Origin of the sequence: Thioclava sp. NG1, from assembly GCF_003122275.1 — a bacterium.
In the GTDB taxonomy this organism is placed as follows: Bacteria; Pseudomonadota; Alphaproteobacteria; order Rhodobacterales; family Rhodobacteraceae; genus Thioclava; species Thioclava nitratireducens.
Genome location: NZ_QFBB01000002.1, coordinates 446,223 through 561,565, shown reverse-complemented (window position 1 = coordinate 561,565; position 115,343 = coordinate 446,223). Strand labels below are relative to the sequence as shown.

The 115,343-nt window shown below is 64.2% G+C and carries 70 protein-coding genes (2 of these 70 cut by a window edge); 28 read left to right on the top strand and 42 right to left on the bottom strand.

Annotated features, from left to right (window positions below; translation table 11 throughout):
* A protein-coding gene (locus tag DEM26_RS05565) for a helix-turn-helix transcriptional regulator (protein WP_109171895.1) crosses the window boundary here: on the bottom strand, positions 1–880 show its 5' portion. Its footprint begins 479 nt before the window's first position; 880 of the gene's 1,359 nt are visible here — the first part of the coding sequence; its start codon is at positions 878–880; its stop codon lies off the left edge, out of view.
* Between the two features lie 75 nt (positions 881–955).
* Positions 956–1,123 (bottom strand): hypothetical protein, encoded by a 168-nt coding sequence (locus DEM26_RS20325; protein WP_157771568.1) that lies wholly within the window; start codon positions 1,121–1,123, stop codon positions 956–958.
* A gap of 169 nt (positions 1,124–1,292) precedes the next feature.
* Here DEM26_RS20325 and DEM26_RS05560 point away from each other — a divergent pair, with 169 nt between their 5' ends.
* Positions 1,293–2,456: a mechanosensitive ion channel family protein gene (locus DEM26_RS05560; protein WP_109171894.1), complete on the top strand. Its 1,164-nt coding sequence runs from the start codon at positions 1,293–1,295 to the stop codon at positions 2,454–2,456.
* A gap of 44 nt (positions 2,457–2,500) precedes the next feature.
* Here the strand turns inward: DEM26_RS05560 and DEM26_RS05555 are convergent, their stop codons facing one another.
* The 8 genes from DEM26_RS05555 to DEM26_RS05520 form a co-directional block, all read right to left on the bottom strand.
* Entirely contained in the window at positions 2,501–2,965 is a 465-nt protein-coding gene (locus DEM26_RS05555) for a hypothetical protein (RefSeq protein WP_075774380.1), read from the bottom strand.
* Between the two features lie 108 nt (positions 2,966–3,073).
* Positions 3,074–4,060 (bottom strand): ABC transporter substrate-binding protein, encoded by a 987-nt coding sequence (locus DEM26_RS05550; protein ID WP_075774379.1) that lies wholly within the window; start codon positions 4,058–4,060, stop codon positions 3,074–3,076.
* A gap of 71 nt (positions 4,061–4,131) precedes the next feature.
* Positions 4,132–4,980, bottom strand: a complete 849-nt coding sequence (locus tag DEM26_RS05545) for an ABC transporter permease (protein WP_109171893.1) — start codon at positions 4,978–4,980, stop codon at positions 4,132–4,134.
* Positions 4,977–5,840 carry an ABC transporter permease gene (locus DEM26_RS05540; RefSeq protein WP_075774377.1) on the bottom strand — a complete coding sequence of 288 codons (864 nt, stop codon included), beginning with the start codon at positions 5,838–5,840 and terminating at the stop codon, positions 4,977–4,979. Before DEM26_RS05540 ends, DEM26_RS05545 begins: the two co-directional genes overlap by 4 nt.
* A gap of 102 nt (positions 5,841–5,942) precedes the next feature.
* Positions 5,943–6,731, bottom strand: a complete 789-nt coding sequence (locus DEM26_RS05535; RefSeq protein WP_075774376.1) for an ABC transporter ATP-binding protein — start codon at positions 6,729–6,731, stop codon at positions 5,943–5,945.
* Entirely contained in the window at positions 6,728–7,150 is a 423-nt protein-coding gene (locus DEM26_RS05530; RefSeq protein ID WP_109171892.1) for a VOC family protein, read from the bottom strand. The genes DEM26_RS05535 and DEM26_RS05530 overlap by 4 nt, the downstream gene beginning before the upstream one ends.
* Positions 7,151–7,156: 6 nt before the next feature.
* Positions 7,157–8,608 carry a dihydropyrimidinase gene (gene hydA / locus DEM26_RS05525; protein ID WP_109171891.1) on the bottom strand — a complete coding sequence of 484 codons (1,452 nt, stop codon included), beginning with the start codon at positions 8,606–8,608 and terminating at the stop codon, positions 7,157–7,159.
* Between the two features lie 102 nt (positions 8,609–8,710).
* Positions 8,711–9,961, bottom strand: coding sequence for a Zn-dependent hydrolase (locus DEM26_RS05520; RefSeq protein WP_075774373.1), 1,251 nt, complete (start codon positions 9,959–9,961; stop codon positions 8,711–8,713).
* A 127-nt stretch (positions 9,962–10,088) separates the two neighbouring features.
* On the opposite strand from DEM26_RS05520, the gene DEM26_RS05515 reads away from it, so the two are divergent.
* On the top strand, positions 10,089–10,751 hold the full coding sequence (locus DEM26_RS05515; protein ID WP_088718964.1) for a TetR/AcrR family transcriptional regulator: 663 nt from the start codon (positions 10,089–10,091) through the stop codon (positions 10,749–10,751).
* Positions 10,752–10,755: 4 nt separating this feature from the next.
* On the opposite strand, the gene DEM26_RS05510 is transcribed toward DEM26_RS05515, so the two are convergent.
* Positions 10,756–11,619, bottom strand: a complete 864-nt coding sequence (locus DEM26_RS05510; protein ID WP_075774371.1) for a hypothetical protein — start codon at positions 11,617–11,619, stop codon at positions 10,756–10,758.
* Positions 11,620–11,795: 176 nt separating this feature from the next.
* On the opposite strand from DEM26_RS05510, the gene DEM26_RS05505 reads away from it, so the two are divergent.
* Entirely contained in the window at positions 11,796–12,377 is a 582-nt protein-coding gene (locus DEM26_RS05505) for a VOC family protein (protein WP_075774370.1), read from the top strand.
* Positions 12,378–12,502: 125 nt separating this feature from the next.
* Here DEM26_RS05505 and DEM26_RS05500 read toward each other — a convergent pair whose 3' ends face one another.
* A complete protein-coding gene (locus tag DEM26_RS05500; RefSeq protein WP_088718966.1) occupies positions 12,503–13,828 on the bottom strand; it encodes an aspartate aminotransferase family protein in 1,326 nt (441 codons plus the stop codon).
* A 200-nt stretch (positions 13,829–14,028) separates the two neighbouring features.
* Here DEM26_RS05500 and DEM26_RS05495 point away from each other — a divergent pair, with 200 nt between their 5' ends.
* Positions 14,029–14,679, top strand: coding sequence for a TetR family transcriptional regulator C-terminal domain-containing protein (locus tag DEM26_RS05495; RefSeq protein ID WP_199224627.1), 651 nt, complete (start codon positions 14,029–14,031; stop codon positions 14,677–14,679).
* Between the two features lie 112 nt (positions 14,680–14,791).
* Positions 14,792–15,424, top strand: a complete 633-nt coding sequence (locus DEM26_RS05490) for a hypothetical protein (RefSeq protein WP_109171890.1) — start codon at positions 14,792–14,794, stop codon at positions 15,422–15,424.
* A gap of 10 nt (positions 15,425–15,434) precedes the next feature.
* Here the strand turns inward: DEM26_RS05490 and preA are convergent, their stop codons facing one another.
* Both preA and DEM26_RS05480 read right to left on the bottom strand, forming a co-directional pair.
* A complete protein-coding gene (preA, locus tag DEM26_RS05485) occupies positions 15,435–16,736 on the bottom strand; it encodes an NAD-dependent dihydropyrimidine dehydrogenase subunit PreA (RefSeq protein ID WP_075774367.1) in 1,302 nt (433 codons plus the stop codon).
* Between the two features lie 3 nt (positions 16,737–16,739).
* On the bottom strand, positions 16,740–18,083 hold the full coding sequence (locus DEM26_RS05480) for an NAD(P)-dependent oxidoreductase (RefSeq protein WP_109171889.1): 1,344 nt from the start codon (positions 18,081–18,083) through the stop codon (positions 16,740–16,742).
* Between the two features lie 295 nt (positions 18,084–18,378).
* Between DEM26_RS05480 and accB the strand changes: the two genes are divergently transcribed.
* Positions 18,379–18,879 (top strand): acetyl-CoA carboxylase biotin carboxyl carrier protein, encoded by a 501-nt coding sequence (accB, locus tag DEM26_RS05475; protein WP_075774721.1) that lies wholly within the window; start codon positions 18,379–18,381, stop codon positions 18,877–18,879.
* A gap of 10 nt (positions 18,880–18,889) precedes the next feature.
* The gene (accC, locus tag DEM26_RS05470) at positions 18,890–20,233 is read left to right on the top strand and encodes an acetyl-CoA carboxylase biotin carboxylase subunit (RefSeq protein ID WP_075774365.1); all 1,344 of its coding nucleotides are present in this window, start codon (positions 18,890–18,892) and stop codon (positions 20,231–20,233) included.
* Positions 20,234–20,278: 45 nt separating this feature from the next.
* On the opposite strand, the gene DEM26_RS05465 is transcribed toward accC, so the two are convergent.
* Positions 20,279–20,989, bottom strand: coding sequence for a class I SAM-dependent methyltransferase (locus DEM26_RS05465; RefSeq protein WP_109171888.1), 711 nt, complete (start codon positions 20,987–20,989; stop codon positions 20,279–20,281).
* Between the two features lie 71 nt (positions 20,990–21,060).
* Between DEM26_RS05465 and aat the strand changes: the two genes are divergently transcribed.
* Positions 21,061–21,699, top strand: coding sequence for a leucyl/phenylalanyl-tRNA--protein transferase (gene aat / locus DEM26_RS05460; RefSeq protein WP_109171887.1), 639 nt, complete (start codon positions 21,061–21,063; stop codon positions 21,697–21,699).
* Here the strand turns inward: aat and DEM26_RS05455 are convergent.
* The 6 genes from DEM26_RS05455 to DEM26_RS05430 all read right to left on the bottom strand — a co-directional run bounded on the left by DEM26_RS05455 (position 21,663) and on the right by DEM26_RS05430 (position 26,210).
* On the bottom strand, positions 21,663–22,073 hold the full coding sequence (locus tag DEM26_RS05455) for a DUF2155 domain-containing protein (RefSeq protein WP_075774362.1): 411 nt from the start codon (positions 22,071–22,073) through the stop codon (positions 21,663–21,665). The genes aat and DEM26_RS05455 overlap by 37 nt on opposite strands.
* Positions 22,070–22,540, bottom strand: coding sequence for an outer membrane lipid asymmetry maintenance protein MlaD (gene mlaD, locus DEM26_RS05450; protein WP_109171886.1), 471 nt, complete (start codon positions 22,538–22,540; stop codon positions 22,070–22,072). Before mlaD ends, DEM26_RS05455 begins: the two co-directional genes overlap by 4 nt.
* A gap of 12 nt (positions 22,541–22,552) precedes the next feature.
* Entirely contained in the window at positions 22,553–22,927 is a 375-nt protein-coding gene (locus DEM26_RS05445; protein WP_075774360.1) for an NADH:ubiquinone oxidoreductase subunit NDUFA12, read from the bottom strand.
* Between the two features lie 70 nt (positions 22,928–22,997).
* On the bottom strand, positions 22,998–24,068 hold the full coding sequence (locus DEM26_RS05440; RefSeq protein WP_109171885.1) for an acyltransferase family protein: 1,071 nt from the start codon (positions 24,066–24,068) through the stop codon (positions 22,998–23,000).
* Positions 24,069–24,197: 129 nt separating this feature from the next.
* The gene (gene clpX, locus DEM26_RS05435) at positions 24,198–25,463 is read right to left on the bottom strand and encodes an ATP-dependent Clp protease ATP-binding subunit ClpX (RefSeq protein WP_075774358.1); all 1,266 of its coding nucleotides are present in this window, start codon (positions 25,461–25,463) and stop codon (positions 24,198–24,200) included.
* Between the two features lie 117 nt (positions 25,464–25,580).
* On the bottom strand, positions 25,581–26,210 hold the full coding sequence (locus DEM26_RS05430; protein ID WP_075774357.1) for an ATP-dependent Clp protease proteolytic subunit: 630 nt from the start codon (positions 26,208–26,210) through the stop codon (positions 25,581–25,583).
* A 221-nt stretch (positions 26,211–26,431) separates the two neighbouring features.
* On the opposite strand from DEM26_RS05430, the gene DEM26_RS05425 reads away from it, so the two are divergent.
* Positions 26,432–29,038: a methyl-accepting chemotaxis protein gene (locus tag DEM26_RS05425; protein WP_158275084.1), complete on the top strand. Its 2,607-nt coding sequence runs from the start codon at positions 26,432–26,434 to the stop codon at positions 29,036–29,038.
* Positions 29,039–29,080: 42 nt separating this feature from the next.
* On the opposite strand, the gene DEM26_RS05420 is transcribed toward DEM26_RS05425, so the two are convergent.
* Both DEM26_RS05420 and uraH read right to left on the bottom strand, forming a co-directional pair.
* Positions 29,081–30,379 carry a urate hydroxylase PuuD gene (locus DEM26_RS05420; protein ID WP_109171883.1) on the bottom strand — a complete coding sequence of 433 codons (1,299 nt, stop codon included), beginning with the start codon at positions 30,377–30,379 and terminating at the stop codon, positions 29,081–29,083.
* A 122-nt stretch (positions 30,380–30,501) separates the two neighbouring features.
* On the bottom strand, positions 30,502–30,858 hold the full coding sequence (gene uraH / locus DEM26_RS05415) for a hydroxyisourate hydrolase (protein ID WP_075774354.1): 357 nt from the start codon (positions 30,856–30,858) through the stop codon (positions 30,502–30,504).
* Between the two features lie 326 nt (positions 30,859–31,184).
* Here uraH and DEM26_RS05410 point away from each other — a divergent pair, with 326 nt between their 5' ends.
* The 5 genes from DEM26_RS05410 to DEM26_RS05390 are packed head-to-tail and all read left to right on the top strand — an operon-like array spanning position 31,185 to position 35,903.
* Entirely contained in the window at positions 31,185–31,988 is an 804-nt protein-coding gene (locus tag DEM26_RS05410; RefSeq protein WP_077701170.1) for a UDP-2,3-diacylglucosamine diphosphatase, read from the top strand.
* Positions 31,985–33,124, top strand: a complete 1,140-nt coding sequence (locus DEM26_RS05405; protein WP_088721856.1) for a ceramide glucosyltransferase — start codon at positions 31,985–31,987, stop codon at positions 33,122–33,124. The genes DEM26_RS05410 and DEM26_RS05405 overlap by 4 nt, the downstream gene beginning before the upstream one ends.
* A gap of 4 nt (positions 33,125–33,128) precedes the next feature.
* On the top strand, positions 33,129–33,704 hold the full coding sequence (locus DEM26_RS05400) for a DedA family protein (RefSeq protein WP_109171882.1): 576 nt from the start codon (positions 33,129–33,131) through the stop codon (positions 33,702–33,704).
* Positions 33,701–34,444: a glycosyltransferase family 2 protein gene (locus DEM26_RS05395; RefSeq protein WP_075776030.1), complete on the top strand. Its 744-nt coding sequence runs from the start codon at positions 33,701–33,703 to the stop codon at positions 34,442–34,444. The genes DEM26_RS05400 and DEM26_RS05395 overlap by 4 nt, the downstream gene beginning before the upstream one ends.
* A gap of 34 nt (positions 34,445–34,478) precedes the next feature.
* A complete protein-coding gene (locus DEM26_RS05390; protein WP_109171881.1) occupies positions 34,479–35,903 on the top strand; it encodes a dihydrolipoyl dehydrogenase in 1,425 nt (474 codons plus the stop codon).
* Here DEM26_RS05390 and DEM26_RS05385 read toward each other — a convergent pair.
* Both DEM26_RS05385 and DEM26_RS05380 read right to left on the bottom strand, forming a co-directional pair.
* Positions 35,900–36,652 carry a 3-keto-5-aminohexanoate cleavage protein gene (locus DEM26_RS05385; protein WP_109171880.1) on the bottom strand — a complete coding sequence of 251 codons (753 nt, stop codon included), beginning with the start codon at positions 36,650–36,652 and terminating at the stop codon, positions 35,900–35,902. The genes DEM26_RS05390 and DEM26_RS05385 overlap by 4 nt on opposite strands.
* Positions 36,649–37,971: an aspartate aminotransferase family protein gene (locus DEM26_RS05380; protein WP_109171879.1), complete on the bottom strand. Its 1,323-nt coding sequence runs from the start codon at positions 37,969–37,971 to the stop codon at positions 36,649–36,651. Before DEM26_RS05380 ends, DEM26_RS05385 begins: the two co-directional genes overlap by 4 nt.
* 141 nt (positions 37,972–38,112) lie before the next feature.
* Between DEM26_RS05380 and DEM26_RS05375 the strand changes: the two genes are divergently transcribed.
* The 4 genes from DEM26_RS05375 (at position 38,113) to DEM26_RS05360 (ending at position 43,161) form a co-directional block, all read left to right on the top strand.
* On the top strand, positions 38,113–38,976 hold the full coding sequence (locus DEM26_RS05375; protein ID WP_233243028.1) for a MurR/RpiR family transcriptional regulator: 864 nt from the start codon (positions 38,113–38,115) through the stop codon (positions 38,974–38,976).
* A 57-nt stretch (positions 38,977–39,033) separates the two neighbouring features.
* The gene (locus tag DEM26_RS05370; RefSeq protein WP_075776034.1) at positions 39,034–40,008 is read left to right on the top strand and encodes a TAXI family TRAP transporter solute-binding subunit; all 975 of its coding nucleotides are present in this window, start codon (positions 39,034–39,036) and stop codon (positions 40,006–40,008) included.
* A gap of 109 nt (positions 40,009–40,117) precedes the next feature.
* Positions 40,118–42,733, top strand: a complete 2,616-nt coding sequence (locus tag DEM26_RS05365) for a TRAP transporter permease (protein WP_075776035.1) — start codon at positions 40,118–40,120, stop codon at positions 42,731–42,733.
* Positions 42,730–43,161 (top strand): universal stress protein, encoded by a 432-nt coding sequence (locus DEM26_RS05360; RefSeq protein WP_075776036.1) that lies wholly within the window; start codon positions 42,730–42,732, stop codon positions 43,159–43,161. Before DEM26_RS05365 ends, DEM26_RS05360 begins: the two co-directional genes overlap by 4 nt.
* Before the next feature lie 74 nt (positions 43,162–43,235).
* On the opposite strand, the gene DEM26_RS05355 is transcribed toward DEM26_RS05360, so the two are convergent.
* The gene (locus DEM26_RS05355) at positions 43,236–43,901 is read right to left on the bottom strand and encodes an acyl-homoserine-lactone synthase (RefSeq protein WP_088718978.1); all 666 of its coding nucleotides are present in this window, start codon (positions 43,899–43,901) and stop codon (positions 43,236–43,238) included.
* A 73-nt stretch (positions 43,902–43,974) separates the two neighbouring features.
* On the bottom strand, positions 43,975–44,550 hold the full coding sequence (locus tag DEM26_RS05350) for a helix-turn-helix transcriptional regulator (RefSeq protein WP_158275083.1): 576 nt from the start codon (positions 44,548–44,550) through the stop codon (positions 43,975–43,977).
* A gap of 126 nt (positions 44,551–44,676) precedes the next feature.
* Here DEM26_RS05350 and DEM26_RS05345 point away from each other — a divergent pair, with 126 nt between their 5' ends.
* The 5 genes from DEM26_RS05345 to DEM26_RS05325 all read left to right on the top strand — a co-directional run bounded on the left by DEM26_RS05345 (position 44,677) and on the right by DEM26_RS05325 (position 49,771).
* A complete protein-coding gene (locus DEM26_RS05345; RefSeq protein WP_075776039.1) occupies positions 44,677–45,108 on the top strand; it encodes an autoinducer binding domain-containing protein in 432 nt (143 codons plus the stop codon).
* A gap of 312 nt (positions 45,109–45,420) precedes the next feature.
* A complete protein-coding gene (locus DEM26_RS05340; protein WP_109171877.1) occupies positions 45,421–46,473 on the top strand; it encodes a UDP-glucuronic acid decarboxylase family protein in 1,053 nt (350 codons plus the stop codon).
* Entirely contained in the window at positions 46,470–48,284 is a 1,815-nt protein-coding gene (locus DEM26_RS05335) for a glycosyltransferase (RefSeq protein WP_109171876.1), read from the top strand. The genes DEM26_RS05340 and DEM26_RS05335 overlap by 4 nt, the downstream gene beginning before the upstream one ends.
* Positions 48,285–48,316: 32 nt before the next feature.
* Positions 48,317–49,228, top strand: a complete 912-nt coding sequence (locus DEM26_RS05330) for a glycoside hydrolase family 26 protein (RefSeq protein WP_233243027.1) — start codon at positions 48,317–48,319, stop codon at positions 49,226–49,228.
* A gap of 267 nt (positions 49,229–49,495) precedes the next feature.
* Positions 49,496–49,771 (top strand): hypothetical protein, encoded by a 276-nt coding sequence (locus DEM26_RS05325; RefSeq protein WP_146194435.1) that lies wholly within the window; start codon positions 49,496–49,498, stop codon positions 49,769–49,771.
* A gap of 54 nt (positions 49,772–49,825) precedes the next feature.
* Here DEM26_RS05325 and DEM26_RS05320 read toward each other — a convergent pair whose 3' ends face one another.
* The 13 genes from DEM26_RS05320 to DEM26_RS05260 all read right to left on the bottom strand — a co-directional run bounded on the left by DEM26_RS05320 (position 49,826) and on the right by DEM26_RS05260 (position 108,108).
* Positions 49,826–50,632, bottom strand: coding sequence for an efflux RND transporter periplasmic adaptor subunit (locus DEM26_RS05320; protein WP_075776042.1), 807 nt, complete (start codon positions 50,630–50,632; stop codon positions 49,826–49,828).
* A gap of 12 nt (positions 50,633–50,644) precedes the next feature.
* Positions 50,645–52,639 carry a preprotein translocase subunit SecA gene (locus tag DEM26_RS05315; RefSeq protein ID WP_109171874.1) on the bottom strand — a complete coding sequence of 665 codons (1,995 nt, stop codon included), beginning with the start codon at positions 52,637–52,639 and terminating at the stop codon, positions 50,645–50,647.
* Positions 52,632–54,782, bottom strand: coding sequence for a biotin/lipoyl-binding protein (locus DEM26_RS05310; protein WP_109171873.1), 2,151 nt, complete (start codon positions 54,780–54,782; stop codon positions 52,632–52,634). The genes DEM26_RS05315 and DEM26_RS05310 overlap by 8 nt, the downstream gene beginning before the upstream one ends.
* Before the next feature lies 1 nt (position 54,783).
* Entirely contained in the window at positions 54,784–56,625 is a 1,842-nt protein-coding gene (locus DEM26_RS05305) for an efflux RND transporter periplasmic adaptor subunit (RefSeq protein ID WP_088718986.1), read from the bottom strand.
* 156 nt (positions 56,626–56,781) lie between these two features.
* Positions 56,782–95,037, bottom strand: coding sequence for a matrixin family metalloprotease (locus DEM26_RS05300; protein ID WP_146194434.1), 38,256 nt, complete (start codon positions 95,035–95,037; stop codon positions 56,782–56,784).
* 337 nt (positions 95,038–95,374) lie between these two features.
* On the bottom strand, positions 95,375–98,788 hold the full coding sequence (locus tag DEM26_RS05295) for an error-prone DNA polymerase (RefSeq protein ID WP_109171871.1): 3,414 nt from the start codon (positions 98,786–98,788) through the stop codon (positions 95,375–95,377).
* A complete protein-coding gene (locus tag DEM26_RS05290; RefSeq protein ID WP_075776046.1) occupies positions 98,785–100,263 on the bottom strand; it encodes a Y-family DNA polymerase in 1,479 nt (492 codons plus the stop codon). The genes DEM26_RS05295 and DEM26_RS05290 overlap by 4 nt, the downstream gene beginning before the upstream one ends.
* Positions 100,264–100,359: 96 nt before the next feature.
* Positions 100,360–101,586 (bottom strand): glycosyltransferase, encoded by a 1,227-nt coding sequence (locus tag DEM26_RS05285; protein WP_109171870.1) that lies wholly within the window; start codon positions 101,584–101,586, stop codon positions 100,360–100,362.
* Entirely contained in the window at positions 101,583–103,193 is a 1,611-nt protein-coding gene (locus DEM26_RS05280) for an ABC transporter ATP-binding protein (protein WP_088724744.1), read from the bottom strand. Before DEM26_RS05280 ends, DEM26_RS05285 begins: the two co-directional genes overlap by 4 nt.
* Positions 103,190–104,302, bottom strand: a complete 1,113-nt coding sequence (locus tag DEM26_RS05275; protein ID WP_088726952.1) for an ABC transporter permease — start codon at positions 104,300–104,302, stop codon at positions 103,190–103,192. Before DEM26_RS05275 ends, DEM26_RS05280 begins: the two co-directional genes overlap by 4 nt.
* On the bottom strand, positions 104,302–105,459 hold the full coding sequence (locus DEM26_RS05270; RefSeq protein ID WP_088721872.1) for a microcin C ABC transporter permease YejB: 1,158 nt from the start codon (positions 105,457–105,459) through the stop codon (positions 104,302–104,304). Before DEM26_RS05270 ends, DEM26_RS05275 begins: the two co-directional genes overlap by 1 nt.
* A 32-nt stretch (positions 105,460–105,491) precedes the next feature.
* Positions 105,492–107,408, bottom strand: a complete 1,917-nt coding sequence (locus DEM26_RS05265) for an extracellular solute-binding protein (protein WP_109171869.1) — start codon at positions 107,406–107,408, stop codon at positions 105,492–105,494.
* Between the two features lie 151 nt (positions 107,409–107,559).
* Complete coding sequence (locus DEM26_RS05260; RefSeq protein ID WP_075776052.1) at positions 107,560–108,108, bottom strand: c-type cytochrome; 549 nt, start codon at positions 108,106–108,108, stop codon at positions 107,560–107,562.
* A gap of 206 nt (positions 108,109–108,314) precedes the next feature.
* Here DEM26_RS05260 and DEM26_RS05255 point away from each other — a divergent pair, with 206 nt between their 5' ends.
* Entirely contained in the window at positions 108,315–109,172 is an 858-nt protein-coding gene (locus DEM26_RS05255) for a prephenate dehydratase (protein ID WP_088718994.1), read from the top strand.
* A gap of 12 nt (positions 109,173–109,184) precedes the next feature.
* On the opposite strand, the gene DEM26_RS05250 is transcribed toward DEM26_RS05255, so the two are convergent.
* The gene (locus DEM26_RS05250; protein ID WP_075776054.1) at positions 109,185–109,652 is read right to left on the bottom strand and encodes an SRPBCC family protein; all 468 of its coding nucleotides are present in this window, start codon (positions 109,650–109,652) and stop codon (positions 109,185–109,187) included.
* A gap of 67 nt (positions 109,653–109,719) precedes the next feature.
* Positions 109,720–110,751, bottom strand: coding sequence for an NAD(+) diphosphatase (nudC, locus tag DEM26_RS05245; RefSeq protein ID WP_109171868.1), 1,032 nt, complete (start codon positions 110,749–110,751; stop codon positions 109,720–109,722).
* Positions 110,752–110,983: 232 nt separating this feature from the next.
* On the opposite strand from nudC, the gene DEM26_RS05240 reads away from it, so the two are divergent.
* The 4 genes from DEM26_RS05240 to DEM26_RS05225 all read left to right on the top strand — a co-directional run.
* Positions 110,984–112,900: a 5'-nucleotidase C-terminal domain-containing protein gene (locus tag DEM26_RS05240; protein WP_158275082.1), complete on the top strand. Its 1,917-nt coding sequence runs from the start codon at positions 110,984–110,986 to the stop codon at positions 112,898–112,900.
* A 174-nt stretch (positions 112,901–113,074) separates the two neighbouring features.
* Positions 113,075–114,088 (top strand): ABC transporter substrate-binding protein, encoded by a 1,014-nt coding sequence (locus DEM26_RS05235; protein WP_109171866.1) that lies wholly within the window; start codon positions 113,075–113,077, stop codon positions 114,086–114,088.
* 72 nt (positions 114,089–114,160) lie between these two features.
* A complete protein-coding gene (locus DEM26_RS05230) occupies positions 114,161–114,949 on the top strand; it encodes an ABC transporter ATP-binding protein (RefSeq protein WP_109171917.1) in 789 nt (262 codons plus the stop codon).
* Positions 114,949–115,343, top strand: the 5' portion of a protein-coding gene (locus DEM26_RS05225) for an ABC transporter permease (protein WP_109171865.1). It continues 367 nt past the right edge of the window; only the first 395 of its 762 coding nucleotides appear in the window; its start codon is at positions 114,949–114,951; the stop codon falls past the right edge of the window. Before DEM26_RS05230 ends, DEM26_RS05225 begins: the two co-directional genes overlap by 1 nt.

Here is a 115,343-nt window from a genome sequence, read left to right as displayed (position 1 = left end):
CCGGATCGGGCCCGAGCTCGGCCAGCGCCGCCAGCAGCGGATCGAGCGGCAGCGCACGCGCATCCTCCGCCTGCCGCCGCAGATGGTTGCGCGCCAATTCCCGAGCCGCCGCGGAGGCCAATTCCGGCGCGCCCGCGATCAGCTCGGCCGGATCGGTCCCGTCCCCCTCGAGTTCCGGGAAATGCCAGCCACGCGCCTCGAGCCACGCCTCCACCTGTTCCTGCGGCGAGGACAGACCGGTCTCGGCGGTTTCCATCTCGTCGAGATAGCCGACCAAGGCCTCCGCCGTCCCCGAAAGGCGCAGGCTTTCCTCCTGGATCGTGTTGAGAAACCGCGCGCGCCATTCCGGCTCGATATCCTCGGTCTCGACAAGGATCGCAGCGGTAGAGCGCAGCGACGTCACAGCCGAGAGCACCTCGTGGAGCGAGGTCAGCAGGAACGGGTCCTGGGCCATGCGCTCTGCATAGGTCTCGACGACGCGCTCCAATTCGGCCAGCCGCGCCTGACGGTTCACCAGAAGCGCGGCCCAGGCGGGAAAGCGGCCCACGAATTCCTCGATCCGGTCGAGGTCGGGCGCAAGCTGGCTGACAGTCGCGGCGCCGCCAGCCTCGCCGGCCTCGGCCTGCTCCACCGACGCCGCCGCCTCGCGCAGCCCTGCGAACAGCGCCCCTTCCGCCCCCTCGCCCAGCGTGACCGGATCAATGCCCATCGCGCTCGCGATCCGCTCGATCAAGGCATCGCTGACGCGGCGGCGGTTGTGCTCGATCAGGTTGAGATAGGCGGCGGAAATTCCGGCGGCCCGCGCGAGGTCAGCCTGTTTCAAACCGAGCGAAGTGCGCCGCTCGCGAATGCGGGTGCCAGTGAGTGCGGAACGGGCCATGTGCGATACTCCTGCCCTCGCTTTTACAGGCAAGTGCAGGAGAAGAAAATCATTTTACAGTGTTTTACACGCCACTCAGCAGGTTCCCACGCCCGACGGGGCGACCGTGGCCATACCGGACATCCCCGCGACGCCCGGCTCGCATTCCCCGATGTCGCGCTCAAGCTGCGTACAGCCCGCGAAGGCGACCAGCGCGAATAGGGCCGCAAGCTGCGCGATGGTTGCAGAAAAGCGATGTCTCATAGCTTCCTCCAGTGCTCGAAACGGGATGTTTTCCCGAATGTCATTCTACATTCCCGCCTTTCGGCCTCGATGATCTGCGTCAATGTCCAAGCCGATTTGACAGCGCAGATCGAAGCGCCATCATCAATGCGGCAACGCAGCAAAAAGGCGTGGCATTGCGGAGACGCGGATGGAGCCCGATACGATCGAGACCGAACTGGCCAGCGCCATCGATACGGCGCAGAAATTCCTGCCGGACTGGGCGGTGGCGCTGATCACCTATGTCGCGGCGGCGCTGCTCGCTCTGCTGCTGTTCCGGGTGGTGTTCACGGCGCTCAATCGTGCGGTGGCCGACCGCGATCTGTTCTGGCGCTCGCTGATGGCGCGCGGCGCGCGACCGATGCGGCTGATACTGCTGATCGTGGCACTCGGCCTCGCGAACGGGGTCGCCCCGGCCGGCGCTGCGGTCACCAGTGCAATCACGCATATCCTGTTGGTCGCGCTGATCCTCTGTCTGGCATGGATTGCCTATACCGCACTCTACATCTGGACGACGATCCATCTGCGGCGCTTCAAGCTCGACGCGGAAGACAACCTGCTGGCGCGCAAGCACGTCACCCAGACCCGCATCCTGATGCGCGTGGCCAAGGTTATGATCGTGATCATCGCGGTCGCCACGGCGCTGATGACTTTCCCCGCCGTACGCCAATATGGCGTGTCGCTCCTCGCGGCGGGTGGCGCGGCGGGCCTTGTGGTAGGCCTTGCGCTGCAACCGGTACTGAAGAACCTCTTCGCTGGCATCCAGCTTGCCCTGACCCAACCGATCCGGATCGACGACGCGCTGATCGTCGAAGGCGAATGGGGCAATGTGGAGGAAATCACGTCCACCTATGTCGTCATCCGCGTCTGGGATTGGCGGCGGCTGGTGGTGCCGCTGAGCTATTTCATCGAACAGCCGTTCCAGAACTGGACCCGCGAAAGCGCAGAACTGATCGGCACCGTGATGATCTACCTCGATCACACGGCCGACATCGCCGCCATCCGCGCGAAAGCCGAAGAGATTGCCCGCGCCGATCCATTGTGGGACGGCAAGGTCTTCGCGCTGCAAGTCACCGATTTTCGCGAGCGGGTAATGGAAGTGCGTATCCTCGCCTCCGCCCGCAACGGTCCGCGCACCTTCGATCTGCGCTGCCATATCCGCGAGGAGTTGGTGGCGTGGATTCAAGCCGAGATGCCGCACGCCCTGCCCCGAACCCGGGCCGATCTGTCCCCGGCCGAAGCTGCATTCCTCGGGGAGCCCGCAGGTGAGGCGTCCTCGGCTGACGCGCCACCAAGTGACGCGCCCTCTCCCTGAACAGGTTTCTCAAGCGCCTTCCTTCGAGTCCACGTGTCTCCGCGCTAATCGAACGCGTCGAAATGCGCCCCGTAATTCACCGCGCGGTTGGAACATTTGTCCATCGCATCGACGAGCCATTGGCGATCCGGTACGGGCCTGCCAACCAGATGACGTCCCAGCGCATCTTCCCCCTTCGCGATATTGCCTGCGACGTCGCCGCTGAATTCCAACAACCGTTCCAGCCAGAAATCCTGCGCCTCTCCGACATAGCCACCGCTTCCCCCGCCCGAGAGTCCCCGCACCACCGCGAGGCAATAGGCCGCCTCGATCGGCTGGGTGGGCGTATCGAAGAGATAGCTCGGCGGGGCCGCGAACTGGCTTTTCCATGCGAGGTAGAACAGCGCGCCCGCGAACCCGATCACGAAGATCGAGTAGAGCGCCGTCAGGGCCGGGTGCGTGCGCTGCTGGCGCTTGCGAGCCCGGGCGCGAGCCCTCGCACGTTGCGCGGTGATTGATCGATCGGCCATGCGACTGCCTCCTGCCGCCCACCAAAGCCGATTCCCCTTAAGAAACCGCGAACATGGAAAAGCCCTCCGGCGCACCGGAGGGCTTCGTCATCAGCAACAGGGCCGCGTTTATTCGAGGCCAGCCTTGTCGGTCACGTCATGGGTCCAGGCGCCTTCCGGCTTCTTGGTGATAACCGGGTCCGAGCCGCCCGACATCAGAACATCGACGGTGCGATCGTAATCCGCGGGATCGAGCGTGCCGTTCGAGCCTGCGGTCAACTTCGAGACCTCTTTCATCATGCCCAGCTGGTGCTCCATCGTCTGCGCACCGGTCTCGTCATTGTCGAGCACGATCTGCGCGGCTTCCTCCGGATGCGCCTCGGCGTATTTCCAGCCTTCCATCGAGGCCTTCACGAATTTCGCCATCTTGTCGACGAAGGCCGGGTCCTTGAGGTTGTCTTCGAGAACGTAGAGGCCGTCCTCGAGCGTCGCCACGCCCTCGTCTTCGTATTTGAAGGTGACGAGCTGGTCCGGCTGGATCCCGGCTTCGAGCACCTGCAGATACTCGTTATAGGTCATGGTCGAGATACAGGCCGCCTGTTTTTGCAGCAGCGGATCGACGTTGAAGCCCTGCTTGAGAACGGTCACGCCATCGTCGCCACCCTCTGTGGAGATGCCCAGATGGTTCATCCAGCTCAGGAACGGATATTCGTTCCCGAAGAACCAGACGCCCAAAGTATGACCCGGGAAGTCCTCGGGGGTCTTGATGCCACTTTCCTTCAGGCAGGTCAGCATCATGCCTGACTTCTTGAAGGGCTGGGCGATATTCACCAGCGGCAGCCCCTTCTCGCGCGCGGCCAGCGCCGCCGGCATCCAGTCGACGATGACATCGGCGCCGCCGCCGGCGATCACCTGCTCGGGGCCGATATCGGGGCCGCCCGGCTTGATGGTCACGTTGAGACCCGCATCGTCGTAGAAGCCCTTGTCCTGCGCGACATAGTAGCCTGCGAACTGGGCCTGCGTGACCCATTTGAGCTGCAGCGTCACGTCCTCGTTGGCCCAGGCGGCCCCCGCCATGGTGAGGCTAGCCGCCACCCCTGCGATCAGTTTCTTCATCTTTCACTCCACTGTTGGCCCCGGATCTTTACGCCCGGGATTTTGGGTTTTTCTCAGGCTCTTCCTTGCCCTTACGTCCGGGCCCGTTGCGACGGGTGCCAGAAAGTCACCAGCTTCTCGATCAGGGCGACAAGCCCATAGAAGCCCGAGCCCGCGAGGGCCGCAACGGTAATTTCCGACCACACGAGCGGCAGATCAAGCTGCCCCACCGCGGTCGAGATGCGAAACCCCATTCCTTTCGTCGGGCTGCCGAAAAATTCGGCAACGATCGCACCGATCAAAGCCAGTGTCGTTGCGATCTTCAACCCGTTGAAGAGAAAGGGCATCGCCGCAGGCAGGCGCATCTTGAAAAGCCCCTGCCAATAGCTTGCGGAATAGGTCGCCATCAGGTCGCGCTGCAGCGCATTCGTGGCCGCCAGCCCCGCCACCATGTTCACGAGGACGGGGAAGAAGACCATGACCACGACGACCGCCGCTTTGGACTGCCAGTCGAAGCCGAACCACATCACGAGGATCGGCGCGATCCCGACGATCGGCAGGGCCGCGACGAAGTTCCCGATCGGCAGAAGCCCGCGTTGCAGGAAGGGCGAGCGGTCGATCAGGATCGCCACAACCACGGCGGCACCACAGCCGATGACATAGCCCGACAGCGCGCCTTTCAGGATGGTCTGCACGAAATCCTCGCGCAGCACCGCAGTCGAGGCCATCAGGCTCGCTGCGATCTGGCTCGGGGCGGGCAGGATCACCGGGCTGATATTCAGACCTCGAACCAGACCTTCCCACAGAAGCAGGAGGGTGATGCCGAACAAGGCCGGGATCAGGAAACGCGCCCAACGCTCCGAGCCATGATAGCGGGCAAGCCAGGTGTTGAGCGCCCAGGCCGCCAGCCAGAAGACGATTGCGAAAATAAGCCAGCTCATTGCACCATCCCCATCCGCTTGAGCGTGATCTGTTCGATGATGCCGACCACCACCACGAGGATCGCAGCCAGCGCCGCAGCCGCGAACAGAGCGGACCAGATCTGCACCGTCTGCCCGTAATAGCTGCCCGACAGAAGCCGCGCGCCAAGCCCTCGGGTCGCGCCCGCCGGCAGTTCGGCCACGATCGTGCCGACGAGGCTCGCCGCCACGCCCACTTTCAGCGAGGCGAAGAGGTAAGGCATCGACGACGGCAACCGCAGCTTCCAGAAGGTTGCGCCCTGGCTCGCATTATAGGTCTTCAGCAGGTCGAGTTGCATGTGATCGGGCGCGCGCAGTCCCTTCACCATGCCGACGAGCACGGGGAAGAAACTGAGATATGCCGCGATGATCGCCTTGGGCAGAAGCCCCGTTACCCCGAGGCTCGCCAGCACCACGATCACCATCGGCGCAATGGCGAGGATCGGGATCGTCTGGCTCGCGATCGCCCAGGGCATGACGCTCAGGTCCATCGCGCGGCTATGGGTTATCCCCACCGCCAGCAGAATGCCCAGACCGGTGCCGAGTGCGAAGCCCGCAAGCGTCGCCGACAGCGTGATCCAGCCGTGGAAGACGAGGCTCCGCTTGGAGGTAATCTTCTGCCCGGCCACGCCTTCCCAAAGGCCGACAGCCACCTGATGCGGGGCGGGCAGCACGGGACGTTTCTGGGTCAGCGTGTCGGTGACAAGCTCGGAGAACGTGACCTCTTCTCCGGCCCGTGCGGCCTGGTCGTAGGTCCATTGCGAATTCATCCAGACGGTCGCGGCGTACCAAAGCAGCAGGATCGCGGCCAGAACCGTCAGAACGGGTGCCACCATTTTCATGAGACCGCCCTCCCCGTCGGCTTGGCCGAAATATCCTCGGGGAGTGAATGGCGCAGCCTGAGGAGGGCAGACAGCCCCCCTTCCGGGGTCGGGGTCATAGCGTCATTCATCATAGGCATGCCCCGCTCGCAGCCCTTCGCGCACCCGGTGTGCGATATGCAGGAATTCCTCGCTGTCGCGGATATCGAGCGGGCGTGGGCCGTTCGGCAGCGTGCTCTCGATCACCTCGTGGATGCGACCCGGACGGGGCGACATCACCACGATCTTGGTCGACAGATAGACCGCTTCCGGGATCGAGTGGGTCACGAACCCGATCGTCTTGTTCGTGGCCGACCAGAGCTTGAGAAGCTCCTCGTTGAGCTTGTCGCGCACGATCTCGTCCAGCGCGCCGAAAGGTTCGTCCATCAGCAGGATCTCGGCGTCGAAGGCCAGCGCCCGCGCGATCGAGGCGCGCTGCTGCATCCCCCCCGAAAGCTGCCATGGGAACTTCTTCCCGAAGCCTTCGAGATCCACCAGAGAGAGCACTTTTTCAACGCGCTCTTGCTGCTGCGCCTTGGAATAGCCCATGATTTCCAGCGGAAGTTTCACATTTCCCGCAATCGTGCGCCAAGGGTAAAGCCCGGCCGCCTGGAACACGTAGCCGTAGCTACGCGCCTTGCGGGCTTCCTCGGGCGAGATTCCGTTCACGGTCAGCGCCCCGCCCGTGGGCGTTTCCAGCGCCGCGATGCAGCGCAGGAAGGTGGTCTTGCCGCAGCCCGAGGGGCCGATGAAGCTCACGAATTCGCCCTTCTCGATATCGAGATCGATATCCTTGAGCGCGTGAACCGGACCGTCATTGGTCTGGAAGGTCAGGTCGAGCCCGCGGGCCTGAATTACCGGTGCGTCCGTCATCCGCGCCTCCACAGGGTTTTGTCCGCGATCTCGACGCTATTTCCCGCCGGGTCGCGCAGATAGATCGATCGCGCCCCGTTCGGCCAATAGAAGTCGGCCTCAATCTCCACGTTGTTGTCCCTCAAATGTCGTTCCCATTCGTTGAGTTGTTCCGCGTCCGCCGCGAGGCATACATGCCCGGGTCCGACCGCACCATGCGGGGGGACCGGCAGCGCCGCCTCGGGATCGGGTGGCTCCCGCGTGGCCTGAGCGATGAAGGTCAGGATCACGCTGTCGCCACAGCGAAAAAAGACATGTCGCCCGTCTCGACGGGGTATCCGATCAAGCCCCAGCAGCCCGCCGTAGAAGGCTTCGGTCTTGTCGAGATCCTCGACATAGACCGCAGCCTCCAAGACGCCGGAACTGACCGGGGCCGCCATAGCGCCTTATACCCCGGTCGCCGGGATACCGCTGCGCTCCACAGGACGCGGCGCGGTGAGCTCTTTCCAGGTGGACAGAGCCTTGGTCACCGGCATGCCCGGATCGCGGGCGACGAATTCGCCGTGGCCCTCGGGCGTGTGGATCTTGCCATCCGCCCAGGCGACGACACCGCGGCTGAGCGTGTAGCGTGGCAGGCCCTTGACCTTCTTACCTTCGAACACGTTGTAATCGATGGCGGATTGCTGGGTCGCGGCCGAGATCGTCTTGGTCGCCTCCGGATCCCAGACTACGAGGTCGGCATCTGCGCCGACGAGAACTGCGCCCTTCTTCGGATAGACGTTGAGGATCTTCGCGATATTGGTCGAGGTGACGGCCACGAATTCGTTCATCGTGATCCGGCCGGTCTCGACCCCATAGGTCCAGAGCATCGGCATCCGGTCTTCCAGACCGCCGGTGCCATTCGGGATCTTGGTGAAATCGCCCACGCCATAGCGCTTCTGCTCGGTCGAGAAGGCGCAGTGATCGGTCGCCACGACCGAGAGCGAGCCCGAGGCGAGACCGGCCCAGAGGCTGTCCTGATGCTGCTTGTTGCGGAAGGGCGGCGACATCACGCGGCGCGCGGCGTGATCCCAGTCCTTGTCGAAATACTCGGACTCGTCGAGCGTGAGGTGCTGGATCAGCGGCTCGCCCCAGACGCGCTTGCCCTGCATCTTGGCGCGGCGGATCGCTTCGTGGCTTTCCTCGCAGGAGGTGTGCACGACATAGAGCGGCACGCCTGCCATATCGGCGATCATGATCGCGCGGTTGGTGGCCTCGCCCTCGACCTGCGGCGGGCGCGAATAGGCGTGTCCCTCGGGGCCGTTATTCCCTTCGGCCAGCAGCTTCGCAGACAGTTCGGCCACGACGTCGCCGTTCTCGGCATGAACCAACGGGATCGCCCCCAGCTCGGCGCAGCGCTTGAAGCTCGAATAAAGCTCGTCATCGTTCACCATCAGCGCGCCCTTATAGGCCATGAAGTGCTTGAAGGTATTGATGCCGCGCTCAGTGACCTGCTTCATCTCGTTGAAGACCTGCTCGCTCCACCAGGTGATCGCCATGTGGAAAGAATAGTCGCAATGCGCGCGCGTCGATTTGTTGTCCCAGCGCTTGAGCGCTTCCAGCAGGCCCTCGCCCGGTGCGGGCAGCGCGAAATCGACGACCATCGTGGTGCCGCCGGCCAGCGCGGCGCGGGTACCGCTCTCGAAATCGTCGCTCGAATAGGTGCCCATGAAGGGCATCTCCAGGTGGGTATGCGGATCGATCCCGCCCGGCATCACATAGCAGCCGGTCGCGTCGATCTCTTCGTCGCCTTTCAGGTTCGGGCCGATCTCGATGATCTTGCCGCTGTCGATCAGCACATCCGCCTTATAGGTCAGATCCGCGGTGACGATGGTTCCGTTCTTGATGACTTTGGTCATGTTTTACCTCCCACGAAGGTCTTCCGCCTTCGATTATTTCAAGTATTCCGGGGGCTGGGCGCGCGAGCGCCTCAGGGGGCCGCGCCCCCTGCTCCGCCCGTCTCAGCTTACGATTTCCGCGGTTTCCAGCACGGCGTGGAACAGCACATCGGCACCCGCGCTCGCCCAGTCCTTGGAGATATCCTCGGCCTCGTTATGGCTCAGCCCGTCGACGCAGGGGCACATCACCATCGCCGTCGGCGCGACCGCGTTGATCCAGCAGGCATCGTGGCCCGCGCCCGAAATGATGTCGCGATGCGAATAGCCCAGACGCTCGGCTGCGCTGCGCACGGCGCTCACGCAGGTCGGATCGAACGTGACCGGGTCGAACCCGCCGGTCTTCTCGAACTCCACCTCAAGGCCCATCTCGTCGCAGATTTTCTTCGCTCCCTCGCGCAGTCGCTTTTCCATGTCCTGGATCACACTCAGATCGGGCGAGCGGAAATCGACGGTGAACACGGCTTTGCCCGGGATCACGTTACGCGAATTCGGGTAGATGTCGATATGGCCCGCGGCGCCCACCGCGTGGGGCTTGTGCGACCAGGCGATCTCGTCGACCAGTTCCAGCACGCGCGCCATTCCGAGACCCGCATTCTTGCGCATCGGCATCGGGGTGGAGCCGGTATGCGCGTCCTTACCCGTGATCGTCACTTGGGTCCAGCTGAGGCCCTGCCCATGCGTGACGACGCCGATATCCTTACCCTCTGCCTCGAGGATCGGGCCCTGCTCGATATGCAGTTCGAACATCGCATGCATCTTGCGCGCACCGACCTCTTCGTCGCCGACCCAGCCGATGCGTTTCAGTTCGTCGCCGAACTTCTTGCCTTCCGCGTCCTCGCGATCGTAAGCCCAGTCCTGCGTGTGAACGCCCGCGAAAACGCCCGAGGCCAGCATCGCCGGGGCGAAGCGCGTGCCCTCTTCGTTGGTCCAGTTGGTCACGACGATCGGGTGCTTGGTCTTAATGCCCAGATCGTTCATCGAGCGCACCGCCTCCAGCGCGCCGAGCACACCGAGGACGCCGTCGTACTTACCGCCCGTGGGCTGCGTGTCGAGGTGGCTGCCCATGTAGACCGGCAGCGCATCGGGGTCTTCGCCTGCGCGGGTGGCGAACATGTTGCCCATCGTGTCGACGCCCATCGTCATGCCGGCCTCTTCGCACCATTTCTGGAACAGTGCGCGGCCTTCGGCATCCGCATCGGTAAGGGTTTGGCGATTATTGCCCCCGGCGACGCCGGGACCGATCTTGGCCATCTCCATGAGACTGTCCCAAAGGCGATCGGGATTGATGCGGAGGTTTTCTCCGGGTGCTGACATTTCATTACTCCCTGTCGGCTGCGTGGGGGTTATCCCCTCTTGCGACGAATCTTTTTCTGACCGTATGGTCAGGTTGAGTGGGCCACGGTCTGACCATTCGGTCAACAAAAATCAGGACGCAGTTCGAATGAAAGATGATGAGAGCGGCAAGCGCTCAAAAAATGGGCAAGCGAGCCGCGGCAGTCGGGCCGAGGCCCGGCGCGCTACCGAAGAGTCGATCCTGAAAGCTGCCGAGCGGGTCTTCGCGGAGGCCGGATTCGGCGGCGCCACGATGCAACTGATCGCGGATGTGGCGGGGCTGCCGAAAGCCAATCTCCATTACTATTTCGAGACGAAGGAATCGCTCTATCGCCGGGTCGTAGAGCGCATTTTCAACATCTGGCTGGAAGCGGCGGATGTGTTCGACGCGGCAAGCGGCCCCGCCGAGGGGATCGGTGCCTATATCGACGCCAAAATGGAGATTTCGCGCAATCACCCGAACGGCTCGAAGGTCTGGGCGTCGGAGGTGATGCATGGCGCGCCGGTCATTCAGGACTACCTCGAGACCACGCTCCGCGACTGGACCGAGGGCCGCGCGGTCATCATCGAGCGCTGGATTGCGGAAGGCAAAATGGCCAAGGTCGATCCCCATCACCTTCTCTACATGCTCTGGGCCACCACCCAGCACTATGCCGATTTCTCGCATCAGATCGAGACGTTGAACGGCGGCGCCCCGCTGAGCGACGCTCAGTGGGAAGACGCGAAGACCTGCGTGAAAAGCATCGTGTTGCGCGGGATCGGCGTGAGCTGATCGCTCAGTTCGCTGCCGGATCGGCGGTGATATCCGGCGCGCCGACGGGTGCCGCGTTGGAGCTCGCCGGTGCGGGCGATTGCGAAGCCCCCTCCGACGCATCCGGCGCATTTGCGTCTGGCGCGGCTGGCAGCGTCTCGGTCTCGACCGGGCGCATCGGTGCACCGGCCACGCCTGCGGGCAGATGCGTCTTGGGCAGTTTCGAGCCCAGCAGCTCCTTCCCGTCCGAGATCGGCTCGACCGGGTCGGCTTCGAGTCCCACCGCCTCCGCGCCGGTATCCGAACAAATGTAAATCGCGCCACCGACGACGACCGCGGTGGCCGCAAGAGCGGGCGCCGAGGCTCCGGCCAGCACGCCGAGGCCCGCATCGCGCAGCTTCTTTTGCAGGTTGCCGGCCTGATCCGACACGATCATACCGCCGATTTTTTTGCCCAGAACCTTGCTCGCCGCGTCGCCCACGGCGCTTTCGGCCTCGTCGCGCAGATCGCCGGCGGCCTTTGCAGTCCCCTTGAGGCGCTCGCAAATGCTTTTCGACGGCTTGCGGCAGAGCCCGTAGGCGTCGCGCTCACCGCGGTCGTAGCCCAGATAGGTCTCGGCCTCCTTGTCCCATTGCAGGCAGAACGGGGCGCGGCTTTTGTCGTCCATTTCGGGCGTCAGCGCCCGCAGCGTGACCAGTGCCGGGCAGGTTACCTCCCCCTTCTCGCCGAAGAGTTTTTCCCGCAGCGAGCGGCTTTCCTTCAGCGCCGCATTGTCCGCGTCGTAAACGTAGGAATAGGTCTTGCCGCGAATGGAAGTTTCACACGGCACCAGTTCGGCCATGGCCGGCAGCGGGCATATCAGGGCGAGAACAAAGGTCAGGCGCAGCATCGCGAGTCTCCGGGCATCGCTGCGCACCATAGCTCACCCCCGCGCCGCGACAAGCTCGCGCAGCGCTGCGTGGCGACCCTCGGCGGGGTTTCGCGCGGCCCCGCACAGATCCTGTTCCTAGACCTGAGCGCTGCACGGGTTATCTTGATCTAGAGGCAATTGAGGCAGAGGACGACATGCGCAAGATGCAGGTTCAGGGGGTTCACCACATCACGCTGACCGGCGCGGATCGGCAGAGCTCCATCGATTTCTGGGAGGGTGTCCTGGGGATGCCGTTCATCTTCGATCAGCCCAATCTCGACAATGCCGACGAAGGTCATCTCTATTTCGATCCGGGTGACGGTCGGCTGATCACGATCTTCACGAACGAGACCCGCAAGCCTGTTCACGACCGCACGCCCACCGACCCGGGCTGCGTGCATCATCTAGCCTTCAATGTCTCGATGGCGACGCATCGGCAGGTCGTGGCAAGACTCGATGCGCGCGGGATCGCGCATTCCGGCGTGAAGGATCGCGGCTTTATGGATTCGATCTATTTCAAGGATCCGCTGGGACTCCTGATCGAGCTGGCCACCTACAAGTTCGAACCGCCGCGCGGAACGTCCCATGCCGAGGTCATGATCGAGGCGCATCGCATCCGGGTGGCGCGCGGCGACAATGCCATCGGTGAGGAACATCTCGCCGACGCGATCGAGATGATCGTCGAGCGCTCGCAGCAATCGCTGAGCGAGGATCGCGGGGCGAAGAACCCGTACTGAGCGACGCGCTGTCTCGGACGTCAGAATGGCGCGGGGCGACTAGCCCCAGGCCGCGCATCAACCCGCAACGAGAAACGGCCGCGCAGTCCCTGCGCGGCCGTCTTGTCATCTAGGCTTGAGCCCGATCACTCAACCTCTTCGAGCACCTCTTTGAGCGTGCCGACCAGCTGGTCGATCTGCTCTTTCGAGATGATCAGAGGTGGGCTCATCGCGATGATGTCGCCGGTCGTGCGGATCAGGATGCCTTTCTCATAGGCCTTCAGGAAGGCCGAGAAGGCGCGCTTCGTGGGTTCGCCCGCGATCGGCTCCAGCTCGACCGCACCGATCAGGCCCTCGTTGCGGATGTCGATCACGTTGCGCACGCCCTTGAGCGAATGCAGCGCATCTTCCCAATAGGGAGCGAGCTCGGCGGCCCGCTCGAACAGCCCCTCTTCGCGATACGTCTCGATCGTCGCAATCCCGGCCGCGGCGGCGATCGGGTTGCCCGAATAGGTGTAGCCATGGAACAGCTCGATCATATGCTCGGGGCCGTTCATGAAGGCGTCGTGGACCTCGGCCGTCGTCAGTACCGCGCCCATCGGGATTACGCCGTTGGTCAGGCCCTTTGCGGTCGTGATCATGTCCGGCACGACGCCGTATTTCTCGGCAGCGAAGGCCGCGCCCGTGCGCCCGAAGCCAGTGATCACCTCGTCAAAGATCAGCAGGATGCCGTGCTTCTTGGTGATGTCGCGCAGCTTCTGCAGGTAGCCCTTCGGCGGCAGCAGCACGCCGGTCGAGCCCGCCACCGGCTCCACGATGACGGCAGCGATGGTCTCGGCGCCATGCAGCGCGATGATCCGCTCGAGGTCGTCGGCCAGATGCGCACCATGCTCGGGGCAGCCCTTCGACCAACGGTTCTCTTCGGGCAGATGGGTGTGCGGCAGGTGATCGACCCCCGGCACGAGCGGACCGAAGGTCTTGCGGTTGGTGACGATGCCGCCCACTGAGATACCGCCGAAGTTCACGCCGTGATAGCCGCGCTCGCGCCCGATCAGGCGCGTGCGAGCCCCGTCGCCGCGCGCACGGTGATAGCCGATGGCGAGTTTCAGCGCGGTCTCGACCGATTCCGAGCCGGAGTTGGTATAGAACACATGCGCCATCTCGTCGGGCGCGATGTCGAGGATGCGGTTCGCAAGCTCGAACGCAATCGGGTGGCCCATCTGGAAAGCGGGCGCGTAATCGAGCTCGGCCGCCTGTTTCTGGATCGCCTCGGTGATCTTCGGGCGGCAATGGCCCGCGTTGCAGCACCACAGGCCTGCCGTGCCGTCGAGCACCTGGCGCCCGTCGGAGGTGGTGTAATGCATATCCTTCGCCCCGACGAACATGCGCGGGTTCTTCTTGAACTGGCGGTTCGCCGTGAAGGGCATCCAGAAAGCGTTGAGATCATTGGGGGACTTGCGGTCGAGCGCCATGGGAAAACTCCGGTCGGAAGGCCGGGTCGGAACGCGGCCGGGATGTCTAGTTTGACCGAACGGTCAGACTCACGCTAGCACAGCTTGGGAACCAGTCAAGCGGCCTTCACCTGGCGTTTATAGCGCGCTCTCCTGCCTGTAGCGATTGATCCTGCAGTCACGCTTCGGTTAACGTAAACGACGCATTGGGAGACGAATACTTGGCAGACGACCTCGAACCGCGCGACTTCACCGGCGACGACGACGGCAAGCGCCCGCTGACCCGGATTCAGAAGGTCAATCGCGGCAAGATTCTCGAGGCGGCGCTGGACGTGTTCTCCGCGCATGGTTTCCGGGGTGCGACGCTCGACCAGATCGCAGCGGAAGCGGGGCTGAGCAAGCCGAACGTGCTCTATTACTTTCCCTCCAAGGAGGCGATCCACGAGGCACTTCTGGAAGGGCTTCTCGATATCTGGCTCGCGCCGCTGCGCGCGATCTCCGCCGAGGGCGAGCCGCGTGAGGAAATCATGCGCTACATGCGTCGCAAGCTCGAGATGAGCCGCGAGATGCCGCGCGAAAGTCGACTGTTCGCCAACGAGGTGCTGCAGGGCGCACCGCGAATGGGCGCGGAATTATCCACCGATCTCAAGACCTTGGTGGACGAGAAGGCGCGGATCATCGAAGGCTGGATCGCTGAGGGCCGCCTCGCGCCCGTCGATCCGCACCACCTGATCTTCTCGATCTGGGCGCTCACCCAGCATTACGCGGATTTCGACACGCAGGTGCGCGCGGTCCTCGGCCCGGGCAAGGAGCCGCTGGAAGGGGCCGCCCCCTTCCTAGACCTGCTCTTCGCGCGGCTTCTGGCGCCCTGAGCGGTTAAGCCTTCCGCAACCATTTCCGAAGTTTCCGCCGGATCTTAACGGTCTGGTAACACCCTCGACGCAGTTTGAGCATGCGTGGGGGCGCAAGAAAATGGAGCTCGGAATGGACCGGATTTCGGGGTTGATGCCTCAGATCGGGTGGTCGCCTCTATTGACGGTCGCGGCCCCGAAAACAGCGCCTGCCAGCAAGGTGGAGGCGCCTGCGGATGCGGCCAATACCAACGGCGGCCTCGGCGCGAATGTAGACACCCAGACGTCGCAGGATCGCGCGAAGCAAGTGCGGGCCCTGGAGGCGCGCGCGGCGCGCAGCGCCGTTGCGTCGAAAGAGGATGGCCAGGATCGGGGCGCGGAGGATTTGAACCAATCATCCCGCGCAATCGGCATGAGCGATGGGGGTGCACGTCCCGATCCCGACGCCTTGACCGGCCCGATCCCGACCTTCGAGGTCACGCCGCTCGAAGCGCAGGCGGCAGCACTCTGGGCGGCACCGGATCTTATGCCAACCCCGGAGGGCCCTGCGCCTGAGCCGGTACGGATTGTCACCGCCCCGCTCGCCGACACATCGACGGCGAAGAAAGAGGCCGAAACCTCCGACGCTGCCGAGATCCATCCGGAGACTGCGCCACAGACGGCAGAGAAAAAAGACGCGCCGCCCGATACTCGGAACAGCGCGCCTCAGGAGGGTTGGTCTCAGGTGCCCCCGCAGGTCGCGCCGAACCTCGACGTGACCCGCTAAGCCCCTGCCCTTATTCGGCTGCGGTCGCGGCGGAGGGGTTGTTGGGATGGCTCGTCCAGTTGGCATAATCGCCGACCGTCTCGCCAGTGCGTGGATCCACCTCACCCTTGTCCATCTTGCGCATCGTGATGCACTCAACCGGGCAGACCTCGACGCAGAGGTTGCAGGCCACGCATTCCTCGTCCTTGACCGAATAGACACGATCGTCGGACACCGCGATCGCCTGGTGCGAGGTGTCCTCGCAGGCGGCATAGCAGCGACCGCATTTGATGCAATCTTCCTGATTGATCTCTGCCTTGGTGACGTAGTTGAGATTGAGATACTGCCAATCGGTCACATTCGGCACCGCGCGGCCCACCAATTCGGAGGTCGAGGTAAAGCCCTTGCGATCCATGTATTCCGACAGGCCGGAGATCATCTCCTGCACGACTTTGAAGCCATAGGTCATCGCCGCCGTGCAGACCTGCACGTTGCCAGCCCCGAGCGCCATGAACTCTGCCGCATCGCGCCAGGTGGTCACGCCACCGATGCCCGAGATCGGCAGACCGGCCGTATCGGGATTGCGTGCGATCTCGGCCACCATGTTCAGCGCGATCGGCTTCACCGCCGGACCGCAATAGCCGCCATGGGTGCCTTTGCCGTCAATGGTGGGCTCCGGCGCGAAGTCGTCCAGATCGACCGAGGTGATCGAATTGATCGTGTTGATCAGCGAGACCGCATCGGCCCCACCGCGCTTCGCGGCTTCCGCCGGGCGCCGGATATCGGTGATGTTCGGCGTGAGCTTCACGATCACTGGCAGGCTGCAATATTGCTTACACCAGCGGGTGACCATCTCGATATATTCGGGGACCTGACCGACAGCCGACCCCATGCCGCGCTCGGCCATGCCATGCGGGCAACCGAAGTTGAGCTCGATCCCGTCGGCGCCGGTTTCCTCGACCAGCGGCAGGATCGCCTTCCAGCTTTCCTCGTCGCAGGGCACCATCAGCGAGACGATGATCGCGCGGTCCGGGTAGTCCTGCTTCACCGCCTTGATTTCGCGCAGGTTTGTCTGCAGCGGACGGTCGGTGATCAGCTCGATATTGTTGAGACCGAGCAGACGACGATCCGCGCCATAGATCGCGCCGTAGCGCGGGCCGTTCACGTTGACCACGGGAGGTCCTTCCGAGCCCAGCGTCTTCCAGACGACCCCGCCCCAACCGGCTTCGAAGGCACGGCGGACATTGTATTCCTTGTCCGTCGGCGGCGCGGAGGCGAGCCAGAACGGATTGGGGGATTTGATACCGATGAATTCAGAAGTCAGATCGGCCATATCTTAGCCCTCCATCAGGAATTGGTGGATTTCTTCAGCTGCATCGCGCCCCTGCGCGACCGCCGTCACGGTCAGGTCTTCGCCGGCATGGATGCAATCGCCCCCCGCCCAGACCCGTTCGACCGAGGTGCGGCCCGCGCCGTCCACCTTGATCTTGCCGCCCGCGACCTCGATCTTCGGAGGCATGTCGCCCAGCGTCTGACCGATCGCCTTGAAGACCTGATCGGCGGGCAGTTTGAAGGTCGCGTCGGTCATCTCGAGACCGTCGGGGCCCTTCTTCGTATAGGCAAACTCGACCTGACGCACCGCGCCATTGCCGTGGATGGCGATGGGGGCGGCGTTCTCGATGATGTTCACGCCATGGGTCAGCGCGTGCTCCTGCTCGACCGTGCTGGCGGGCATCTCGGCGCGAGAACGACGGTAGACGAGGGTCACGTTGAGCGCACCCAGCAGCTTCGACTGCACTGCGGCGTCGACCGCCGTCATGCCGCCGCCGATCACGACCACATCGCGCCCGATCGGCAGTTCGGCCAAATCGGAGGCCTGACGCAACTCCGCGATGAACTCGGTCGCGGGGCGGATGCCGTCCTTGTCTTCGCCATCGAGGCGCAGCGCGTTCACGCCCGACAGGCCCATCCCGAGGAAAACGGCGTCGAAATCGCCCAGCAGCTCGGCCAGATCGCCGTCACCGGCGCGGCCCAATTGCCAGTTTTCGACCACGGTGATGCCGCCGATCTGCAGCAGCCAGTCAACTTCCACCTGCGCGAACCCGCCCGGCGCCTTGTAGCTTGCGATACCGTATTCATTGAGGCCGCCTGGCTTCGAGCGCGCGTCATAGACGGTGACCTCGTGGCCCTTCATCGCGAGGCGGTGCGCACAGGCGAGACCTGCGGGCCCGGCGCCCACGACGGCGACCGATTTGCCCGTGCTCGCGGCGCGAGTGTAGGGGTGGCTTTGCTTGGCCATCAGCGTATCGGTCGCGTAGCGCTGCAGCGCGCCGATCTCGACCGGCTCGCCCTCCGACTCCATACGAACGCAGGACCCTTCGCAGAGATTTTCCGTCGGGCAGACGCGGGCGCACATACCGCCCATGATGTTCTGATCGAAGATCGTCTTCGCTGCGGCTTCCGGTGTTCCGGTCGAGATCTGCCGGATGAACAGAGGGATGTCGATCGCGGTCGGGCACGCCTCCATGCATGGCGCATCATAGCAGAAATAGCAGCGATCGGCCGCGATGCGGGCCTCTTGCGCCCCAAGTGGCGGCGCGTGATCGGCGAAATTGGTGCAGTAGCTTTCCGGGTCGAGCCGTGCTGGCGCGATCCCTTCGGTGAGCTGGCTATTGGACACTTGCGGGCTCCCTGTCAGTTTTTCTTGTTCCCTACGCTCGCACAGGATTGAATTTTATCAAGTGGTAAAATATGCCGCAGCGCGGCGGGCCGCCAATTTCCCGCCCGATTGCCCGGTTGTTGAGCAGTTTCTACCCCACACATGCTCAAATACCGGGCAATCACGAGATCGCGACCCCCTGACAACCGGACGGCCGATGCGCCTTTTCACCGCGCGTTACCTCGCGTATAACCGCCCTCAGCATCAAAGAGCCCCGCAGAATGGGCTCCATTTCAAAGCACCCTTCGAGGACCGCATGACCAAAAATACCCGTGACAACGACGTGGCCTTCATTCAGGCCCTTGCCGAACTGCTCAACGCGAACGAGCTGACCGAAATCGCCGTGACCCGCGATTACGCGCAAGATGACAGCCTGAAAGTGCGGGTGTCGAAACAGACCAATATCGTGCACGCCGCCGCCCCTGCCCCCGCAGCAGCCCCCGCTCCGGCACCCGTTGCTGCCCCGGCTGCCCACCCCGCGGCCGCAGAGCAATCCGCGCCCGTCGAAGACCCCGCCGATCACCCCGGCGCCGTGGCCTCGCCCATGGTGGGCACCGCCTATCTCTCGCCCGAGCCGGGCGCATCGGCCTTCGTGAAGGTCGGCGACCAGGTCAAGGAAGGCCAGACGCTGATGATCGTCGAGGCGATGAAAACCATGAACCATATCCCCGCCCCGAAGTCGGGCACCGTGAAGCGCATCCTCGTCGATGACGGTCAGCCGGTCGAATACGGCTCGACCCTGATGATCGTCGAATAAGGGGGCCGGTATGTTCGACAAGATCCTGATCGCCAACCGGGGCGAGATCGCGCTGCGCGTGATCCGTGCCTGCCGCGAGATGGGGATCGCCTCGGTCGCGGTCCATTCGACGGCGGATTCGGACGCGATGCATGTGCGCATGGCCGATGAATCGGTCTGCATCGGCCCGAACTCCTCGAGCCAATCCTACCTTTCTGTGCCCGCCATCGTCGCGGCCTGCGAGATCACCGGCGCTCAGGCGATCCACCCGGGCTACGGGTTCCTGTCCGAGAATGCCGCCTTCGTGCAGGTGCTCGAGGATCACGGCATTACCTTCATCGGCCCGTCCGCCGCCCATATTCGCATCATGGGCGACAAGATCACCGCGAAGGAAACCGCGAAAAATCTTGGCATTCCGGTCGTTCCGGGCTCGGCGGGCGGTGTTCCCGATACCGAATCCGCGAAGCAGATCGCGGCCGATATGGGCTATCCGGTCATCATCAAGGCCACCGCCGGCGGCGGCGGTCGCGGGATGAAGGTCGCGAGGTCCGAAGAAGAACTTGAGGTCGCGTTCCGCACCGCGCGTTCCGAGGCGAAAGCCGCCTTCGGCAATGACGAAGTCTATATCGAGAAATACCTTCAGAAGCCGCGCCATATCGAAGTGCAGGTCTTCGGCGACGGCAAGGGCCGCGGCGTCCATCTGGGCGAGCGCGACTGCTCCCTCCAGCGCCGCCACCAAAAGGTGCTCGAAGAGGCCCCCGGCCCGTCGATCACGCCAGAAGAGCGTGCCCGCATCGGCAGCATCTGCGCCAACGCAATCGGCGAAATGGGCTATTCCGGCGCCGGCACGATCGAGTTCCTCTACGAGGATGGCGAGTTCTACTTCATCGAGATGAACACCCGCCTTCAAGTCGAACACCCGGTGACCGAGGCGATCTTCGGCGTCGATCTCGTGCGTCAGCAGATCAAGGTTGCCGCCGGCGAGCCGATGGAGTTCGATCAGGACAAGCTGTCGATCCGCGGTCACGCGATCGAAGTACGGATCAACGCCGAGAAGCTGCCGAACTTCGCTCCCTGCCCCGGCAAGATCACCCATTACCACGCGCCGGGCGGCCTTGGCGTGCGGATGGATAGCGCGCTTTATGACGGCTATTCGATCCCGCCCTATTACGACAGCCTCATCGCGAAGCTGATCGTGCATGGCCGCGACCGCCACGAGGCGCTGCAGCGCCTGCATCGCGCGCTTGGCGAGCTGATCGTGGACGGGGTGGATACGACAGTTCCGTTGTTCAACGCGCTCCTGCAAGAGCCAGACATCCAGAGCGGCAACTACTCGATCCACTGGCTCGAGAAATGGCTCGAGAAAAACCTCTGAGCGGGTCGACATTGACGAAAACGCCCCCGGTTTCGGGGGCGTTTTTCATTTCGGGGTCAGCAGGCAGGTGCCGCGCTTTTTGTCTTTATCCTTGGGGCGATAGTAATCGCCGATATGGCTGCGTTGGCCTTGTCCGATCTGCTCCCAGTCGAGCCAATGGCAGTCGTAATCGAGCACATCTGCCATTGCGGTCATCGCCGGGAAGGATGGAATTCCGATCAACGCTTTCTCCTGCCCGTCGATCTGCGGGATCGAGTTCAGCTCGTTATCGGTGCGCTCGCGCATCAGCAGGATCACCGGGCCGGGGCGCTGCGCGAATTCGCTGTCCACGATCACCAGTTCCGGCCCGAGCTGGCGCACCAGCTGGAACAGCCGGAAATGGTCCATGACGTGGTAGAGAATGCCGAGAACACCGACCACGTCGAAGCGCTCGCCCGCGTCGATCAGCTTCTGCATTCCGTCGAAGATGTCGTCGCAGATCAGCTTCACCTTCTCGCGCAGATGCGCGCGGGGGAACTGCTCGAAGCGGTCGATCAGCTCCTGCCGCCCTTCGATTCCCACCACTTCCGAGGCTCCCGCAGCGGCGAAGGCATAGGCCCAGCGACCATCATGCGCCGCCAGATCGAGCACACGCTTGCCCGCGATCTCCTGCTCGAGCGGCTTGATGATCATCTTGTGGCGCAGGTTCATCCGCTCCACCGTACCGGGATCTTCGGCATATCGATCGATCTCGGGGAGGAAATCGTAGAAACCCATATTTGCGCTCGGCCCCGCTCTGGTTCATCTTGTTGGCGAGCCTAGGCGTAACGGGAAAACCGGGCAAGACAATGACGGACAGACTGAGCGCGGAACTACTTCTCGCGGGATATGCGCAGGGCATCTTCCCGATGGCTGAAAGCCGCGACAATCCGCAGCTTCACTGGTTCGACCCAGCCTTGCGCGGGATCGTCCCCTTGGACAAATTCCACATTTCGCGCTCTCTCGCGAAAGTCATCCGGCGCGGGGATTACAGTATTTCGACAAATGCCGCGTTTCGCGGCGTGGTCGAAGGCTGTGCCGACCGCGACGAGACATGGATCAACGGACCGCTCTTCGCGCTCTACGATCAGCTCCACGCCGCAGGCTTCGCGCATAGCCTGGAGGTCTGGCAGGATGGAACACTCGCGGGCGGCATCTTCGGGATCACCCTTGGCGGAGCGTTCTTCGGAGAGAGCATGTTCTCGCGCCGCCCCAATGCCTCGAAAGTGGCGCTCGCCTACCTGGTGGACCGGCTGCGTCAGACGGGGTTCTGCTTGCTCGATACGCAATACATCACGCCGCATCTGGCTTCGATGGGCGCGGTCGAGGTGACCCGAAACGAATATCGCGCGCGGCTCGCGCAGGCGCTGCCCCGAGAGTGCGACTTCACCTCAGGCGCGATCCCCGCGCCTCAGTCACTTTTGCATCGGATGACCCAGACGTCGTAACGCGGGTGATCGAGTGCCGAGAGCGCCGGGCTCGAAGCAATCATCCAGCCTGCGAAATCGGGCTGTGGCTTGTCCTCTTCGGTTACCGTCACATAGGCATAGGCATCGGAGGACGGATCGTCGGCCGGGTAGCGGCATTCGCGTAGCGTTACCGTGATGAACCCGTATTTCACGCTCTGCCCGACATTCAGATTGATGTCCGAGGCGATGCCCGACACCTTGTCGAGCCCGCGCAACATCGCGCCCGTACCGTCAGCCAGCCCTTTCGCGGGCTCATCCTGCGGGATCTGGTCGTCCGGCGTCGTTTGCGTGAAGTCCTGTGCGACAGCGAGCCCTGGAACGAGTGCTGCGATCAAAACCAAAGCGCGGATCATTGCGCCCCCTCCCCTGCGCCGTCGCCACTGCCGCCACCTGCGAATTTCAGCATCAGGTTCAGCATCGAGACCGCGCTCTGCGTGTCGAGAATTTCATCGCCCGGCTTGAGATCGTCGATCGCTCCGCCAGGGATCAGTTCGATATAGTTCGCGCCCAAGAGCCCGTCTTGCGTCACCGCGATCACCGTATCCTCGGGCAGCGCGACGCCCTTCTTCACCGAGATCGTGGTGTCGGCGAAGAACGTCTCGGGGTTCAGCGCGACATCCGTCACCGTCCCAACCTTCACGCCCGCAAGTCGCACATCGGTGCCGGGCACGACGCCCCCGATCGACCGGAAGGAGGCATGCAGCGGATAGGAACCGCCATCGGCCCCGATTCCCATGCCACGCCCCGCCCAGAGCAAAAAGCCCAGTGCCACGACCAGCACGATCGCGCCGGTAATGATCTCGGTGCGGTTTTCGCTCATAGCGCGGTGGCCTTACTCGGGCTGCCAAGCCTCGTAATCGCGGCGCTCGACCGGGTGCGCGAGGCGAATCGACCCCGGCGGCACATAGGCCGCTTCGGTGCCGGTGTGGTTCTGCTCATGCGGCTTTTCCCATGGCTTATGGGCCAGCGGCTTGTCGGTCGGCGGCTCATCATAGGTGAAGTGGATCCAGCCATGCCAGTCGGGAGGAATACGGCTCGCTTCGCTCTCGCCGTTATAGATCACCCAGCGGCGCTTGGCGTCCTTGGTGCGGTAATAGATGTTGCCTTGCTCGTCCTCGCCAACTTTCACGCCCTTGCGCGCGGTGAAAAGCTGCGTGCCGACGGTCGAGCCGTTCCACCAGGTGAGAATTCGAAGCAGAAACTTCATGGGGCAACCTCCGCAATGCGTCCCGCCTGTTATATCCGCTGGGGCGTCGAGGTCCAGTACCCGTGCGGGCTCAAGGCGCCTGCGAAGCAGAATTTGCCTGCGGAATCTGCCCGCGGCGAAGGATTTTCATCGCCGGACGCTCGACCCAGTGCCACGACAGCATCGCGAGCGCGACGGTGATCGGCGTTGCGAGGGCGATATTGGAAAGCGGGCCCATCTCGCCCAAGAGCGCCACGACCATCCCCTGCACAGGGAAAGCGTAGATATAGATACCGTAGGAGTAGTCGCCCACCCGATTGAACTCGCGCAACCTTCCCGAAGGCAGCCCCGCCAGCCAGAGCGTTGCGTAGGAGACAGCGAGTGCCATCGACGGATACGCCAGAGGGCCGTGCATACTGATAGCCGCCAGAACCGCGAGGGGAAGGGCGACCACCGGCGAGGCCGGAATGCGCGCACGCATCAGGTAGGCCCCCATGCCGAGGAAAAAGGGCAACCCCGGATACCAGAGCGAGCGAAGCGCATAGGCTCCGGGAAAATCGAATGCGGGGGCTTGGCTGAGGCCCGCTAGACCTACTAGAACCGCGGTCATCAGCAGGAGCGGCTTGCGCATCAAGCCAAGCACGCCGAGCAACGCGACGACCACGTAGAGCCGTATCTCGACCGGTAGCGTCCACAGCGAGCCCTGAACCGTCGGATAGGGATTGCCCTCGAAAACACCAGGCAGATTGTAATCGAGCCGGACGAGACTCACATTGCCGAGCCACGCCAGCCATGTCTCGACCGAGGCGAGGTAGTCGGCCGGGGACAGTCGGCTGAAAATCGGCCCGATGACGAAGGTGACCAGCGAGATCGAGACGATCAACCCGGGGTAAATCCGCGCCACGCGGGCGCGGACATAGCGCCATGGGCTGCTAGAACGCTCGAAGCTCGCCGAGATCAGGAAGCCCGAAATCGCGAAGAACACGGAGACCGCAAGCGCACCGAGGCTGAAGCCGGTCGCGGCCTCGAGCGGTTCCAGCGCCCCCGGTCCGAGGCTGATCGGCCAAGCATGCGACACGAGCACGCAGGACGCTGCGATCAGGCGGATCAGGTTGAGATTGTTGTTCTGCCCCGCTGCGAGCGGTGCAAAGCTCTGCCTCATGTCCTTGCCCTTCTGCGAGGGGAATGCGCCAAGGACTAGCGCAAACCCTTCCGCACGAGAAGAATCATGTCGCAAAACAAAGGGGCGAACCGAAGCTCGCCCCTTGCTGAATCGTTGCTTATGTCGCGATCAGCTCGCCGATTTGCCTTCCTTCTTGGCTTCGGCATAGATCAGCAGCGGTTTTGCGTCGCTCTGGGTCACGGCCTCTTCGTTGACCACGACCTCTTCGACCTCTTCCATGCCCGGCAGTTCGAACATCGTGTCGAGCAGGATGTCTTCCATGATCGACCGCAGGCCGCGTGCACCTGTCTTCCGCTCGATTGCCTTCTTGGCGATGGCGGTCAGCGCATCGTCGGTAAAGGTCAGCGACACACCCTCGATCTCGAAGAGACGCTGATACTGCTTCACCAGCGCGTTTTTCGGCTCGGTCAGGATGGTCACCAGCGCCTCGGCGTCGAGATCGGTCAGCGTCGCGATGACCGGCAGACGACCGACGAATTCCGGGATCAGGCCGAATTTCAGCAGGTCCTCGGGCTCGAGCTCCTTGAACAGCTCGCCGATATTGCGGTCTTCGCTATCCTTTACGTCCGCGCCGAAGCCCATCGCCGAGCCCTTGCCCCGCTGCGCGATGATCCGGTCGAGACCCGCGAAGGCGCCGCCGCAGATGAACAGGATGTTCGTCGTGTCGACCTGCAGGAATTCCTGCTGCGGATGCTTGCGCCCGCCCTGCGGCGGCACGGAGGCCACGGTGCCCTCCATGATCTTCAGCAACGCTTGCTGCACACCCTCGCCCGACACGTCGCGCGTTATCGACGGGTTGTCCGACTTGCGGGTGATCTTGTCGACCTCGTCGATATAGACGATGCCGCGCTGCGCCCGTTCGACGTTGTATTCCGACGCCTGCAGCAGCTTGAGGATGATATTCTCGACATCCTCGCCCACATAACCGGCTTCGGTCAGGGTCGTCGCGTCGGCCATCGTGAAGGGCACATCAAGGATGCGCGCCAGCGTCTGGGCGAGAAGTGTCTTGCCGCAGCCCGTCGGGCCGATCAGCAGGATGTTCGACTTCGCCAGTTCGATGTCGGTCTTCGTGCCGTGGTTGAGACGCTTGTAGTGGTTGTGCACCGCGACCGAGAGCACGCGCTTGGCATGTTCCTGGCCGATCACGTAATCGTCGAGCACCTGGCAGATATCGCGCGGGGTCGGCACGCCTTCGGTGGATTTCAGCCCGGCCGATTTCGTCTCCTCGCGGATGATGTCCATGCACAGCTCGACGCATTCGTCGCAAATGAACACGGTCGGACCCGCGATCAGCTTGCGGACCTCATGCTGGCTTTTGCCGCAGAACGAGCAATAAAGCGTGTTCTTGCTGTCGGAGCCGTTCGAGTTCGCCATCTCTTACCTCTGCTGCCCGGGCCGCCCCGGGCTTCGTGAATTGGCCTGTCCCTTCAAGACTAGGACAGGCCAACCGTCACCTCAATGTCAAAATCGTCCCGAAGTTAAGCGGGAGGATCACTTTTCTCCGTCGTCGCTGACCCGGCTTTCAAGGATCTCGTCGATCAGGCCCCACTCCTTCGCGGCCTCGGCGGACATGAAGTTGTCGCGCTCGAGCGCGGCTTCGACGGTCTCGTAGTCGTTGCCGGTATGCTTGACGTAGATTTCGTTCAGGCGACGCTTGAGCTTCTCGGTCTCGCGGGCGTGGATCATGATGTCGGTCGCCTGCCCCTGGTAGCCGCCCGAGGGCTGGTGGACCATGACGCGGCTGTTGGGCAGCGAGAAGCGCATCCCCTTTTCGCCCGCGGTCAGCAGCAACGAGCCCATCGAGGCCGCCTGCCCGATCACCAGCGTCGAGACCTTGGGTTTGATGTATTGCATCGTGTCGTAGATCGACAGACCGCTCGTCACCACGCCGCCCGGCGAGTTGATGTACATCGCGATCTCTTTCTTCGGGTTCTCGGCCTCGAGGAACAGAAGCTGCGCGCAGATCAGCGTCGACATGCCGTCATGGACGGGGCCCGACAGGAAGATGATGCGCTCCTTCAGCAGGCGCGAGTAGATGTCGTAGGCACGCTCGCCGCGCGAGGTCTGCTCGACCACCATCGGCACCAGCGTGTTCATGTAAAACTCGTGGGGATCTTTCATCTCGGCCCTTCCTGGTCGTTCGACGCTCTTCATAGCGTGTGATCTTTACAGAAGTCTTAGTGACCGCATCGGGGACCTTCAAGGGCACTGACTGCGGGGAAAATGCGCTTGCGGCGCAAATGCTGACCTGCAGCAGGTCCGCGTTAAGGGCATCGAAAGGGTATGGACGTAGCGTGTCCGCGATTTTGCGGGAATGCCCCCGTGTGGAAAAAGAGGCGGAGATGTCCAAATCCGAGGCTGGTGCAAGCGCCTGGCACACCGTGATGGTCAAATTGCTGGCCCTGATCGCGATCGTCGGCATCATGTTCGCGGCGCTGATGACGTTGCTCACGATCAATTCGAACCATCGCCGCGCCAACGAGGCCGCGAGGACGCAGCTCGACCAGATCCTGCCTATGCTCGGTGATTCGGTAACGGATGCGCTGATCACGGGACGGATCGCAGACGCGTCTCATGAGGTCAAAGCGGTGCTCGCGGGCTCCGACGGCGCCGGTCAGTCCGCGCTGGTGCTCAACTTGCGCGGCGACGTTCTGGCTAAGGCGGGCGAGGCCGACCCAGCCTTGGTCACGCTTGCGCAAAACGCGATTGAGGCGCAGGGCCTGAAGAAATCGGCAGACGGGCTGAGCGAAGCAATTCCCCTGCGCATTTCCCCGCAAGACGACCCGCTCGCCGTGCTCGCACTGCGATGGAGCCCGGCACCCGCCATCGCGCGCGCTGCCGAGGACATGATACGCAACCTCGCTTTCACGGCCTTGATTTTTGTGGGCATTCTCGGCGGCGCGATGCTCGGCGTACGCTGGCTTATCGCGCGCCCGCTCACCCGCGTGACGCAGGCGATGCGCTCCGTAGTCGCGGGGCAGCTCGATGCCGAAATCCCCGCCACCAAGCGCCACGACGAAATCGGCGCGATCGCCCGCGCGCTGCAAACCTTCGCGTCCGAGCTTGCGATCGCCGAATCGCGCAACCGCGCAGCGCGGGTCCACAGCGCCGCACTCGAAAGCGCCTCGGTCGCGATCATTCTCACCGGCAACGATCACGTCATCACCTTCGCCAACGAGGCCGCTTCGGATCTGCTGCGCCCCTTCGCGCCAGAAATCCGATCCTACAACCCGAGTTTCGACCCCGATAAGCTTGTCGGAACCCGCGCGGACCAGATTTTGCCAGCGGGGACGACCGCGGCCGCAGCGCTCGACGGCGGGGCACGCGACACCCTCACCCTCGAAGGCCGAATGCGCGCCGGATCGCTTCTCTGCCTCGTCAGCCCCGTGACCGACGAGGCGGGCGAAAAGATCGGCCATGTCTCTCAATGGCGCAACACCACGGAAGAACGGCGCAATGCCTCGCTGATCTCTGCGATCGACGCCAACCTCCTGCGCGTGGACCTACGTCCCGATGTAACGATCGACACGCTCAATCACGCGTTTGCCGAAGTCTACGGCGCGCCCCGCGAAGATATGGCCGGGATGTCCGTAGCCGGCCAGATTACCTTCGAGGGCACGCCGGTCTGCGAAATTCTCCGGCGCGATCCGCAGCCATTCGCGGGTATGCTGATGCTGCGCTGTGCCGACGGCCGCCAGGCCTGGCTCGAAGGCTCGGTCAACCCGATCCTCGATTCGGACGGCACGATGGTCATGTTCACCGTGCTCGCGAGCGACCGCACCCAGCAGCATTTGGAGGCTGACGCCCGCCGGAAAGAACGCGACGCGATGCAAGCCGCCCAACAACACATTGTCGAGACCCTGAAATCGGCCTTGGCCGGGCTCTCCGCCGGGGATCTCATGGCCGAGATCACCGCTGAATTCGAAGGCGATTCCAAGACATTGCGTGACGACTTCAACAGCGCGATCGGCGATTTGCGCGACGCGATGCGAAAGGTGCTCGACAACGCCGGATCGATCCGCACTGAGGCGCGGCAAATTTCGTCAAACTCCGATGACATGGCGCGGCGCACCGAACGGCAGGCCGCCACGCTCGAGGAGACCGCCGCCGCGCTCAACGAGATCACCGCCTCGGTCGAGGCGGCCGCCCAGGCCGCCGGCCGCGCGAATGACCTTGTCGAGACCGCCCGGCGCAGCGCGGAAGAAAGCGGCCAAGTCGTTTCCGAAGCCGTGCAGGCGATGTCGGAAATCGAACAAAGCTCGGAGCAGATCAGCCGGATCACCAGCGTCATCGACGAGATCGCCTTTCAGACCAACCTGCTCGCTCTGAACGCCGGGGTGGAGGCGGCGCGCGCTGGCGAAGCCGGACGAGGCTTCGCGGTCGTCGCGTCGGAAGTGCGTGCGCTCGCGCAGCGCTCCTCTGACGCTGCACGCGAGATCGCCGAGTTGATCGCGAACTCCTCAGCACAGGTGAAACGCGGCGTCGGCTTGGTGGGCCAAGCGGGCGATGCGCTCGGGGGCATCCAGTCCTCCGTTTCCGATCTTCTCGCCTATGTCGCGGACAGCGCGAATGCTACGCAGGAGCAAAGCGCGGGCCTGACGGAAATCAATTCCGCCGTCACGCAGCTCGATCAGGTTACCCAGCACAACGCCGCCATGTTCGAAGAGGCCCTCGCCGCTAGCCAGGTCCTCGAACGCGAGGCCGTGGAACTCGGCGAGGCGATGGGACAATTCAAACTTGGCGAGGCATCGGGTGCCAGCCCGAGTCGTGTCGACTCTGCGGACAAACCTGCTGTGGCGCCGCGACGTGCGCCCGAGAAATCGGAGCGCATTGCCTCCGCGCCGCCGAAATCGGCCCTGCGCGATGCTGCTTCGCCTATCAGCGTGTCAGGCAATACTGCCTTGGCTTTGCCGCCGCCACCCACGGATGACGATTGGGAGGATTTCTAACTCATCACTATGATCCCTGAACCCGTCGATATGCGGCAGCGATCACGACGCGTCGGGATGGGGAACCGCGATCTCGGCCTCGGCCCGATCCGTTGGACCTGCCGCTTGCGTCCCGGCCTCGCCCGCTCGGAACCAAGCCCGGATGGCGGCGCGCTCCTGCGGCTCCATGTAGCTCAAATTCGCAGGCGGCATCGCGTCGGTCAGCCCGGCTTGCACGTAGATTTGCCGCGCGGCGGCGGCGATTTCGCGGGGCGTCTCGAGCTTGATATTCTTGGGAGCATGGCCAATCCCCTCATAGCCGGGCTCGCTCGCATGACACATCGAACAGCGCCCCATTACGATACCGCTCACTTCGTCGAAGCCGGGCGCCGCCGCGAAGCGCTGCTCGAAAGGCGTCAACATGGCGCTGTCCTCGGTGTCCGCCCCGGCATCCGCCTTCGGGATAGAGGACAGCCATACGATCGCAATAAACAACGCCGCGGTGGCGCCCCAGGTCCACCACGGCTTACCCTTATGGGCGTGGTGCGTGTTGAAGAAGTGCCGGATCGTCACCCCCATCAGGAACACCAGGGAGGCGATAAGCCAGTTATAGGCGCTCGCGAAAGCCAGCGGATAATGGTTCGACAACATCAGGAAGATGACCGGCAGCGTCAGGTAATTGTTATGGGTCGAACGCTGCTTGGCGATCTTGCCGTATTTCGGATCGGGCGTGCGCCCCGCCACGAGGTCGGCCACTACGATCTTCTGGTTCGGAATGATGATCAGGAACACGTTTGCGGTCATGATCGTCGCGGTGAAGGCCCCCAAATGCAGCAGCGCCGCGCGGCCCGAGAAGACCTGCGTATAGCCCCAGGCCATCGCGACGAGAATGACGTAGAGGCCGAGCATGAGCCGGGTATTGTTTTCGCCGAAACGCGATTTGCAGATCAGGTCGTAGAGGAGCCAGCCGAGCGCGAGCGAGCCGATCGAGATCAGAATTGCCCCCCAGACCGGCAGCTCCATCACCCGCGGATCAATCAGATAGAACTGCGCCTGCGTCCAGTAGAGCACCATCAGCATCGCGAAGCCCGAAAGCCACGTCATGTAGCTTTCCCATTTGAACCAGGTCAGCCGGTCGGGCATCTGCGCCGGGGCCACGAGATATTTCTGGATGTGGTAGAAGCCGCCGCCATGGACCTGCCACGCCGCCCCATGCACCCCTTCAGGCGCGCCGGGTTCGGGCACCAGCCCCAGATCGAGCGCGATGAAATAGAAGGACGACCCGATCCACGCAATCGCGGTGATCACGTGCAGCCAGCGCACCGCGAACTGCACCCATTCCAGAAAAAAAGTGTAATCCATCCGTCGTCCCTCGTTTTGCGCCCAGAGTTTCCGAAGCCACGGCCGAGCGCAAGCGATGGCGCGGCGGAACCGCCGGATTTTTGTCCGGATGCTCAAATCACGAGCAGATGGACGCCCCGGGCTCAGCTGCCGCGATAGGTCGAGTAGCCGTAGGGCGAGAGCAGCAGCGGCACGTGGTAATGCGCCCCGGCATCATTCATCCCGAAGCGGATCGGGATATCGTCGAGAAACAGCGGCTCTTCCGCTCCCTGCCCGCTCGCCCGCAGATAATCCCCCGCAGCGAAGACCAGTTCGAACTGCCCGGTGCGAAACCGCTCCGCCGGCAGGATCGGCGAGTCGGTGCGCCCGTCGGCATTCGTCACCATCTCGGCCAGCACCTCACGATCGTCTCCGTTGAGAGCGAAGAGCGTGATCTTGAGCCCGTCCGCCGGGCATCCCCGCGCCGTGTCGAGCACATGGGTGGTCAGATATCCTGCCATCGCGTTCTCCTTCGCCAATCGTCGTCACCGCGACCACTATGCTTTCGGGTGAAACAAACCGCAAGATATCGTGCGCTCACCGGAAGTTGCTTGGTATTTCACACCCTTATGGTTGATCACCGCACAGCTGCCTCTAGGTGACATAACAGGTTCACGTAGCCGTCACATCGATGTCACGTCGGAAGGCGATGGGCAGCGCAGCAAAGAGCGGAAGGATCCTATGGCCCATAAATTGCAGTCTGCCATTTTCCGGACTGTCTCCGCATCGCTTCTCTGCGCAGGCGCCGGGTGCCTGCCTCTCCCCGCCGATCCACCGGAGATGTGACATGAGCCGATCGCGCCATCACAACAAGCACCACTACCGCAGCCTCTTCCTCTCGGATTTTCACCTTGGCTCGCGCGGGTGCAGCCCCGGCCCGATACTCGACTTTCTGCAAAGCGTCCGGGCCGACGCGATCTACCTCGTCGGCGATATCCTCGACCTCTGGCATGGTGGCCCCGTGCAGTGGGGGGATATCCATGCCGAGATCATCGAGACCCTCGAGGCCCATGCCGAGGCCGGAACGCGTATCGTCTACCTGCCCGGCAATCACGATGCGGCACTACGCTCGCCGGGTATGAACTTCCTCAGCTTTGAGCTGGCCGAGACGGCACTCCATGTCGGCGCGGACGGGCAGCGCTACCTTATCGTGCATGGCGATCAATGCGATGCGCGCATCCTGCGCTGGCACGCGATGACCCGTTTCGGAAGCCGGATGGACGCGCTGTTCCGCGGCATCGATGCCTGGTTGCGCCGCCGCCGTGACGTTTCCGAGACAGAGCGCACGTTGATCCAGCTCGCGATCGAGGGGATTAACCACCTGATCGCACGTGGCTCGGGTTACGAGCATCGGCTGATCGCGCTGGCCTCCGAGGCCGGGGTCGACGGGATCATCTGCGGCCACTCGCACAAGCCCGCGCTGCGCGAGGTCGGCGGAATGACCTACGCGAATTGCGGCGACTGGGTGGACAGCCTGACCGCCTTGGCCGAGGATAGTTCAGGCGCATTGCAACTTCTTCAATGGGGCGCGGAGCCCGCTGCGGTCACCGAGACCGGCACCCGCCCCGCCGTCGCAAAGGTTCGTGCATGACGATCGTTCTGCTCTTCCTTGCAGCCCTTCTGGGCATCACTCTAACGGCGCATCTTCTCAGCGCCGCGATGACCGCGTGGCGCGAATCCCGACCACCGAAGCCGGTGCCCGACGACCTGCCTTTCATCGCGCTGATGCGCCCGGTCTGCGGGGTCGACCCGTTCGACGCGGAGACGCTGGGCTCGTCCTTCGAACTCGACTATCCGGATTACGAGGTAATATTCTGCGCGCCGTCCGAGCACGACCCGGCCTGCGCGCTGGTCCGTCGCCTGATCGAAGAGAACCCGCATGTGCGTGCGCGGCTTCTGACTGGGCTCGACGCGGTGTCGGGCAATCCGAAGCTGAACAACCTGCACAAGGGTCTGTCCGCGACCGACGCTGAGTGGCTCGCGATGGCCGATAGCAATCTGCTTTTGCCGCGCGATTATCTGAAACGGTTGGTGGCGGAATGGCGGCCCGGCACGGGGCTGGTCTCCGCTCCGCCGGTGGCCGAGCGTCCAGGCAATCTCTGGGGCGCCGTCGAGGCAGCGTTCCTCAACACCAATCAGGCGCGCTGGCAGGTAGCGGCCGACATGATCGGGCTGGGCTTCGCTCAGGGCAAATCGCTGTTCTGGCGGCGCGACATCCTTATGGCAGGCGGCGGCTTCGCGGCGCTCGGGCGCAACATGGCCGAGGACGTGGCCTCTACGAAACTCGTGCGCCGTCAGGGGCTGAAGGTGCGGCTGACGCGGCACCTCTTCGCGCAACCGATCGGGAGGCGCGCGGCTCGCACGGTCTGGGACCGCCAGCTGCGCTGGTCCAAGGTGCGTCGCGACGGCTTCGTGATGATCTTCGCCGCAGAGATCGCGCAGGGCCCTTTCCTGCCCTTCCTCGCCGCGCTTGCCCTCGCCGCTTTGGGCGCGATGCCTTGGATCGCGCTGCCGCTTCTGGTTGCGCTGTGGTACGGTGCCGAGGTGCTGCTGGCGCGGATCGCGGGCTGGCCCGCCTCCGCACGCGACATCGCAGGGTTCGCGATCCGCGACGCGATGCTGCCCGCGCTTTGGCTGATGACATGGTTCGGGCGCGATTTCACGTGGCGCGGCAATGACATGACCCATCGGGACGTGGCGCGCCGCGACACCCCCGTCACGGAGTAACCTTATGTTCGGCTTGGAGACGATCTCCGCATTGATGGCGAAATACGGCTTGGCCGTAATCGCGCCGATTGCGGTACTCGAAGGGCCGATCGTGACCGTGATCGCGGCGTGGCTTGCCAGCCAGAACCTGTTCTCCGTCTGGTCGGTTGCGATCATCGTGATCCTTGCCGATCTCGTCGGCGATCTGGGGCTCTATTCGCTTGGCCGATGGGGGCTGAACCGGATGCCCAAGAAATGGCGCGACAGGCTGGGCCTGAGCCGCGCGCGGCTCGTGAGCGCGGCGCGGCACTTCCAGAGCAAGGGGATCAAGACGCTGGTCTTCGGCAAGCTGACCCATTCGGCTGGCGCGCCGGTGCTGGTCGCAGCCGGGGTCGCGCGGATGAATTTTTGGGTGTTCATGCTGACCAATCTGATCGCCACGATCCCGAAATCGCTGGCTTTCGTGGCACTCGGCTATTGGCTCGGCTCGCATATCGGCAAGATCGACAGCTGGCTGTCGACGGGCTCGCTGATCCTGCTCGTCGTGATCGCGCTCGGCGCCACGATCTGGTTCTATCGCCGCAAGAGGTCGCACTCATGACGAAGATCAGTTGCATTCTGCCCGCCTATAACGAAGCCCCGCGGATCGGCGCGGTGCTGGAGCGCGTGCTGGGCCATCCGCAGATCGCCGAGGTGATCGTGATCGACGACGGCTCGAGCGACGGCACCGCCGAAATCGCCGAGGGGTATCGCGCCGCCCATCCGCATCTGCGGGTGCTGCGCCAGACACAGAACGGAGGCAAGACGGCGGCCGTGGCCGCGGGGATCGCAGAAGCCGCGGGCACTCACCTGATGCTGCTCGACAGCGATCTGCTGGGGCTGACCCATTCCGATCTGGGCGCGCTGATCGCGCCGGTGGCGAATGGGGAGGCCGATGTCACGATCAGCCTGCGCCGCAACGCGCCGCGCATCTGGCGGGTGATCGGGCTCGATTACATCTCGGGCGAGCGTGTGATCCCGCGCGAGATGCTGGGCACGCGACTGGAGGCTCTCAACGCCCTTCCCCGCTTCGGGCTGGAGGTGTTCATGAACCGCCTGTGGATCGGCGCGCGCGCCCGGATCGCCGTCGTCGCGTGGCCCGGCGTCGACAGCCCGATGAAATCCGCAAAGCTTGGCAACTGGCGCGCCGGTGTCGCCGCCGACGCGCGGATGATCCGCGACATCTTCCGCACCATCGCACCGCATCGCGCGTTGGGGCAGATCGTGGCGATGCGCCGCCTTCGGGTGCCAGCTCAGGCGCAGACTTTACCGCGCAAAGGCTTGGAACGTATAGCTCGCTAGGCGGTTCGGTTCGCGACAGTTCAGCGGAGGTTTCATGTCACAACATGCGCGCGTCGTCATAATCGGCTCCGGCTCGGCCGGGTTGTCCGCCTTGCGCGAGGTGCGCCATGCGACAGATGACTTCCTCATCATCAATGACGGCCATTGGGGCACGACCTGCGCCGAAAGCGGCTGCATGCCTTCCAAGGCGCTGATCGAAGCCGCCAACGCCTTCCACCGTCGCCACGATTTCGAGGCCTTCGGGATTTCCGGCGCCGAGACGCTGCGCATCCGCGTGCCCGACGTGATGGCGCGAATGAAACGGATGCGCGACGACTTCACCAAATCGCCGCGCGCGGTGCCCGAGAAACTCGGCGAAAAGGCGATCTCGGGCCGCGCGAGGCTCCTCGGGCCGAACCGGATCGAGATCGAGGGGCACGGGGAAGTGACCGCCGACGCGATCATCCTCGCGACCGGTTCGTCGCCAGTGCTGCCGGGGCCGTGGAAAACCTTCGGCGATCGTATCTTTACCACCGACACGCTGTTCGACCGCGACGACCTGCCAAAGCGGATCGCGGTGATCGGCATGGGCGCGATCGGCGTGGAACTCGCACAGGCGATGGCGCGGATGGGTATCGAGGTCGCGGGCTTCGATGCGTTGGAAAGCGTGGCTGGCATGACCGACCCGGAAGTCGCTGCACTCCTGCGCGACGCCATCGCGGCGGAACTGCCGCTGCATCTGGGTGCACCGGCTGAGATTTCCGAAGGCAATGCGGGCAGTTTGATCGTGAAAGGCGCAGGCGGCGCAGAATTCGAGGCCGACGCCGTGCTCGCCGCGATGGGACGCCGCCCCAATATCGCGGGGCTCGGGCTAGAGACGCTCGGCGTGCCGCTCGACGATCACGGGATGCCCGAGGTCGACGCCTCTTCCACGCAGATCGGCGATCTGCCGGTCTTCATGGCGGGCGACGCAAACGCGGTCCGCCCGATCCTGCACGAAGCTGCGGACGAAGGGCATATCGCGGGGCGCAACGCCTTGGCCGAAAGTCCACGCCGCTATCGCCGCCGGGCCTCGATGGCCATCGCCTTCTGCGCGCCCAACGCGGTGCGTGTCGGGCAGAGCTTCGCGGATCTGGAGGGGAAGGACATCTTGATCGGACACGCCAATTTCGCGACGCAATCGCGCGCCCGGCTGGCCGAAGAGGCGCATGGCCTGATCCGCATCTATGCCGAGCCGGGAAGCGGCAAGCTCCTGGGCTGCGAGATGGCGCTGCCCGAGGGCGAGCATTTCGCGCATCTCTTCGGCCTCGCGATCCAGTCGGAGATGAGCACCTACGACATGCTGGCGATGCCCTTCTATCATCCGGTGATGGAGGAAGGGCTGCGCAGCGCCTTGCGTGAGATCGCCCGGCAATTGCCCGACGAAGAGCGCTCCGACCTCGCCGACTGCCCCGAGAAAGGGCATTCGACGCTCGACTAAAGAGCTGCGATCTCGGCCACACGCGCGGCGTTGTCGGGTGCGGTCGTCCCGTCTTCCATCACCAGCGAATTCTCGAACCCGACCCGCGCCTTGCCCCCCTTGGCGAGCGCGTTTCTCAGGCAGGCGGTCTCGCCCCGGCCGAAGGCGCAAATCGCCCAGTCGGGGGTGATCGCCTCGGCTTGCATCCAGTCGAGGAACGGGTCGAGCATCTCAGGCGTCGAGACTTGCCCCGCGACATAACGGCCCATCACGAAGATCAGTTGCAGTGCCGGATCGCGCAGCAAACGATCGGGCAGAACGCGCGCCAGCGCCTCGGCATCCTCGCGGGAATAGAGGATATGTTGGATCGCGATCCCGCGCTCTGCCGCCTCCTCGTAGAACTTCATCGCCAGCAATTCATGATCGCGCAGCATCTCGCGCGCCGAGACAGAGACCATATGAGCGCCCGAGTTCAGAGCCACGTAGCGCTGGTGGCCCGGCGCGTAGCGCCCCGCAGCCTCGGTGGTGATCTGGATCGCCATGTCGCCCAAGCGCGGACGCAGATGGGCCAACGCCTCGGCATAGGCTCCACTATCGAGCAGGTGCCCGCCCGCATCGTCGCGCAGGTGCAGATGCAGCGCCCCTGCCCCGGCGTCGCGGCAGGCGAGCGCAGTCTGCGTGATTTCGTCGAGCGAGACCGGCAGCGCCGGATGGTCGGTCTTGGTCTTGGTCGCCCCGTTCGGCGCGACCATGATACGCGGCAGGCTCACCCGAGAACCTCGCGGATCGCGGTGCCGAGCTTGTCCACCAATTCGCCGATCTGGTCGTCGGAGATGATGAAGGGCGGCGCGAGCAGAATGTGGTCGCCGCGCTGGCCGTCGATCGTGCCGCCCATCGGGTAGCAGACGAGCCCCGCCTCGAAAGCCGCAGCCTTGAGCTTCTTGTTGACGGCCTTCGCCGGGTCCATCGGCTCTTTCGTGGCGCGGTCGGCCACGATTTCCAGCCCGCGGAACATGCCGCGCCCACGGATGTCGCCAATATGGGGATGCTGGCCGAACGCCTCGCGCAAAGCCGCGTCGAGCACTTCGCCCTGCTGCGCCGCCCGCGCGACCATGCCACCCTCGGTCAGCTTCTTGACCACGGCATCGCCCGCGGCGGTCGCGGTCGGGTGGCCGATATAGGTATGTCCGTGCTGGAAGAAGCCCGAGCCGTTGACGAAGGCGTCATAAATCTCGGACGTGCAGATCGCCGCCCCGATGGGCTGATAGCCCGCGCCGAGCCCCTTCGCGATGGTGACGATATCGGGCGCGATCCCGTCCTGCTCGCAGGCGAACAACGTACCGGTCCGGCCCATCCCGCACATCACCTCGTCGAGGATCAGCAGGATGCCGTATTGATCGCAGATTTCGCGGATACGCTTGAAATAGCCCTTTACCGGCGGCACCGCGCCCATCGTGGCGCCCACGACCGGCTCGGCGATGAAGCCGATCACGTTCTCCGCACCGAGACGCTGAATTTCGGCCTCCAGCTCGTTGGCGACGCGCAGACCGTATTCCTCGGCGGTCTCGCCGTCCTCGCGCCAGCGGTATTCATGCACGGGCGCGATGTGGCTCACATCGATCAGCAGCGGGTTGAACTTCTCGCGGCGCCACGCGTTGCCGCCAGCGGCCAGCGCGCCCAGCGTGTTGCCATGATAGGACTGGCGGCGCGCGATGAAATGCGACCGGCTCGGCTCGCCCTTCTCGACGAAATATTGCCGCGCCATCTTCAGCGCGCTTTCCACCGCCTCCGACCCCCCGGATGTGAAGTAGACGCGATCCAAGCTCCCCGGCGCGTGAGCGATGAGGCGATCGGCAAGCCGCTCGGCGGGTTCGGAGGAGAAGAAACCGGTATGCGCGAAGGCGATATTGTCGATCTGATCCTTGATCGCGGCAATCACGTCCGCGTCAGAGTGACCGAGACAGGACACGGCCGCACCGCCCGAGCCATCGAGATACCGCTTGCCCTCGGCGTCGAGGATGTAGATACCGTCGCCCTTTACTGCCAAGGGCGCAGTGGACTTCGTGTGGCGCGGGAATACATGGCTCATATCGGTCCCTCCTTCGGGACAAGATTGCGTGAGGGTCGCTGATCACCCCATGAAACATATGTTTTACGCATTGACAATATATGAAACAAATGAAACGGTCACCGCGACGCGATAACTGGTGATGGAACCTGGGGAGGAGCATTGTCCGGCAGTTTCGAACAGCGATTGGCTGCGCAATATGGCAGCCTGTCCACGCGTTTGCGTGAGGCGGGCGACTATATCGCGGACAATCCGGTGAGCATCGCCACGCGCTCGCTGCGTATGCTGGCGAGCGAGTCGAACCTTGCGCCCGCGACCTTCACCCGCCTCGCCCATGCGCTCGAATACGAGAATTTCGAAGAGCTGCGCGAGACCATGCGCGACCAGATCGGTCGCCGTGTTTCACCCTTCGCGGACCGCGCCGACCGGCTGCAGAAGGACGCAGCCGATCCGCAGGACAGCTTCCTCAACCGGTATGCCGCGGCCACGCAGGACAATATCGCGGCCCTGACCGCCGCGATCGAACCGGGACGGCTCGAGGCCGTGGCCGACAAGATCGCCGCCGCCCGCCGGGTGGTGCTGCTAGGCGCGCTAGGTTCGACGGGGATTGCGGAATACACCGCCTATATCGCCAATTTCCTAGGCGACAACTGGGAGCTGGGCGCCCGCGCTGGCTCGTCGCTGGGCGCGACGCTCGCCGGGCTCGACGAGCGCGACGCGGTTCTGGTGATCACCAAGCCGCCCTTCGCGCGCTCCACCATCCGCAGCGCGATCCATGCCCATGAACAGGGCGCCCATGTCACGCTGATTACCGACAGCCGCAGCTGTCCGGCGCTGCACGCGGCCGATGAGACCTTCATCGTGCCCACCGACAGCCCGCATTTCTACACGAGTTACGTCGCCACGCTGTTCTTGCTCGAAGCAATTCTGGCGCTGGTGGCGAAGCGCGCGGGACCCCGCGCAACCGAACGGATCGCCGAGGTCGAACGGCGCAACAGGCTTCTCGACGAAGTCTATGCACGCTGACCGAGGCGGACCGTACCACTGAACCGACACCCAAAAACGATCAACGGGAGTGACTACATGAAACAGTTCTTCAAACTCGGGGCCGTCGCGGCCGTCGCCGGCGCGCTGATGGCGCCCGCGGCGAACGCAGCCGACGAGACCTTCATCACCATCGGGACCGGCGGCGTCACCGGCGTCTACTACCCGACCGGCGGCGCGATCTGCCGCCTGATGAACAAGAGCCACAAGGAAACCGGCGTCCGTTGCTCGGTCGAGTCCACCGGCGGTTCGGTCTACAACATCAACACCATCCGTTCGGGCGAGCTGGACTTCGGCATCGCCCAGTCGGATTGGCAGTACCACGCCTACAAGGGCGACTCGAAGTTCTCCGATCAGGGTCCGTTCGAGAAGCTGCGCGCCGTGTTCTCGATCCACCCCGAGCCCTTCACCGTCGTCGCGCGTGCCGATAGCGGCATCAAGAACTTCCAAGACCTCAAGGGCAAGCGCGTGAACATCGGCAACCCCGGCTCGGGTCAGCGCGGCACGATGGAAGTGCTGATGGATGCGATGGGCTGGAAAACCTCGGACTTCGCGCTCGCGACCGAGCTGAAGGCCGCCGAGCAGTCGAAAGCGCTCTGCGACAACCAGATCGACGCGATGGTCTACACCGTGGGTCACCCCTCCGGTTCGATCCAGGAAGCGACCACCTCCTGCGACGCGAACCTCGTGAACGTCACGGGCGACGCGGTCGACAAGCTGGTCGCCGACAATCCGTACTACGCCACCGCGACGATCCCCGGCGGCATGTATCGCGGCAACCCCGACGACACGAAGACCTTCGGCGTGCGCGCGACCCTCGTGACCTCGGCCGACGAGCCCGATGATGTCGTCTATGCGCTGGTGAAGTCGGTCTTCGACAACTTCGACGAGTTCAAGAAGCTGCACCCGGCCTTCGCGCATCTGAAGCCCGAGGAAATGGTCACCGCCGGTCTCTCGGCTCCGATCCATCCGGGCGCTCTGAAGTACTACAAGGAACGCGGCTGGATTAAGTAATCCCTGCGCATATTCGGGCGGGCGCGCTTGCGTGCCCGCCCTTTTCAGTTTCAGCTACTAAGATCATGCCGGAACAGGCGGACGGCCCGTTGGGTCGCAAGGGGGAACGATGGCGGAAAATCGCGCCTTGAACGAACAAGAATTGCAGGAGCTCGTACAAGCTTCTGACAGCGGGGCGCGCAGCCCCAAGGGATGGGTCGGGCTCATGGTCGCCGTGGTGGCGCTGAGCTGGTCGATCTTCCAGGTGCTTCTGGCCTCGCCCATCGGGCCCTATGTGCTGCCGGGCGACCTGATCAACAATGCCCGCCAGATCCATCTGGCCTATGCCATCTTCCTCTCGGCGATGGCCTATCCGCTGTTCAAGTCCTCACCCAAGGACCATGTGCCGTGGTATGACTGGATCCTCGCGGTAGGCGGGGCGCTTCTCGCGCTGTACGGCTATTTCTTCTACCAGAAGATCGTCGACAATGGCGGACTCGCCGATATGCAGGACTCCTATATCTCGGTCCTGGGCATCATCTTCCTCTTCATCGCAGCCTATCGCACGCTCGGCCCGGTCATGGTGCTGCTGGCGATCGTGTTCCTGTGTTATGTGTTCTTCGGCTCGTCGGAGTTCTTCCCCGAACAGATCCGCTGGGCCGGTGCGAGCCTGCGCAAGGCGATGAGCCACATGTGGATCACCTCCGAGGGGGTTTTCGGGATCGCGCTCGGCGTCTCGACCAAGTTCGTCTTCCTCTTCGTGCTGTTCGGCGCGCTGCTCGAGAAAGCGGGCGCGGGCAACTACTTCATCCAGATGGCCTTCGGCGCGCTCGGCCACCTGCGCGGCGGACCTGCGAAAGCCGCCGTCGTGGGCTCTGCGGCGACCGGCCTGATCTCGGGCTCGTCGATCGCGAACGTGGTCACCACCGGCACCTTCACCATTCCGCTGATGAAACGCGTAGGCTTCTCGGCAGAGAAAGCCGGCTCGGTCGAGGTGGCTTCTTCGGTCAACGGCCAGATCATGCCGCCGGTGATGGGGGCCGCCGCCTTCCTGATGGTGGAATATGTCGGCATCTCCTATCTGGAGGTCATCAAGCACGCCTTTATCCCGGCGATCATCTCCTACATCGCACTGTTCTACATCGTGCATCTGGAGGCCGTGAAAAACCGCATGCCGACGATCGGCGACCGCGTGGTCTCGGTCTGGCGCACCGCCTTCGGCATGTTCGCCTTCTTCGCGGGCTTCGCGGCGCTGTGCTATGCCACGCAATACCCGGTGCGCCTCATCACCTCGATGGTACCCGAAGGCGCAGGCTGGGTTCTGTCTCTGCTCGTCGTCTTGGTCTATCTCGGCCTCGTCTGGGTCGCCGCGAAAGCGCCCGATCTGGAGCCGGACGATCCGAACTCCGAGATCGTGAAGCTTCCGGAGATCAAGGATATCTACAAGGCGGGCCTCTACTACCTGCTCCCGATCGTCGTTCTGGTCTATTTCCTGATGATCGAGCGCAAGTCGCCGGGCCTGTCGGCCTTCTGGGCCTCGTTCCTGCTGTTCTTCATCCTGCTCACCCAGAAACCGCTCAAGGCCGCCTTCCGCGGCGAGAGCGCCCCGATGAGCCGCTTCCGTGAAGGCGTTCTCGACCTGATCGGCGGCATGATCGACGGCGCGCGCAACATGATCGGCATCGGCCTGGCCACCGCCACCGCCGGGATCATCGTAGGCACCGTCTCGCTGACCGGGATCGGTCAGGTGATGGCCGATTTCGTCGAGTTCCTCTCGGGTGGCAACCTGATCCTGATGCTGATCTTCGTGGCGATCCTGTCGCTGATCCTCGGGATGGGCCTGCCGACCACGGCGAACTACATTGTCGTCAGCTCGCTGATGGTGGGCGTCGTCGTCCATCTGGGCGCGCAGTCGGGCCTCGTGGTACCGCTGATTGCGGTGCACCTGTTCGTGTTCTACTTCGGGATCATGGCGGACGTGACGCCACCCGTGGGCCTTGCCTCCTTCGCGGCGGCGGCAGTCTCGGGAGGCGACGCGATCAAGACCGGCTTCACGGCGTTCTTCTATTCGCTGCGCACGGTCGCCCTGCCCTTCGTGTTCATCTTCAACACCGATCTGCTGCTGATCGACGTGACGTGGTACCAGGCGATCTTCGTCTTCGTCATAGCGACGATCGGCATCCTCGTCTTCACCGCGGGCACGATGGGGTGGTTCGTCACCCGTTCGAAGATCTGGGAGACGGTGGCGCTTCTTCTGATCGCCTTCACCCTGTTCCGTCCCGGCTATTTCATGAACATGATCGAGCCGCCCTATAACGAGGTGCCGCCTGCGAACATCACGCAGCGCCTCGACAAGGCACCGGTCGGGCGTGAGCTGCGACTGATCTTCTCGGGTCCCGATTACACCACCGAAGAACCGAAGGACCTGACCGTGCTGGTCAAGGTGCCCGAAGGCGCGACGGGGCAGGACCGGCTCGACAAGCTCGGCCTGAGCTTCACCGAAACGGACGGAAAGATGGTCGCGGACGAGCCGATGTTCGGCTCGGAGTTGCAGCAGAAACTGCAGGGCTTCGACTTTTACGGCGACACGCCCGTCACACTGTCCAACGTGAAGGTGCCGAACGACCAGCTTCCGAAAGAGCTGATGTTCATCCCCGCTTTCGCGCTTCTCGCGCTCATCGCTTTCCTGCAATATCGGCGCAGGGAAGACGATGACGCGGCCTTTGCTGAAGGAGAACCGGCATGACAAATACCATTCTCTGCGCGATCGACATGAACCGCCCCAAGACCGAGCGCAAAGTGCTCGAATGGGCGGCGCGGCTGGCCAAGATGGAAGACGCACAGCTCGACGTGATCACCGTGGTGCCCGATTACGGCTCGGCGGTTGTGGGGGCCTTTTTCTCGGACGATCACACAGCGAAGGCGAAGGAGCACGCGCGCGAGCTGCTGCATGACTTCGTCGCCGAGGTCGTGGGCCCCGAGGTGAACGCCAAGGTGCGACACATCGTGGGCGTCGGCACGGCCTATCACGAGATCCTGTCGCTGGCCGAGAAAGACGGCGCGGACATGATCGTGCTTGGGGCGCATCGCCCCGATCTCAGCGATTATCTGCTCGGGCCGAACGCTGCTCGGGTCGTGCGGCACTCCAATTGCTGCGTCTTCGTCGTGCGCTGAGCGCGCGACCGACGCCGAAGATTTAGGGGCGCGCCCGGGCGATGGGCGCGCCCTTTTTCTTATCCCGCACCGGCTCAGGCAGCGGTATGCAACTGGCGCGGCGCCGACCGGGCCGCCAGCACGCAGGCCTCGGCCATCTCGCGACGCCGCTGCGTGGAATATTCCGCGGGCATCCGCAGCGCCGCGTATTGCCGCCCGTCCTCGTCGTTGCGATAGGTCGGGCCCATCCGGCTCACATCGTAGCCAAGCTGGCGCAGCGCCCGCATCAGCGCGAGAGAGGAGAGACAGATCAGCTCGTCCGCGCCCCGCTCCTTGGCGCGTTCCACCAGCCCGTCGACGATCAACCGCAGGCAGGTCGCGCGCTCCGCCTGCGTGGTCAGCGCGTCGGAAATCACCAGCCGCGTACATTCCCAGACCGTCTCGCTCGCAATTTCGGTCGGCAGGATTTCCGGCGGAATATGCGGCAACTTTCCCAGATGCGCGTCGCGCAGCATGTAGGTATTTCCACCCCAGATCGCCGCGGTGGACATTGCGCGCGCACCGCCCACCACCTGCCCCTCCTTCAGCACGAGCGAGTAATGCGCTAGGGGCGTATCATATTGATCCATCTCCACTTCGTCGTTATGCGGCACGTCCCAACCGAGCGTGTCGACGAAGACCTCCTTGCGCAGGCGCAGAAAGTCGTAAAACGCGGTGCCGAAGCGGTGAAGTTGCGAGAATTCGAAAGTGCAGTTTTGCATTGGAGCCTCCTTCTGGATAACTCCATCGAAACCACGAATTTGTAAAAAATTCACCCTTTTAGGTTGTACCAGCCTAGATGAGTCGCCTCGACGTCGCGATTGCGAGCATCTCGATCGCATTTCGCGCACCCAGCTTTCGGCTGGCAGAGGAAAGCCGGGCCTTCACGCCGCTCTCGGAAATCGCGAGTTTCGCGGCGATCTGCTTGATCAAGAGCCCATCCGCGCGGTAGCGGATCGCCTCGAGTTCGGCTGCCGTGAGAGAGCGTTGCGAGGCATCGACATGCAAGGTCTTGAGCATCTCGAACGCTTCCTGCAGCTCGGCATCGGTGAAGTCCCGATCCGACCGGAACAGCGCGGCGTGGCTGCGTCGCCCGACATCGCGCGGCGTGTTGAACGAGATTGTCGCGCCATAGAGAAGTCCCATGCGCCGCGCCATCCCGACGACGTCGCGGGGATCGTCTTTCAGATCGGCCCAGCGCACGTACCCAACATTGTGATAGACCCAGTGCATCGAAGGGTCCTGCACCACCAGACCGTGCTGAGTATAGAGGTCCACCCAGTCACCGTTCAGACGGTTGAGTTCGGCCTCAGGGAAAGAATAGCCAACCCTTAGCGCGAGATAAAACCCGGCAGGGGCGATTTGATTCAATCGCGTTTCGCAGTCCCTCAGTTCCATGATCTGATGGTCAATTCACTTGCACTCGATGCGGTCTCAGCCTACCGTCGCGCGGGACGCTGAGACCCTCTTCCGACAACCTAAAGACGAAATCCCGTGATGGAAACAGCAAACCGCAAGGAAATCGATAACCTTCTCAAGGAACTCGGTCAAACCTGCGACACCGGTTTCGCGTTTGCCCTGCATATCCGCTTTACCCGCCCGAACATCCTGTATCGCACCTACCCCGAGCCGTGGATCGAGGAATATAGCGAGAAGGGCATGATGATGGATGATCCCGTCGTGCTGTGGGGGATGCAACACGAGGGTATCGTGCGTTGGGAGGATCTCGATGACCCCAAAGGGGTCTTGGAGGGGGCAAAAGCCCATGGCCTTCGGAACGGGTTGACCTGCGCGGTGCTGGAAAACGGCTCTCGTTCGATCTCGGGCTTCACCCGCTCTACCCAGCCTTTCTCTGAGGCCGAGGCGCAGGAGCTGTTGGAGATGACCCGGCAGCTACACAATCTTACGGCGGGCCTCTCTGACCTCTGAGACGCGGCCTTTCGCACCAGCCTCGCGCCGATTGTGCAAATCGAATCAACGGGTCTCTGCAATTCCGACTGGCCGAAGCCGCTGCCCCTAATTCAACCTCGGCGTGTAAATTTCATCTAACCGAAGGTTGGTTTTTGTCGGCCATTCGAATTTCGGTCGAAAAGCTTGGCTTTCGCTTGATAGGCGCGAAAGGCGCCCCCTAACCTCTTAAGTATCTGTAATCGGGATCGACGGGCCTGGTCCGGCCCAAAGCGATTAAGTCGATATCAAACCGGACTGGGCAGTCGCTGCCGTTCTTCTGTGGGGGGGAACATGACGCATCTGCCACGTTTCGAGACGCAAGATATCTCTTGGGCACGGCCGCGCCGACATCGGGGGCAGTTGCGTTGTCTGGTTGCCGGAGGGGCCGGGTTTCTGGGATCGCACCTGTGCGACCGGCTGATCGAGGCCGGTCACGACGTTATCTGCATCGACAACCTCCAGACCGGGCGGCGACAGAATATCGCCCACCTGTCGGAGCATCGCGATTTCACTTTCTTCAGGCATGACGTCATCGCACCGCTGCGGATCGAGGGCGAGATCGACCGGATCTACAACCTCGCCTGCGCGGCCTCGCCGCCGAAATACCAGCTCGATCCGCTGCACACGTTCCAGACCTGCATCGCCGGGTCGCTGAACCTTCTGACCTTGGCCGAGGAGAAGGGCTCGCGCATTCTTCAGGCTTCGACCTCCGAGGTCTATGGCGATCCTGACATCTCGCCCCAGCACGAAGACTATCGCGGACGCGTGAACACCACCGGCCCCCGCGCCTGCTACGACGAGGGCAAGCGCGCGGCAGAGACACTGTTCCACGACCTTCAGGCCAGCCGCGGCATCGACACCCGCATCGCGCGGATCTTCAACACTTACGGGCCCCGGATGGACCCCGAGGACGGCCGCGTGATCTCGAATTTCGTCACGCGGGCGATCCGTGGCGCGCCGCTCCAACTCTATGGCGGCGGCACGCAGACCCGCTCGCTTTGCTATGTTGATGATCTGATCAGCGGGCTGGTCGCGCTGATGGAAAGCGAGACGGTCGGCCACGATCCGGTAAATCTGGGCAATCCGGGCGAATATACCGTCGCCGAGCTTGCCCATATCGTGCGCGACATGTGCGATAGCCGGGCGCCACTCGTGGTTTCGGACCTGCCGCTCGACGATCCGACGCAACGCTGCCCGGACATCACCCGCGCCGAGACCCGGCTAGGCTGGCATCCCGAGATCGCATTGCGCGACGGCCTAGTGCCGACCATCGCCTATTTCCGGGCCGAAATGACGGGCGCGGCATCCGAAGCCGCCCCCCCGATCGCGACGGCCGCGGAATGATCCAGCGCCCCGACATACGGGCCGCAATCGCGGCGGGGCATCTGGCACCGATCCTCTCCCCGAGACAGGCGCTGCGCTACCGGGTGCTGTTCGCGCTCTGGATGCTCGCCACGGTCTATTTCTGGAGCTGGTGGCTCACACCGTCGCATATCCTTGCCACGGTGCCTTATCTGATCCTCACCGGGGTGCTGATCTGGCTTCTGGCGATGCAGGTCTATTTCTTCGTGATCTTCCTGCAGGCGCTACGACCGGTCTCCCCCCTGCCGGAGCCGGGTCGCTGGCGCGTCGCGATGATCACCACGAAAACCCCGTCTGAGCCCTTCTCGGTTGTCCGCCGCACGCTGGAGGCGATGCTCGCACAGGATTATCCGCATGACACGTGGCTGGCCGACGAGGCGCCCTCGCCCGAAACGCTCGCATGGTGCAAGATCCACGGGGTGAAGGTGTCCAGTCGCCAGGGCATCGAGGCGTACCATCGCAAGGAATGGCCGCGACGGACGCGCTGCAAAGAGGGCAACCTCGCCTATTTCTACGACCATTGGGGCTATCGCGATTATGATATCGTGAGCCAGCTCGACGCGGATCACGTCCCGCAACCGGGATACCTGCGCGAGATGCTGCGCCCCTTCGCCGATGAGGCGGTGGGCTATGTCAGCGCGCCCTCCATCTGTGCCGCCAATGCCAAGGAAAGCTGGGCCGCGCGCACGAGGCTCTATTTCGAAGCGGCGTTCCACGGCGTGTTTCAGGCGGGCTATACCGGGGTTCTGGCGCCGATGTGCATCGGCTCTCACTACGCGGTGCGCACCTCTGCGCTGAAGGAAGCTGGCGGGCTCGGCCCCGAACTGGCCGAAGATCACTCGACGACGCTCCTGATGAACGCGGCTGGCTGGCGAGGCGTTCACGCGATCGATGCGATTGCGATCGGCGACGGTCCGGCCACGGTGACCGACCTGATCACCCAGGAATTCCAGTGGTCGCGCTCGCTGTTGAGCCTCCTTCTGCGCTACATGCCGGACTATGTCGGCAAGATGCCGTGGCGGCTGAAGTTCCTCTTCGTGCTCTGCCAGAGCTGGTATGTCTTCTTCGCGCTTTCGATGTCGACGATGTATATCGCCCCGATCATCGCGATCAGCTTCGACATGCGTTTTGCCGACGTTACCTATCCCGCCTTCGTCGGACATGTGCTGCCCGCCGGCATCGTGACGCTGATTTTCGCCTTCATGCTGCGGCGCGATCAGTTCTTCCGTCCGCGCGATGCCAAGATCATCGCGTGGGAGAAAGCGCTCTTCGTGATGATGCAATGGCCTTGGGTGCTATGGGGCTGCATCATGGCCATCTATGACAGGCTATCGGGAAAATTCGTCGATTTTCGGATCACACCGAAGGGCGAAGCGGCCTCGACGATGCTGCCCGAGCGGATCATCGCCGTCTATGGCGGGCTGGCCCTGGGGGCCTTGCTGCCGGTTCTTTTGGTGGACAACGTCATCGAGGCGCGCGGGTTTTACCTCCTCTCCATGTTCAACGCCGCGTTCTATTTCGTCTTGCTGAGCGTGATCTTCGGCGCTCGCGCGCGCCGCGTTCAGATCGATTGGCGCGGCTGGCCCCGCGACATGGCGGTTCAGATGGGCACGCTGAGCGTCATCGTCTCGCTGAGTTTCGGAGCCCTTTGGCTCCGCGGCGGCGAAAGCGTCTACGCGCTCATGATCGGGCTGACATCGGTTCAGCTCGCAAAGGTCGAATACATCGTCTCGGGGGCCGGCATGGGCGCTCCGGGGCAAGCGAAGTTCCTCGTCAAACCGAGCTGGAAGTGACGGGGCTTCGCACCCAAAAGGAGGAGACTGAAATGGCTTATGATCTGATGACCCGTCGCGAGGTGATGGCCGGTGCCGCGGCGTTGGGACTGACCGTATCGGCGCGACCGGCATTCGCTGCGGATGTCAGTGTGCCGCCCGGCTCCTTGCCGTTCGGGGTCTATGATCCCGATGGTGATTTTGCGGATGTGTCGGGCGTGGTGATCGAACACCTGTTCCTGCCCTGGGAGGACGTTTTCCTTCCGTCGCTGAATGATGCCGATAGCTATGCGCTCGAACGCAACCGCGCACTTCTGGTGACACTGGAGCCCTGGACATGGTCGCGCTCAGAGCGCAACACCGCGCAATATCTGCGCCGCGGGATCGAGCGGGGCGAATACGACGCCAACATGATCGCGGTGGCCGATGTGCTGGCGACGCTGCAAAGCCCGGTCACCCTGCGCTTCGCCCATGAGATGGACGACAAGTCCGGCCAGTTCATCTGGTCGGATTGGAACCCCGACGACTACATCGCAGCTTATCGCCGGATGACCGACGTCGCCCGCGACCGGGCGCCGAAGATCAACCTGATGTGGTCGCCGCTGGGCGACGAGAACATGGGCGACTATTACCCGGGCGACGACTACGCCGATATCGTCGGGCTCACGGTCTTCGGACTGCAGGCCTGGGATCAGGCCAAGTTCGGGCGCGATCAGACCTTCGACGACATCTTCGCGCCCCGCTACGCTCGGGCGGCGACCTATGGCAAACCGGTCGCGGTGGCCGAGCTCGGCTATGTCGGAAACCAATCCTATGTTTCGATGTGGCGCGACCGCGTCCGTCAGGAATTGTCGGATTATCCGAGCCTCGTCGGCGTCAGCTACTTCAACCAGCGCGAGGTCTATCCGTGGCCGGAAGGGTTCGGCGCCCCGGATTGGCGAATCAAAAATCAGGTTTTGACGTAACCCACCACGGATAGTGGCGAGTTTTCGCCTATCACACCACCTCTAGACAAGACCTTGATGCCGCGCGGGAAATCCTCCCGCGCGGCACTTTTGCGATTTGCCATGATCTTGCCTGCTTCCCGCCACGTCACCTACCAACTTGACCCATAGGCTGGGATCGACCAATCCTTCTGCATGAGGACGCAATCGGCCCTCTTCCGCGCAGACGGGAAGGGCCAGACCGCAACACGAGCAGACAGGATTACAGTTCCGATGACGTTTTTATCCGTGAAAGCGGCCCGCCTTGTCGTGGCCGGCCTGATCTTTGCTGCCCCGCTGAGCAGCGCCCATGCGCAACAAGCCGGCATGCTGGATCTCAAACCGATCCGCGTCGCCGCCAAGAGCACGGCCGGGCATGGCAGCGCCAAGTTCGACTGGCTCGCCGGGCGCACCAGAAAATCGCAAGCGACCCCGCGCGTCGTTCAGACCCGGTTCATCGGCAAGGGCAAGTGGATTTGCTCGCCCGCGGGTTTCGGCAAGAAAGCAAACTGTTTCCAGCGCTGAGCGCCGCGCACATGCATGGGATGAAGGCCCTGTCCTAACCGGGCCGCCTTGCGCTCATTCGGCGGGGAACCCCACGGTGCAATCGATCCCGGCGGGCAGTTTGCCCTCGGGATTGGGCAGCGCGAGACGCACCCCGAACGTGTCCGAGGCCGCATCGAAAACCTTGTCGACGACGCTCACCGTCGCGTCGTATTCGCCGCCCACGGGCGCGGCAGGATAGACCTTCAACACCTGATCCTTCTTGACCCGGTCATACATCGCGGTCGGCAGGAAGACCTCAACATGCAGCGGGTCGATCTGCGCTAGCTGCGCGATCGGCGCTTGCGAATAGACATATTCGCCCGGCCCCATCATCCGAGTGATCACCAGCCCGTCGATCGGTGAGCGGATTTCGCGCCGCGCCAGTTGCGCCTCCACTCGCTGCAGATCGAGCTTCGCCAGATGCTGGTCCATCTGGGCCGAGCGCAGCTCCAGTTGCGCGACCTCCGCATTGGTCTGCGCCTCCTGCACCTGCGCATCTGCCATCACGTTACGCTTGCCCATCTCGGTCGCGCGGTCGGCGGCCTTTTGCAGCAGCGCCACCTTGGAGCGCGCGATGTCGATCGGCCCCTCATCCTGCGCGCGTTCCCTCGCATAGGTCAGCTGCGCCTCTTCCGCCTTCGATTCCAGCTTCGCGATCGGGTCGCCCTTCTTCACCGTATCCCCGCGCGAGACGAAAACCTGATCGATCACCCCGTCCACCGCCGAGCCGATCTCGAGCACTTGCCCCGGGTCGATCAGGCAATCGAAGCGCTCCTGATCCTGCGCGAGCGCCGCACCGGGACCGAGGGCCAAAAGTAGGGTGATGGAAGTAAGCCGCATGGGTGGTCCCTTTCAGTTGCCCCTGCCGCTGAAGGCGAGCAGGTCTTCGAGATTGTCGTCGGCGCGCAGAAGCGCTTTGCGCACGCCCGAATGGCGCGCTTCGGTCGCACGTTGCGCAAGCCGGGTCACGGGCGCGCCGATCAGCCACGGCACACGTCCCTTCCCGCCCGAAAAAGTGCGGATCAGGCTGGAGAGCCGTGTGCCGTAGAAGACCCGCAGCAAATCGTCCTCGAGCGAGACGAAAGTGATGAAACTGCCCGGATCGCCTTGCCGTCCGCAGCGCCCGAAAAGCTGACGATCGATGCGGCGCGCGTCATGGCGGCCCGTCGCGATGACATGCAGCCCGCCAAGGGCGCTCATCTGCTGATCGATGCGGATATCGGTGCCGCGCCCGGCCATGTTGGTCGCGACCGTGATCCGCCCATGCCCGCCCGCTTCGGCGATGATATGGGCCTCGTGCTCGGTCTCGCGGGCGTTGAGCACGCGATGCGTCAGCCCCTCTTCGGTCAGGAGCGCGCTGATCTCTTCAGAGGCGGCGATGGATTGCGTGCCGATCAGGATCGGGCGGCCCGTCATGTGAACGCGTTTGGCCTCGGCCAGCACGGCGCGCCATTTCTGATCGGCAGTCGCGTAGTGCCGCTCGCCCAAGTTCTTACGGCGCGAGCGGCGGTTCGTCGGTATGCGTTTCGTGCGCAGACGGTAGACCGCGCGCAGCTCGCCGGAGACCTCGGCCGCGGTGCCCGTCATGCCTGCCAGCGTCAGATAGCGGCGGAAGAAACGCTGATAGGAGATGCGGATCAGCGTCTCTTGCCGCCCCGTGATCTCGCACCCTTCCTTCACCTCGATCATCTGGTGTAGCCCGCGCTCCCACGAGCGGTCGGACATCACCCGGCCGGTATATTCGTCGACGATCTGAACGCCCGCCTCATCGACGATGTAATGCTTGTCGCGGTGATAAAGATGCAGCGCCGAGAGCGCCTGCCGCGCCAGTTCCTCACGGTGAATCTCGGTCGCCCAGACGCCCCCGAAATGCGCGCTGAGCTGGCGCAGCCGCGCCTTGCCCAGATCGGTCAGTTCGACCTTCCATTCCTTCTCGCGCACGGTGAAATCGCGCGGCCGGGTCAGTTTGCGCCCGATCTCGACGGCGCGCTGATAGGTCTGCTCCAGCCCCGAATGATCGCCCGCCCGGGTGATAATCAGCGGCGTGCGCGCCTCGTCGACCAGCACGGAATCCGCCTCGTCCACGATCGCGTAGCATAGCCCGCGCATCAGCAACCGCTGCCGTTTCGGATCGGTCTTCGACAGCCCCTCCAGCGCCATATGCAGCGCGCGGGTCTCGCCTTCGAGCACCAGCCGGTCCTTGAGGTAATCGAAGGCCAACTGCTTGTTCGTGCAGTAACAAATATCGCAGGCATAGGCCGCCTGGCGTTCCTCGGGGCTGAGCCCTTCGATGATAACCCCGACGCTGAGCCCCAAAGCCCGATAGAGCGGCCCCATCCATTCCGCATCGCGCGCGGCAAGGAAATCGTTCACCGTCACGATGTGCACCGGGACGCCCGACAGCGCCATGATCGCGGCGGGCAGCGTCGCGGTCAGCGTCTTGCCCTCGCCGGTGTCCATCTCGGCGATCCGGCCCCGCAGCATCGCGCGCCCGCCCAGAAGCTGCACGTCGAAGGGGCGCATCTGAAGCGAACGTTCGGACTGGATGCGCACCAGCGCGAAGGCACGGGCCACCAGATCGGCGCGCAGCCCCTTCACCCGCAGCATCTGCGCGACCTCGACACGGGCCGCGTTGAAGGCATGCGCCTCCAGCTTCGCCAGCGTCTTCTCCTCTTTCGCGACGCGCCGCAGGAAACCCGCGCCCGCCGCCGATTTGACCGAGAAGAACTGCGACACCCGCCCCACCGCGCTCGCCATGACCCGGTCGAGCGTGCCGAGGCGTTCATCCTCGCGCTCAGGGTAGAAGGCGGTCAGCAGGCCGGGGCGCTGGACGAGTATCTCAGACATCGTAGAGCCTCAGGAACAGCTGGCGCAGCGCTCGGTAGGCCTGAAACCCGATCGGCAGAGTGCCGTGAGAGAAACGCACCTCGACGCGCCGCCCCAGCAGCGGCAGCGCGGCGTCGGGGGCCATCTCCAGCTCGAACTCGAAGACCCGTTGCAGCGTGCGCAGCCCCTTGTTGTCGCCCGGATCGACGGGAACGGTGCCGCCGCCCTGCAGTCCCAGCGCGGGGGTCGGCAGGTCGCGGATGCCGCCGGGCACTTCGCGCACGATGGTCGCGGGATAGCTCTGGCCGCCATATTCGACCGGCATCACATCGACGCGGCCCGTCGCGTTGCGCACCAGATCGACATCGTCCTGACCGACCACAACGCGCAACGCCGCCGTGTCTTCCTCGGTCAGAACGTAGGAGATCACCTGCCCGCGCTTGGCGAACCGCCCCTGCAGATCCTCGCCGTTGGGCACCACGGCCAGACCCGCGCGCGGCGCGCGGATCGACAATTCGTCCAGCTGCTGGGCCAGCCGATTGCGGTCCTCGCGGGTCGCGGAAATCTCCGCCGCGATCATCTCTGCCTCGACCCGGTCGGTGCGCACCGCCGCCTGACGCTGCAGCTCCAGCCCCGCAAGTTGCGAGTCCAGCACCTCGAGCCGCGCGCGCAGCAGCGGATCGTCGAGCTTGATCATCACCTCGCCCGGCTTGACCGCGTCATAGGTCGCGACCGGTACCTCCGTCACGAAGCCGCTGGTTCCGACACGCACCTGCGCCTGCTCGGAAGGCCATGTCACCCCGCTCACGACGGATCTATACGGTGCTGGCAGCACGAAAAGGATCACGAAAAGCGCGGCGATGAGCCCGCTCGTCACAAGGATCGCACGCGGCCTGTTGGAGCGGAGTTTCGGACTGGAAGACAGAAAGGACATGGATTTGCCTATGGGCACGAGGATCTGCGTCGTGATCGCCCAAGCTGCCAGCAGCACCCCGATGAAGAAGAAGCGGCCGGCGATATAGGTGATGATCGCGAACATGATGAAGAGGCGATAGATGAAGGCGGCGATCCCGTAGAACAGGAACCAGCGTTTCTCGGCGGGCAGCGAGGTGACGGGTTCCGCCTCTTTCATCCCGAACAGGTATTTCTGCGCGAGATAGGCATAGTAGCGGTTCGCGCGCTGGCCAAGATTGGGGATCTCCAGCCAATCGGCGAAGACGTAATAGCCATCGAAGCGCAAGAGCGGGTTGCCGTTGAACAGAAGCGTAGAGACGCCCCCGATCAGCATCACGTTATAGGCGACCGCATGGGCCGCGCCGGTCTCGGCATTGAGCCAGACGAAGAGCGCGATCGAGGCGAGGAACAGCTCCACCATGATCCCGATCCCTCCGACCAGCATCCGTTGATACTTGTCACGCAGTGCCGAGGCGGCGGAGGCGTCGACATAGGGCACAGGCACCAGAACCAGCAGCATGATCCCGATTTCATGGACCTCGCCGCCGTTCTTCTTAACCGCATATCCGTGGCCCAATTCGTGAAACGCCTTCACCACCGGATAGACCAGCCAGAGCACGAAGAGGTTCTTCGGCGTCAGCACCCGGTCCGCGATGTTGTCGGTGATCGCGCCGAAATTGATCGCGGCGAAGATGAAACCCGCGAGCACCACCAGCACCCAGATCACCGCAAAGGTGCGGGTAAAGAAGGGGCGCACGAAGGGCATGGTGCGGGTGAGAAACGCGTCCGGGTCCCAGATCGGGATGCGGACGGCGAGCGGCGACCAGATCTTCTGCTTGATCTGCATCGACTGGTGGCGCTGGTAGCGGCGGAACAGCTCGCGCCCGTCGGGCGGCACGTCGCAGATAAGCGCATCGGCGGCGTGCAACTGCCCCATCAGCCGGATCGCCTCGTCCTGCGTGGGGGCCTTCTCGCCAAGCTGCTCGTTGGTGGTGTTCCACAGCTCGTCCATCGTGCGTTTGCCGTTCATCAGCCCGACCAGCCGCCACGCGGCTGGCGAGATACGATGGAAGCGCCCCGTCGCGATGTCCTGGATCACGAACCAGACGCGCCCGCGATAGTCATGCCGATGAACCGCGACATGCCTGCGCAGGCGCGGTTTGAGATCCTTCACCCGATACCAGGACGGAGAGAAGAGCGAGGTGGCCATGTCACGGCCACCAGGACCAGAGCGTCATGCGCACCCAGAGAACGATCCGCCGGGTCCAGATCCAGACGAGGCGGTGTTCCTCGACCTCGATCTTGGCGACCCCTTCCATACCGGGGCGCAGCGCGTTGATCGGCCCGTCGGTAACGGAGGCCTCGACGAGGAACTTGTTCGCCCCGGCTTCGGCATTGGAGATCGGCGTGACCCGGTCGACCTTCACTTCGATCGGGGTGTCGGGCAGCGAGGCGAGCACCAGCGCCCCGCTCTCGCCCGCCTTTACGTCCTTCACGTCGCGCTCGTCCACGCGCAGCATCACGCGGTAGTCGTTGAGCGGGGCGACCTGAAACAGCACGTCGCCGCGCCCGATCGGGGCTCCCAACGCCTGCGTCAGATCGCCCGAGACCACGACCCCGTCGAAGGGCGCCTTGATCACCATCCGTCCGATTTCCTGATCGAGCAGTTCGATCTGCGCATCCGCCTGTTCGATCTGGCTTTGCAGGATCAGTGCCTTGGCGCGCTCGCGCTTGGCCATGGCTTGCGAATATTCGCGGCTCTGTTTGGATTTCTGGCTTTCCCATTTCAGCCGCTCGAGCCGCAGGTCGCGATCGTCGAGCTTGGCCATCACCTCGCCCGCCTTCACGATATCGCCCGCGCGCGCATCGGCCTCGGCCAGATAGCCTTCGATGGGTGCCGAGATCGCGCGCTGGATACGGCCCTCGACCGTCGCATCGGCGGTCACGCGATACATGCCCTTGGCGAACCACGCGAAAGCCAGCAAAGCGACCAACGCAATCGCGGCCAGCTTCAGGGCCGCGTGATTGGGGCCGAACAGCGCCTTGAACGTATTGACGCTGGCATCCCATGTCTTCGCGGGCAGCCAACGATCCTCGCGGCGCTTGATCGCCAGAACCGGGCCCAGCAACACCCCCGCATATTCCGCCATCTGGATCGTGTCGCGCCCGAACGGCTCGTCCGCCGGACGTTCCAGCACCAGAGCGCCGACCAGCTTCTTGTCCTCGGTCAGCGGCACCGTGCAGAGCGTCGCCCCGCCTTCGATCTCCGACAGTGTCGCATGGGCGCGCAGCACCCGTTCGCCCCCGTCCTCGGGTGGCGGATAGCTCAGCACCGCCTGCTGATCGATTGCCTCGTCCATCGCGGCTTCGATGGCGCGCACGAGGTTGGATCGCTTGCCGAAGCTCGCCGAGTTCGACAGCGCCCGCACGCGCGCATGACGCCCGCGCGTCAGGCCGATCGCGACCAGTTCGCAATTCAGCACACCCGCAAGTTCCGAGGCCACCGCGGTCGCGGCTTCGGTGAAACGGTCGTAATGCAGGCTGGTGGCGAGCAGTTCGATCACCGAGGCGAGGCTGTCGCCCGAGCCGCCCTGCTTCCGGCGCAAGAAGGCCTCGAGCCAGCCCGTGCCCCATTGCAGCTGATCAATTGCCAGGTCAGTGCGCGCGTCCGGGTTCGCGCCGATCTGGATTGCCGCTGCGCCGCGCAGATGGCCCTCCATCCGGATCGGCACCGCGATGGCCGCGCCGCCTTCGCTCAGCGTTTCGATCACCATCCGCTCGGCATGGATCGCGCCGTCCACGGCGGCCATCAATTCGCGTTTCGGTTTTGCATTCTCGGGCCAGACCCCGGCAGGCTCAAAGCGGCTCCGCCCGATCCCCGCAAGCACCACCAGCCCCTGCTCCAGACCCGTAACCTGCCGCGCCATCGCGTCGAGCCAAGCCTGCGACACATGCGACCGGTCGGTCCCCGCTTTCAGTCTGCCGAGGGTTTCGGAATCCAGAAATACCGAGCCCGTCGCCTCGCCAGAGGTTGTCCCCGCGTGTTGCTGCAAAATGGCTCCCTCAAGGGTGCTCCCCAGCGCCCTTTGTCCGTCCCTGTCCCTGACAAGGGCCGACCGAACGGCAAAATCGCCCCTTACGTTAAGTAAAGGATTAGTTCGCGATTCAAGCAAGAAAAAACGTGGCAGTTGAACGCACTGGGCGCCGCGTCAGCCTTTTGCACCGCGCGATTGTTTACCCGAATTACCTGAATTACCCCGCGCGGACGTGGTTGTTGCTGGCGCGGGATCGGTGACAGGGGCAGCGCTCGGGGCCGAGGTGGTGTCGCTGGTCGCGGCATCCTGCGCCGTGCTGGTAGTCGTCGCCGTGTCGCTTGCCGTATCGGTCGGACTATCGGGCACCGATGCAGGCGCGGGCGCGGCCGCCTTCTGCGTGGCAAGGGTCGGGTCCATCCACGCCGCCGCGTCGCTATCGTCGGCAAGACCGAGGATATGGCCGAATTCGTGCTTGAGCGCGTCGACGAGGTTCAGCCCTTCGCTGCCGTCGAGCGACCAGCCATGCCCCGCCCCGTCCGCGTCGAGCGTTATCGCGCCCGCGGTCGTGTAGCCCAGCAGCGTGCCGTCGAGCGAGGCGATGGAAATCTGCACCGCTTCGAGCTTGGCGAGATCCTCAGCGCTCAGCCCCAGTTCCTGCGCGATCTCTTCCAGCGCCTGCGCCCGCGCCTCGGCCAGAAAGGCTTCATCGAGAACTGCGCCCTCCGGCGCGGTCGCAACCGTTTCTGCATGGAGCGCCTGCGCCGCCTCGATGGTCAGCGACCAGCTTTCCAACGTGCCGGTCTTGCGCTTCGCCCCGTCGACGATTTCCAGCGTCCAGACACCGCCCGACATCTTGCCCTCAAGCGCCGCCAGATCACCCACCGGGCGATAGGTCACGCCGTAAGGCGCGGCGGCACTGGTGATGCTCTCTCCCGCCGCATCGTCGAAGCGCGTATCGATCGCCGTACCATCAAGCGCCGCGAACAGTTCGATCCGCGTGCCATCCGGCGCGATCAGCGTGACGGTCAGATCACTCAGCCGCTCATGGATCAGGCTGAGGGTCACGTCGAGATCGGCGATCACCACATCCGAGCCGACATATAGGCTCTGCGTCGTGACGCCCTGATCCGCAATCGCGATCGGACCTGCGGAATTATAGTCGTAGATCAGCGAGCCGGTGTCGGGCGTGAAATAGGCCGGGTCATTCGTGGCAAGGCGCACATCGTCGAAGCTGGCCGCGTCGAAGGCCATCAGCCCGACTGCACCGTCGGCGACGGGCGCGTAGAAGGCGTGGCCCAGAACTTCGTGGCCGTTGAGCGAGAGGCTGACAGTGCTGCGGGCGAGCGTGATCTCGACCTTGTTGGAATGGCCGCCATCGATGGCGATGTCGTAGCTCGCAGTTTCCACGAAGCCGTCGCGCTGCGTGTAATAGCCGATCGAGACGCGGTCGTTGGCCGTGTCGATCACGGCATATTTGTAGCGCCCGTCCGTGTAGCTGTCGAAGACGAAGCCCGCGCGGCCGTTGGTCTCGATCTGCGCTGCAAGCCGCGTGACAGAGGTCTCCGCGATCACCAGATCGGCGAGCGCGATGGCGGGGGCACCTGCAGGCTGAGCATCCAGCGCGCCCGCATCGATCTGCCAAGCGGCGTCAGTGGCGAAGCGATCCGCGATGCCATCAGTGAAGCCCTCGGTCTCATCAAGGGTAAATTCCGGTGGCAGCACTTGCACCGCAATATTGTCGAGCTTCGTCACCGAGTTCTGCGCGCCGATCCCGACATAGCCCGAGTTCAGCCCGTGCGTGACGCCGTATTGATCGACCCGCGCGTCAAAGACATGGGTGAAGTATTCCTGCCCGTCGATCACCAGCGTCGCGGTCAGCCCGTTGATCGCAAGGAGCAGGTTATAGGGCGTGTCGGGCTTGGCCTGCACCGGGGTCTGCTCCAGCACGATCCAACCATCGGCGGTGCGGATACCCATCTCGAACTTGTCGGTCGAGATGTTCACGCCCGCGAATTTGAAGTCGGTCGGCGACTGGTAGTCGAAGATCAGATAGGCGTTCGACTTCAGACCCGCCGTGGGCTTGCCGCCGACGATGGTCGCCTTCATCTCGAAATAGCTGGGTAGCGCGTCGCCGATATAGAAGACCGAGACAGCATCGCCGCCGAGCGTTTCCGGGCTCACCGCGAAGGCGCCGCCCTGAACTGTCCAGATCCCGCTATCGGCTGCGAAACCCTTCGCGTCCTGACCGCCGCCATTGCCGTTGAAATCGGCCGAGCGCAGCACGTCGCGGCGACCGCCCGGAATGTTGCCCGGCTGCGGGTCATTCGGCGCGCCGGTCTGATCCTGCCACGCGTCGTCCTTCTGCATCACCAGCCCCAGCTCGCCCCACGGCTCGCCGTTGCGGTCGGCATTGTAATCGCCAGTATCGGCCGCGCGGGTGGGATCGGCGCCGTCGGAGGCCGAGAGATCGTAGAGATATTCCTGGATCTGCGGTGCCAGCGCACGGGAGATCGTGAAGGCACCGAAGGGCGCGAAGGGCACGATGTAGCTGTTGAACTCACCCACCCAGTCGATCAGGCGATCACCGCCAGTGTTGCCGATCATGATGTCGCGACCGGCACCGCCATAGACGACGTCCTCATAGCTCGACGACGTGTCGGGCGTGTCGTTCGCGCCGAGGGCCGAGCCATCCGCGTCGCGGGTATGGTCGTCATCGACATCGATCAGATCGTCGCCCCAGCCGCCATAGACATGGTCGCGCCCGGTGCCGCCGACGAGCCAGTCATTGCCCAGATCGCCGAAGATCACGTCATTGCCATCGCTATAGACCGGGCTGCCATCCTGTTCGAGCGTGCCGACCTGCGGCGCGCCCGGATCGGCCGGATCGAAGCTCGCGAAGAAGGTCAGACCGTCGACCGCCTCGGAGAGCGAGACGTAATGGCCAGCGGCGTCGATCACGATCACATCGCGCGGGTTGTATTCGTCATAGGCCGCGAACTCGCCCGCGTAGAAGGCGTTGTAGCCCAGCGCATTTCCTTGCGTGACCGTCGGATCGGCGGACCAGAACGGAACCGTGTAATCCGAGCGGACCAGCACGCCGGCCACACCCGGCGCCAGCGCGTCGTTCGGATAGGCGAGATACCAGGCCTCGGCCAGCGCCTCAGCGCCCGAGACCAGATCGTCGCCCGCGCCGCCATGCAGGAAGTCGTCGCCCAGACCGCCATAGATGATGTCGTCCGCATAGGCCGGATCGAGCAACGGATCGTCGGTTTCGCCATCGGCGGTCAGGAAGAAGGGCGTGAGGTTCACGGTCTTCTTCAGCGCGCCCTGAACGTTGATATCGGCCTGCTGGATTTTACCCGGGGTCGAGATCGTCTCCTTGCTGACACTTGCGATCGCGTAAAGCGGCTCGTCGTAGCTCGAGGAATTGCGCGAGGTCCAGATGCGCCCGTCGTCGCCCAGCACGCCGTCCTGACCGGTGCCGCCCGAAATCCAGTCGTGGCCCCAGCCGCCGATCAGATCGTCGTCCTGACCTTCGCCATAGAGCACGTCATTGCCGGTCATGCCATAGATCGCGTCGTCGCCGCCCTCGCCGTGGATTTCATCCGCGCCGCCATTGTCGGCCAGCGCAGCCGCGCCCCAGACATCCGGGCCGCCGGTGTGATAGTCGAGCAGCTCGACCGCGCGCACCACCAGCCAGGCGTCGGCGTGATCCGCGCCGCCAACCGCGATACCCGAGGCCCGCGCCGGATCGAGCGTATCGTAGTTGAAGCCGAGGAAGCCGTTCGCACCGACCAGACGCAGGATGCGGCCGTTGTCGCCAAGGATCACATCCGCGTCGCGGGCATGGGCGTTGGCACCGCTCTGACCATAGTCGTTGCGGCTCAGCGTCACCGGATCGCCCTGACCGCCGAAGAGCATATCGGCACCGTCGGGACGGAAGGCCTCGGTGACATTCGCGGTCGCCAGCAGATCGAGGTTGAAGCCGTCACCGGTCGCGCGCGCGTCATGGATGTAGAGATCCGAGGAACCGCCGATGATATCGTCCTGCCCCAGCCCGCCGAAGACGATGTCGTTGCCGCCATTGGCCTCGATATAGTCGTCGCCGTCGCGCGCGGCATTGATGCTGCGGGTCGGGTTCACGCTGAGCGTGCCGTCGGCAAGGCGCGTGGCGTAGCCGTTGTCGGTCGCGTCATAGGCGGTGTCATTCGGCAGCAGCCCACGGAACGTGGCCGAGCCGTCGCCCTGGATCGCATCGTCGCCGAGTTGGCCGAAAATCACATCGTCATCCGCACCGCCTGCGAGGTAATCCGCGCCGTAGAGATCGGTCCGGTTGGCCTCGGTCGCGTCGGTGTGATCGAAGTGGGCGATCAGCCGCTCTTCCACGCCGGTCGGGTTGGTCTGGGCCGCATCGCCCGCATTCGAGCCGGTGCCGTCATCGGCAGCATCATAGATCGTCAGCGTGCCATCGGCGAGCATCCGGAAGCGCAGGCTCTCGGCCGCGTCGGTGCGGATCACGATGCCATTGTCGCCAAGGATCACGTCATTGTCGGTCGCATTCGGGTCGAGCGCCTGCGCATCCAGATCGAACCAGGCGCTGATCACCGGGCGATCCTCGAACAGTACCGCGCCGTTGCCGTCGATACGGTCCGCGCCGTCATCGCCGCCCGGACGATTATGGCCGCCGATCAGGTCGTCGTCGCCATTGCCGCCGTAGATCACGTCAGCGCCCTGCTGACCCAGCACGATATCAGCGCCATCCTCGGCGAAGATCATGTCGCGCCCGCCGCCGTCGTTCTCGGTTCGCAGGATCGAGTAGAAGTCGAACTGCGTGGTGAGCTCGATCAGGTTCAGCGGCAGCAGGCCTGCGTCCACGCCGCCACCCGGCTGCGCCACGATCCGACCGTGATCGCCGAAGACCAGATCATTGCCCGCACCCGCGAAGATCGTGTCATCCGCCGTACCGCCGATGATGAAGTCGCGTCCCGCGCCGGTAGCGATCAGATCGTTGCCGCCGATCATCGCGCCGGTGTCGGCACAGCGATCCTCGGTGGTCGCGATCTCGTCGATATCGGTTGCGTCTCCATCGAGGCCGACCCAGTCGATGAAGCCGGTATCGCCGATCACGATATTGCCCGCGTCATGCAGCGTGGCGTCGGTGTCGGTTGCGGCGTAGACCTCACCGACCTTCACGTTGATCGCGTCGCCGCCAGCTCCGCCCAGCACGATGTCATAGCCGATGCCTGCAAGGATCACGTCATCGCCGCCGATCTCGGGCGCGGTCGTCTCGATCAGGCCCAGCGTGATCGGCTGCGTACCGAAGCGCGGCGCGTCATCCGTGGCGGCCACGATCCGGCCGTTGTCGCCCAGCACGATATTTTCGCCCTGCCCCGCGTCGACATAGTCGCCCGAAATCTCTTCGCCTTCGACGAGGATCGTCGCGGCGATGGTTTCGCGGTCGCGCGAGCGGGTGCCGTCGATCAGCGCGTCGATGATCGTCTCGCCATCTTCACCGGCGAGCACGATATCGTCGCCCAAGCCCGTCACGATCCGATCGGAGCCGCCATAGGTCTCGGCGGTGGTGGCGATTTCGTCGATATCGGTGCGGTCGCCGTCAGCCGAAACGTAGTCGACAAACCCGCTGTCACCGATCACGATATCCGTACCGCTGTCGGTTGCGCCGTCGGTGGTGATCGTGTCGCCATTGACGCCGCCCAGGACGATATCGTCGCCGCCAAGCGTGGTGATCGTGTCCGCACCGCCGATGGTCGGGTCGATCGTGTAGATCAGCGTGGGCGCGACATCGGTACCGTCATTGACGTGATCCGGGCCGCCCGAGCCAAGCTTCAGCGCATAGCCCGTGCCATCCGCGGTGAGATAGTCGATCCGACCGCGATCGCCGAAGACGATGTCATTCGCCAGACCCGAGGTGATGCGGTCATCGCCCTGACCGCCGAAGATGATCAACGGCAGCGTGCTGAGTGCTGCATCGACGACATCGTCATCGGCGAATTCCAGATAGTCGCGGGCATAGCCCCAATCGGGCTCATAATTCGCGTCATGCGGACCTTGGGTGTTGAGCACGAAGGCCCCGTCCTCGCTCGCCTGCAGATCCACGGTCACATCGTCATTGCCCAGACCGGTGTTCAGAACCGTCAGCTCGCGGCCGCCTTCAATGTCACGCGCATGGGTGCCGTCGATGGCGATCGCATCGGCGCCGAAGCCGGTCCAGTAGGTGATGCCACCCAGGAAGTTGCCCGCCGCATCCGCGCCATAGGTGATCGGCGCGGGCGCGATGCCGACGACGAAGATCTCGTTGACGCTCGACAGCTCGGTATCGTCGCCCCATGCGGCGGCAGCTGCCAGCGCGGCATCGCGATCATCGGTGATTTCAGCGCGCAGATCGGTCGTGCCGTCGCCCTGCACCGTCGCCTCGTCCGAGATCATCAGCTTGTGGCGGCCGGTGCCCGCTTCGATGTTGAGCATGCCTTCGATGTTCAGCAGATGGCCGGTCAGGAAGGTCGTGTCGGTGTCGAGCCCGAAGCCCGCCTCGGAGGAGACATAGATCCGCTCGTCGCCTGCACCGAGGTTCAGCGTGGTATGGGCGGTGGTGCCGCGCACGTTGATCACGTCATTGCCTGCCCCCATCCCGATCTCGAGATATTCGACGCCGTAGTAATCGACACCGTCCATCCGGGTCTCGAGCGTGGCCAGATCGGTCTGGATCCCCAGCGGGCCGAGCAGATAGTCGAGCGCCGGGTCGCCGCCATTGACCACGACCGAAATCCGCTCGCCCGAGCGCGAGGTGATGACAAGCACCGTGCCCTCGACATGGGCGATGATGTTCGGACCCTGCGCATCCATGATCTGGGCTGCCAGCGCCCTGGCCACATCCGCCGCCGTGTCGCCGACCAGCGCGGTATAGGCGAAGGAGGACAGTGCGAAGTCGCCCGGGAAGGCATCGTCGAACAGCGGCGTCGCGAGATCGGTCAGATCGATGGTGAAGGTGTCGCCCGCGCTCGGCTCGGCGATATCGATGCGCGCCTCCAGCACGTCGCCCGTCAGACCGCGCGTATCGACAGCCTCGACCGTGGTCTGGGCCAGCGCGCCTTGGAAGGTCAGGTAGATCGTGTCGCCGAAGCGATCGACAGCGAAGTTCTTGGTATAGGGCAGGAACGGACGGCTGTTATTCGGGTTCAGGATCGGTTCGAGGATCGCGGCGATCTCTTCGGCCGTCGCGTCATAGGCGATCGGGTCGGAGATCCGCAGATCCATGTTGCCCAGCACATCCGGCACCATGAAGGCCAGCGTGAAGGTGCCGCCCTCGGCCGCGATGGTGATCGCCTGCATCTGGTTCAGACCCGGATCGGTGGTGCCCTTGATGACTTCGGTGACCTCGATATTGGCGGTGGTGTTCGCATCGCTGGTGATCCCGCTCGCATCGACGATCAGGTCGGGCAGATCAACGCCCCCGGTCGGGCCGCCGAAGATGACGGTGTAGATATAGCCGCTATCGGTCGCCTCGACGCTGACCTCCGCATCGGTGCCGTAATCGGCAAAGACCGTGTCGATCGCCGCTTTCATCGCCGCGGCATCCGCATCGAAGGCCACCGTGACCGGCGTTCCATCCGGCAGAGCCAGCGTGAAGCTGCCGCCGGTGCCGCGGGTCTCGATCTGGATACGCTCGGCCACCGAGGGCATATCGAGCCCGGCCACGCGCGCGCCGTCCAGCACGAGGACGTTGTCGTTCAGGTCGGCGCTGTCATCGAGGAACAGACGGTCATTCTCGCCCGCGCCCATGTCGACGATCAGCAGGCCGGTGATCTGGTCGACCACGCCCTGATCGGAGCCGATATAGACCTGATCGTCGCCATTGCCGGTGCGGATGATCGTGTGACCGGCAGTGGTCTTCACATAGATCACGTCATTCCCGTCGGCGCTGTCGATGATGGTCTTGCCGCGATGGGTGCTTTCGACCGTGAAGGTATCCACGTTGCGGCCCAGACGGATATCGACCACTTCGAGGCCGGTATAGCTGACGCCGCCCGCGATCAGCTCGCCGCCGATATAGGTGTCGCCGCCCATGCCCAGACCCGAAAGATGGTTCTCGGTCAGCACGCCGCTGTCGATGGCCGGGCTCTCGTTGTTGAAGACGGTGAGCGTGTCGATCTGCTCGGCCTCGTCCACGCGCAGGTTCGGATTGACAGGCGCATAGGTGATGAGCGCGCCCGGATCGGTGTCGAACCCTTCGGGCGGCGTGCTTTCCAGCACCATCTGGCTGCCCGAGACGACCGGCGCATAGACCGAGGAAATCCGCGCTGCCAACCCTTGGGTGACCGAGCCGAAGCTGCCATCGGCAGTGACCAAAGCCGGCGTGGCCGCACCGTTGATCGTCAGCGCCCAGCTCGCGCCGCTCACCGGCGGTTGGATCAGGTGGAACGCAGCCGTGGTCCAGTGGATATTCGCGTCGTTGTAGAGGCCCTGCACCGGCGCGCCGCCGATGGTCGAGGTCAGGCCCGCATAGGTGGTGACCGCGATATCGAAGGCGACCGCATCGGCGCGCTTCACATGCAGGCGGGTCTCGCCCAGCAGGTTGACCGTCGCCACCGCCTCGTATTCGGCCGAAGCGTCGATCAGCGCAGCCAGTTCGCGCAGCACGATCGAGCGATAGGCGTGCTCCGTGTCCGGCGTGTAGCTGAAGTCGGTGCCGTCGAGCGTCACGGTCACGGTTTCGAAGGCGGTCACGTCGCCCGCCAGATCGACCGAAGCCGTCAGCCAGTCGATCAGCGACAGATCGCTCTGATCGGGAGTGCCGAAGAACCAGACATAGCCCTCTTCGACCGCATCCTGCGTGCCGACCATCAGCGAGAGCGTCATGCCCACATCGTTGACGAGCGAGAGGATGTCTTCCGAGACGCTCGCGACATCGACACGGCCGCTCAGCGTGCCATCGGGATCGATGGTCGCGATGTCGTAGATCGTGGCGGTGTCGTTGATGCGCGGATCGAAGCCGGGACGCTCGCCGTAATCGCCGTTCACATGGGTCAGCTCTTCGGGATCGATGGTGATCACCGTGCCGCCACCGGTCACCGTCCCGGTCACGCCATCGGCCAGCGGAATGTTCGTCTCGCCCGGCAGCAGCACCGGCACGCGCAGCGAGACGTCGGTATCGCTCTCGCCGCCGATGATCGAGACCGGGCCGCGGATCGAGTTCACGCGGTCGTTGAAGGCGCCGAAGACCTGCGCATCGCCGCCATCGACGATCGTATCGTCGAGCGCCAGCACGGTGACCTTCTGCGGGATCATCCAGTTGGCCGCATCGAACTCGACGAACTGACGCGCCGCAATCTCGCCCGCCTTCTGGCCGCTGACCGAGGCCGAGGCTGCGTAATCCGCCGCCGGATCGGCCAGTTCGCGGATGGAGATCACGCGACCATCGACGATCACCTCATAGGCGCGCGGATCGCCATTCGCGGTGGCCGCATCATTCGCGAGGTTGATCTGCGCGCCCAGTGCGGCAGCGATGTTCGACAGCGACTGACCGGCGCTCACGGTATGTGAGAAGGTCTGGCCGTCGAAGTTGACTGTCCAGACCTCACCAGCCGCGGGCGCGCCCATCATCTCGAATTCGAGGACATTGGCGAAGTTGAAGTCCTGCACGGTGCGGGTGTCGATGCGGCCCTGGCTGTCCCCAGCGATACCGACCTCGACGAAGAAGCGGGTGAAGCTCGCGCTGGCATCGACCGAGATTTCGATCGCACCATCGGCGGTCAGCGTGGCGTTATAGCCGGAGACCCCGTTGATCGCAGTGATCAGGCCCGTAGCAACCGCGTCAAGATCGTCGCCCGCCTGAACCGTGTAGCCGACCGTCTGAGCGCCAGCGCGGAGGGCCACATCGTCGAAGAGCGTGACCTGCCAGGTCTCACCCTCGACCGCTTCGCCTGCCAGCGACAGCGCGGCGAGCGGGGCTGCGACCTGAACCTGCACAAGTTCGTTCTCTCCGAAGTTCGCATCCGCATTGAACGCTTCTTGCGAATTGTAGGTGCGGGTCGGCAGCGGGGTGACATCGACGCGGACCGTGTTGTTGCCGCTCAGCGCACCGGTCAGCACGACCGAGAAGCTGTCCACGACCTGCACATCGCCCGGCGCGCGTTCTGCCAGATCGGTCGAGCCACCCGTCTGGATGATCTCCACCGTCGGCGCGTCATCGTCGAGCACGGTGACGTCGAGCGGCGCGGGCGCGAGATTGTCGCCGTTGCGGCCCACGACGTAGCTGTAGGGCGTGAATTGCTGCGCGAGTTCGGCATTGGTGATGTTGGTCCCGATCTCATAGGCGAGGCTCGTGCCCTCGGGGATGACGATCGGGGTCAGCGGCGCCGCGAAGGCGATGCGGGCAAGCTGCCAATGCGTCTTCGACTTAACCGCGTCCACGCTGACATAATCGCCGCCGATCGTGGTGCTCGCCGCGTCGGGGCTCGACTTGCGCAGCACTTCGATAGAGAAAGCCTCGATGCCCCCCGCGCCCGGGGTGCGGAAGATGAAGATCTCGCCCGGATCGTAGCTCGGCGGCGTGAGGCTGGCGTCGCTCGCAATCGCGATCGAGGCATCTTCGCTGTCGAGCGGCAGCAGCGAGAACGCCGTGGACGAGGTCAGCGTGATCGCGCCATTGGCATCGACCACCGCCGTGATCCCGAGATTGGCCGCGTCGATCAGCGCCGCCAGCTCGTCGGAGATGCCCGCGATGCCGCCCAGCTCGTCGCCCGATTGCGAGGTGTAGCTGATGAGCTGCCCGTCGACGAGGATGGTCCAGGTCTTCGAGCCGCTGGTCGGGCTATAGATCGCGCCTTCGACCGAGGGAAGCAGCGTCGCTTGCAGATAGCCCGCCGAGGCCGAGTAATCGGCACCCGCGAACTGCGCGACCAGCTTGTTGACGATGTCGCTCATGGCGTCGCCGAATTCGGCGGTTGCCTGCACCTGCAGACCGTCGAGCTTGATGATCCAGGTCGCGCCATCGACCAGCGTGCCATCGGCGGCCAGCGTACCGTCCGCCATCGACGCGCCAAGGCGGAAGGCCACGATGTCGTATGCGCGCTTGCTGCTGGCCGCATCGACGCTCAGCTCATCGCTCGAGAACTCGAACGCGTCGCCCGAGATCGAGACATAGATGTCGCCGGTGGGTGTGAAGAGGTAGCCGGAGGCGGGATCGCTGGTTTCGATCAGCAGCTTGAAGGAGACGCCATCCGCCGCCGAAATGCTGCGCGTGGCACCCGTGCCCGTCATCGCCGCAGCCTGCTCGGCGTCGGCATTCACCAGCGTCGCGAAGGCATCTGCGATATCCACAGCGGTCGCGGTCTGATCGAGGCGTGCATCGACCACGATCGTGCCTTCGGTGACGGTCGAGAGATCGGCCACCACTTCGCCGATTCCGACGCCGACCACGTAGTCGATCCCGCCCAGCGTGAGCGTGTAGATCTCGGACACCGCGGTATTCGGGCGCAGGATCGTCAGATCGGCAGCGGTGTAAAGCACCTCGGCGCTGCGCGGCTGGCTGATATCGCGGTTGATGTTCGCCGCGACCCCACCGGCCACGTCCGCATAGGTCGCACCAAGGAAGGCGTCGCGCGTATCTTCGAAGATCGAGGGCTGGATGCGCGCGTAATGCACGCCCTCATCGGCGCTGTCGTTCACCGCCTCGATCGTCACGAATTTCGCGGTGTTCCAGTCGGAGCCGTCGAAGTTCACGACATTCGAGGACAGGGTCACATTGCCATCGACGGCGAAGTTCACCTGCACCGGGCCGGTCGGCGCGCGGCTCAGCATCACGGCAAAGCCGTCATTCGCGGCAAGCGCCGCGGCCTCGGCCACGATCGTATCGCCCGCGAGATCGATGGCCGAGGAGTTGTCGACCGGGAAGATCAGCAGCTCGGCCACTTCGTCGTCGATCACATCGACCAGCATGTTCGGCACGGCCAGATTGTCGAAGCCGGTATCGTCGGCGCGACTGTCGCCCTCGGTCACGGTATGGCGCAGCTGGACGATGCCGCGACCCTCGGCCACCAGATCGTTGATCGCGGTGACGGTCACGTATTGCGGCGTATCCCAGTTGGCCGCGGTGAAGTGCAGCACCGTGCCCGAGGCCGAGCCGTTGACCAGCACACCCTCGGCACCGGCGGCTACATCGCGCTCGGTGCCCAGCGTCGGCGAGATCGTGATGTAGACGTCTTCGTCCGGCGCGCGCGACAATGCGATCGCGTAGCGGGTGACCGACATGGTCGGATCGGCGGTTGCGGCCTCGAAGACGCGCAGCACGCTGGAGCCCGCCTCGCCATCGGCATTGAAGAAGACCAGATCGGGCGCGTCATTGTCCTTGATCTGCGAAACCGGATCCTGCGCCCAGATCGCCTGATAGCGCGGATCGGTGCTGTCGACCGTGGTCTGGATCAGGCCGCTATGGCCGTTGAGACCGTTCGACACGACGGTGATCGCGCCGCCCTCGGTGACACCGTCGAGATCCGAGCCGCCAAGGTTCACGCTATCCGAGCCCAGACCGCCCACGATCTCCAGCAGCACGCCCTCGGAGGTGCTCTCGATGAAGAAGGTGTCGTTGCCCTGCAGCGCATCGACCACCAGCTTCTCCATACCCGTGTAGGAGATGAACAGCCCGCCGCCATAGACGCCATTCTTGGTGATGACGTAGTCGTCGCCCATCTCGGTGCCGATCACGGTCATCGTGTCGAAGCCGTCGCCGCCATCGATGCGGACCGGCGCGTTCACCGCATATTGGATGAAGTCGGCGCCCTGCCCGCCATTGATGTTGGTGAAGGGCGCGGCGGGGTCGTTCGGGTCGACGCGGACGAAGGAGCGGACCTGGAACGTGTCGTCGTCAGCCTCGCCATAGAGGAACAGCTCGGCCTTGTTCGAATAGACGGTGAAGCTGTCCTCGCCGTCGCCGCCACGGATCGTGGTATCGAAGCTGACGCCGTTCGACAGGAAGCCGACTGTGACCTGCGTGGTCTCGTAATAGTCGATGCCGCTCAGGCCGTTATAGGGGTTCTGCTCGTCGCGGAAGGAGGCGAAGAGCTGGCCGATCTGGAACGTGTCGTCGCCCGCATCGCCGAAGGCCTGAACGCCCGCGAGCGTGTCGTCGAAGACGAAGAGGTCATTGCCCGCGCGCCCGAAGACCCGCAGATCGGCGTCGATGGCGGAGTTGTATTCCACCCGCTCGACCACGGTGTTGAGAATCGTGCCATCCTCGGCGATCGGCAGCGCCGCGACCACGCCTACATCGAGGTCATGATTGGCGCGGAACAGGAACAGGTCGCGCCCGTCGGTGCCGCGGATTTCGGCGCGGTCGATCCCGTCGAAGGCGGTACCGGTGTCGAGGATGCGGATCGTGGAGTTGCCCGCGCTCGCCAGGCCGATGTCATAGAGATCGCTGCCCGCCTGACCGTCGATGTCCAGCTCGAACCCGTCGATGCCGTTGAGGAAAGTCTGGGTGCCGTCGGCGTAGTAGTTGACCTGCACCAGATCGTTGCCCGCGCCGAGGTTGAGGAAGGTGCGGCCCGAAATCTTCTCGATGGTGATCGCATCCGAGGTGGCATCGCCCGTCGCGGTTTCGTCGCCTGTGTTCAGCGTGGTGATGCCCGCATGGGTGTCGGAGACGTGGAAGCCGTTATTGCCGTTGCTGAGCGACAGCTCCAGTTCCTCGAAGCCCGCATAGACCACGCCCAGCGTCATGCCGAGGCCGACGATCTCCGTGCCGCTCAGATAGCCACCCTGATCGGGTAGCGTGTCGCCCGCATCGGACACGATCAGCGTATCGCCATGGTTCACGATGGTGCCGTCGACCGTGTAGGTGACCGGATCATTCGCGCCCGCATCGATCGTCAGGTAGCCGAAGAGGATCGCGTTCAGCGTGCCGTCATTGGCCAGCGGCGTGTCGGGATCGTCATCGGTGACGGTGACCGCGTCGTCGCCCGCGCCGGTGTCGATCGTGGTCGGGCCGTTGATCGCGAAGACCTTGATGATATCGGCGCCGTCGCGGGTCTCGAGCGTCGTCACGTCGCGCTTGCCGGTCGACTTGAGGGTGACGTCGTTCACGCCGTCGCCCAGATCGACATTGACGTTTTCGAGCGCGATATAGCGGATGCCTGCGGTCGCGGCGGTGAAGCCGTCCACGAAGATGAAGCCCTCGACCGCGGTGCGATCTTCCAGCCCGATCACCCCGGTGGTCGCGCCGGTATTGCCGCTGTCGTCGATGTTGAGCGTGTCACTGCCGCGATCGGCGAGGATCGGGCCGCTATAGGTGTCAAAGGCGTCGATCTGGATCAGCGCGGCGATCCCCGAGAGCGTGCCGCCCAGCGGGGCGGTGCCCGGCTCCGACGAGGCGACGGAGCCGAGGTTGATCACGTCGTCGCCGATGCCACTGTTGATATAGATCGGCAGATCGGTCGCGGTGACGGCGATCACGTCGGACCCCTCGCGGGTATCCACCTCGATCACGCTGAGATTGCTGTGATCGATGCTGACAGCCGCCGCGCCCAGCACCGTGTTCGCCGCGTTGGTATAGCGCGACACGGTCATCAGGCCCACCGACAGCGCGACGTAGTCGTCCCCCTGCGAGCCCAGATAGACCAGCTTGTCGGCGTCGGTGGTGCTGCTGTCGGTGATATGAACGGTGAAGCCCGAACCGAGCGGGGCCGCGATGATGTAATGCTCCAGATCGCCGCTCGCATCCGACCCCTTGTTATCGAGCGTGACCGTTCCGTTGAAGGCGCTGACGCCGATGGCCAGACCGCCCACAGTGACCGAACCGCTCAGGTCGTTGACGACGAAGGTGTTGTTGACGCCGTCGCCGCCGGTCAGATAGACCGCCTCGAAGATGCCGTTCAGACGCTCCACCGTGGTCTCGCCCGCGCCAATACCGGAGGTGCTCCACAGATCGGCGTCGCCCGGCACCATCGCGCCATCGGTCGTGCCCTCCGCATAGGCCGTGGAGCCGTCCGCCTGGAAGACCTTGCCCACCAGGAACAGGTTCTCGTAGAGGCCCATATCCTCGCCCGCGAAGACTTCGATCAGCGTATCGGTCTCGTTGGCCTCGTCGGTGTCGCGGAAGATGTCGAGCCCCTCGCCGCCGGTCACGGTGTCCGAGCCCGCGCCGCCATCGATCACGTCGTTGAAGATCGAGCCGATGATCCGGTCATTGCCGCCCTGCCCTTCCAGCGTCAGCGCGATCAGGTCATGGGTCAGTGGCGTCGCATTGGCCGGGTCGCCCGCAGCCACGGCCGGGCCGGCGGTGATCTTGTCATTGCCGCCCGCCGCCGAGATGCGCAACGTGTCGCCCTTGGCGCGGATCGTGTCGTCGAAGGTGACGGTCACGGTGCCGGTCGACCAGGCGGCGACGAGGATGAATTCCTGATCGGCCACCGCACCCGCCTTCAGCGTGAAGGTATCGGCGCCACCGGTGCCGTTGAAGATCACCGCATCGGCCACACCGTCGCTCGCACCGTCGATCTCGGCCACATCCTTCGAGGGATCGGCGGATTCCACGACCAGATCGTCGTCGATGCGCATCGTGTTCAGATCGGTCTGGCCAAGGGGGTTGACCGTCAGCGTATCCGTGCCGCCAAGCAGATGGATGATCAGCCCCTCGACACCGTCGGCCTCAAACCCGCTGCCATCAGCGTCGAGCGCCTGCAGGATGCCGGAGTTGGCGGGCTTCTGGCCGACCGTGACCGTGTCGGGGTTGGCCGTGCCGTAGAGCAGTATTGTATCGGTGCCCCCGCCGCCGTCGATCACCTCGATGCCATCGGAGGCGAGATTGCGGAAGATGCGGTCATTACCAGTGCCGCCGTTGATCGTGTTCGCGCCGCCGCGACCATCGATCTCGTCCGCGCCGCCCTCGCCATCGATCACATCCGCTGCCGCGCCACCGATCAGGCGGTCCGCGCCGGTGCCACCGTAGATCGTGGCGACGCCCGTGCCGTTCTGCAGCACCACGTCATCGCCACCGAGCGCGTAGATCGTGATCGGCACCAGCGCATCCGAGACGATCCGGTCATTCGCGCCCGAGCCGTAGATGATCGAGCCAGCCGCGACGCCACTGCCGATGCTGATCTGATCGCCCAGATCGCCCGCAGTGCCGCCTTCGGAGGCCGAGTTGATCGTAACCTGACCGTCGCCCTCGTAGGCCACGGTATCGACACCCGCGCCGCCCACGAAGAGGATCGGCACGGCGACGCCGTCGCGCACGACCAGCAGGTCGTCGCCGGAGCCGCCATAGCCGCGGATTTCATGGACGTGCTCAAAGACCTGCTCGCGGCCCGAATAGATCACGCGGATCGTCTGCGCGCCGTTCACCGCAGGCGAGACCGCTTCGATGATATAGGTCTCACCCGCCGTCGCTTCGCCGATGCCGCGCTTGGTATTCGCGTCGCCCATGTTCAGGATGAGGATTTCAGACGTGTCGTCCCAGTCCTTGTAGGTGCCCGAATTGGTGTCGCCGTTCAGATCCCCCGCGAGATAGATCGGGGTCGGGAATTCGACATAGCCCACGGTGAAGGACATGCTTACCGAGACCTTCACGAAGAGCACCTTCACGCTCGCGCTGGCCGAGATCACGATCGGCACGCGGCCGGTGCCGGTCGCGGTGGCCGAGAAGCTGATCGAAACCGTGGCCCAGCTGATGTTGAAGGCGCGTAGCGAAACCGAGGCCGAGCCCGACACACCGAGCTTGTAGACGTCCGCCGCATCGTCGAAGAGGTAATAGACCCGGATCGAGAAGTTGCCCGTCAGGCCGAAGCTGTTCGAGCCCAGCACGAGGCGACCGCTCAGCGAGAGGTCGAAATAGCCATCCGAGTTAAACCAGCCGTTCACGCTCATCGTGGCGAGGCCGAAGAAGTCCATGCTGGCATAGAAGTCCACGCGCCAGTCGTTCTGCACCACTTCGATCCGGAAGCCCGCGTCGAACTTGAGGACCTTCAGGAACTCGACCTTACCGCTGAGATCGAGCACGAAACTGCTCGCCTGCAGCACTCGGCCCGAGATCGTCACGTCGCGGCCGACCGTGTTGAGCATCAGCTTGCCGTTGGCTTCGATGTCGATCACCAGCGCGATATTGGCGTTGATGCTGACATCGAGGAGCAACGCGAGACCGTCGAGCTCGCCAGTGCTGGAGTTGAAGAACAGCACCGCGCCACCCGCCGCCGAGACGTTGAGGCCCGCAAGACCGAAGGTCACGTCGAACTCGACGCGGAACTCGCTCGCGTTGAGGCCGATAAAGACGCGGCCCGAGGCGGTCGCGAGATTGATGAAGTTGACCGAGCCGACGATCTCGAGGCTGAAGCCCGAGGCGACGGTGACCGAGATCGTGCTCTCCTGACCGCTGGTATTGATGGTCGGGATCTCGAGGGTGCGCGCGCTGGAGAAGGTGTTGAGCTGGAAGATCGCGTCGCCAGTCACGGTGATTACGCCCGCGAGGTCGAGGTTGAGATCGATCTCGGCATAGATCACCAGCCCGCCATCCGCGATCACGAGACCGCCGGTCAGACCGAACTCGGCCACGCCCACTAGCCGCGCCTGCACATCCAGCGTCGCGACCAGTTCGAAATCGGGTGCGGTGCCGATGCGGAAGGTGAAGACGCCCGTCAACTCGATCACATCCGAGACGACCAGCGTGCCGGTGACCTTCAGGAACAGCCCGTTCTCGACCGAAATCGTGCCGTAATAGAAGGTGCCATCCGTGCTGGCGGTCGCATCGCCCGCAGCGACCAGAGCGTCATATTCGCCCTGCGTGACGATCGTGTAGCGATCCTGCGTCGTCGCGTAGGTGTTGAATTCGAGCATGATCGACAGCGACCCGCCAAGGCTGACGCCCGGAAGCTCCAGCCCGCCGACCAGCGACAGCTGCGCCCGCCCGACCACGCCCGGATCGCTCGCGCCGATATTCGCCTCGAGATAGAGCATCCCCTCGACCGCGCCGAAGTTCTCGATCCGGCCGGAGACCGTCCCCTGGATCGTCACGGAGTCTCCGGTGCCCGTCACCGACAGGAAGCCGTTCAGCGTCACCGTATCGAAGAGCGTCACCGAGCCGCTGATCTGGACCACGAAATAGGCGCCGGCGGATTTCGTCGTATCCGGCTCGTTCTGTCCCAGGATCGGCGGACGGTCGAAGATCTCGAAGGTCGTTGGCACGTTCGCGGGCAGGAACGGCACGAGCGCGTCGGGCACGTCGAAGGTCTGGTTGATGCCGGTGGTATTGAAGAGAACCATCACCTCTGCCTCGAAGCGGAAGATATCCGCCGCGATATTGCCGAAGCTGCCGGCATTGTTCGCCGCAGCCGTGCCGCTGCCGCCGTCGACATCGCCCACGCTCACCTCGAGCGACAGGCTGCCCGCGACACCGAAGGCGCTGCCCGGGGCGGTGCCGAAATCGATGATCAGAAGACCGACCGCCTGACCAGAAATCACGTTGAAGACGTTGGCGCTTGCCGCGACGAAGACCTCGACCCGGTCTTGCGAAATCTTAAGGTAGAAGGCGCCGGTCAGCTCGGCATAGACGTTGACGCCCGTGTCGACATCCGGGTCGTTCGCGTTCTGATCGGTCAGCTTGATCGCGCCGCCGATATAGAAGACGACCGAGTTGCGCGACAACTCGTAGGTCTGGTCTTCGGAATGCAGCGTCGCGGTGCCGTCGAGGCTTTCGATGAAGTAGATCGACCCGCCATCGGTGATCCGCCAGCGCGACTGGGTGTTCAGTTCGCGCACCAGGTCGATCTTGGCTTCCGAGCTGAGCGTGACGCCGAACTGGGCGAAGGTCGTGCGCACTTCCGTGCTTACCGCCTGCTTCTGGTAGAAGCCTTCATTGGCCTGGCTCGGCAGCGCGCCCAGATCCGCCACGGCCACCGTGTCATCACCGCCAGCGGTGCGCTCAAGCTGATCGCCGAGGATGCCTTCGAGCGACAGGGTCTCGACCTTGTCCTCGCCCGACATGTTGATCATCAGGGTCGCGTTGCCCTTGATCCAGACGCCGTATTCGTTGAGCGCTTCGAAGTTCGGCTGGATGGTGGCCACGCCCCAGAACTGCGGCAGGCCGCTCGACAGGCCGCCCGTTTCCAGCACGAAGCGCGCCGCGGCAGAGCCGATATTGCCGAGCTTGTAGACCTCGATCGTGCCCGAGGCTTCGAGCGCGAAGCGGAAGACCTTGGAGCCGTCGGCCTTGATGTAATCGCCGAAGGTCAGTTCGGCCTGGGCGCTCAGCTTGATAAGCGGCTCGTCGGTGATGCCCGCCGTGTTCAGCGTGATCGAGCCGGAGACGCGGATGAAGAAGACGCGGGTAGTGGCCGGGTCGGCATCGGCGCCGGGCTGGCCGCCTTCCTGCATCTGATCGATGACGCGGAAGCTCTGCTGGCTTGCGCCGCCTTCGTTGCCCTGCAAGTCGGTCCAGCTGCCCTCGTTGAAGGAGACGGTGACCGTGCCGAGGCCGAATTCGCGCGAGACGTAGTAGCGGAAGGTACCGTCACCCATGTCGGTCGGGGTGAGATCCAGCAGGTCGAGATTGGCCCCGCCTGCCCCGCCGAAGGTGAACTCGTCGCCGTCGATCGTCGCCGCGTCAATCGCATAGAGCGCGTTGAGGCTCGGATCGCCCAGCGTGTCGAAGGTGATGTCGATATAGGAAGCGGTGTCGGTGGGCTTGATCGAGAGCGTCGTCGGATCGATCGCCTCGGAGGCAGCGGCCCCGTAAGTCCATGCGCCCGCCGCATAGGTCAGGGTCAGCACCGCGCCGTCGGCGGCGTCGGCGGAGTCGAAGGTCACAGCGAACTCGCCTGGGGGACCACGGGCTTGGATCCCGGTGATCGTGATCGAGTTGCCGTCGATATCGGTCAGCGTGAAGTCCGTGGTCGCGAGGCTGCTATCGGTCAGCGTCTGGCTCGTGCCGAGCGACAGTGCCACATAGGTCGCCGTCGGCGCGCTGGCGCCCAGACCGATCTTGCCGGTCGTGACCACCAGATCTTCGCTATTGGTCGCGGTAATCGCCTTGATCGTGCCGCCATCGGTGCCGATCCAGTCGAAGCTGCCCGAGATGAACTCGACCGAGACGTTGTCGTCAAGGTTCGAGCCCGCGAAGTCGCCCAGGTACCAGATGCGGAAGATCGGGTTGCCGTTCGCGTCGTCGCCCATGTAGGTCGGCGCCTGGCTGTCATCGACTTCGATCGTGTAGCCCGTCGCGCTCAGGATTACCTCGGCGCCCGCATCGGTGATGCTCTCGAGATCGATGCCGGTGGCGTAGCTCGGCAGCTCGAAGGTGACGTCGACGAAACCGCGCTCGTTCAAGGGCGCCTGCCCCACCGAGGCGCCTTGGACCGGGTCGGTCAGGCTCGCACCGAGTTGGACGAGACGGAAGCTCTGGGTCTTCGCGTCATTATCATAGCTGCCCGAACCGAAGCTCGCTGCGGCATAGTCGACCTGCACCGAGCCTGCGGTGAACTTGCCCGAGAGGAAGTAGCGCACGGTCAGTCCGTCGCCCACGACCAGCGCCGAGGAAACGGTGACGCCATTGGCACCCGCGCCCGAGAAGCTGATCTCGTCGCCCAGAGTGCCGAAGTCGATCTCGTCGCCATAGGTCGGCGTGTAGCGCACGTCGATGAAGGCCACCGAAAGCGTGCTGGCATCGAAGGACACCGGGCCGGTCGCATCGTCGGCCGTGCCATCGGCGCGCAGAACCGTCGGCTGATCCTCGATCGTCGCGATGCGCGAGATCGTGGTGTTCGCCGCAGCCGCGCCGGTGGTGAAGTAGCGGAAGATATAGTCGCCCGAGGTCGCCTGCGGGTTCAGCCAGACCGGGGCGAGTGTATCGTCGAAGGTGATCGAACCGCTGCCGCCGAAGGTGAATTCCGGCGCGAGATCGGTGATCGAGCCCACATCGAGCGCGCCGCCGACCGGACGCTCGAAATGCAGGTCGACATAGCCGCGCCCGTTGACGTCACCGAGCCCCGTGCTGCCCTCGTTCGCCGGATCGACCAGATCGCCCTGCGGGCCCGAAACGGTGAAGGACAGCGTCTGGACACGGTTCTTGGCCGCATCGCCGAAGCTGTTCGCCGCCAGCGTCACGTCATGGCTGCCGATCCCGAGCGAGCCGTCCGCGAAGACGCGGATCGTGCCGCCCATATCCATCAGCTCGGTGATTGTCAGGCCGGTCACGGTGACGTCGCCGATCGCCAGTTGATCGGTGATGTCCTCGCCGTAAGCCCCGCTCAGTGCGATATCGAAATAGGTGCGGTCGCCCGGCAGGTTGGCGGTGCTATCGGCCGTAGGATAGGTCGAACCGCTCTTGACCACGATGGTCGGAGCGCTTTGCGCTGTCGTCGCAAAGAAGGAGATCGAGGTGATATCCAGCGTCAGCGTGATCGTCTGCGGATAGAGATCGCCGGTGAGCGACGCGGGCTGCGCCGAGTTGGTCTCATCGATGAAGGTCTGCAGCGAGTAGATGAAGGAGATCTTCGTCGGATCATTCGCATCGTTTTGCAGCAGCGCCGGCGCACCCTCGCCCAGTTCGACACGGAAGGTGCCGCCGCTCAGGCGCGAAGTCTCTACCGTGTCGGTCTGCACGGCGAACTCGGCGGCGAGGTCGAGCACCGAAGCCGGGTCGAGCACGTAGCCCGCCGGGATATTGGTGAAGGTGATTTCGACCGAACCCTCGGTGATCTCGAGATTGGCCACCACGCCCAGACCGTCCTCGCCGCTCTTGATCTCGGGGTCAGTCGTCGGGTTCGCGCTGTCGGAATAGCGGTAGGACCAACCCTGTTCGACCGCGGAGATGGTGAGATCGCCATAGGTCTTGCTGCTGTCGAAGCTGCCGGTGAGCCAGTAGCGATAGACCGGGGCCGCGTCGGTGCCGCCCACGCGGACCGGGGCCACACCATTGTCGATCTGCACAGTGCCGAGGCCCGCGCCGCTCAGCGTGAACTCCGCACCGCCATCGGTGATCGAGGCCGCGTCATAGACGAAATCGCTGTCGGGCACGTCCGGGAACTGGATGTCTATATAGTTGCGGCCGTTGAGCAGGTTCACGTCGATCGCGGCGCCCGCGCCCGGATCGACCATGATTGCGGTCGCGCCTTCGACGGTGATGACGCTGTCACCGGTGGCGCCTGCATTGCCCGCCGCATCCTTCCATTCGCCGTTAAAGGTGAGCGTGTAGCTGCCCGGTGCGAAGTCGAAATTCGCTGTCGTGATGGCATAGGCGAATTGCGTGATGCCCTCTTTCTTGAGCAGCGCATAGAGTTCGGCGCCATTGCCCGGCAACGCGTGGGCATAATCCGCACTGCCGACGGCGACGATCCGGCCCTCGGCATCGAGACCGAGCTTCTTCAGGCTCGCCGTGCCGTCGGCGTTCATGAACATAGCGACCGGGTCCGGCGCGTTGGAGATATCGATCGCGGTGTTGGCCGTCGTGCCATCCGCATTACCGGTGCGGGTCAGCGTGAACTCGGCTCCGGGATCGAGGATCGAGGCGTAATCGAGCGAGCCGCTGCCCGCGGGATCGAAGGTCACGATGATGCGCTGATCGGCATTGGCGAGGTTCACGCCGACCGTGTAGCCCTCGCCGTCCAGCTGATAGGGCGCGCTGAGCGAGGCTTCGGGCTCAACCACCGAGAACACGGCATCCGGCGTCGCGGTGTTGTTCTTGCCGGTCTGGGTGTCGTTGTTCGCCCAGGTGTCCGCGGTAAAGCGCAGCGTGTAATCGCCGACGGCGAGCTGGTTGTTCGTCAGGTCCGGATCGCTGGTGTCGATGAAGTAACGTACCTTGCCGCCGCCGATCGAGATGGCGCCAAGGAGGTCGATCTCGTCGCCATTGTCGTTGAACAGCTTGAACGGTGCCACCGCGTTGGTCGCGATCGCTGCCAGCGTCTCGGCGGTGATCTCGCCACCGATCTCGGCGATGAACTTGATATCGACCCACGGGCCCGCGACCGCCGGGTCGCCGCTTTGGGTCGTGTTGTCCTCATCCGCATAGACGGTCTGGTTCGTTGCGGTCTCGGTGTAGGACCAGGACTGGAACAGGAAGGTGTAGGTCACAGAGTTCACATCGCCCGTGCCGGTCAGCCAGAAGCGGAACGTGTCGGCATCGAACTGCGCCGGGGCCTGCGTGTTGTCGAGGGTGAAATCGCCACCGGTGATCTCGATTTCAGGCGTCAGGTCGAAGACCGAAGCGGCGTCCACCGTCGCACCGTTCACCGTCGGGAAGGTGATGTCGATATAGGCGCGCTCGTTGAAGTTGCCGACGCCGGTGACGCCACCATCGCTCGGCCCGTCAAGGCGCTGCGTCGGCGTCGCGGCCTGCTCTTCGACCACGGCGAATTGCGTGGCCTCGCCAAGGATGTCCTTGAAGCCGAACTGCAGCGAACCCTTGATCGTCAGCAGATCCAGCTGATCTGGAATCTTCACAAGCAGAAGGATCGTCGCCTCGCCGGACGCGATCTTCGACAGGTTCGCGTAGAGCCGCGCCGAGAGCGACAGGTTGTCGGCGGCGAAGTTGAGTTGGCCGATCACGAGAATCTTGCCGTCGGTCGAGATCTTGATCGTGACCTGGCCGTTGAACACCGCCTGCGAGGTGTAGATCGAATAAAGCTTGGCCGAGCCGGTGATGATCATCGGCGAGGTGAAGGCCGCAGCAAACCCGCCGCCCGCCGCCGAGCCGTTCTGGATCGCGATATACTGGTTCACCACCTGCTGCTGCACCGAGTTCAGCCAGTCATCGACCGAGACGTTCAGCGGGAGCGCGAAATCGGGACCGTTGAGCTCTTCGGGATCGGTGATGTCGGGCAGCGACTTGAAGAAGTCCACCCCGCCGGTGAAGTCGTTGATCGCGAGGCCCGAATTCGGCTCAAGCAGGATACCGCCCGGCACCGAACCCGAGACCAGCACGCCCAGCGGGCCCAGTTCCGACAGCGCGAAGCGGATGGTGAAGCCGCCCAGGCCCGAGAACGAGAAGCCCGCCTCGACCCCGATGAAGAAGATGCGATCTTTCACCGGGCTCGTCAGGTCAAAGGTCGAGAGCACCTGATTGCCGTCGCCGATCCGAATGATGCCGCCGATCAGCGCCCCCTCGATTTCGCCGCCGAACGCGTTGCCGCCGATCTTCACGCCGATCGAGTCTATGCCGATTATCGGGAATTTGCCTTCCAGCAGAAGGCCCACATCGATGCGGATACCCTCGACCGTGCCCTCGAATGTCAGCCCGTCATAGCCCTGCAGCCCAGTGATCGACGCCGACAAGGTCAGGACGAAATCGCTCGGGTCGGCCTGAATGTCGGGCCATTGCACGCCGATCTCGGTGATCTTGATCGGCAACCAGCTTGGCCACTTGAAACTCGCCCCCGAGGCAGCGCCGACGCCGATGAAGACGCCGAAGCCCTGCTTGGTGACGAAGGTGCCGTCGCCGAGGAAGGCGAACTGGCGCGCCTCGCCCGAGAGGTTCAGCGAACCGATCTTCAGTTCCGCGCCGATCGACACGAAGCTGATCAGCTCCTCGTCATCGGCAGCACCGGTGTCGAGCGACAGGCCCACCCCCTTCAGCTTGAGGACCGAGCCGATATTGATCTCGAACGTGTCGAGCTCGAAGATGAAGCCGTCGACCACGCCATCGGTGAAGGTCAGGCCAGCTTTCAGCGCGAGCGTGTCGTTCACGTCCTCGCCCGAGACGCGGTCGGTGACCTTGGCGTTGATCGCCTTGCCCGGCGCGAAGGTCGCCCCGCCAGAGCCGACATAGATCGTGCCGTCGAAAGTCACGTCCTGGCCGAAGATCAGCGAGAAGTCGGTGACGCCGATGCGCAGGTCGTCGAATTCAAGGATCGAGCCGAACTTGATCTTGCCGGTAGCACCATCGGTACGCTCGACCGCGCCCGTGCCGGTACCAGAGCCCGCGCCGGTGCCCGAATAGATGATCTCGCCGCGCCCGATGCGGAAGCCGTTGTCGTAGATCGTGAGGCCGCGCACGCCCTCAAAGGTCGTGATCTGGCCCGCGATGCCGAATTTCGGGAAGGTGACCTTGATCGTGTCGATCTTGATGATCTCCTGACCCGCGCCCTCCGGCGTGCCCGCGACCGGAGTTTCGGGCGCGGTCCAAGAGGGATCGTATTCGACTTTGATGCGGTCGGCCTCGAAGAGGACCACATCAGGGATCGAGCCCGTCAACTTGTCGGCGGTGATCGACCATTTGCCGGTGAGCGAGACGACCGGATCGTCGCCGCCGCCCGAAATCACGCCCATCACGTCGATGCCGATATCGAACTTCACCAGCAGGTTGGTAAGGGTGATCTGGGTGCCGCCGCTATTGGTCTGGGTGCCATCCCCATTCTGGGTCGCGGTGCCACCGAAGGCGAGCGAAGCGCTTTCCGCTCCGACCGAGATCGTCAGGACCAGCAGACCGTCCTTGAAGCCGAGCTTCGCAAGACCGACCTTCGGCGCGAGGATCGAGACCGGACCGACCTTGATCGGGGTCGCAGCCTCGGCCGCCGGCAGTTCCTGCACCTTGAAGATCTGCACATAGGCGGTCGTCTTCGCGGGCGACGCGACCGAGCCGTTCTCGCCGCCGAACCAATAGACGACATCGTCGGAGGTGCTGTCCAGATTGGCGCCGCGATCGGTGTATTTCCAGGTGCCGGTGATGAACTCGACCTGCACATCGCCCACATTGAAGGCCGGGTTCGCCTGCGAGGTCGAGGTCGAAGTCGGCGTGCCGACCACACCCGTGCCGGTGGCGGTCGCAGCGGGCGGCTCGGCGAAGACGTAATAGCGATAGGTCGTCTTGCCGATCTTCTCGACCGTGTAGGTGCCGTTGGTGTTCGTCAGCAGATTGACGTTCGACGCGCCGCCCGTGCGCACGAAGCGGATCTCGTCGCCATTGATCGAGCTTCCATCGAGGATCTCGCCATTGGGCAGCACAAAGGTGACGTCGATATAGCCCTTCGAGTTCAGCATCGACTTGTCGATCACCGCGCCATTGAAGGGCGAGGCCAGCTCGATCGAGGGCGCGGCGGTGATCGTGGTCAGATCCTGCGGATCGGTCGCCGGGTTCGCCGCGGGCGCATTCTGAACCGGCGTCTTGCGGATCGTGAAGCGCTCGTATTCGGCAGTGCTTTGCGCTCCGGCGGCATCGCGCCAGGAGTTGGCGAGGAACTGCACTTCATAGGTGGTGTTCGCGGACAGGCTCACAGGCGTGGTGATCTGGTAGCGATAGGTCGGGCGCGCCGTGCCTTCGACCAGCACCCCTGCCCCATCGACCGTGATCGCCGCCGTCGTGTCGCCGTAGCGTGCGGTGATCGTGAATTCCGGGTCGATATCGGTGATCGAGTCCGGGTCGATGCCCAGCGGATAGGCCGGGTAGGCATCCGCATCCAGACGGTTGGTGTTGTAGAAAGTGACGTCGATATAGGTGAAGCCGTCGAGATTGATGATCTGGCCATTGAGCGGCGAGGCAATATCGGCGGTCAGCGGGCGCAGGTTCGTCGTCGGCGTCACCGAGACGGTCTCGCCAAAGAGCGTGTAGCCCGTCACCCGCATATCGGTGAGTTGGAAGCCGGTCGCGCCGCCGAAGCTGAACTGGGCCGCGCCTTCGATGCCGAAGCTGTCGGCGCCCGGCGGCGTCACCGTGATCGAGGTCTCGGGCGCATCGACCGAGATCCGGCCATCGGGCGTCTTGTTGAACAGAACGTCGTTGGAGCTGATCACCAGCAGATCGCCGGTCTCGGCCACGCCGAAGCTGATCTCGACCGAGCCCTTCACGCGCTCCATCTGCGGGGCGACGAAGGTGATCGCGACCGGAGTGGCCGAGGTGCCGCCTTCGAGCAGCGGGAAGCCGGTCACTGTGGTCGAGAAGGCGGCACCCGACGTGTTGAGCCACACTTCGACCGTGCCCGAGATATTGAGTCCCGGAATGCCCAGCGCCTGAACCTCGCCCTTCGCATAGACCGCGAATTTGCGGTTGGCGGAGGTGCCGAATTCGAAGATCGCGATCGTGGTGTTCGAGATCAGCAGGCCGATATCGTCATTGGGATCGTTCGGATCGCCCGCGTCGCCGAGGAAGATCGAGATGTTGCGCCCAATCTTGCCGCTGGTCGCGCCCGCAGGCAGTTCGGCCGGGAGTATGTCGCTCAGGCTGCCTTCGATGGTGAAGTAAGGCTCGTAGCTCAGCTTCACCTCGGCCAGCGCGATCTGGTTCACATTGGCCTGACCCCGGAAGTCGAGAATGTAGGTCGCATCGCCCACGTCGACCTCTTCGTAGATGTCGGTGCGCGACGTGGTGTTGATGCGGATGATCGCGCTGGCCGAGGCCGAGAAGCCCGCCGCCGAGCCTTGCGCGCTCGCCTCGATCTGCGCGGCAATGCCGTTCAGCGACGGCGTAGCCGAACCCGAATAGATCAGGATAACGCCCTTCGCGTCGTCGATGGTGAAGCCGTCGCCATTCGAGTCCGTATAGCCGCCCGAGACCCCGGTGAAGGCGATGGTCATGCGCTTGGTCTGGGTCGGAGCAACCCCGGTCGTCAGCTGCGAGAACATCAGCGTGCCGCTCAGGCTGATCTCGGGGGCGTTGCCCACGTCGATCGTGCCGTCATCGTCGTTATCAGTCGCGTTGAAGTCGACAGAGAAGGCGGCGTTCTCGACTTCGACCCGCAGGAACTGGCCGCGCGGCAGGTCGAGGATGTCGCCATTCGCGAACTCGACATAAACCGCCTGAATGGAGGTGTTGATCTCGAGCGTCGCCGTCGTGCCATTGCCGATCTGGTAGGCATTGGTGCCGTCGTCGAACGCGATATCGGGAAGCGTAACCGAGAAGCTGCCCGCCATGCCCTGCGGCATCAGGTATAGCAGCGCGTTGCCGGTGAATTCATAATCGCCGAATGTCAGGGTGATGTCGGTCAGCGAGATTTTCGAGTAGACCGCGCCCGTCGCGCTCGTGGTCTTTTCGAAGGACAGATCGCCGGAGAAGGCAAAGTCGGCATCGTCTGCGCTGGTGGGCGTATCGCCCGAGAGGTTCACGAGAAGCTCGATCCCCGATCCCACCGGATCTCCATAAGCCGAGACCGAGAGGAAAGTGCCCTTGTAGCTGAGGTCGTAGAACGCCTGCAGCGGGGTCATATCTGCAAAGGCCGTGGCACCGGGGTCGAGGCCCGTCACCTCCGTAAAGTCGAAGCCCGTGAGGATCGTCTGGGCGCCCGCTCCTGCGGTGCCCGACTTGCCTTGGTTGAGCTTGAGCTCGACGCCGCTCGCACTGATCGCGACGCCCGGAATACCGGCAAGCGCCACCTCTGCGATCGAAGCGTAGAGCGCGGTGTATTTCTCGCCGCCCACCACCGCGACGCCATTGGCATCGACCTGGCTCAGCATGGCAAGACGGAAGGAGAAGTTGGTCAGGACCAGACCCTGCGCGCCCGAGGTATCGGCCATCGGCTGCACGACCGGGGTGGCGCCCGAGGTATCGACCTCGAAATACGGCCCGCCGGTGCCGACAAAGGCGCTGATGCCATTGCCAGAGATTTCGGTGGCGGCAAACTTCTGGTCCGATACCGCGCCCACGGTCAGGGTCGCGCCCTTCTGGAAGGCCACCTGCCCCGCAAGGAAGACGTAATCCTCGAAGCCCAGCACGACGAAGCCGGACGCTGCAAGGATCGCGCCATTGGCATCGAGCGTCACGGTATCGGTGTCGCTCACCTTCACGTCGAAACCGCCGCCATCGAAGCTTGCGAGGTTCAGCGCTTCCTTGGCCTGCGTGCTCAGAAGTTTGCCCTGGTTCAGCTCGACCTCGAGCCCGTAGCCCGAGAGCGTCAACCCGTCGATGCCCACCAACTCGACCGTGCCGCCCGCCTTCAGCGCCATGTACGAAGCCGCCGCCGGATCGGTCGCGGCCAGCGCCACGCCATTTGCGTCGACCGTCTTGAACATGGCGAGCGCGAGATAAGCATCGGTGATTTTCAGGCCGACCGCATCGCCCTGATCGCCGAAGGCCTTGGTCAGGTCGTAGCCGGTGCCGACGAAAATGTTCACATGCTGTGCGCCGACCGTCACCGCCTTGAGATTGCGGCTCGTGCTCGTGCCCGCGACGAGGGCGGAATAAATCTCGCTCGACTGGGTGAAGGCGAACTCGCCCTGGATGAAGACATAGGAGTCGAAGCCGATGGTCAGGGAGCCCGACACTTCCAGCGTCGCCACGGTCAGTTCGTCGAAGGTGATCGTCTCGGCGCCGACCGTGATGTCCCAGGTGCCGCCCACCCCGCCATAGGTGAAGTCGAGCGTATTGTAGGGCGTCGTTTCGTTGCCGCCGCGGTTCATGATCAGCGTGAGCGAGCCATCGACCGTGACATTGTCGACGCCGATCAACGAGGCCCCGCCCGTCGCCTTCACGACCATCCAGCTCTTGAGCGGAGTGGCTGTCGGGTTCGCCGGATCGAGCGGCATTTCCTTGACGATATGCAGGCCCATGCGCTGCAGCGAGAGCGCGACGCCCGTCGCATCGGAGGTGGCATCGACTTCGCCATTGGTGATCGTCGGCGTGCCGACCCCGGCGAAGACCACGGCATCCGAGATACCGATCGACAGCACCGAAGCCTCGAAGGAGGTGGTCGAACCGACCATGCGGGCTGCGACCTTGTCGGTCTTGGTCAGCGTGATCTGGCCTTCGATATGGACGAAGTCCTCGATCACGATCGTCGCACCCGCGAAGAGCGAGAAGCCCGACTGGCTCATATCGAGGACCGTGTCAGTGGTCGCCGGGTCGACGTCATTGCCATTCGTCGCGGCGAGCAGGTCCTGACCGGTGATGCCGGTGTCGCCATCGGTCCATTCGGTCGAGAGAAGATTTATCGACTGGCCCCAGTCGAGCACGCCGATCACGCCGGTCGCATCATTCGCCTTGTTCATCTCGAGCGACAGCGTGTCGAGCGTGATGTCCACCAGATCGACCCCCGTCAGCGAGGCCGAGGCGATATCGGCCTTGAGCGCGGTGAAGGCGCGGGTGTCGGTGAGCGGATTGGCCGCCTTGATCGAGGCGAGCAGGATATCGGCGCTCGCGATGGTGATGCCGGGACCATCGGGAATGCCGATGAAGAACTTGGCCTCGTAATCCGCCGGAGCGTCGCCGCCATTTGCAGCCTCGTCCGCAGGATTAATGCTCAGGCTGATCCGGGTCAGCACCGCATCGTTCATGTCGGTCGCGATATCGAAGGTGCCGTCGTGGTTCACGTCCACATCGACGATATCCTGCGACAGAGTGAACTTCGCGCCCACATCGACGAAACCGAAGGCGTTGACCGTCAGGTAGCCCACGACCTGCGTGCGGTCTGCGCTGGCGTCGAACGTGGCCACCTCGTCGTTCGGGCCATAGGTGAACGTGACAGCGGCGGGCGGATCGTTCGCGGGATCCCCCTGCGCGGGCGTGCCGTCCAGATCGATCGAGTTCCAGTCGAAGAAGGTGGTGATACCGTTCCCGGCAGGCTTCGTTGCGTAATAGTCGAGCGAGAAGGCGTTGACCGTCAGCTCCATTCCCTCGGGCAGACCGGCGAGCGTGCCGCCCTGGATATTGCCCAGCACCGCCGTCGCCGAAGGCGTGACGGTCACGGGCAGCGTGCTGTTCGCAGGCGGGGTCGCTTTGATCAGCGCGAGCGCGATATCGGCGGAAGCCACCGACAGGCCCACACCGCCGGGCTGGCCGACGAAGAGGTCCTGCACATGCAGGCCGATCAGCATGAGGCTCGCGTTTTCGAGACCCGCATTGGTGCTATCCAGCTCTGCCTCGATCTGGTTGCGCATCACGATGTCGAAGGTGGCCGAGCCGGTGACGAAGCCGAAGATATCCAAATCCAGACCGCCCGAGATCACCAGATCCGTGCCGTCTTCGGGCGCAACCGCGTCGACGCCCAGATCCTGAATGATCGGTGCCCAGTCGAGTTGGTCGCTATTGGTGGCGTCGCGCCCGTTCACCGTGAAGTCGAGCGAGGTCACCGTCAGGTCCAGCCCCTGCGGCAGGCCGCGCGGCGAGATCGTGTCGGCATGGGCGGACATCGCGGTCCAGCTGCGCGCGACGGCGCTCGGGTTTGCGACCAGATCGACCACCTCGGTCACCGAGATCAGGTCGAAGGCGAGCCCTTCGGCCGCGAAGCCCGTGCCCGCATTGGCGACCGCGTCGACCCGGTCGAATTCGTCATAGGTGAACTCGCCGCCCGCGCCGACGAAGACATAGGCGCCGTCGATCGAGAAGGAGAAGGCCTTGGCGCTGATCGTGCCGCCCTGCGGATCGTCGACGGTGAGATCGCGGATCACACCCGACAGGCCACCTGCCAGCAGGATCGCGCCCTCGATCTGCACTTCGACATAGGCGCCGAATTCGATGCCGAAGCCCGCGTCGAGATTGGTGATATCGGCCAGCGCGTTGATCTGATCGACGCCGGTCGCGCCCCAGTCGAGCTTGTTTCCGTCCGCATCGGCGCCGTTCATCGCGAAGTAGAGATCCTTCACCGTCGCGGTCAGCGGCAGGCCCTGCAGACCCAGTTGATCGACGCGCAGCGACAGGGCCATCCAGCTGCGGGCCACGGCGGGCGAGGTCACGGTGGCCGGGTCTTCTGCCACCATCACCAGCTCGATCGAGCCGCCCTGCGCCACGAAGCCCATGCCCTGATCGGGATCGATCGTGCCATCGCCCTTGAGCATACCGTCGACACCGGCGAAGAAGTTCAGATCGCTCAGGGTGAAGATCAGAACCTTCGCCCCGCTCAGCGTGCCATCGGCGTCGATTGCGGTGGCGACCGCCACATCGGCGAGCAGGCTCTTGATCGAGAAGGTGCCCGTCGCGATCACGACGCCCGCGACGTTCAGCTCCGACACGGTGCCGGTCACCGACAGGATCGCGGTCGCGTCATAGCCATCCGTGCTGTCGGTGATCGTCAGGCCCAGATCGAGGCCCTTCCAGTTCATCACCGAGTTGTTGGCCGCGTTCAGCGGGTCGGTGTAGCCGAAGTTGGCTTCGACCGCGACATCCGAGATTTTCAGCGTGAAGCCCGTAAGGCCGGTCACGCCGACGCTTTGCGAGGCCACGAGGATTGCCGACCAACTCTTGACCGTGCGGGTCTCGACCACACCTGTCGTCAGCGGGTTGTCGGCGGTCTGGGTCACAGAGGCGAACTCGATGCCCACGTTATTCGCGTAAATCCCGGTGCCTTCGGTGGTGCTGACAGCCGTAATCTTGCCATCGGTGCGGGTGAACACGCCGCCTTGCCCCGCGAAGAAATAACCGCCGGTCAGCGAGAAGGTCATCACCGACGCGCCCTCGACGATCAGCCCGTTCTGGTCGTCGAGCGTCTCGGTCCGAATCTGGCCCGCCATCGTGCCAGCGACGGTGACGAAGCCGTCCACGGTGAACTCGACATAGCCGCCGAAGGCGATGTTGAAGCTTGCGCCCATCTCGGTGACGTCGAACAGATCGACCGAAGCGAGGTTGCCGATCTCGGTGACACCGGTCGCGGCCCAGTCGATCCGCTCGCCATTCACCGCATCAGGGCCGTTGAAGCCGAAATAGAGGTCGAGGCCCTGCACGGTGACCGTGTTCGGCAGCCCCTGCAGACGCACCGTGGCTACGTCGAGCGCAACGGCGGTCCAGCTGCGCGGCACGGCCGGGAGGGTCACGCCTGCCGGATCTTCCTTCACCAGCACCAGTTGCAGCGAGGCGTTCTCGGCCACGAAGCCGGTGCCCTGATCGGGATCGATCGTGCCGTCGGACAGAAGCGCCCCACCGACACCTGCGAAGAGATTCAGATCGGACAAGGTGAAGATCAGGATATTCGCACCCAGCACGGTCTCGGTCGTCATGCCCGAGGGCACTGTGATGTCGCTCGTGAAGCTCTTGATGCCGAAGGTACCCGAGGCCACGATCACGCCCGCCACGTTCAGTTCCGACACGGTGCCTGAGACGGAGAAGCCGTCGTCGCGGGTCAGGCCGTCGGTGGCATCGGCGAGGCTCAGCATGTCGAGCCCGGTGACTGCACCCAGCGACGCCCAGTTCAGGAAGGTGCCGTCGATGGCCGCGAAATTCCCGTCGACCGCGAGGTCCGCGAGGGTGATCTGGAAGGCGTCGATGCCGCGCAGGCCAAGGCTCGCGACGGTGACGCGCAAGGCGGTCCAGCCGATGGTGACGGTCTCATCATCCCATTGCGTGGTCGCGTCGTTGTCGTTGGTCGCCGCATTATCGGTCAGCACGCCGAGGCGGGTCACCTGCGCGAATTCCAAGGCATCGCCCGCCGCCATCGAAGCATAAATGCCGGTGCCCTGATCGAGCAGACCCGTGACCTCGTTCGTGGTCGCATCACGGTCGAATGCGCCGCCCGCACCGACGAATATCTGCGCGCCGGTGATCTTGAAGCTGGTGATATCTGCGGCGGTCAGGGTGATCTCGCCGTCGTTGATATCGGCGGTCGAGATCGAGCCTTTGACCGTGCCATAGACCAGCACGAAGCCGTCGAGCGCCAGATCGAGCGTGCCGCCGAAGGCGATGCCGGTATCGGCATTGATCTGAGCGATCCCGGGGTTCGCGCCCGAGTCGACAATGGCCGACCAATCCAGCTTGGTCGCGCCGACCGAGGCCGTGTTCATGCGGAAGTAGAGCCCGGTGACCCCGAGCGCGAATTCTGTGGGCAGTCCGCGCATCCCGACGTAATCGACCGAGAGCGACAGCGCGCTCCAGCTCTTGGGCGTGGCGGTGCCGACTTGCTCTTTCACGACGATAAGTTCGAGCGTGCCGCCCGAGGCAAGGAAGCCGGTGCCCTGATCGGCAATCGCGGTGGGCGCATTGGCGTCATCGAAGGCACCGCCGACACCGGCGAAGAAATTCACATTCGTCAGGGTCAGCCGCGTGACCTGCGCATCGGTGATCGCTGCCTGGACGGTGTCGTCGATCGTCTCGGTCGAGGCCGAGAAGTTGAAGGTGGCGAGCGCGAAGACCGTCTCGGAAATCTCGACGGACAGCGTGCCGGACACGGCCAGCTGATCGCCCGGACCCAGATCGCCAAGCGCCGTGGTCACGTCTGTATCGCTCACGCTCGACCAGTCGAGGCGCGGGCCGGTCAGCGCCGTGGTCGAGTTCGAGGCCAGTGCCATGCCCGACAGCTTGATCTGAACCGCGTCGATGCCCTTGGCCTCCAGCGCGCTCAACGAGCCGATCACCCCGGTGTATTTCACGCCGGTCGTCGTGTCGGTCAGCAGGCCAAGCGCAAGATTACCACCCGCCGCATAGAGACCCGCAGCATCGCTCGCGAGGGCGAGCGTGGTCGTGCCGGTCGCCTCATCCGTTGTGGTGGACGCGCCCGTGCCCGCGAAGAACTCGACATCGCTGAGCATAACGAAGGTCAGCTTGCCCGCGGTGATATCGAGCAGATCGAGCGTCTCGGTGCTGCCCGCCTGCGCGGTCACGTCGATCGCCTTCAGCCCGAAGCCCGCGCGCAAGTAGACGAAATCGGCCACCGCCAGCGTCAGCTTGCCCGAGACCGCGAGGCTTACCGTGTCGGTCACCTCTTCGAGGCCGGACAGGCTCGACCAGTCGAGAGTGGAGAGGGTGTTATCGCTGACCGAGTTGTAGAGCACTTTCAGGCTCGCAAGGTCCAGCGTCACGCCTTCGACATTCACCAGACCGAGGCTCGCGAGGCTCGCCGACACGCCGGTATAGCTGACCGGGGTCGGGTCGGTGGTGGTCAGGATGCCGATGTAGAAATTGCCACCCATCGCCGAGAAGCCGATGGCATTTGTGGTGTCGAGCCCGCTCGCGCCGATGGTTGCGCCCGAGCCCGCGAAGAGGTCCAGATCGGTAAGCGTGATGTAGAGCAGATCTCCGGTGACGCCGCCGACCGAGGTGCCCGCGGTCTTCTCGACCGAGAAGCCGCCGGTCAGCAGCACGGTATCCGAGATGTTCAGCTCGTCGATGGTGGCGCCGATGAAGAAGCGCTCGGTATTGTCGAAGCCGTCCGTGGCGTCGGTCAGCGCAAGCGTCGTGCCCAGATCGAGCCCCTTCCAGGTCATCACCGTCGGGTTCATCCCGCCCTTGGTATCGGGCGCATTCACTTCGACCACGAAATCGCTGACTGCAAGCGTGAAGCCCGGAATGCCCGCGACTTCCACCGTGCCGACATGGAGCTTGATCGCGCTCCAGGCGTTCAGAACGGCGCCGGTCGTGCCATCGACATTGTTCACCGAGGCGAATTCGAACAGCACGCCTTCCGCGCCGAAGCCGGTGCCGACCAGCTTGCTGTCGCCATCGCGGGTCAGCCCGTTGACCTTGCCGTCGACATCGGTGGTGAAGCTGCCACCGCTGCCCACGAAGATGTAGCCGTCCGCCAGCGCGAAGGTCATCACCTGCGCATCGGTCAGATCGGTACCAAGCGGATTATCCGCCGCGGCGATGGTCTGCTTCGTCACCGTGATCGCGATATCGCCTGCGAGCAGGACGGTGCTCTTGATCGCGAAGACCGCGCGCACATCGATCGTGAAGCCCGAGAAGGTGCTGTCGAAGCTGAAGCTCGGCCCACCGACCTGCGTCCAGTCGAACGCCATGCTGGCATAGGTCACGTCGAGCGCATCGACGGACGCGGTCACGTTGCTGATCCCGTGCAGCGTCGCCGAGGTCGAGAGTTCCAGCGCGGTGACCTTCTGGCCTAGGTTCGCCCCAGCCGAGGTCACGGTGAACATGGCCAGGGTGAGATTGAGCGTCGGGATTTCGAAGCCGGTGGCATTGGTCAGGTCGTAGCTGCCGCCCGAGACTTCGGCGCCGACGCCCGCGAAGAGGCGCCCGCCGATGATCGAGAGGGTGAAGTAATCGCCATCCTCAGATGCACCATTGAAGGTCACGCCGGTCTTGGCGGAGCTTTCCAGGGCGAAGGTGCCGCTGACATAGACCGCGTCATTCACAATCAGCGTCGCGGTGGCTGCGACCTTGGTGAGCGCACCGTTCAGCGTCAGCCCGGCATCGCTCAGCGCGCCTTGATCCCAATTCAGCGGGGTAGCGACGCCCGACGCGGTGTTCACTTGCACCGCGACATTGCTCACCTCGGCGGTCAGCCCGGTAATACCGACCGGGGTCGCGTTGGCAAAGGAGAAGTCGATGCCGGTATAGGTGGTGCCGCCCGCGCTCAGCACCGCGAACGTGCCGGTGAAGCCGGTGACCGAGAAACCGAAGGCGTTGGTGGTGTCGACGGTGACCGGGCCGCTCGTGTCGAAGACCGCACCGGTGCCCGCGAAGAATTTGACCGCGTCGAAGCCGAAGACCATCAGATCGCCTATCGTGTCGGTCGCGCCGGTCAGGCCGCTGACGATGGTCTTCGTAAAGCTGAACCCGCCCGCGATCAGAACCTCGCCGCCGATGGCCAGCGTCACGTTGCCCGACACTTTCGCGAGCGGCGCGGTCGCGCCCGTCGCTACGCTGTCGATCGCGGAGACGACGAGCTTGGCGCTCAGCGCATCGTTGGGGTCGGTCAGTTGCGAGGTCACCAGTTCCAGCGTGCCGTTCGAGAGCGTGGCGGTCACGCCGTCGACATTCACCAGACCCAGCGCATCGACCGCGCCATTGGCGATCACCCACTGGCGGCCCGTCGCGGTCTCGCGGATCATCTTGACCGAGAAGCTGAGGTTGTCGACCGCGAAGCCGACCGAGCTGTTGGGCTGGCCGAGGGTGAAGTAGCCGTTCGCACCGCTGCCCGCGAAGAACGAGCCGCTGGTGAGCGCGATGGTGGTGACCTCGAGACCGCCGGTGACGGCGGTCGTCGTGCCGGTGCCCACTTCGTAGAGCACACCGTCGAGTCCGGTATTGGTGGTATAGCCAATCGGCGCGCCGACGCCGTCACTGGTCGCGAGGCTCACGAAATCGCCGACCGAGATTTCCATCAGCCCGGCATTGCCCGCGAAGCCTGCAGTGACGAAGCCCGGCCCGTCGATCGCGAAGGCATCGGCATCGGTGCCACCCTCGAGACGCTCGACCCCAGTGAAGGTGATGGTGAGGCCGTTCCAGCTCAGCGACCCTTCGTTGATGCCGGTGATCGTCCAGACCGTCGCGGCATCCGGCCCCTCGATCGTGTCGCTGAGGCCGGCCCCTGCCGCGACCGAGGTGATCGGGGCGCCGGACGTGCCATAGGTCGTGCCGTTGACGGTGACGGTGCCGTCGAGGTTCACGGTATAGGTCAGGTTGCTGTCGGCGGTGCCGTCGAGCGCGCCACCCGCTTCCGAGATCGCGCCGGCGACCGGAGCGCCGAGGCTCGGGGCCGCGTCGGGAAGACCGATGCGCTCGCCGGTGCCGAGCGTCGCGCTCATCACCGCAGCGTCCGCATCATGGTCTAGGCCGAGTGCGTGGCCGATCTCGTGAAGCAGAACCGTGTAGAGGTCGACGCCCTCGGAGGCCGCACCGTCCGTCGCCACCAGACGGTCGCCTGCGAGCAGATCGAATTCGGAGCTGTCGGCGGGCGTCGCGTCGATGAACCAACCGGCCCCGGCAGCGTCGGCGTCGATCTCGATCAGCGTGCCGGTGATACGGGCGAGTGCGCCGTCCTCGAGATCGGTGATGGTAAAGGTGAGTTGCGACAGGATCGCCGCGTCGGTGCGGCTGGCCCACTGAGCGAGGGCTTCCTGGAAGATCGGGGCGACCTGAGCCTCGGTGATATCCGCAGCGCCGGTATCGGTGCTGTCCGCGGTGGCGTCGAGAAGCAGATATTGCGGCTCTGCGCCCTCGTCAGCCGGGCTATCCCCTTGATTTTCGCTGGTATCGTCGGAGCCAGCAGTGACAGACCCGGCGTCCGGACTGTCAGTGTTTTCGTTATTTTCCAGTGTATTAGAGGTCGCAGCCGGGGGGCCGGTCGCCTCGTGACCCGTCAGGTCCGCCACGGAACTGCCAATCGGGTCCTGCCCTGCATGGGGCATATCTTCCAGCCACGACAGCGCCGATTCCAGCAGCTGCTGCACCTGAACGGCAGTCAGAAAACCGCCGGAATGAAGCTGGTCCGCTGCCGTTTCCAGCAGCGCTGCAGCCTGTTCGCGTGCCGGTTCGGCGACCGCTTCGAGCGGTGCCACTTCCGGCTCATGCGCCCAATCCTCGGGCCAGGCCACATCGCTTTGCGGGCCTTCCTCGGGATCGTGATCGGCTGCCAATTCGTCCTGCTGATGCAGGTCATCGACGGTCTGAACTAGGGCGGAAAGCCCTTCGATCGGGTCGATTTGATGTGCGGTCGCCGCAACGCGGGCCAATTCGCCGAACACCGGGTCCGCCGAGAGCAAAAGCCGCGGCTCGAGGGCCTCGATGCGGTAATTTTCTTCGCGGTGAAGGGTGTTATCGGCTTCGTGGAGCGCGCCTTCATTGGCCAGACCGACGTCATCCTGCACGTCGGAGCGGGTCCGACGCAGGAATTTGGTCACACTGGTCAAGCCGAACAAAGACAAGACGCGCCTGAAGCTCACCGGTTTCGGCAAGCTCCCTCCCAAAGTTGCGATATGAACGCGGTTCCGCCTTCTGACGAAATTTTGTTCTCTTTTAGGCTGAACCTACGCAGAAATATTGCAACGGAAATAGTATCCACAGGACGCGAAAGCCGATCATTTTGAAATATCTTCAAATGCTTACGAGCATTACCCTGCGTCAACAATCGAACTTATCCACAAGACTTTCCTGACGTAGCGGGAACAATTGCGTTCAAAGCGAGGCGAATCGCCGCAACGGGAAATGTGTCGCGCGGTGGCCGATAGAGACCGGATTTCAGTGGAAATCCCGGCTCGGGAAAAGTCGTTTCGCCTGCTCTCGCGGATGACGTGCGGTGGTCTGCGGACGGGGTCTGGGGGCGTCATCCGCTTGGGGTGCGGTGAGGCCCAGAACGTCGTCGAGCGGGTGCCCCAGATCGGCCAGTCGCGGGGAGAGATCCTCGATCTTTTCGGCGATCAGATGGACCACGGCCCCCTCCCGTTCGAGCCGCCCCGAGACCCGCAGAAGACGCCCGCCCATCACCGCCCGGCGGAACCGTTCGTAGAGCTTCGGCCAGACCACGACATTGCTCACGCCAGTCTCGTCTTCCAGCGTGATGAAGATCACGCCGGAAGCCGTTCCGGGGCGCTGGCGGGTGATCACGAGGCCGCAAACCGTGACCCGCTTTTGCGGCGTGCCGATCAATTCGCAATGCGGCGTGAGGCCGGGAATGGCGGGGCGCAGCAGCTCCATCGGGTGGGCGCGGAGGCTCAATCTGAGGGCCACGTAATCCTCCACGACCTCCTCTCCCAGATGCATCGCGGGCAGCTCCACGGCCGGTTCGCGCCCTCCTTCCCCGTCCATCGGATCTGCGAAAAGCGGCAGCGGCGCGGGGGCTCGGATCGCCTTCACGGCCCAAAGCGCATCGCGCCGCGTGAGGCCGATTCCGGCAAATCCATCGGCCTCGGCGAGCCGTTCGAGCACATGTGGAGGCGTGCCCGCGCGCAGCCACAGGCTCTCCGGATCGGGGTAGCCATTGCCCCTGGCTGCGACGATCCAGCCCGCATCCTCCTCGCGAAATCCCTTGATCTGACGAAAGCCCAGACGCAGCGCCAGGGCCCCGTCCGCGCGGCGTTCCAGCGAGCTGTCCCAGCCCGAATGGTTCACGCAAACGGGCCGTACCTCGATCCCATGTTCGCGCGCATCGCGCACGATCTGGGCAGGCGCATAAAAGCCCATCGGCTGCGAATTCAGCAGCGCGCAGGCGAAGATCGCGGGGTGGTGGCACTTCAGCCAGGAGGAGACATAGGTGAGATGCGCGAAGGCCGCCGCGTGGCTCTCGGGGAAGCCGTATTCGCCGAACCCCTCGATCTGGGAAAAGCAGCGATCGGCGAAATCGGGCGTGTAGCCGCGCGCCAGCATCCCTTCGACAAACCGGTCGCGGAAGGTACCGATCGTGCCCATCTTGCGGAAGGTCGCGAGCGAGCGCCGCAGGCGGTCGGCCTCTTCGGGCGTGAAGCCCGCAGCGACCACCGCGATCTGCATCGCCTGTTCCTGAAACAGCGGCACGCCGAGGGTTTTGCCCAAGACGCCTTCCAGCTCCTTCGAGGGAAAATCGACCTTTTCGCGGCCCTGACGGCGGTTGATATAGGGGTGGACCATGCCGCCCTGAATGGGACCGGGACGGACGATGGCGACCTCGATCACGAGGTCATAGAACGTCTGCGGGCGCATCCTCGGCAGGAAGTTCATCTGCGCCCGGCTCTCCACCTGAAACACCCCCACCGCATCTGCGCGGCACAGCATCTCATAGGTCGGCGCGTCCTCCTGCGGGACGGTGGCGAGCGACATATCGAGCTTCTCGTGCCCCGCCAGCAGCTCGAAGCTCTTACGGATACAGGTGAGCATCCCGAGGCTGAGAATATCGACCTTCAGGATGCCCAGCGTGTCGATGTCATCCTTGTCCCATTCGATGCAGGTACGCCCCTCCATCGCGGCATTCTCGATCGGACAAAGCGCGTCGAGGCGGCCTTTCGTGATGACGAAGCCACCGACATGCTGGCTGAGATGGCGCGGAAACCCGATGATCTCGCCGATCAGTTTCAGCGTCTGCGACAGCCGCCGATCGGTGGGGTCGAGGCCCAGTTCGCCCATCCGCGCGTGGTCCGGCCCCTTGCCCGAAATCCCCCAGATCTGGCCCGCGAGGCTTGCCGTGACATCGGCGCTCAGCCCCATCACCTTGCCCACTTCGCGGATCGCGGCGCGGGTGCGGAAATGGATCACGGTCGCGCAAAGCCCCGCGCGGCCGCGGCCGTAGCGTTGGTAGATCCACTGGATGACTTCCTCGCGGCGCTCATGCTCGAAATCGACGTCGATATCGGGCGGCTCACCGCGATATTTCGAGATGAACCGCTCGAAGACCATGCCGATCTGGTCGGGGCTGACATCGGTGATCCCGAGCGCCCAGCAGATGATCGAATTGGCCGCCGAGCCGCGCCCCTGACACAGGATGCCGCGGCTGCGGGCGAAGCTCACGATGTCATGGACGGTGAGGAAATAGGCGGCGAAGCCCAGTTCGGAGACGAGGCGGAGTTCCTTCTCCAGCAGGCCTGCGTGCCGCTCCGAGATGCCCCCCGGAGAGCGCCGCGCCAACCCCTCGCGGGCGAGCCGGTCGAGCCGGTCCTGCGCGGGCTCGTTCTGAGCGACCTCGTCGGGATATTCGTAGCTGAGTTCGTCGAGATCGAAGCCGCAGCGCGCCGCGATCTCGCAGCTGCGACGCAGGGCTGCGGGGTGGCGGCGATAAAGCCGCGCCATGTCCTCGGCCCCCTTCAGACGCCGTTCGGCATTGGGCAGCGCGCGGGTACCAAGCGCGTCGATCGTGCAGCCCTCGCGCAGGCAGGTCAGCACATCGGCCAGCTGCCGGCGCGACCCGCGATGCATCAGCACATCGCCGGTCGCCACCATCGGCGTCGAGGCCCTCAGCGCGAGCGCTGCGCAAGCGTCGAACCAGCGCTGATCCGAGCCGTCATAACGCGGCGGCGCGCCAAGGAAGACCTGCCCCGGATAGCGCCGCCGCATCTCTTGTAGCGGGCGGTAGGCACGGGCCAGATCGGCGGGCGGCAGGGCGATCAGGATCATCCCCGCGCAGCCCTCCAGCAGATCCGCGCGGGTCAGGTAACACTCCCCCTTCCCCGCCCGGCGCTTGCCGCGGGTAAGAAGCTGGCTCAACCGGTGATAGGCCGCGCGGTCGGTAGGCAGCGCCACCCATTCGACCGGGCAATCGCTCAGCACCAGCCGCGCGCCGACGATCAGCTTCGGCAGTTTTGCGGTTGTCGGCCGGGCCAGATCCTGTGGCGAGCCGATGGGCTGGCGAGAGCTTTCGTCGCGCTGCAGTTCCGAGCGGATACGCAGCGCCTCACCGATCTCGCGCTTGAGTTCCTTGAGCGCCGAAAACGCCCGAACCACGCCCGCGAGCGAGTTGCGGTCGGTAATCGCGATGGCCTCCAGCCCCAGTTCGGCGGCGCGCACCATCAGTTCCTCGGGATGCGAGGCCCCGGTGAGGAAAGTGAAGTTGGAGGTGGTGCAAAGCTCGGCATAGGCGAGCGGAATGGCGGGCGTGTTGGCGGTGGTCACGACCGTGGAGGGGGCGCTGCCCCCGCGCCCGTCGGGCGCCCCCCGGGATATTTCGACCAAGGCGAAGGGAGCGGTCATGCGAAGACCCCCTCGACATACCAGCCGGGATCCTGCGGCGTGTGGAACATCCAGAGCCGCAGCCCCTGCCCGGTCTCGACGCGCCAATAGTCGCGCATCCCGCGCCGCCAGTTCGGATCGTCGAACCACCATTCCGGGGTCAGCCGTTCCGGCCCCTCGATGCGTTCCGCGCTGAGCGACTGGCGGCGCCAGCGGAAGCGGCGCGGCGGATCGGGGGCGTCGGACATGAGCGGCTCCGGCGGGAACAGCCGCAGCGGGCGAGGGTGCGGCTGGTGCCAGTTGCCCTCGGGGTCGGTGAAGGCGGCAGGCGCAATCAGGAAGCTGCGCTCGGGGATATGGCTGTCGGCAGGCAGGTAGCGCTGGACGTTCTCCAGCCCGATGCGCAGCCCGATCCGGGTGATGAGATCGCCCAGCCTGTCGCGCCGCTCGGTGGCGATGGTGCCGATCTGGCGGGCGGGGAGCGCCTCGACCTGCGTGGCCGCGAGGCGCATCTGGTCGATCCCGAAGCCCGCGTCGATATCCTCGATGCCGCGCGCGAAGAGGGCCGCGATCCGGCTGGGGTCGCTGAGCGGGGTGGCCAAGCGCAGCTCGACCTCCTGGCTGGCCTGATCGACGCGGCGCAGGGTAAGGCAGAGCACCCGTGCGCCAACTTCGTTTTCCTTGAGTTTGGCGCAGAGCCGATCGAGCAGCCGTTCGATCCCCGCCATCACATCGGCCTGCTGGCCGATCGGTTCGGGCAGGGTCAGGCGGGTCCCGTAATGGGGCGGATCGGCCACGGGCGAGACCTGTTCGGGCAGATCGCCCAAGGCCTGATCGAGCCGCGCCATCAGCCCCGCGCCAAAACGGCGCACGAGCGGCGCGCGCGGCGTGCGGGTCAGATCGCCGATCTCGCGCAGTCCCAGCCGCTGCAACCCTGTCACCGTCTCATGCGGCAGGCGCAGCGCGGCCACCGGCAGCTTGCCCAGAGCCGAGAGCCGCGCGCCGGGTGCGGCCCGACCGGGCGCGAAATGCGCCAGCGCCCAAGCCGCGCCGCGGGTGTCGGCAAGGCCAAGCCGCGCGGTGATCCGGGCGCGCTCCAGCCGGGCGATCATCTCGGCCATCATCGGCTCTTCACCGCCCCAAAGGTGATCCGAGCCGGTGATGTCGAGCACCAGACCGTCCTCGCCATCCAAGCCCACCCAAGGGCAATAGCGCGTGGCCCAGCGGCGCAGCGTTTCGAGGAATTGCGCCTCGCGGGCGGGATCGGCAGGCGCGGTCTGCAGCGTGGGGCAGAAGGCGCGGGCCTCGGACAGCGCCATGCCGCGCGCCAGCCCCTGCCCCTCGGCCGCGGCGTTCAGGCAGTGCAGCCGGTCGGTATTGCCCTCGCGCAGGACCAGCGCGAAGGGCCCCTCAACGGCTCGTGCCCGAAGAACCCGGTCGCTCGCCAGCCGGGGAAACCAGAGGGTGAGAATACGCCGTGTGCGCCCGTCGAGCATGTCGCTGAGCCTAGAGTTCGAGTCATTTGTTCGCGCTTTGTTCTTTTTAGGTCTCGCGGGATGCGGAGTCGAGTCCGTCTGGTGTCGGCATCGCGATCAGGCGGTGGCGATCGCGCCCTCGACGAAGGCGATCAGGCGCGGCAGGCAATGGGTGCGCAGATCGTAACGCTCGCACATATGGGCGCGGGCTGCCTCTCGCATCGGGGCGAATTTTTGCGGGGTCGCCAGCCCTTCGGCCAGCGCCTTCGACCAACCGGGAATATCGAAGAAATCCACCAGCCGCCCGGTCTGCCCGTCGGTGATCACCTCGCGCACCGGCGCGGTATCCGAGGCTACGATCGCACATCCGGCGGCCATCGATTCCATCAGCGACCAGCTGAGCACGAAGGGATAGGTCAGATAGGCATGGGTGCGGCTGACATGGAGCATGTCGACGTAATCGCCGTAAGGGATGCGGCCCAGAAAATGCACGCGATTCATATCCAGCCGGTCGCGCACCTCGCCCAAGAATTTCTGTTTCCAGCTTCTGGCATCCTTCGGCGGGCCGCCATAGCTTTGCCCCTCCTCGCCCACGATCAGCACATGCGCCTCGGGCCGCGCCGCAAGCACATCGGGCAGCGCGCGCATGAAGGAGTGATAGCCACGATAGGGCTCGAGCGAGCGGTTCACGAAGGTCAGAACCTCGTCGCCGGGGCGGAAGGTAAGCGTGGTGCCGGGCACGGTGAAATGCGTCTGCGGGTTCGGCGCGAGCCGCGCGCAGTCCACCCCGTCATGGCAGATGGTGAGCTTGGCGCGCAGCTCCGGCGGGAAGGTCTCGGCCTGAAACTCGGTCGGGGCAAGCCCCGCATCGGCCTGTACCATCGACTGGACCAGATGGGCCGAGCGCGCGGTGGTGGAGATCCGGGTCTCGAGGCCGGGCTTCTGGAATTCCGCGTCGAAATCGGTGTCCATCCCGGTCGTGCGATACATCAGCTCGGCATAGACCAGCAGTTTCGCCTCGGGCCAGACCTCGCGCAGGAACAGCGTCTCACCCCAGCCGGAATGGCCGAAGATCACGTCCGGCACATAGCCGTGCCTGTCGCGTAGCTGCCGGGCGGCCAGCGCGACCTTTGCCCCGCGCGCGGCGCTTTCGGCGTAAAGGCGCGTGAGCCGCGAGGACATCTCGACCGGCTCGGGCTTGCGGTATTTCACCACCTTCACCGGCGAGGGGCGCTGGTTCGTCTCGACCGTCAGAGCCAGAACGTCATGCCCGCGCGCGGCCAGAGCCGGTGCCAGATGTACGAACTGGCCCGGGAAGTTCTGGTGAACGAAGAGGATCTTCATGCAATCTCGGGGGTCAGCGAACTCTCCCCCAAAGCGGCCACCATCAGCTGGCGCGTATAGGCGGTCTGCGGATTGGCGAAGACCTCCGCCGCGTTGCCCGCCTCGACGACGTCGCCGCGCTTCATCACCATGATCTTGTGGCTGAGCGCGCGCACCACTCGCAGGTCGTGACTGATGAACAGATAGGCAAGCCCGTGGCGTTTCTGCAGGTCGCGCAGCAGGTCCACGATCTGCACCTGCACCGTCATGTCGAGCGCGGAGGTCGGCTCGTCCAGCACCACCACCTTGGGACGCAGGATCATCGCGCGGGCGATGGCGATCCGCTGGCGCTGCCCGCCCGAGAATTCATGCGGGTAGCGCTCCATCATCGATGGATCGAGCCCGGTTTCCTCCATGATCTCGGCGACCATCTCGCGGCGGTTGCGGCCCGGCTCGACGCCGTGGACGGTCAGACCTTCGCCGATGATCTGCTCTACCGTCATACGCGGCGAGAGCGAGCCGAAGGGATCCTGGAACACGATCTGCATGTCGCGGCGCAGCGCGCGCAGCTTGTTCGCCTGCCAGCTGGAGATGTCCTGGTTCTCGTAGATGATCGGCCCTTCGGAGGGAATGAGCCGCATGATCGCGAGCGCGAGCGTGGTCTTGCCCGAGCCGGATTCGCCCACGATGCCCAGCGTCTCCCCTGCCCTCACCGAAAGCGAGGCGTCGTTCACCGCCTTCACGTGACCGATGGTCTTGCGCAGCAAACCGCGCTGGATCGGGAACCAGATTTTCAGATGCTCGGTCCGCACCAGTTCGGGCGCGTTCTCGGGCACCGGTTCGGCGCGGCCGGTGGGTTCGGCCTCCAGCAGTTTCTTCGTATAGGGGTGCTTGGGATTGGCGAAGATGTCTTCGGTCTTCCCCTGCTCCACGATCTCGCCATGCTGCATGACGCAGACCCGGTCCGCGATGCGGCGCACCACACCGAGGTCGTGGCTGATGAACAGAAGGCTCATCCCCATGTCGCGTTTCAGATCGGCCAGCAGTTCGAGGATCTGCGCCTGAATCGTCACGTCGAGCGCGGTCGTGGGTTCGTCAGCGATCAGCAGGTCCGGCCCATTGGCGAGCGCCATCGCGATCATCACGCGCTGGCGCTGCCCGCCCGAAAGCTGGTGCGGATAGTCCTGCAGCCGGTCTGCCGGGTTCTGTATGCCGACCTTGTCGAGCAAGTCGATGATGCGTTTCTTGGCCTGCTCGCCGGTCACGCCCTGGTGTAGCGCGAGGCTTTCGCCGATCTGCTTTTCCAGCGTGTGCAGCGGATTGAGCGAGGTCATCGGCTCCTGAAAGATGAAGCTGATATCGTTGCCGCGCACCCGCATCAGTTCACGTTCCGAGGCGCCGACCATCTCGCGACCCTCGTAGCGGATCGAGCCTTCGACCTTGGAATTGCCGCCGACCAGCGCCACGGTCGAGAGCGCGGTCACGGATTTGCCCGAGCCGGACTCGCCCACCAGCGCGACGGTCTCGCCCGCGTTCACGGTGAAGCTAACGCCTTTCACGGCCGGGGTGAATTTGCCCTCGGAGCTGAAGGCGACCTTCAGGTTTTCGACCTCGAGAACCGGTTTCATCGGAACACCTTTCTGGGATCGAACGCGTCACGGATGCCCTCGAAGACGAAGACCAGAAGCGAGAGCATGATGGCGAAGGTGAAGAAGGCCGAGAAGGCCAGCCACGGCGCTTGCAGGTGCTGCTTGCCTTGCAGCGCAAGCTCCCCAAGCGACGGCGCGGAGGACGGCAGGCCGTAACCCAGATAGTCGAGCGAGGCGAGCGCACCGATCGCGCCGGTGATGACGAAGGGCAGCATGGTCAGCGTGGCCACCATCGCATTGGGCAGGATGTGGCGGAACATGATCACCCGGTCCGACACCCCGAGCGCCCGAGCAGCGCGGACATATTCGAAATTGCGCGCCCGCAGGAACTCGGCCCGGACGACGCCGACCAGCGCGGGCCAGCCGAAGAGGATCGAGACCATGACAAGGAGCCAGAAACTTCGGCCCAGGATCGCGAAGAGGATGATGATGACGTAGAGCGCGGGCGTGGAGGACCAGATCTCCAGAATACGCTGGAAGAACAGGTCCACCTTGCCACCGAAATAGCCCTGCACGGCGCCCGCCGCGATCCCGATGATCGAGCCGATCCCGGTCACGATCAGCGCGAACAGCACCGAGGTGCGGAAGCCGTAGATCACCCGCGCCAGCACGTCGCGCGCGGTGTCATCCGTGCCCAGCCAGTGATCGGCATCGGGGGCCGAGGGCGCGGTGCCCACATCGTTGATCGTGTTGTAGCTGTAGGGGATCGGCGGCCACAGGAGCCAGCCCTTCTCGATCTTCTCACCATCGACCTTGCCCGTCTTCAGCGCCTCGTTGGCGAAAGCCTTCGGGTCGTCCGCGTCGAAGCAACCCTCGGTGCCGCCGGTCTCGATCAGGCATTGCACGGTCGGGTCGCGATAGATCGCCTCGGTGCGGAAATCGCCGCCGAAGGCGGTCTCGGGGTAGAAGTTGTAGATCGGGAAATACAGCTCGCCGCGGTAGCTGACCACGATGGGTTTGTCGTTCGCGATGAACTCCGCGAACATCGAGGCCACGAACAGGATCGCGAAGATGATCGCCGACCAGAAGGCGCGGCGATTGGCCTTGAAGTTGCGCCAGCGGCGTTGGTTGAGAGGAGACAATGCCATCAGCCGGACCTTTTCTCGAAATCGATCCGCGGGTCAACGAACACATACATCATGTCGGAGATGATGTTCACGACGAGCGAGATCAACCCGAACATGTAGAGCGTGCCGAAGATTACCGGGTAGTCGCGCTCCACTGCCGCCTGGAAGCCCAGCAGCCCCAGACCGTCGAGCGAGAAGATCGTCTCCACGATGATCGAGGCACCGAAGAAGATGCCGAGGAACTGCGCCGGGAAGCCTGCGATCACGATCAGCATCGCGTTGCGGAAGACGTGCCCGTAAAGCACCTTCTTCTCGGCCAAGCCCTTGGCGCGGGCGGTCATCACGTATTGCTTGTTGATCTCGTCGAGGAAGGAGTTCTTCGTCAGCAGCGTCATGGTCGCGAAGCTCGCGATCGTCGTCGCCGTCACCGGCAGCGCGATGTGCCACAGGTAATCGAGCGCCTTGCCGATCATCGTCAGCTGATCGAAATTATCCGACGTCAGGCCACGCAGCGGGAATATCTTGAAATAGCTGCCACCCGCGAACAGCACCATCAGCATCACCGCGAACAGGAACCCCGGGATCGCGTAGCCCACGATGATCGCACCGGAGGTCCAAGTATCGAACGGGGTGCCATCGCGCACCGCTTTGCGGATGCCCAGCGGGATCGAAATGATATAGGCGAGGATCGTCGACCACAGGCCCAGCGTGATCGAGACCGGCATCTTGTCGATCACGAGGTTCACGACGCTCTCGTTGCGGAAGAAACTGTTGCCGAAATCGAAGGTCAGGTAGCCCTTCATCATGATCGCGAAGCGCTGCCAGGCCGGGATCTTCTCCTTGTGGCAGGCCGGGTCCGCCAGATCGGGCGTGCCGGTGAACCCGTCATCGCAGACGATCCGCGCGAAGCCCATCTGCACTTCGAGCTGATTGAGCAGCTCCGGAGAGATGCCGCGCGCCCCCTGATAGCCGCTATCCTCGACGCCGCCCTGGTTCTGCGTGCCCGCATCCCCACCGCCCGAGATGTTGCGCATCGAATCCGCCTCGCCCTGAACGCGGGCAATGACCTGTTCGATCGGCCCGCCGGGGACGAATTGCGTCAGCGTGAAGTTGATGATCATGATTCCCAGCAAGGTGGGGATCACCATCAGCAATCGCCGCAGGATATAGGCGCCCATGACCGGCCCTCTGCTCGTTTATCGGCGGTCGCTCAGAGCGCGCCGCTCGCTTTCAGTTTCTTGGCCTTGTCGGCGTCATACCACCAGAAATCCAGTTCTCCCAGAGCGTAGGGCGGCAGTTTTTCCGGGTGATCGTACATGTCGTAATAGGCGACCGTGTAGGTGGGCTTGAACCACTGCGGCACCCAGAAACGCAGGGCGCGCAGGCTGCGGTCCAGCGCATGGACGCGCGGCAACAGCTCCTCCTCGGTGTTCGCCTCTTCGACCATGCGGATCATCTTGTCGATCGCCGGGTTCTTCAGCCCCATCGCGTTGAACACGTCATCGGTCGAGCCCGAGCCGAAATACTGCTGCAGGTTCGAGCCGGGGATTTCGTCCTGCCCCAGATGGGTGGTGATCATGTCGAAGTCGTGGCTGCGACGGCGGTTTTCATACTCGCTGTCGTCGACGCGGTCCATTCTGGCATCGATGCCGAGCGCGCGCAGGTTCTGCACATAAGGGTTGATGACACGATCGAAGGTCTGGCTGTCGTTGAGGATCGCAACGGTCAGCTTCTCGCCCTTGTCGTTGCGGCGCATCCCGTCGTCGCCGACGGTCCAGCCCGCCTCTTCGAGCAGCTTCGCCGCCTTGCGCATGTTCTTGCGGTCGAGTTGGCGCTTGCCCGAGACCGGCTGGATCACCGCGTCGTCGGTCAGGATGCCGTCAGGCAGATCCTTGGCGAGCGGTTCGAGGATTTTCTTCTCCTCCGCCGAGGGCTTGCCCTGCGCCTGCAGCTTGGAGTTTTCCCAGAAGCTCTCGACCCGATCATAGAGCCCGTAGAAAAGCGTGTCGTTCGACCACTCGAAGTTGAAGACGAGACCGAGCGCCTCGCGCACGCGGATATCGTCGAATTTCGGCTCGCGCAGATTGATCGCGAAGCCCTGCCCAGAGGCGATGTTGCCGTTGGGCAGTTCCGCCTTCACGACCTCGCCCGACTGCATCGCCGGGAAGTCGTAGGCGGTGGCCCAGATGATCGAACTCGCTTCGTTGCGGAAGGTGTAGGTGCCCGATTTGAAGCCCTCGAAGGCCGACTGGTAATCGCCGAAATACTCGACGCGGATCTTGTCGAAATTCGAGCGGCCCTTGTTGATCGGAAGGTCCTTGCCCCAATAGTCGGGATTCCGCTTCCAGGTGATCGCGCGATTGCTTTTGACGCTGTCGAACATGTAGGGGCCCGAGCCGATGAAGGGCACCGGCGAGGTCTGCGACAGGTCGATGTTCTCCTTTTCGAACTGCGCCTTGGAGAAGATCGGCAGCGACGCAACCGATTGGATGATATCGCGGCGCGGGTAATCGGGCTGGAAGTCGAAACGGATGTGCTTGTCGTCGATCGCCTTAGCGGATTTGACCTGCTGGGCGATCACCGCACGGAAAGAGCTCAGCCCCTTGTCGCGCAGCTGCTCGTAGGAGAAGACCACATCCTGCGCAGTCAGCGGCGTGCCGTCGGAGAACTTGATCCCGTCGCGCAGGGTGAAGGTGACCCAATCCTTGCTCGGCGGATATTCGAGGCTTTTACAGAGCAGGCAGTAAAGCTCGCCAACCGTGTCGGCGGTACCTTCCATCAACGACTCCAGCGGCACCGAGGACAGTGCGGCCGCTCGGCCCTGGATCGAATAGGGATTGTAGTTGTCGAAGCCGCCCGGCGCCCATTCCGAAATTTCCCCGCCCTTGGGCGCATCCGGATTGACGTAGTCGAGATGGGCGTAATCGGCGGGATACTTCAGATGCCCCAGCGTCGCGATCCCGTAGGAGGTGATCGTGTCGCTGCCCTGGGTGCTATCCTGTGCATGTGCGCCGAAAGCCAGCCCCGCCCAGATCAGACCCGCTGCAACCAGCCCGCTCAGCGCGCGCGGCGCCACCTGCGTCCAATCCAGATCGATCGCTTTACTCGCCACTCGCGCTTTTGCCATGCACTCCTGCTCCCTGCTCCAAAGCGTTTTCGCGTCTGCCTAGCTAAAAGCCTTAGCGCGCAGGGAGCAAGTTACGAATCTGTAAAGCACGGCGGGAAATGCAAAAGGCCGCCCAAAGAGGCGGCCTTGAGAGATTTCTTGAGGACTTGCCTCAGTTCGAATGCTCTTGCAGGTAGGCAATCACGTCGTTGCGGTCTTCGGGCTTCTTGAGACCGGCGAAGGACATCTTGTTGCCTGGGATGAAGTCTTTCGGGTTGGTCAGCCACTCGTTGAGCGCTTCGAGCGTCCATTCGCCGCCATGGCTCTTGAGCGCGTCCGAATAGGAGTAATCCGCGACCGAAGCGATCGGGCGACCGACCACACCGTCGAGATGCGGGCCGACACCGTTCTTGCCTTCGAGCGAATGGCAGGCCTTGCACTTGCCAAAGATCTTCTCGCCCTTGGCGGCATCGCCAGTGCCCAGTTCGACCTGTGCGACTTGCTCTTCCTTCGCGGCGCCATCGCCTTCTTCCGGCGCGGCCAGTAGATCGCCGGGCGCTGCGGACATCATGTCCTTCATCGCGTGCTCGCTCCCGCCCGAAGCGTCGTGGCTTTCGCCGACGGTGTAGAGCGCGCTCGAGGCCCAGGCCGTAAGCAGGAAGAACAGCAACGCGCCCAGAAACGCGCCCGCCGCCTTGGTGAAGGTCATCGTGTTGAACATGTCTCGTCCCTGATATGCGTCGTCGTCCCGCGCATCTATCCGCACAGGGCCCTTTAGATCAAGCGAACTTTACCAGATGTGATCGGATTTCCGAAGAGTGACCGGGGGATGACGCAGCGTGAGCCCTCTGCGCCCCGGCTCTTCCCTTCCGCGCAGGCACGGGCTAGGCAGGGGCGCGAGACGAGATCAGTGCGGGGGGATTGCCCATGAGCAGCCAAGGACAAACGCCGAGAACCGGACGGATCGCTTTTCAGGGCGAGTTGGGCGCGTATTCGCACCAGGCTTGCCGCGACGCGCGTCCGGACCTCGAACCGGTCCCTTGCCGCACCTTCGAGGACGTGATCGCATCGGTGAAGAAAGGCGACGCCGATCTCGCGATGCTGCCGGTGGAAAACTCCACCTACGGGCGGGTGGCCGACATTCACCGCCTGCTGCCGGAATCGGGGCTGCATATCCTCGACGAGGCCTTCGTGCGCGTGCATATCAGCCTGATGGCCCTGCCCGGCGTGGAGATCGAGGAGCTGGAAAAGGTCCGCGCGCATCTGGTGCTTCTGCCGCAGGCGGCAAGCTTCCTCGCGCGCTACGGAATCCGGGGCGAGGCCGCCGCCGACAGTGCGGGCGCGGCCGCCGAACTCGTGCAGGCGCAGACCCGCAGCGTCGGCGTGCTGGCCTCCGACATGGCCGCCGAAACTTATGGCCTCAATATCCTCGCCCGGCATATCGAGGATCACGCGCATAACACCACGCGCTTCCTGATCATGGGCACCGAGCCCGACACCCGCCCGCGCGGCGAGAAGATGATGACCACTTTCGTCTTCCGGGTGCGCAACATCCCGGCAGCCCTCTACAAAGCAATGGGCGGGTTCGCGACCAATGGCGTGAACATGACCAAGCTCGAAAGCTACATGGTCGGCGGGCATTTCACCGCGACACAGTTCTACGCCGATGTCGAAGGCCATCCCGACGATCCGGCGCTGGCGCGCGCGCTCGAGGAACTGGATTACTTCACCAGTTATCTGGAAATTCTGGGCGTCTACCCGGCCGCACCGGAACGCAAAAGCTGAGGGGGCCGGGCGTCAGGCGATCTTCTCGTGCTGACGCTCGATATCCTGCGCGAATTGCTCGATCCGTTCCTTGAAGCGGCGTTCGAGGTTGCCCTTGCCGAGCTTGGCCGACTGGATCATCAGCCGCGCGCCGAGACTGCGCGGCTTCAACTCCAGCCCCACCTGCAACCGCGTCCGGGTTCGCGACAGATCCGTGAGATCGAAATCCATCACCGCCTCGAAACTGTTCGAAACGCCCTCGTAGACGATCAGTTCCGGCACTTCGAAACGCTTCACATCCGTGATCATCTGGCGCTGCTTGCCACGAAAACGGAAACCGATATCCCAAGACATGCCTGCACCCGGTTCGTTCAGCGTATCGAGCCGTTTCAGCGTGATCCCGCGGCGCATCGCCACCCGCTCGAAGCTCCCGAAATCCGCAAGCCGTCCGAAGACGAAACCGGCGGGCGCGGAAATATCGGTGCGGGTCGACAATTTCATGAGACGAATTCCTCGGATCAGCAGTCAGGGCACCGGGGAGCGGCGCGCCGTGCGCGGCAAACTGGCCTCATTCCAGCCGATCTGCAAGCCACTCGCGCATCAGCCAACCGGCGATCGCGCCCTGGCGTGGCGCGGAGATCTCAGGGTCGCGCCCGGCCACAACCTGCAGCAGACGCTCACGGTTGATCCAGCGTGCATCGGCGATCTCGACCGGGTCGATGGTGATCTCGGTCGTCGTCGCCACGCCGCGACACCCCAGCATCAAAGAGGCCGGGAACGGCCACGGCTGCGAAGCGACGAGAGAGACCTCCCCCACCTCGACGCCGCTTTCCTCGAACACCTCGCGGCGCACGGCGGCCTCGACCGTCTCTCCCGGTTCCATGAAGCCCGCGAGGCAGGAATACATCGTCTCGGGCCAATGCGGGCCGCGCCCCAGCAGGAGCCGGTTGCCGTCGGTGATCAGCATGATCACGACCGGGTCGGTCCGCGGAAAATGGTGCCGCTCACAAACCGGGCAGCGCCGATGCCACCCCGCTTGCTCCGGCTCGCTTTCGGCGCCGCAGGTGGAGCAGAAACGATGCGTCCGGTGCCATTCCACGAGCCCGCGCGCGGTGGCGGCGATCTCCGCCTCGACCGGGCTCAGAAACCCCATCCGGCCACGCAGCTCGGCGAAGACGATATCGTCAGGCAGATCGGGATGGCGCTGCTCGGAGGCGTCGAAGAAGGCCGCCCCGTCGGGTCGTTCACCCTCGGGCTCGAAAGCCGAGACATCGCGGGAAAACAGAGCACACCCGTCGTGGCACCCGAGGAAAATCTCCGGTCCCGGCATCGCCTCGAGCGCCGCCTCGCCCGCGCGCAGAAGGTGCAGCCCTTCGGGCGCGAACAGCGGACGCCCGCGCCAAAGCGCAACCACCCGCGCCGCTTCGCCTGCGCGCAGCTCCGCGAGCCGCTCTGCATCGCCCCGCAGATGGGCCGCCCGCTCGAGCGCACCCGGCGCTTCCGCAAAGGCCAAGCCCCGCGAATCGAGCACGCGTCCTTGAGACAGCCGGGCGGGTTGAGAAATCGGCTTTCGCGCGTCGGCGAGGGAATCGGGCGGCATGAAAAACTCCTGCGGATCGCCCTACCCATGCCACGGGGCGCCAGCCGGAGACCAGTGCCGATCAGGTGACGCGCAAGCCAGAGCCGCCACGTGCCCGGACCTCGCAAACGCGTTACGTCAATTTAAAACTTGGCAAACGACCGACCTCTACTCTAGCTTGCGTGTGGGACACACGACCGCCAAGGGGCGGCATTTAAACGATAAAAGGTCAATTACGGGCCAAGGGGATCACATGGGGAAACTGTCTGACCGGGATTGGCCCGGCCAGTTTTCGGATCAGCGCGTCACACTCGCGCTGAGGGTTCTTGAGACGACCGATCTGCATGGTCAAGCGCGGGGCTACGATTACTTCAATGACCGCCCGGCCCCGCGCAGAGGCTTGGCAGCGCTGGCTTCGGAGATTGCGCAAGCGCGCAGCGAAGCCCCTAATTGCCTGCTGTTCGATTGCGGCGACTTCCTTCAAGGCACGCCCCTGACCCAGCTCTGGAGCGAGCCGGAAGAGACGGCGGACAGCCACGACGGCGAAAATCCGATGATCGCGGCAATGAACGCTTTGGGCTACGACGCGGCCGCGCTTGGAAATCACGAATTCGATTTCGGGCTGGCGTCGCTCGAGCGCGCTCTGGAAACCGCGGATTTTCCCACCGTCTGCGCCAATCTGCATGCCTCGTCGGATACGCCGATCCGGCCTTGGGCGATGATCGAACGCCGCTTTGCCGACAGTCACGGTACCGAGCGACATCTGCGGGTCGCGGTGATTGGCGTGCTGCCGCCGCCCAGCCTTGCGTGGCTCGAGACGCGACCCGAGGCCGAGCTTTCGACCTCCTCACTTCTGGAGGCGATGAAGGCGCAGCTGCGTCTGATCCGTGCAGCCGGGGCCGATCTGGTCGTCGCCCTCGCCCATACGGGGATTTCTCCGCTGCCGCTGGATCAGAACGCGCCGCAAGGCTCGGCCGCCGCCGCCGAGCGGGCGGCAGTCACGATCGCGCAGCTCGACGGGATCGACATCGTGCTGGCTGGGCATGACCACCTGCGCTTTCCCGATCCCTCCCGTCCGAGTTTCGCGGGGATCGATCCGGTTTTGGGCACGCTTCACGGCAAGCCCGCGCTCAACGCCGGGGCCGGCGGGACGCATCTGGGAGTGCTCGATCTCGTTCTGGAAAAACGGAAGGAAGGCTGGGCACTCGCGGCGCACCGGGCGGAGTTGCGCCCAGCGCAGGGCGAGAGCGGGCCGGACAGCGCGGCCGTGCTTGCCTCCTCGGCCCGCGCCCATCGCCGCACGCTCGATCACATCCGCCGCCCCATCGGCACCACCGCGGAGCCGCTGCACAGCTATTTCACCCAGATCGCGCCGGACCGGACACTCGCCCTGACCATCGCGGCGAAACGGCGATATGCCCGCGAAAAGCTCGCTGGACGCCCCGAAGCGGACCTGCCCCTACTCGGCGCTGCGTCGAGCTTCAAATCGGGCGGTACGGCAGGCTCTGCGCATTTCATCGACATCCCTGCCGGCCCGCTGCGGATGAGCCATCTCGACGACATCTACCTGTTCAACAACATGGTCGCCGCGGTCGAACTCAGTGGCGCGGAACTGCGCGACTGGCTCGAACAGGCGGTCTCGATCTACAACCAGCAGCGCGCCGACGGGCGGTTGCGGATGCTCTGCGATTTCGCCTTCGCGAGTTACCATTTCGACGTGATCGCGGGGCTTACCTACGAGATTGACCTGTCGCAGCCACCGCGCTTCCGCCCGGATGGCAGCCTGAACACGGCCGCACGGGGACGCATCCGCGACCTGCGCCACGAGGGTGCCCGCGTCAGTGATACAGACCGGTTCATCGTCGTGAGCAACGATTTCCGTCTCTCCGGCGGCGGCGGGTTCAAGCAGCGGGGTCGTCCCGTCTCCCTCGCTCCGGAGCCGATGCGCGTGCGCGACCTGCTGCTGCAGGAAATCGATGCGCAGCAAGGACCGCTCCGCATCGACGCGCCGCCGATCTGGCGGTTCGCTCCCCTGCCCGGCGCGCGCGCCTTGTATCATACGGGCCCCGGCGCATCGGCCTACCTGTCGGAGCTCGCGCAAGTCGGATTGCAAGCCGAACCCGGACCGGTCGATGCGAACGGGTTCCTTCCACTCGAGATCGCCCTCTGAGGGCGCGCCAATGTAGCGCCCAATTTTCTTGCATTTGCGCAGCACCCCGCACAAAACTTAATCACGGAACCGTGAGCGCCTCGCCTGCTCGCATGGCGCGCGCGGTTTGAGTTTACCCCCGCGCACCGCCGGTCAGGATCGGGGCGAAAACGGATTAACGGAGTGAGGGATATCATGCTGCACATCAAACCGGGACTTTTCGCGGCGCTCGCGCTCGGCCTCTCGGCCACGCTGGCACAGGCCGAAACCAAGATGCCTTTCGCGCTGGACTGGAAATTCGAAGGCCCCTCGGCGCCCTATTTCCTCGCTATCGACGAGGGGTTCTACGGCGAGGCCCGGCTGGAGGTCGAAATCTCCGAGGGCAAGGGCTCGCTCGACGCGATCCCGAAAGTGGCAACCGGCGCCTATCCGGTGGGCTTCGCCGATATCAACTCACTGATGAAATTCCTCGACCAGAACCCCGGCGCGCCCGTCACCGCCGTAATGATGGTCTATGACAAGCCGCCCTTCGCGGTGGTCGGCCGCAAGTCGCAGGGCGTGAACGAGCCCAAAGACCTCGAAGGCAAAGTGCTGGGCGCGCCGCCCCCGGATGGCGCCTGGGCACAGTTCCCGATCTTCGCCAAGGAAGCCAGCCTCGACATGGACAAGATCAAGGTCGAACCGGTCGGCTTCCCAACGCGCGAGCCGATGCTAACCGAGGGCAAGGTCGATGCAGTCACCGGCTTCTCCTTCTCCTCGACGCTCAATCTCAAGCGTCTGGGCGTGGGCATGGAGGACCAGTCGGTGCTGCTGATGGCCGATTACGGCGTGGCGCTTTACGGCAACGCGATCATCGTGAACACGGATTACGCGAAGGCGCATCCCGAAGAGATTACCGGCTTCATCAAGGCGACCGCCGAGGGCTGGAAAGCCGCCGTGGCCGATCCGGGCAAGGCCGTGGACGCGCTTCTCAAGCGCAACCCAGCCGCCGACAAGGATCTGGAGACCGAGCGACTTCAAATGGCAATCGATGCCAATGTCCTGACCGATTACGTCAAGGAAAACGGTATGGGCGGGATCGACGCGGACCGGATGGCCACCGCGATCGAGCAGACGAAAACCGTCTACGAGTTCCAGAACGCGCCCGATGCGGCTCTCTATTTCGACAGCGCGTACCTGCCCGACGCGGCAGAGCGGAAGATCGACTGACCCGACATCCTGCAGGGGCGGGCGCCGCGGATGCACCCGCCCCTATTCTCTGCCTTCTCGCGCCGGACCCTCATGGAAAATCTCATCGACATTCGCGGCGTGACCCACGCCTATCAAACCAAGCATGGCCCCCTGCCCGTGCTCGACCAACTGGACATCCGCGTACCGCAGGGCGAGTTCTGCGCCGTGGTCGGCCCCTCGGGCTGCGGCAAATCCACCCTCACTCGTCTGGTGGCGGGGCTGATGAAACCCGACCGCGGCGAGGTCTGGCTTCATGGCGAGAAGGTCACCAGCCCGCGCAAGACCGTCGGCATGGCGTTCCAGAACCCGGTGATGCTGGAATGGCGCTCGATTATCGAGAACGTGATGCTGCCTCTGGAGATCGTGGCTCCGGGCATGGCGAAATCCGAGAAGGCCGCGCGCGCCGAGCACTTGCTGGAGATGGTGGGCCTGAAGGGGTTCGAGACCAAGCGCCCGTCGGAACTGTCCGGTGGGATGCGCCAGCGCGCCTCGCTCTGTCGCGCCATCGTGCACAAGCCGGATGTGCTGATCATGGACGAGCCCTTTGGCGCGCTCGACAATTTCACCCGCGAGGATCTGTGGCAGACGATGCGCGAACTGCGCGCCGCCGAGCCTTTCACCGCCGTACTGATCACCCATGACCTGCGCGAGAGCGTGTTCCTCGGCGATCAGGTCATCGTCCTCTCGGGCCGCCCGGCGCATACGCAATACGTGCTGGATGTGGACCTGCCGAAGGATCGCACGATCGACGTTCTCTACGAGCCGAAAGCCGTCGAGATGCTGCATCTCCTGCGCGACCAAATCCGGATCGCTCAGGGCCGCGACGCGGGGGTACACTGATGGACGCCAAGAAAATCTTCACCCCGATCCTGTCGATCGTCGCTTTCCTCGCGATCTGGGAATTCATCGTCTGGGCGAATGGCTGGCCGAACTACGTCATGGCCTCGCCGTCGGACCTGCCCGCCGCCTATATGCGCTACTGGAACCTGTTCCTGATCGATAGCTGGCAGACGCTATGGCGGACGGTAGCAGGGCTTGCGATCTCGATCGTGTTTGGCACCTTCCTCGGCATGCTCATGGGCTTTTCGCGCACCGCGCGCGATGCACTTTATCCGCTTCTGGTGGGCTTCAATGCGGTGCCGAAGGCGACAGTCGTGCCGGTACTGGCGCTGCTGTTCATCGGCGCGCATGACTTCAACACCGTGCTTATGGCCTTCATGATCTCCTTCTTCCC

What these genes read in the sequence shown, in the direction of transcription:
- DEM26_RS05430 (WP_075774357.1), bottom strand. Translation starts at nt 26,210, where the DNA reads ATGAAAGATCCCCACGAGTTTTACATGAACACGCTGGTGCCGATGGTG.
- DEM26_RS05445 (WP_075774360.1), bottom strand. Translation starts at nt 22,927, where the DNA reads ATGAAGTTTCTGCTTCGAATTCTCACCTGGTGGAACGGCTCGACCGTC.
- DEM26_RS05255 (WP_088718994.1), top strand. Translation starts at nt 108,315, where the DNA reads ATGAGCAGCCAAGGACAAACGCCGAGAACCGGACGGATCGCTTTTCAG.
- DEM26_RS05275 (WP_088726952.1), bottom strand. Translation starts at nt 104,302, where the DNA reads ATGGCATTGTCTCCTCTCAACCAACGCCGCTGGCGCAACTTCAAGGCC.
- DEM26_RS05550 (WP_075774379.1), bottom strand. Translation starts at nt 4,060, where the DNA reads ATGAAGAAACTGATCGCAGGGGTGGCGGCTAGCCTCACCATGGCGGGG.
- DEM26_RS05360 (WP_075776036.1), top strand. Translation starts at nt 42,730, where the DNA reads ATGACAAATACCATTCTCTGCGCGATCGACATGAACCGCCCCAAGACC.
- DEM26_RS05310 (WP_109171873.1), bottom strand. Translation starts at nt 54,782, where the DNA reads ATGGCCACCTCGCTCTTCTCTCCGTCCTGGTATCGGGTGAAGGATCTC.
- DEM26_RS05355 (WP_088718978.1), bottom strand. Translation starts at nt 43,901, where the DNA reads ATGCAAAACTGCACTTTCGAATTCTCGCAACTTCACCGCTTCGGCACC.
- DEM26_RS05230 (WP_109171917.1), top strand. Translation starts at nt 114,161, where the DNA reads ATGGAAAATCTCATCGACATTCGCGGCGTGACCCACGCCTATCAAACC.
- DEM26_RS05340 (WP_109171877.1), top strand. Translation starts at nt 45,421, where the DNA reads ATGACGCATCTGCCACGTTTCGAGACGCAAGATATCTCTTGGGCACGG.
- DEM26_RS05295 (WP_109171871.1), bottom strand. Translation starts at nt 98,788, where the DNA reads ATGACCGCTCCCTTCGCCTTGGTCGAAATATCCCGGGGGGCGCCCGAC.
- accB (WP_075774721.1), top strand. Translation starts at nt 18,379, where the DNA reads ATGACCAAAAATACCCGTGACAACGACGTGGCCTTCATTCAGGCCCTT.
- DEM26_RS05500 (WP_088718966.1), bottom strand. Translation starts at nt 13,828, where the DNA reads ATGGCGCTCGACCGCAAGTCCCCCAATGATCTCAACGCTTTCTGGATG.
- DEM26_RS05380 (WP_109171879.1), bottom strand. Translation starts at nt 37,971, where the DNA reads ATGAGCCATGTATTCCCGCGCCACACGAAGTCCACTGCGCCCTTGGCA.
- DEM26_RS05540 (WP_075774377.1), bottom strand. Translation starts at nt 5,840, where the DNA reads ATGAAAATGGTGGCACCCGTTCTGACGGTTCTGGCCGCGATCCTGCTG.
- DEM26_RS05535 (WP_075774376.1), bottom strand. Translation starts at nt 6,731, where the DNA reads ATGACGGACGCACCGGTAATTCAGGCCCGCGGGCTCGACCTGACCTTC.
- DEM26_RS05330 (WP_233243027.1), top strand. Translation starts at nt 48,317, where the DNA reads ATGGCTTATGATCTGATGACCCGTCGCGAGGTGATGGCCGGTGCCGCG.
- DEM26_RS05505 (WP_075774370.1), top strand. Translation starts at nt 11,796, where the DNA reads ATGCGCAAGATGCAGGTTCAGGGGGTTCACCACATCACGCTGACCGGC.
- DEM26_RS05405 (WP_088721856.1), top strand. Translation starts at nt 31,985, where the DNA reads ATGACGATCGTTCTGCTCTTCCTTGCAGCCCTTCTGGGCATCACTCTA.
- DEM26_RS05420 (WP_109171883.1), bottom strand. Translation starts at nt 30,379, where the DNA reads ATGGATTACACTTTTTTTCTGGAATGGGTGCAGTTCGCGGTGCGCTGG.
- DEM26_RS05440 (WP_109171885.1), bottom strand. Translation starts at nt 24,068, where the DNA reads ATGAGGCAGAGCTTTGCACCGCTCGCAGCGGGGCAGAACAACAATCTC.
- DEM26_RS05560 (WP_109171894.1), top strand. Translation starts at nt 1,293, where the DNA reads ATGGAGCCCGATACGATCGAGACCGAACTGGCCAGCGCCATCGATACG.
- DEM26_RS05235 (WP_109171866.1), top strand. Translation starts at nt 113,075, where the DNA reads ATGCTGCACATCAAACCGGGACTTTTCGCGGCGCTCGCGCTCGGCCTC.
- DEM26_RS05545 (WP_109171893.1), bottom strand. Translation starts at nt 4,980, where the DNA reads ATGAGCTGGCTTATTTTCGCAATCGTCTTCTGGCTGGCGGCCTGGGCG.
- DEM26_RS05240 (WP_158275082.1), top strand. Translation starts at nt 110,984, where the DNA reads ATGGGGAAACTGTCTGACCGGGATTGGCCCGGCCAGTTTTCGGATCAG.
- DEM26_RS05490 (WP_109171890.1), top strand. Translation starts at nt 14,792, where the DNA reads ATGGACCGGATTTCGGGGTTGATGCCTCAGATCGGGTGGTCGCCTCTA.
- DEM26_RS05455 (WP_075774362.1), bottom strand. Translation starts at nt 22,073, where the DNA reads ATGATCCGCGCTTTGGTTTTGATCGCAGCACTCGTTCCAGGGCTCGCT.
- clpX (WP_075774358.1), bottom strand. Translation starts at nt 25,463, where the DNA reads ATGGCGAACTCGAACGGCTCCGACAGCAAGAACACGCTTTATTGCTCG.
- DEM26_RS05425 (WP_158275084.1), top strand. Translation starts at nt 26,432, where the DNA reads ATGTCCAAATCCGAGGCTGGTGCAAGCGCCTGGCACACCGTGATGGTC.
- DEM26_RS05465 (WP_109171888.1), bottom strand. Translation starts at nt 20,989, where the DNA reads ATGGGTTTCTACGATTTCCTCCCCGAGATCGATCGATATGCCGAAGAT.
- DEM26_RS05285 (WP_109171870.1), bottom strand. Translation starts at nt 101,586, where the DNA reads ATGAAGATCCTCTTCGTTCACCAGAACTTCCCGGGCCAGTTCGTACAT.
- DEM26_RS05320 (WP_075776042.1), bottom strand. Translation starts at nt 50,632, where the DNA reads ATGCGGCTTACTTCCATCACCCTACTTTTGGCCCTCGGTCCCGGTGCG.
- DEM26_RS05260 (WP_075776052.1), bottom strand. Translation starts at nt 108,108, where the DNA reads ATGTTCAACACGATGACCTTCACCAAGGCGGCGGGCGCGTTTCTGGGC.
- DEM26_RS05395 (WP_075776030.1), top strand. Translation starts at nt 33,701, where the DNA reads ATGACGAAGATCAGTTGCATTCTGCCCGCCTATAACGAAGCCCCGCGG.
- accC (WP_075774365.1), top strand. Translation starts at nt 18,890, where the DNA reads ATGTTCGACAAGATCCTGATCGCCAACCGGGGCGAGATCGCGCTGCGC.
- DEM26_RS05265 (WP_109171869.1), bottom strand. Translation starts at nt 107,408, where the DNA reads ATGGCAAAAGCGCGAGTGGCGAGTAAAGCGATCGATCTGGATTGGACG.
- mlaD (WP_109171886.1), bottom strand. Translation starts at nt 22,540, where the DNA reads ATGAGCGAAAACCGCACCGAGATCATTACCGGCGCGATCGTGCTGGTC.
- DEM26_RS20325 (WP_157771568.1), bottom strand. Translation starts at nt 1,123, where the DNA reads ATGAGACATCGCTTTTCTGCAACCATCGCGCAGCTTGCGGCCCTATTC.
- DEM26_RS05290 (WP_075776046.1), bottom strand. Translation starts at nt 100,263, where the DNA reads ATGCTCGACGGGCGCACACGGCGTATTCTCACCCTCTGGTTTCCCCGG.
- DEM26_RS05520 (WP_075774373.1), bottom strand. Translation starts at nt 9,961, where the DNA reads ATGTCAGCACCCGGAGAAAACCTCCGCATCAATCCCGATCGCCTTTGG.
- DEM26_RS05250 (WP_075776054.1), bottom strand. Translation starts at nt 109,652, where the DNA reads ATGAAATTGTCGACCCGCACCGATATTTCCGCGCCCGCCGGTTTCGTC.
- DEM26_RS05270 (WP_088721872.1), bottom strand. Translation starts at nt 105,459, where the DNA reads ATGGGCGCCTATATCCTGCGGCGATTGCTGATGGTGATCCCCACCTTG.
- nudC (WP_109171868.1), bottom strand. Translation starts at nt 110,751, where the DNA reads ATGCCGCCCGATTCCCTCGCCGACGCGCGAAAGCCGATTTCTCAACCC.
- DEM26_RS05515 (WP_088718964.1), top strand. Translation starts at nt 10,089, where the DNA reads ATGAAAGATGATGAGAGCGGCAAGCGCTCAAAAAATGGGCAAGCGAGC.
- DEM26_RS05335 (WP_109171876.1), top strand. Translation starts at nt 46,470, where the DNA reads ATGATCCAGCGCCCCGACATACGGGCCGCAATCGCGGCGGGGCATCTG.
- DEM26_RS05280 (WP_088724744.1), bottom strand. Translation starts at nt 103,193, where the DNA reads ATGAAACCGGTTCTCGAGGTCGAAAACCTGAAGGTCGCCTTCAGCTCC.
- preA (WP_075774367.1), bottom strand. Translation starts at nt 16,736, where the DNA reads ATGGCCGATCTGACTTCTGAATTCATCGGTATCAAATCCCCCAATCCG.
- DEM26_RS05530 (WP_109171892.1), bottom strand. Translation starts at nt 7,150, where the DNA reads ATGGCGGCCCCGGTCAGTTCCGGCGTCTTGGAGGCTGCGGTCTATGTC.
- aat (WP_109171887.1), top strand. Translation starts at nt 21,061, where the DNA reads ATGACGGACAGACTGAGCGCGGAACTACTTCTCGCGGGATATGCGCAG.
- DEM26_RS05345 (WP_075776039.1), top strand. Translation starts at nt 44,677, where the DNA reads ATGGAAACAGCAAACCGCAAGGAAATCGATAACCTTCTCAAGGAACTC.
- DEM26_RS05510 (WP_075774371.1), bottom strand. Translation starts at nt 11,619, where the DNA reads ATGCTGCGCCTGACCTTTGTTCTCGCCCTGATATGCCCGCTGCCGGCC.
- DEM26_RS05555 (WP_075774380.1), bottom strand. Translation starts at nt 2,965, where the DNA reads ATGGCCGATCGATCAATCACCGCGCAACGTGCGAGGGCTCGCGCCCGG.
- DEM26_RS05365 (WP_075776035.1), top strand. Translation starts at nt 40,118, where the DNA reads ATGGCGGAAAATCGCGCCTTGAACGAACAAGAATTGCAGGAGCTCGTA.
- DEM26_RS05370 (WP_075776034.1), top strand. Translation starts at nt 39,034, where the DNA reads ATGAAACAGTTCTTCAAACTCGGGGCCGTCGCGGCCGTCGCCGGCGCG.
- uraH (WP_075774354.1), bottom strand. Translation starts at nt 30,858, where the DNA reads ATGGCAGGATATCTGACCACCCATGTGCTCGACACGGCGCGGGGATGC.
- DEM26_RS05390 (WP_109171881.1), top strand. Translation starts at nt 34,479, where the DNA reads ATGTCACAACATGCGCGCGTCGTCATAATCGGCTCCGGCTCGGCCGGG.
- DEM26_RS05400 (WP_109171882.1), top strand. Translation starts at nt 33,129, where the DNA reads ATGTTCGGCTTGGAGACGATCTCCGCATTGATGGCGAAATACGGCTTG.
- DEM26_RS05315 (WP_109171874.1), bottom strand. Translation starts at nt 52,639, where the DNA reads ATGTCTGAGATACTCGTCCAGCGCCCCGGCCTGCTGACCGCCTTCTAC.
- hydA (WP_109171891.1), bottom strand. Translation starts at nt 8,608, where the DNA reads ATGACCAAAGTCATCAAGAACGGAACCATCGTCACCGCGGATCTGACC.
- DEM26_RS05410 (WP_077701170.1), top strand. Translation starts at nt 31,185, where the DNA reads ATGAGCCGATCGCGCCATCACAACAAGCACCACTACCGCAGCCTCTTC.